General features: G+C 71.2%; 95 protein-coding genes, 1 tRNA gene and 6 pseudogenes (1 of these 102 running past the window's edge). 27 read left to right on the top strand and 75 right to left on the bottom strand.

All coding sequences use genetic code 11. The features are described from left to right. The 7 genes and pseudogenes from Ani05nite_RS33445 to Ani05nite_RS42470 all read right to left on the bottom strand — a co-directional run. A protein-coding gene (locus Ani05nite_RS33445) for a hypothetical protein (protein WP_203775008.1) crosses the window boundary here: on the bottom strand, nt 1-1,991 show its 5' portion. Its footprint begins 757 nt before the window's first position; only the first 1,991 of its 2,748 coding nucleotides appear in the window; it begins with the start codon at nt 1,989-1,991; the stop codon falls past the left edge of the window. Further along, on the bottom strand, nt 1,991-2,647 hold the full coding sequence (locus tag Ani05nite_RS33440; protein WP_203775007.1) for a hypothetical protein: 657 nt from the start codon (nt 2,645-2,647) through the stop codon (nt 1,991-1,993). The genes Ani05nite_RS33445 and Ani05nite_RS33440 overlap by 1 nt, the downstream gene beginning before the upstream one ends. Nucleotides 2,648-2,654: 7 nt before the next feature. Then, a complete protein-coding gene (locus Ani05nite_RS33435; RefSeq protein WP_203775006.1) occupies nt 2,655-4,829 on the bottom strand; it encodes a hypothetical protein in 2,175 nt (724 codons plus the stop codon). Nucleotides 4,830-4,836: 7 nt separating this feature from the next. Then, the gene (locus Ani05nite_RS33430) at nt 4,837-7,980 is read right to left on the bottom strand and encodes a DUF6603 domain-containing protein (RefSeq protein ID WP_203775005.1); all 3,144 of its coding nucleotides are present in this window, start codon (nt 7,978-7,980) and stop codon (nt 4,837-4,839) included. After that, a complete protein-coding gene (locus Ani05nite_RS33425; protein WP_203775004.1) occupies nt 7,977-9,845 on the bottom strand; it encodes a hypothetical protein in 1,869 nt (622 codons plus the stop codon). Before Ani05nite_RS33425 ends, Ani05nite_RS33430 begins: the two co-directional genes overlap by 4 nt. A gap of 622 nt (nt 9,846-10,467) precedes the next feature. Beyond that, nucleotides 10,468-10,674, bottom strand: a complete 207-nt coding sequence (locus tag Ani05nite_RS33420) for a hypothetical protein (protein ID WP_203775002.1) — start codon at nt 10,672-10,674, stop codon at nt 10,468-10,470. A gap of 138 nt (nt 10,675-10,812) precedes the next feature. After that, a pseudogene (locus Ani05nite_RS42470) lies at nt 10,813-10,968 on the bottom strand (DUF4158 domain-containing protein); the annotation flags it as partial. Between the two features lie 999 nt (nt 10,969-11,967). On the opposite strand from Ani05nite_RS42470, the gene Ani05nite_RS33415 reads away from it, so the two are divergent. The 6 genes from Ani05nite_RS33415 to Ani05nite_RS41995 all read left to right on the top strand — a co-directional run bounded on the left by Ani05nite_RS33415 (nt 11,968) and on the right by Ani05nite_RS41995 (nt 16,246). Beyond that, on the top strand, nt 11,968-12,843 hold the full coding sequence (locus Ani05nite_RS33415) for a hypothetical protein (protein ID WP_203775000.1): 876 nt from the start codon (nt 11,968-11,970) through the stop codon (nt 12,841-12,843). Nucleotides 12,844-13,544: 701 nt separating this feature from the next. Next, on the top strand, nt 13,545-14,198 hold the full coding sequence (locus Ani05nite_RS33410; protein WP_203774998.1) for a GGDEF domain-containing protein: 654 nt from the start codon (nt 13,545-13,547) through the stop codon (nt 14,196-14,198). Between the two features lie 73 nt (nt 14,199-14,271). Beyond that, on the top strand, nt 14,272-14,850 hold the full coding sequence (locus Ani05nite_RS33405; RefSeq protein ID WP_203774996.1) for a hypothetical protein: 579 nt from the start codon (nt 14,272-14,274) through the stop codon (nt 14,848-14,850). Nucleotides 14,851-15,020: 170 nt separating this feature from the next. Continuing rightward, nucleotides 15,021-15,383 (top strand): hypothetical protein, encoded by a 363-nt coding sequence (locus Ani05nite_RS33400; protein ID WP_203774994.1) that lies wholly within the window; start codon nt 15,021-15,023, stop codon nt 15,381-15,383. A 49-nt stretch (nt 15,384-15,432) separates the two neighbouring features. Then, nucleotides 15,433-16,074 carry a hypothetical protein gene (locus Ani05nite_RS33395; protein WP_203774992.1) on the top strand — a complete coding sequence of 214 codons (642 nt, stop codon included), beginning with the start codon at nt 15,433-15,435 and terminating at the stop codon, nt 16,072-16,074. A gap of 40 nt (nt 16,075-16,114) precedes the next feature. Continuing rightward, nucleotides 16,115-16,246: a hypothetical protein gene (locus Ani05nite_RS41995; RefSeq protein ID WP_275410685.1), complete on the top strand. Its 132-nt coding sequence runs from the start codon at nt 16,115-16,117 to the stop codon at nt 16,244-16,246. Here Ani05nite_RS41995 and Ani05nite_RS33390 read toward each other — a convergent pair. Continuing rightward, entirely contained in the window at nt 16,230-16,715 is a 486-nt protein-coding gene (locus Ani05nite_RS33390; RefSeq protein WP_203774990.1) for a hypothetical protein, read from the bottom strand. The genes Ani05nite_RS41995 and Ani05nite_RS33390 overlap by 17 nt on opposite strands. 211 nt (nt 16,716-16,926) lie before the next feature. On the opposite strand from Ani05nite_RS33390, the gene mobF reads away from it, so the two are divergent. Together mobF and Ani05nite_RS33380 are read left to right on the top strand one after the other, a co-directional pair. Beyond that, the gene (gene mobF, locus Ani05nite_RS33385; protein WP_203774988.1) at nt 16,927-21,222 is read left to right on the top strand and encodes a MobF family relaxase; all 4,296 of its coding nucleotides are present in this window, start codon (nt 16,927-16,929) and stop codon (nt 21,220-21,222) included. Nucleotides 21,223-22,296: 1,074 nt separating this feature from the next. Then, a complete protein-coding gene (locus Ani05nite_RS33380) occupies nt 22,297-22,572 on the top strand; it encodes a hypothetical protein (RefSeq protein ID WP_203774986.1) in 276 nt (91 codons plus the stop codon). Between the two features lie 600 nt (nt 22,573-23,172). Here the strand turns inward: Ani05nite_RS33380 and Ani05nite_RS33375 are convergent. The 4 genes from Ani05nite_RS33375 to Ani05nite_RS33360 all read right to left on the bottom strand — a co-directional run bounded on the left by Ani05nite_RS33375 (nt 23,173) and on the right by Ani05nite_RS33360 (nt 26,357). Beyond that, on the bottom strand, nt 23,173-23,823 hold the full coding sequence (locus Ani05nite_RS33375; RefSeq protein WP_203774985.1) for a hypothetical protein: 651 nt from the start codon (nt 23,821-23,823) through the stop codon (nt 23,173-23,175). Nucleotides 23,824-23,864: 41 nt separating this feature from the next. Next, complete coding sequence (locus Ani05nite_RS33370; RefSeq protein WP_203774983.1) at nt 23,865-24,563, bottom strand: DUF981 family protein; 699 nt, start codon at nt 24,561-24,563, stop codon at nt 23,865-23,867. A gap of 24 nt (nt 24,564-24,587) precedes the next feature. Further along, nucleotides 24,588-25,082 (bottom strand): MarR family winged helix-turn-helix transcriptional regulator, encoded by a 495-nt coding sequence (locus tag Ani05nite_RS33365; protein ID WP_203774981.1) that lies wholly within the window; start codon nt 25,080-25,082, stop codon nt 24,588-24,590. A 261-nt stretch (nt 25,083-25,343) separates the two neighbouring features. Next, nucleotides 25,344-26,357: an alpha/beta hydrolase gene (locus tag Ani05nite_RS33360; protein ID WP_203774979.1), complete on the bottom strand. Its 1,014-nt coding sequence runs from the start codon at nt 26,355-26,357 to the stop codon at nt 25,344-25,346. Nucleotides 26,358-27,128: 771 nt separating this feature from the next. Here Ani05nite_RS33360 and Ani05nite_RS33355 point away from each other — a divergent pair. The 3 genes from Ani05nite_RS33355 to Ani05nite_RS33345 all read left to right on the top strand — a co-directional run bounded on the left by Ani05nite_RS33355 (nt 27,129) and on the right by Ani05nite_RS33345 (nt 29,665). Next, the gene (locus tag Ani05nite_RS33355) at nt 27,129-28,235 is read left to right on the top strand and encodes a hypothetical protein (RefSeq protein WP_203774976.1); all 1,107 of its coding nucleotides are present in this window, start codon (nt 27,129-27,131) and stop codon (nt 28,233-28,235) included. A gap of 157 nt (nt 28,236-28,392) precedes the next feature. Continuing rightward, nucleotides 28,393-28,770, top strand: a complete 378-nt coding sequence (locus tag Ani05nite_RS33350) for a hypothetical protein (RefSeq protein WP_203774974.1) — start codon at nt 28,393-28,395, stop codon at nt 28,768-28,770. Between the two features lie 466 nt (nt 28,771-29,236). Beyond that, nucleotides 29,237-29,665: a hypothetical protein gene (locus Ani05nite_RS33345; protein ID WP_203774972.1), complete on the top strand. Its 429-nt coding sequence runs from the start codon at nt 29,237-29,239 to the stop codon at nt 29,663-29,665. Between the two features lie 233 nt (nt 29,666-29,898). Here the strand turns inward: Ani05nite_RS33345 and Ani05nite_RS33340 are convergent, their stop codons facing one another. The 15 genes from Ani05nite_RS33340 to Ani05nite_RS33270 all read right to left on the bottom strand — a co-directional run bounded on the left by Ani05nite_RS33340 (nt 29,899) and on the right by Ani05nite_RS33270 (nt 45,170). Next, nucleotides 29,899-30,636, bottom strand: coding sequence for a hypothetical protein (locus Ani05nite_RS33340; protein ID WP_203774970.1), 738 nt, complete (start codon nt 30,634-30,636; stop codon nt 29,899-29,901). A 58-nt stretch (nt 30,637-30,694) separates the two neighbouring features. Further along, complete coding sequence (locus Ani05nite_RS33335; RefSeq protein ID WP_203774968.1) at nt 30,695-32,350, bottom strand: site-specific integrase; 1,656 nt, start codon at nt 32,348-32,350, stop codon at nt 30,695-30,697. Continuing rightward, nucleotides 32,347-32,685 (bottom strand): helix-turn-helix domain-containing protein, encoded by a 339-nt coding sequence (locus Ani05nite_RS33330; RefSeq protein WP_203774966.1) that lies wholly within the window; start codon nt 32,683-32,685, stop codon nt 32,347-32,349. The genes Ani05nite_RS33335 and Ani05nite_RS33330 overlap by 4 nt, the downstream gene beginning before the upstream one ends. After that, nucleotides 32,682-33,749 (bottom strand): tyrosine-type recombinase/integrase, encoded by a 1,068-nt coding sequence (locus Ani05nite_RS33325; RefSeq protein WP_438845799.1) that lies wholly within the window; start codon nt 33,747-33,749, stop codon nt 32,682-32,684. The genes Ani05nite_RS33330 and Ani05nite_RS33325 overlap by 4 nt, the downstream gene beginning before the upstream one ends. A gap of 230 nt (nt 33,750-33,979) precedes the next feature. Further along, a complete protein-coding gene (locus tag Ani05nite_RS41550; RefSeq protein ID WP_239130886.1) occupies nt 33,980-34,969 on the bottom strand; it encodes a VldE C-terminal domain-containing protein in 990 nt (329 codons plus the stop codon). Nucleotides 34,970-35,051: 82 nt separating this feature from the next. After that, nucleotides 35,052-35,501: a hypothetical protein gene (locus tag Ani05nite_RS33315; RefSeq protein ID WP_203774964.1), complete on the bottom strand. Its 450-nt coding sequence runs from the start codon at nt 35,499-35,501 to the stop codon at nt 35,052-35,054. Then, nucleotides 35,498-35,779, bottom strand: coding sequence for a hypothetical protein (locus tag Ani05nite_RS33310; RefSeq protein WP_203774962.1), 282 nt, complete (start codon nt 35,777-35,779; stop codon nt 35,498-35,500). The genes Ani05nite_RS33315 and Ani05nite_RS33310 overlap by 4 nt, the downstream gene beginning before the upstream one ends. Then, nucleotides 35,779-36,087, bottom strand: coding sequence for a hypothetical protein (locus tag Ani05nite_RS33305; protein WP_203774960.1), 309 nt, complete (start codon nt 36,085-36,087; stop codon nt 35,779-35,781). The genes Ani05nite_RS33310 and Ani05nite_RS33305 overlap by 1 nt, the downstream gene beginning before the upstream one ends. After that, complete coding sequence (locus Ani05nite_RS33300; protein WP_203774958.1) at nt 36,084-36,698, bottom strand: hypothetical protein; 615 nt, start codon at nt 36,696-36,698, stop codon at nt 36,084-36,086. Before Ani05nite_RS33300 ends, Ani05nite_RS33305 begins: the two co-directional genes overlap by 4 nt. Continuing rightward, nucleotides 36,698-38,554 carry a type IV secretory system conjugative DNA transfer family protein gene (locus tag Ani05nite_RS33295; protein WP_203775091.1) on the bottom strand — a complete coding sequence of 619 codons (1,857 nt, stop codon included), beginning with the start codon at nt 38,552-38,554 and terminating at the stop codon, nt 36,698-36,700. Before Ani05nite_RS33295 ends, Ani05nite_RS33300 begins: the two co-directional genes overlap by 1 nt. Further along, nucleotides 38,554-40,122 carry a putative type IV secretion/conjugal transfer ATPase gene (locus Ani05nite_RS33290; protein WP_239130884.1) on the bottom strand — a complete coding sequence of 523 codons (1,569 nt, stop codon included), beginning with the start codon at nt 40,120-40,122 and terminating at the stop codon, nt 38,554-38,556. Before Ani05nite_RS33290 ends, Ani05nite_RS33295 begins: the two co-directional genes overlap by 1 nt. Further along, nucleotides 40,119-41,636 (bottom strand): SCO6880 family protein, encoded by a 1,518-nt coding sequence (locus Ani05nite_RS33285; protein WP_203774956.1) that lies wholly within the window; start codon nt 41,634-41,636, stop codon nt 40,119-40,121. Before Ani05nite_RS33285 ends, Ani05nite_RS33290 begins: the two co-directional genes overlap by 4 nt. A 25-nt stretch (nt 41,637-41,661) precedes the next feature. Next, the gene (locus tag Ani05nite_RS33280) at nt 41,662-43,803 is read right to left on the bottom strand and encodes a hypothetical protein (RefSeq protein ID WP_203774954.1); all 2,142 of its coding nucleotides are present in this window, start codon (nt 43,801-43,803) and stop codon (nt 41,662-41,664) included. Between the two features lie 6 nt (nt 43,804-43,809). Beyond that, nucleotides 43,810-44,181, bottom strand: coding sequence for a hypothetical protein (locus Ani05nite_RS33275; protein WP_203775089.1), 372 nt, complete (start codon nt 44,179-44,181; stop codon nt 43,810-43,812). Beyond that, nucleotides 44,181-45,170 (bottom strand): MinD/ParA family ATP-binding protein, encoded by a 990-nt coding sequence (locus Ani05nite_RS33270; protein WP_203774952.1) that lies wholly within the window; start codon nt 45,168-45,170, stop codon nt 44,181-44,183. The genes Ani05nite_RS33275 and Ani05nite_RS33270 overlap by 1 nt, the downstream gene beginning before the upstream one ends. Before the next feature lie 747 nt (nt 45,171-45,917). Between Ani05nite_RS33270 and Ani05nite_RS33265 the strand changes: the two are divergent. Then, nucleotides 45,918-46,067, top strand: a pseudogene (locus tag Ani05nite_RS33265) (acyl-CoA dehydrogenase family protein); the annotation flags it as partial. Between the two features lie 977 nt (nt 46,068-47,044). Then, nucleotides 47,045-47,719 carry a hypothetical protein gene (locus tag Ani05nite_RS33260; protein ID WP_203774950.1) on the top strand — a complete coding sequence of 225 codons (675 nt, stop codon included), beginning with the start codon at nt 47,045-47,047 and terminating at the stop codon, nt 47,717-47,719. 44 nt (nt 47,720-47,763) lie between these two features. Here Ani05nite_RS33260 and Ani05nite_RS33255 read toward each other — a convergent pair whose 3' ends face one another. Then, entirely contained in the window at nt 47,764-47,985 is a 222-nt protein-coding gene (locus tag Ani05nite_RS33255) for a helix-turn-helix domain-containing protein (protein ID WP_203774948.1), read from the bottom strand. Between the two features lie 260 nt (nt 47,986-48,245). Continuing rightward, nucleotides 48,246-48,950, bottom strand: coding sequence for a 3-oxoacyl-ACP reductase FabG (gene fabG, locus Ani05nite_RS33250; protein WP_203774946.1), 705 nt, complete (start codon nt 48,948-48,950; stop codon nt 48,246-48,248). Between the two features lie 427 nt (nt 48,951-49,377). Between fabG and Ani05nite_RS33245 the strand changes: the two genes are divergently transcribed. Together Ani05nite_RS33245 and Ani05nite_RS33240 are read left to right on the top strand one after the other, a co-directional pair. Beyond that, nucleotides 49,378-50,550: an SAM-dependent methyltransferase gene (locus tag Ani05nite_RS33245; RefSeq protein ID WP_307836733.1), complete on the top strand. Its 1,173-nt coding sequence runs from the start codon at nt 49,378-49,380 to the stop codon at nt 50,548-50,550. A 358-nt stretch (nt 50,551-50,908) separates the two neighbouring features. Beyond that, a complete protein-coding gene (locus Ani05nite_RS33240) occupies nt 50,909-51,727 on the top strand; it encodes a helix-turn-helix transcriptional regulator (protein WP_203774944.1) in 819 nt (272 codons plus the stop codon). An 8-nt stretch (nt 51,728-51,735) separates the two neighbouring features. Here Ani05nite_RS33240 and Ani05nite_RS33235 read toward each other — a convergent pair whose 3' ends face one another. The 3 genes from Ani05nite_RS33235 to Ani05nite_RS33225 all read right to left on the bottom strand — a co-directional run bounded on the left by Ani05nite_RS33235 (nt 51,736) and on the right by Ani05nite_RS33225 (nt 55,755). Continuing rightward, a complete protein-coding gene (locus Ani05nite_RS33235; RefSeq protein WP_203774942.1) occupies nt 51,736-52,692 on the bottom strand; it encodes an MBL fold metallo-hydrolase in 957 nt (318 codons plus the stop codon). Nucleotides 52,693-52,906: 214 nt separating this feature from the next. Then, nucleotides 52,907-55,441 carry a phage/plasmid primase, P4 family gene (locus Ani05nite_RS33230; protein ID WP_239130882.1) on the bottom strand — a complete coding sequence of 845 codons (2,535 nt, stop codon included), beginning with the start codon at nt 55,439-55,441 and terminating at the stop codon, nt 52,907-52,909. A gap of 65 nt (nt 55,442-55,506) precedes the next feature. Beyond that, nucleotides 55,507-55,755 (bottom strand): helix-turn-helix domain-containing protein, encoded by a 249-nt coding sequence (locus tag Ani05nite_RS33225; protein ID WP_203774940.1) that lies wholly within the window; start codon nt 55,753-55,755, stop codon nt 55,507-55,509. 406 nt (nt 55,756-56,161) lie between these two features. On the opposite strand from Ani05nite_RS33225, the gene Ani05nite_RS33220 reads away from it, so the two are divergent. Beyond that, a complete protein-coding gene (locus Ani05nite_RS33220) occupies nt 56,162-56,686 on the top strand; it encodes a cation diffusion facilitator family transporter (protein WP_203774938.1) in 525 nt (174 codons plus the stop codon). 36 nt (nt 56,687-56,722) lie between these two features. Then, nucleotides 56,723-56,884 (top strand): annotated as a pseudogene (locus Ani05nite_RS41545) (hemolysin family protein); the annotation flags it as partial. A 59-nt stretch (nt 56,885-56,943) separates the two neighbouring features. Here Ani05nite_RS41545 and Ani05nite_RS33215 read toward each other — a convergent pair. The 9 genes and pseudogenes from Ani05nite_RS33215 to Ani05nite_RS33175 all read right to left on the bottom strand — a co-directional run. Further along, complete coding sequence (locus Ani05nite_RS33215; protein ID WP_203774936.1) at nt 56,944-57,621, bottom strand: hypothetical protein; 678 nt, start codon at nt 57,619-57,621, stop codon at nt 56,944-56,946. A gap of 96 nt (nt 57,622-57,717) precedes the next feature. Beyond that, on the bottom strand, nt 57,718-57,879 hold the full coding sequence (locus tag Ani05nite_RS33210; protein ID WP_239130880.1) for a helix-turn-helix transcriptional regulator: 162 nt from the start codon (nt 57,877-57,879) through the stop codon (nt 57,718-57,720). Nucleotides 57,880-58,118: 239 nt separating this feature from the next. Next, complete coding sequence (locus Ani05nite_RS33205) at nt 58,119-59,246, bottom strand: site-specific integrase (RefSeq protein ID WP_203774932.1); 1,128 nt, start codon at nt 59,244-59,246, stop codon at nt 58,119-58,121. 168 nt (nt 59,247-59,414) lie between these two features. After that, nucleotides 59,415-59,491, bottom strand: a tRNA-Pro gene (locus Ani05nite_RS33200). A gap of 99 nt (nt 59,492-59,590) precedes the next feature. Continuing rightward, nucleotides 59,591-60,997, bottom strand: coding sequence for a ribosome biogenesis GTPase Der (gene der / locus Ani05nite_RS33195; protein WP_275410684.1), 1,407 nt, complete (start codon nt 60,995-60,997; stop codon nt 59,591-59,593). Further along, the gene (gene cmk / locus Ani05nite_RS33190; RefSeq protein WP_203774930.1) at nt 60,994-61,674 is read right to left on the bottom strand and encodes a (d)CMP kinase; all 681 of its coding nucleotides are present in this window, start codon (nt 61,672-61,674) and stop codon (nt 60,994-60,996) included. The genes der and cmk overlap by 4 nt, the downstream gene beginning before the upstream one ends. A gap of 55 nt (nt 61,675-61,729) precedes the next feature. Further along, complete coding sequence (locus Ani05nite_RS33185; protein ID WP_203774928.1) at nt 61,730-62,470, bottom strand: pseudouridine synthase; 741 nt, start codon at nt 62,468-62,470, stop codon at nt 61,730-61,732. Further along, on the bottom strand, nt 62,457-63,395 hold the full coding sequence (scpB, locus tag Ani05nite_RS42465; RefSeq protein WP_377882122.1) for an SMC-Scp complex subunit ScpB: 939 nt from the start codon (nt 63,393-63,395) through the stop codon (nt 62,457-62,459). The genes Ani05nite_RS33185 and scpB overlap by 14 nt, the downstream gene beginning before the upstream one ends. Before the next feature lie 1,199 nt (nt 63,396-64,594). After that, nucleotides 64,595-65,548: pseudogene (locus Ani05nite_RS33175) on the bottom strand (segregation and condensation protein A); the annotation flags it as partial. Between the two features lie 209 nt (nt 65,549-65,757). On the opposite strand from Ani05nite_RS33175, the gene Ani05nite_RS33170 reads away from it, so the two are divergent. Then, a complete protein-coding gene (locus tag Ani05nite_RS33170; RefSeq protein WP_239130879.1) occupies nt 65,758-66,930 on the top strand; it encodes a hypothetical protein in 1,173 nt (390 codons plus the stop codon). 21 nt (nt 66,931-66,951) lie between these two features. On the opposite strand, the gene Ani05nite_RS33165 is transcribed toward Ani05nite_RS33170, so the two are convergent. From Ani05nite_RS33165 to Ani05nite_RS41990, 6 genes are all read right to left on the bottom strand, one after another. Then, nucleotides 66,952-67,680 carry a glycosyltransferase family 2 protein gene (locus tag Ani05nite_RS33165; protein WP_239130878.1) on the bottom strand — a complete coding sequence of 243 codons (729 nt, stop codon included), beginning with the start codon at nt 67,678-67,680 and terminating at the stop codon, nt 66,952-66,954. 34 nt (nt 67,681-67,714) lie between these two features. Next, on the bottom strand, nt 67,715-68,389 hold the full coding sequence (locus Ani05nite_RS33160) for an ElyC/SanA/YdcF family protein (RefSeq protein WP_203774921.1): 675 nt from the start codon (nt 68,387-68,389) through the stop codon (nt 67,715-67,717). Nucleotides 68,390-68,421: 32 nt separating this feature from the next. Next, complete coding sequence (locus Ani05nite_RS33155; protein WP_203774917.1) at nt 68,422-68,910, bottom strand: hypothetical protein; 489 nt, start codon at nt 68,908-68,910, stop codon at nt 68,422-68,424. 276 nt (nt 68,911-69,186) lie between these two features. Further along, entirely contained in the window at nt 69,187-70,116 is a 930-nt protein-coding gene (locus Ani05nite_RS33150; RefSeq protein WP_203774915.1) for a DUF5919 domain-containing protein, read from the bottom strand. Further along, a complete protein-coding gene (locus tag Ani05nite_RS33145) occupies nt 70,103-70,549 on the bottom strand; it encodes a PPC domain-containing DNA-binding protein (protein WP_203774913.1) in 447 nt (148 codons plus the stop codon). The genes Ani05nite_RS33150 and Ani05nite_RS33145 overlap by 14 nt, the downstream gene beginning before the upstream one ends. Nucleotides 70,550-70,656: 107 nt before the next feature. Further along, nucleotides 70,657-72,969, bottom strand: coding sequence for a tetratricopeptide repeat protein (locus Ani05nite_RS41990; RefSeq protein WP_203774912.1), 2,313 nt, complete (start codon nt 72,967-72,969; stop codon nt 70,657-70,659). 96 nt (nt 72,970-73,065) lie between these two features. Between Ani05nite_RS41990 and Ani05nite_RS33135 the strand changes: the two genes are divergently transcribed. Together Ani05nite_RS33135 and Ani05nite_RS33130 are read left to right on the top strand one after the other, a co-directional pair. Further along, nucleotides 73,066-73,380 (top strand): hypothetical protein, encoded by a 315-nt coding sequence (locus tag Ani05nite_RS33135; protein ID WP_203774911.1) that lies wholly within the window; start codon nt 73,066-73,068, stop codon nt 73,378-73,380. Nucleotides 73,381-73,432: 52 nt separating this feature from the next. Next, nucleotides 73,433-74,317: a UbiA prenyltransferase family protein gene (locus Ani05nite_RS33130; protein ID WP_203774909.1), complete on the top strand. Its 885-nt coding sequence runs from the start codon at nt 73,433-73,435 to the stop codon at nt 74,315-74,317. On the opposite strand, the gene Ani05nite_RS33125 is transcribed toward Ani05nite_RS33130, so the two are convergent. Continuing rightward, nucleotides 74,302-74,790, bottom strand: coding sequence for an inorganic diphosphatase (locus Ani05nite_RS33125; protein WP_203774907.1), 489 nt, complete (start codon nt 74,788-74,790; stop codon nt 74,302-74,304). The genes Ani05nite_RS33130 and Ani05nite_RS33125 overlap by 16 nt on opposite strands. Nucleotides 74,791-74,926: 136 nt before the next feature. On the opposite strand from Ani05nite_RS33125, the gene fucP reads away from it, so the two are divergent. Together fucP and Ani05nite_RS33115 are read left to right on the top strand one after the other, a co-directional pair. After that, entirely contained in the window at nt 74,927-76,267 is a 1,341-nt protein-coding gene (fucP, locus tag Ani05nite_RS33120; RefSeq protein ID WP_203774905.1) for an L-fucose:H+ symporter permease, read from the top strand. Then, on the top strand, nt 76,264-77,550 hold the full coding sequence (locus tag Ani05nite_RS33115; protein WP_203774903.1) for an ABC transporter substrate-binding protein: 1,287 nt from the start codon (nt 76,264-76,266) through the stop codon (nt 77,548-77,550). The genes fucP and Ani05nite_RS33115 overlap by 4 nt, the downstream gene beginning before the upstream one ends. On the opposite strand, the gene Ani05nite_RS33110 is transcribed toward Ani05nite_RS33115, so the two are convergent. Then, nucleotides 77,541-77,921: a VOC family protein gene (locus Ani05nite_RS33110; RefSeq protein ID WP_203774901.1), complete on the bottom strand. Its 381-nt coding sequence runs from the start codon at nt 77,919-77,921 to the stop codon at nt 77,541-77,543. The genes Ani05nite_RS33115 and Ani05nite_RS33110 overlap by 10 nt on opposite strands. A 130-nt stretch (nt 77,922-78,051) precedes the next feature. On the opposite strand from Ani05nite_RS33110, the gene Ani05nite_RS33105 reads away from it, so the two are divergent. Then, nucleotides 78,052-78,663: a DUF6518 family protein gene (locus Ani05nite_RS33105; protein ID WP_239130892.1), complete on the top strand. Its 612-nt coding sequence runs from the start codon at nt 78,052-78,054 to the stop codon at nt 78,661-78,663. Nucleotides 78,664-78,678: 15 nt separating this feature from the next. Here Ani05nite_RS33105 and Ani05nite_RS33100 read toward each other — a convergent pair whose 3' ends face one another. Continuing rightward, complete coding sequence (locus tag Ani05nite_RS33100) at nt 78,679-80,754, bottom strand: M6 family metalloprotease domain-containing protein (protein WP_203774897.1); 2,076 nt, start codon at nt 80,752-80,754, stop codon at nt 78,679-78,681. Nucleotides 80,755-80,858: 104 nt separating this feature from the next. Here Ani05nite_RS33100 and Ani05nite_RS33095 point away from each other — a divergent pair, with 104 nt between their 5' ends. Continuing rightward, nucleotides 80,859-83,081: a molybdopterin oxidoreductase family protein gene (locus tag Ani05nite_RS33095; RefSeq protein WP_203774895.1), complete on the top strand. Its 2,223-nt coding sequence runs from the start codon at nt 80,859-80,861 to the stop codon at nt 83,079-83,081. 64 nt (nt 83,082-83,145) lie between these two features. On the opposite strand, the gene Ani05nite_RS33090 is transcribed toward Ani05nite_RS33095, so the two are convergent. The 10 genes and pseudogenes from Ani05nite_RS33090 to Ani05nite_RS33045 form a co-directional block, all read right to left on the bottom strand. Then, complete coding sequence (locus Ani05nite_RS33090; RefSeq protein ID WP_203774893.1) at nt 83,146-84,651, bottom strand: vanadium-dependent haloperoxidase; 1,506 nt, start codon at nt 84,649-84,651, stop codon at nt 83,146-83,148. 137 nt (nt 84,652-84,788) lie between these two features. Continuing rightward, nucleotides 84,789-85,304: pseudogene (locus Ani05nite_RS33085) on the bottom strand (DUF4872 domain-containing protein); the annotation flags it as partial. Between the two features lie 156 nt (nt 85,305-85,460). Next, nucleotides 85,461-86,078, bottom strand: coding sequence for a peptide chain release factor H (gene prfH, locus Ani05nite_RS33080; RefSeq protein WP_239130877.1), 618 nt, complete (start codon nt 86,076-86,078; stop codon nt 85,461-85,463). Further along, a complete protein-coding gene (locus Ani05nite_RS33075; RefSeq protein ID WP_203775081.1) occupies nt 86,075-87,241 on the bottom strand; it encodes an RNA ligase RtcB family protein in 1,167 nt (388 codons plus the stop codon). The genes prfH and Ani05nite_RS33075 overlap by 4 nt, the downstream gene beginning before the upstream one ends. A 261-nt stretch (nt 87,242-87,502) precedes the next feature. Further along, nucleotides 87,503-88,186: a zinc metalloprotease gene (locus tag Ani05nite_RS33070; RefSeq protein ID WP_203774889.1), complete on the bottom strand. Its 684-nt coding sequence runs from the start codon at nt 88,184-88,186 to the stop codon at nt 87,503-87,505. A gap of 1 nt (nt 88,187) precedes the next feature. Then, on the bottom strand, nt 88,188-89,120 hold the full coding sequence (locus tag Ani05nite_RS33065; protein WP_203774887.1) for a ParA family protein: 933 nt from the start codon (nt 89,118-89,120) through the stop codon (nt 88,188-88,190). A gap of 128 nt (nt 89,121-89,248) precedes the next feature. Beyond that, a complete protein-coding gene (locus Ani05nite_RS33060) occupies nt 89,249-90,145 on the bottom strand; it encodes a site-specific tyrosine recombinase XerD (RefSeq protein ID WP_203774885.1) in 897 nt (298 codons plus the stop codon). A 14-nt stretch (nt 90,146-90,159) separates the two neighbouring features. Further along, the gene (gene ald / locus Ani05nite_RS33055; protein WP_203774883.1) at nt 90,160-91,275 is read right to left on the bottom strand and encodes an alanine dehydrogenase; all 1,116 of its coding nucleotides are present in this window, start codon (nt 91,273-91,275) and stop codon (nt 90,160-90,162) included. Between the two features lie 156 nt (nt 91,276-91,431). Further along, on the bottom strand, nt 91,432-92,430 hold the full coding sequence (locus tag Ani05nite_RS33050; RefSeq protein WP_203774882.1) for a CU044_5270 family protein: 999 nt from the start codon (nt 92,428-92,430) through the stop codon (nt 91,432-91,434). Continuing rightward, complete coding sequence (locus Ani05nite_RS33045) at nt 92,427-93,053, bottom strand: RNA polymerase sigma factor (RefSeq protein ID WP_203774881.1); 627 nt, start codon at nt 93,051-93,053, stop codon at nt 92,427-92,429. Before Ani05nite_RS33045 ends, Ani05nite_RS33050 begins: the two co-directional genes overlap by 4 nt. Nucleotides 93,054-93,218: 165 nt before the next feature. On the opposite strand from Ani05nite_RS33045, the gene Ani05nite_RS33040 reads away from it, so the two are divergent. Next, entirely contained in the window at nt 93,219-94,220 is a 1,002-nt protein-coding gene (locus Ani05nite_RS33040; protein WP_203774880.1) for an LLM class flavin-dependent oxidoreductase, read from the top strand. A 39-nt stretch (nt 94,221-94,259) separates the two neighbouring features. On the opposite strand, the gene Ani05nite_RS33035 is transcribed toward Ani05nite_RS33040, so the two are convergent. The 13 genes and pseudogenes from Ani05nite_RS33035 to Ani05nite_RS32975 form a co-directional block, all read right to left on the bottom strand. Beyond that, on the bottom strand, nt 94,260-94,856 hold the full coding sequence (locus Ani05nite_RS33035) for an NUDIX domain-containing protein (protein ID WP_203774879.1): 597 nt from the start codon (nt 94,854-94,856) through the stop codon (nt 94,260-94,262). Beyond that, a complete protein-coding gene (gene pyrG / locus Ani05nite_RS33030; protein ID WP_203774878.1) occupies nt 94,853-96,571 on the bottom strand; it encodes a CTP synthase in 1,719 nt (572 codons plus the stop codon). Before pyrG ends, Ani05nite_RS33035 begins: the two co-directional genes overlap by 4 nt. A 141-nt stretch (nt 96,572-96,712) precedes the next feature. Beyond that, nucleotides 96,713-99,154 (bottom strand): hypothetical protein, encoded by a 2,442-nt coding sequence (locus Ani05nite_RS33025; protein WP_239130875.1) that lies wholly within the window; start codon nt 99,152-99,154, stop codon nt 96,713-96,715. Between the two features lie 497 nt (nt 99,155-99,651). After that, nucleotides 99,652-100,785, bottom strand: coding sequence for a glycosyltransferase family 4 protein (locus Ani05nite_RS33020; protein WP_203774877.1), 1,134 nt, complete (start codon nt 100,783-100,785; stop codon nt 99,652-99,654). Further along, complete coding sequence (gene murJ / locus Ani05nite_RS33015; protein WP_203774875.1) at nt 100,782-102,407, bottom strand: murein biosynthesis integral membrane protein MurJ; 1,626 nt, start codon at nt 102,405-102,407, stop codon at nt 100,782-100,784. Before murJ ends, Ani05nite_RS33020 begins: the two co-directional genes overlap by 4 nt. Next, the gene (locus Ani05nite_RS33010) at nt 102,404-103,270 is read right to left on the bottom strand and encodes a hypothetical protein (protein ID WP_203774873.1); all 867 of its coding nucleotides are present in this window, start codon (nt 103,268-103,270) and stop codon (nt 102,404-102,406) included. The genes murJ and Ani05nite_RS33010 overlap by 4 nt, the downstream gene beginning before the upstream one ends. 92 nt (nt 103,271-103,362) lie before the next feature. Next, complete coding sequence (locus Ani05nite_RS33005) at nt 103,363-104,292, bottom strand: copper transporter (protein ID WP_203774872.1); 930 nt, start codon at nt 104,290-104,292, stop codon at nt 103,363-103,365. Nucleotides 104,293-104,316: 24 nt separating this feature from the next. Next, nucleotides 104,317-105,495: a putative cytokinetic ring protein SteA gene (steA, locus tag Ani05nite_RS33000; RefSeq protein WP_203774871.1), complete on the bottom strand. Its 1,179-nt coding sequence runs from the start codon at nt 105,493-105,495 to the stop codon at nt 104,317-104,319. A gap of 97 nt (nt 105,496-105,592) precedes the next feature. After that, on the bottom strand, nt 105,593-107,350 hold the full coding sequence (gene recN / locus Ani05nite_RS32995) for a DNA repair protein RecN (protein ID WP_203774870.1): 1,758 nt from the start codon (nt 107,348-107,350) through the stop codon (nt 105,593-105,595). Between the two features lie 62 nt (nt 107,351-107,412). Next, a complete protein-coding gene (locus tag Ani05nite_RS32990) occupies nt 107,413-108,300 on the bottom strand; it encodes an NAD kinase (RefSeq protein ID WP_203774869.1) in 888 nt (295 codons plus the stop codon). Then, nucleotides 108,297-109,157 carry a TlyA family RNA methyltransferase gene (locus tag Ani05nite_RS32985; protein WP_203774868.1) on the bottom strand — a complete coding sequence of 287 codons (861 nt, stop codon included), beginning with the start codon at nt 109,155-109,157 and terminating at the stop codon, nt 108,297-108,299. The genes Ani05nite_RS32990 and Ani05nite_RS32985 overlap by 4 nt, the downstream gene beginning before the upstream one ends. A gap of 30 nt (nt 109,158-109,187) precedes the next feature. Continuing rightward, nucleotides 109,188-109,490: a hypothetical protein gene (locus Ani05nite_RS32980; protein ID WP_203774867.1), complete on the bottom strand. Its 303-nt coding sequence runs from the start codon at nt 109,488-109,490 to the stop codon at nt 109,188-109,190. A 509-nt stretch (nt 109,491-109,999) separates the two neighbouring features. Continuing rightward, nucleotides 110,000-110,527, bottom strand: a pseudogene (locus tag Ani05nite_RS32975) (phasin family protein); the annotation flags it as partial. 116 nt (nt 110,528-110,643) lie between these two features. Between Ani05nite_RS32975 and Ani05nite_RS32970 the strand changes: the two are divergent. Then, nucleotides 110,644-110,979, top strand: a complete 336-nt coding sequence (locus Ani05nite_RS32970) for an SCP2 sterol-binding domain-containing protein (protein ID WP_203774865.1) — start codon at nt 110,644-110,646, stop codon at nt 110,977-110,979. Nucleotides 110,980-111,071: 92 nt separating this feature from the next. Here the strand turns inward: Ani05nite_RS32970 and Ani05nite_RS32965 are convergent, their stop codons facing one another. Together Ani05nite_RS32965 and Ani05nite_RS32960 are read right to left on the bottom strand one after the other, a co-directional pair. After that, nucleotides 111,072-112,049: an HAD-IIA family hydrolase gene (locus tag Ani05nite_RS32965; RefSeq protein ID WP_203774863.1), complete on the bottom strand. Its 978-nt coding sequence runs from the start codon at nt 112,047-112,049 to the stop codon at nt 111,072-111,074. Then, nucleotides 112,046-113,077, bottom strand: coding sequence for a tetratricopeptide repeat protein (locus Ani05nite_RS32960; protein ID WP_239130891.1), 1,032 nt, complete (start codon nt 113,075-113,077; stop codon nt 112,046-112,048). The genes Ani05nite_RS32965 and Ani05nite_RS32960 overlap by 4 nt, the downstream gene beginning before the upstream one ends. Between Ani05nite_RS32960 and Ani05nite_RS41985 the strand changes: the two genes are divergently transcribed. Further along, on the top strand, nt 113,036-115,285 hold the full coding sequence (locus tag Ani05nite_RS41985) for a hypothetical protein (RefSeq protein ID WP_203774861.1): 2,250 nt from the start codon (nt 113,036-113,038) through the stop codon (nt 115,283-115,285). The two genes, Ani05nite_RS32960 and Ani05nite_RS41985, sit on opposite strands and share 42 nt — an antisense overlap. The last annotated feature ends 58 nt before the right edge of the window (nt 115,286-115,343 follow it).

The following is a 115,343-nucleotide window of genomic DNA, read 5'->3' as shown; positions in this document are numbered from 1 at the left end:
CGGAGCACGGCGGCGGTCGCGGCGTGCTCGAGCGACGGCGCGTGGACGTGGCCGAGGCTGCGGGGCTCGCCGCCGGGTCGTACGTTCTCGAGGTAGCCGTAGGCGCCCACGAACGGTGGTGCGCCGCCGGCCGCCGCGCGCTGGGCGAGCAGGCGCTCGGTGGGCGCGGCGGTGATCCAGGCGTCGATGCGGTGCGAGAGCGCGTCGAGGTGCTCGGTCAGCAACCGGGTCAGCAGGGCGATCCCGTCCGGCTCGGCGCCTGCGTCGGCGAGCGTGCGCAGCACGTCGTTCAGCCGGGCCTCGTCCGGACCGGCGGCTCCCTTGGCGGCGGTGGCGAGGCGCGCGAGCAGGGTCGGCGGCAGCGGACCGGCCGTGCCGTCGGCAATCGTTCGCAGGTAGGCGGCGTCGTCGCCGACCAGCTCGGCCGTGCCACGGTAGGCCGAGCCGTTCGACCAGGCGATCGACGAGCCGTTCTCCCGGAGTATGTCGAGCAGCGCCGAGTTGTCGCCGCGGACCACCCGACGGGCCGCCGACGCCGGGGCGGCGGGCTGCGCGGGGTCAGTGTCGACCGGCCTGGTGTGGGTGGCGGCCCAGGCGGCCAGCATCGGCGCGATCGCGGCGGTGGCCTCGCCCGCAGCCGGCCGCCACCGGGCTGGGGCCGTGGTCGGCAGGATGCCGTACGGCTGGGGACCGACGCGCAAGGCCGGGGCCGGACCGCCGGGCCGGAGCTGTTCCCAAGCGCCGCCGGCGCCGCGGGAGGTCTTCAGCGGGCCGGTCGCGCCGAGCCCGACGAGCAGCCGCATGGCGCCGGCGGCGCCCGACCGGTCGGCGGCCGACCCGGCGATCCGGGCGAAGCCGGCCGGGTCGAGGCCGAGCAGCGTGGCAAGCTGCTCGCCGGTGGAGCCGGCCGCGACGGCGGCCGGCGGGCCGATCAGCGCAGCGGCCACCTCGGCGTCGTGCGCGCCGGTGGCCCCGGAGCGTATGTGGTCGCTGTTGTTGGTCGAGGTGCCGTCGGCCAGGATCTCCAGGCCGGTGGACCAGGCGTGGGCGGCTAGCAGCGCGGCGAGGTCGGCAGGCGCGCCCCGCAGGCCGACCACGACAAGCCGCTCGATCGCCGGTGCCCCCACCGGCATGTCAACACTAAACGCCATCCCGGTGTCGACGGCCATCGCGAAGTCGGTGGTCCAATCGGGTTGTGCCGGGTCGGCGAAGGCGGTCTCGGCGAGGTCGCCGGTGATGTCCGTACCCCAGACGACGTACCGGGGGGCGTTGACGGTGCCCAGGTTCACCGGTTCGCCGGCCGCGTACACGATCAGCGCGAGCCGGTCGGGCAGCAGGGCGGCTCGCGCGGTGACGTCGGTCCACTGCCGGTCGCCCGGTGGCCCGGGCGGGGTCTGCGGATCGGTCACGGTTGCGATCCACGCGGCCCGGGGCGGGCCGGCGGCGCGTACGAGATCGTCCCAGGCCTGTGCCGTGGCCGCCGGACCGCCGGCGCCGCGGGTCGCCCAGTATCGAGCACCCGCCTGCTGCTCGGCCGCGGTGAGCTGCGCATGGTGCTGGTCGACGGTGAGGACGTCCGGGAACGCCCGCACGCGCAGTGTGGCGCCGTTCCAGCTCGCTTGCAGGACCAGCGGCAGTAGGACGACCGGGGCGGTGACCGGCGGCCCGCCGAGCAGCCGGGCCGTGGCCAGGTCGCGGGTCTGGTCGTGGTCGGCGATCCGGCCGGTGAGGTCGATGATCGCGGCCCCGGCCGCTGCGGTGGCATCGGCCAGGTCGGCCAGGTGGGCGCCGCGGGCGGCGGTGTCGTCCCGAAGCACGGCGAGCCGGCTCTGCCAGCCGCTCACCAGCGTGGCGTCCTGCTGGGCGGACTCCAGCTGCTGGCGGCCCTCGGCCTGGGTACGGACGGCTTCGGCCTGCCGCTTCTTCCACCTCTCCAGCTCCCGGCGCCAGACCTGCGGGTCCTCGCCGTCGCCGTCATTCCAGCGACGCATCAGGGCGCCTCCTCGTTGACGGCACGCAGCTGATCCGCGGCCCTGGCGAGCGCGGCCGCCGCCTTGTCCCGGGCCGCCGCCGTGGTCGCCACGGCGCCGCGCACCCCGTCCAAGGCTGCGGACAGCGCCGCGGCTGCCGCGGTCAAGTCGTCGGTCCTGGCGGCGTGCGCGAGCTGCCGCTGCGCCCGCGACGCGGTGACCACCGAGTCCAGGGCGGCCAGTGCCGCCTGCAGATCGGCGGATCCCGCCGCTGCTGGCCAGGAACGGATCTCGGTGGCCAGGGCCGCCACGTCGTCGGCGGCGCCGTCGTGTGCTGTCAGGGTGGCGGCCCGGTCCTGCGCAAGCCCAAACCGCTGCCCGCGCTGGTCGAGGCGAGCCCGCCGGGCCTCGAGCCCAGCCTTCGTCTGCTCGTCGGCGAGCGTCCGCAGGGCGACCTCGTCGGGCGGGTCGGCGCCGACCTGTGCCGCGATCGCGTCCAGCTCGGCCGAGCGGGCCTCCAGCTCGGCGAGGCCGCGGCGGGCCACCTCAAGCTCGACCCCCGCCGCGGCGGCCCGGGCAGCGTCGGCGGCCTGGTCGACAGCGCTGGTCGCCGCGGCTACGGCACGACGCGCGGCCACGGTCTGCGCCGTGAGCTGAGTCCGGAGATGGGTGAACATGGCGACCTCAGGACAGCCACAAGGCGACCGGGATGCGCACCCGGAACGCTGGACGGGTGAGGATCATGGCGAGCTCCGCCGAGTCGGCGCCCCAGGTGAGGCGTACCGCCAGGGCCGGGCCGGGCCGCGTGGTGAGCGGCCGGGTGAGGCCGGCCAGCGGCCCGGCGACCGGCACGTACGCGGCCGCGGCGACCTGCGGGTGCCCCCAGTCCAGGTCGCGCCAGCCGTCGACGGGCGCGGTGCCGCCGTCCGCCGGCGCCGGGTCCAGCCCGAACCGGGGATGGTCCACCCCTTCCTCGATGACCACCTTCCAGCCGGTGATGCCGTCGGCCCCGGCCGGGTTCAGCGCTGTCTCCGGGGTGATCGGGAAGCCGAAGAACGACGTGCCGGCGGCCAGCCGGCCCGCGACGACCGGCGCCATCCGCACCTCGGCGCCGTCCGCCGGCCGGAACCCGGAGAGGTAGATCGACGCGGTCGGGAACCGCCGCAGCAGCGCGCCCCGGACCAGCAGGACCAGGTTGTCCGGCGCGGGCCCGTGGCTGCCCAGCGCGGTGTCGTGCCAGCCGGCGATCTCTCCGACCGTGGGGTCCGCGGCGCCCGGGGCGGCCGCCCAGAAGCGGTGGAACATGGTGCCGGTCGTGTCCAGCGGATAGCGGCGCCACTGCAGTTCCCGGGCGAGCGCGTGGTTGAGCCCGACCAGGAAGGCCTCGGCGAAGGACTGATCGGTGCTCAGCGCGACGACGGACTCGTCGGGGATGTCGCCGGCGCCGGGCAGCAGCCACTCCGGGGCGACCGCCCGCAGCAGCGTGAAGGCGGGCTCGTCGAAGGTGGGCGCGAACCGCCGGGCGGGAGCCGCGGGGGCGGGCGGCGCGGGCATCCCGGGCACCGCGGCCGCTCGCGGCCCGGCGGCGCGGGCGAGCCGGGCCAGGGCGGGCGCCAGGACCGCGACCGGACCTGCGTCCGCCCGGGCGGCCAGCACGGGCCGCATCGCGTCGCCGAGCTCGGGATCGGTGGACGCGGCCGGCTGGATGCCGGCGGCCGCGAGTTGTGTCCAGGCCCGGTCGCTGAGGCTGTCCTGGTTGACCGCGACGGCCCAGGCGCCGAGGCCGGCCGCGAGCCGGTGGCGCGGGTCGGTGTTCAGCTCGGGCAGCCAGCCGGCGCCGGCGGCGTCCACGGCGGTCGCTCCGCCGGCGTAGTCCTGCCCGTACAGCGGTGGACGCAGTTGCGGCCCGGGGCCGGTGGCGCTGATCGCGGCGGCCAGGCGGGCGGCCAGGCCGGGCGGCAGTGGGTCGGCCGCGGCCGTCTTCACCGGCCGCAATGCGCCGGGCACCACCACGGTCGAGCCGGCCGGGCCGACGACGCCCCAGCCGGGTGCGTCCGTCGCCACGACGCGACCGGTGGTGGCCTCCGGGGCGGCGCGCGGCCGTAGGCGGCGGGCGAGCTCCTCGAACGTGCCGGCGGCCCCCGTGGCGAAGCGGAAGGTGAAGTACACCGGGAGCTGAGCCGTGCCGTCGCGCCGCCAGGCGGGGTCGAGCGGCCCAGCGCCGGGGTGCGGCAGGCCGGCCGGGTCGAGACCGGCTGCGAACGCCGGCACCAAGAACGACTGGTACGCCCGGCCGGCAACCAACCGCCGCGGACTGAGTAAGCGGGACACGGCCGTCCCGGTGCCGCCGCCGTCCACATGCGCCCACGCCCAGCTCTCCTCCGGGTCGGGCAGCTCGGCGCCCGGGCAGCTCAGCACCGGCGGGCGGCCGTTACCGCCCGCGGTGACGGTGGCCGCCTCGACGGGCACGGTCACCAGCGCCAGCCAGGGTCGCAGGCGCCGCTGCGGGCCGGGCGGCACCGGCACGGCCTCGGGGTTGGGCAGCGGTGCGGTGCTCGGTCCGGCCGGGCTGAACAGCCAGGGCAGCGCCGGGTTCACCAGTTCCACGTACGGGAAGTACTCGGGCTCGAAGTCGGGGCACCCGTCGAACGGATCGCACCGCGCGATCTGGTCCGAGGGCACGCCGGCCACGTCGCCGGGGCCGGCCAGCTCCACCGGGATCGGGCTGCGCCGAGCGCTGCCGGCCAGCGCGATCGTCGCGGTCAGGTCGGCCCGGGCGCGGCCCGCCGCGGGCGTGCCGGCCACCGCTGCCACGAGCCCGTCGCGTCGCCAGGAGGTGAACTGCCGTTCGGCGCTCATGTCCCCGTCACCCGCCCGCCGCCACCGGCACGCCGCGGACGGCGGCGGTGTCCAGGCTGGTGACCTCGAGCGTCTCCACACCGAGATCACACACCACGCCGGGCCCCTCGTCTCGGGAGCTCAGCGGGTCCAGGCGTACCCCGGAGTGCATGGCCACGAACGACGGCGCGGCCAGCCGCTCGTCGTCGGAGATGCCGGCGCGGTACTGGCCGGGCGGGAACGGATCGGTCGTCGCGGAGACGGCAATACCGGCCGGTGTAGTCGCCGTAACCGAGTAGCTGCGGGCCCCCTCAACCGGCACCCGGGTGCCGACCCGCTCGATCAGCGTGTCCAGCGGCGCCACCCTCTGCCGTACCGCGACCGTGGCGAGGGGGTGCGCCACGAGCGGCCGGTCCGTGGCCGGGGGCGCCACGCCGACGAGCGTCACGCCGGGCCTCGCGGCGGCCGGTAGCACGGCCTCCCAGTTCGCCGGGTCGGTCAGCTCGGCCCAGACGGCGGCGGCGACGTCCGCGGTCTCGACGGGATCGGGCGGTCCGGCGGCGGCTCCGATGGTCAGATCGACGCCGACCCCGACCGAGACGAACAGCAGCTGGACCGTCGCCCGCCCGGTGATGTGCCACGGCTCGGGACCGGTCACGTTCACCTCGACCGAGATGGCCAGCAGCGGCCCGAACGGGGTGAAGACCCGGACCCGGCAGGAGAACGCGACGTCGAACGCGAACGGCGACCATTGGATCAGCGCGTCGAAGGCGCCCGACCCGTCGATGCCGAACCCGCCGGCCTCGGCGAACACGGTCGCGCGCGCGCCGATCTGCAGCGTATTCGAGGTGACCGCGAAGTAGGCCTCGAGTCGTACCCTCGGATTGTCGGACTCGGTGAGGCTGAGGCTGACCCGGTGGAGCGGGCGGATGCCCTGCGGCGACGCGAACTTCGGGTGCCAGCCGCCGATCGAGAGTAGAAACACCGGATCGCTGCCCCAGTTGAGCCGCAGCACCAGGTCGCCGGCGAGCGTGAAACCGGCGACCCGGGAGTGGTGCAGGGAGGCGTCGAGAGCCAGCTCACCGCGTTCGAAGTCGAGAACGCCGATGGCGTCCGCGTGCAACTCCACCACGGCGGCGGACGGCCTCGGCAGGAGGACGCTCAGGGCGGCGAGCAACACGACGCGTACGGGCTGGGGCAGCTCCACGAGCAACGCGGCGCGCAATCGGACGATGCCGGCCGGCCCCCAGCTGATCTCGACCAGCGGCCCGACCAGCAACCGGTCGGCGGCCAGTGGAAACAGCCGGTCGAGCGTGGACAGTACCCGGTCGGCGTTGCGGACCGGGTCCTTGACGAACAGCACCGAGTCGAGCGCGCCGTCGCTGAGCCCGCCGCGTATGGCTTCGGGGTTGACGGTGTGGTTGAGCGCGAGTAAACCGCCGATGCCGGTGAGGGAGAATCCCATGCCCAGCTGGATGGGCGTGAACCCCTCGGCCGTGATGAGCACGAGCAGGGCGAAGCCCGGGGCGCTGCCGGGCAGCTTGGTCGTGATGATGGCGACGGCCTTCACCGCGACCGTGCCGGCGATCGTCAGCTCGAACACGCCGGCGTAGCGCCCCGCCTCGGGATCGAAGCTGAGGAAGCCGCCCCCGGAGACGGCGGCCGCGTCGATCGCCAGGCCCACCCCACTGGGTGGCTTGGCGCGCAGCCGCAGCCGGCCGATGCCCACGTTGGCCGGATCGGCGCCGATGAGCAGCTCGGCGGTGACCCCGATCCGGCTGACGGCCACGGCGAACGGCCCCAGTGTCAGCCCGGCGTCGATCGTCGCGTTCAGCCGCAGCGCCACCGGATCCTGTGGCCGGGTGGTGCCCGCCGTGAGTTCCACCGCGGCGCTGTCGATGTGCACCGGCCCGATCTCGATCGAGGTGGGCAGGCTCCACCGCAGGCCGGCGCCGCCCACGAAGTACAACCCGCGCCGGTACGACCAGCCGGCTGTCAGGTCGAAGGGAATCGTGAGGCCGTCCCGCGGGAGCACCGCCGCGAGGAAGCCGTCGTCGTCGCCGGCCTCGGCCACGATGCGCCACCGTCGGCCTGTGATCCGGACACCGAAGTCCAGGGGGTCGGCCTGGAGGTCGAAGTGGAGGCCCAGCGTGCCGACCTCGAGCCGGGTGCTCTCGGGATCGCCGATCAGCGTGCGCGACTGCTCGGCCACCTCGCCGCGCTCGATGCCGAGCGACATGGCCGCCTTCACCGGGCGCGGGATCTGCTCGGTCACGCTGCCGACGGTCACCTCGCCCGGATAGGCGATCAGACCGAAGGCTACGGTCAGATCGCCAGCAGCCGTGACCACCAGATGCCAGTGCTCGCCGAGGTCGACGTCCTGGGCCGCAGCGCCGGTCGTGAACGGAACCACGGCGAAGCCGGGATGGGGGTGTTGCTGGTCGTCGATCGGCAGGATCTGCAGCCCGATCTCCGCCTGCGCGTCGTCCTGGCCGACCGTGGCGAGCACGATGCGCAGGGCCGGCGGCGCGCCCGGACGGCCGGATAGTAGCGCCGGGAACTGCTGGTCGGATTGCCCGAGGTCGGCCACCGCCGGATAACCCAGCCCGAAGGCGACGGCCTGCAGATGCGCGAGCAGCCGCCGCGCGGCGAAGTCCGGGGTGCCCCAGCCGTACGCCTCGGCCATCAGCCCGTTGAGGTCGGTGACCAGGCGGGGAAAGCGCGCGGGTTCGAGCATCGGCGGCGGGCCGGCGGCGCCGTCGGGAGCCTCGGCCACCAGCCCGAGCAGGGCCAGGGTGGCGAGCAGGAGCGGATGGGCGCGCCGCAGATAGTCGGTGAGCAGAAAGCGGATGAGCCGCCCGCCCGCGTCGGCGGTGGCGCCGGGCTGATCGCCGAGCGCGTGTACCGCCGCGAAGAGGTCCTCCAGGGCGCGGCCGAGCGCCACCGGGTCGGGTGCACCGCCACCCGCGGCCGACTCCACGGACTGCACCACCGGGGCCAGATCGGCGCAGAAGCGCGCCAGGGCGTCGCCGTCGCCGGTCCTGCCGATCCCCGCCCGGTCGAGCAGGACGACGATCCCGCTCGGCACCGGATCCGCGCGGACGGCGTCGGCCAGCGGCTCGATCGCCCGGCCGAGCTCGGTCAGGACCGCGTCGAAGGGTGTGCCGCTCATGCCGGCGTCACCTCGACCCGGGACCGCACGACGTACGGGAAGGAGAAGTCCTGCCCGGCCTCGCCGCCACCGACGGCCTCGACGATCTGCGGTGCGAGCTGGTCCGGGATCACGATCTCCAGTTCGATGTGCTGGCCGGTCATGTCGAAGCCCGGGTTGGTGCCGTTCGACCACTCGAGCGGGCCGAACGACGCCACCCAGCTGTCGATCCTGCGGTCGGGGTCGCCGGTCGGAGGGTCGGGGAACACCCGCTGGTCGTCGAGCCGGCCGAGGGTCCACGGCCGCCGGAACACCGGTATCCGCACCCAGTGCGCCGGCTCCAAGGGGCCGCTCGTGTCGGCGAGCCGCCACAGGTCCACCTCGGACGAGGCGTACGCCAGTACCGGCTTACACTCCACGCCGACCAGCAGCGGGGTGTGCTCGCCGATCCGCGCCGTCAGGTGCGGCGGGTAGAGCGTCGCCAGGTACGTCGACAACTGCCGCCCGATGTCGGGCGTGCCGTCCACCCGCTTGGCCCGGAACCACACGTCCTCGGGGCCGGCCTCGGCGTCCACGTTCTCCCACCGGTTGCCGAACCAGCTGTTCTGCAGCCATGACTCGAACTTGGTGTCCTCGGTGTAGGCCACCAGCAGGGCGCCGACGAACACGGCGACCAGCGCGCCGAGCGCGATGACCTGCAGCCCCGGTATGAACGCCAGCACGGCGTCCGCCGCCAGGAACGTCGCCGCCGCGTCGACGCCTGCGATGACCGCGCCGGTGGCCAGCCCGACCCCCTGCAGGGCGTGGCCGGCGGCTACCGAGAGGTCTCCGTTCTCGTACGACTCCGCCGACGCGTAGATCTCGACGGCGGCGGTGATGACGTCGAGGACCGCGTTGGTCTCGGCCAGCCCGCACTTGACCGCCTTGCCGAGGTCGGTGGCGACGAAGGTCGTCGCGCGTTCCCATTTGGTGGACAATGCGGCCGACCCGAGCCCGGTGATCGACTTGACCAGCCCCAGCACGGTGGTGAACGAGGGCCGGTCCGCCGTCTTGCGCACGGCGACGACGACGTTCACCACCTCGAAGAACATGTTGATCCGGCCGGCCAGCTCGAGGTCGAACCGCGACTTCCAAAGGTCGGGGTGGTCGCGCAGATAGGCCTTGGCGTTGGCGAACCGCTGCTCGAAGTCCTGGGCGGCCGGTAGGTCGTCGGGGAAGTATCGCCCGATGAAGTCCACCAGCAACCCGGTCAGCTTGTCGGGCTTCTGGTCCTTCACCAGGGCCGGCAGCATCTTCATGGCCGCGTGAATCCACAACTTCGCGGCGCGCCGGACGCCGGGCAGGTCCGACGTCAGAAACTTGATCGGTTTCCGGGTGATTCGGTCGGGGTGTACCGCGGGCAACGGGCTCTGGTCGAGGTGGATCGATTTCCGGATGAACAGCATGCCGACGTTCGAGGCCGGCAACTGGTCGAGCAGCGTCGCGAGGTAGTCCAGCTGAGCCTCGTACGAGTAGGCGTCGAGCTCCTCGGCGAGGTCGTTGGATCCGAGGAGCTCGCAAAGGGCCCGGCCGGTTTCCTCGACCCGGCGCCGGAGCGTCTCGATCTGCGTCCCGAAGGCATCGTATTTGTCCCGGTCGAGGACGTTCTCCAGCACGTCCGCTGGCGGGATGATGCGGTCGTCCATGTCCGCCCAGGCGCCACTCGGTCGGCGTCGCTCGACGGTCTGACGGATCACCTGGTAGAGGGTCAACTGTTCAGCGTTCGACGGCTCGTGGCCGGCCGTCAGCCACGCCAGCCAGGCGGCCTGAGCCTCGGCGTACGCCGTATGTGCTGTCAGGGACCGGGAGAGCGCGCCCGGTGCGGACGGGAAGCAGGCATTGCGCATAGGTGCCTCCGTTCCCGCGGGTCGGCAATCAGTCTTGGCGGCCTCGCCGCGGACATCGAGCGGTTAGTAAGAAAGGCGACAGCGGCACCACTCGACCGGCGAGAGGTGGCGGGCCGCCGGCGGCATCCTGGTCACATGGCAATACCGGACGACTCCGGACGCGACCGGCTGGAGCCGGCGAGGCCCACCCCGCCTGCGGTGCTCGTCTCACCGCTAAGCCTCGCGGCGGCCTTCGATTTCCTCGACGTGGTGTGACGGTTGCGCTTCTCCGCCGGGCTGGTCCACCCGCCCGGCGCCGAACACACCACCCGGGTCGCCTACGACTCCAGCAACCAGGGGAAGAATTCGGCAACCCGGCTCGGCGCGCTGGGTGAGTTGCTCAAGGGATTGGACGTGCCCGGCGAAAGGACGAGGCACGGTCCAGCGCATGAGCACTTTCCTCGCCGGCCACCTGCCGGCCGAGTCGCGGCCCCGAGCCGAGCGGGCGATCGATCTGCTGCACGCGGCTACGCAACGCTGGCCAACATGTCGAGGCATCCGCTCAGGCCATGGTAACGCTGGCCACCTTCGGACTGTCCTACCCGGTCGTGGACCATGCCGGGGCATGGCGGCACATCCAGCTTCAGGTAGTCGAGGCGCTCGGCGCGCTACGCGAGGAAATCCACGCCACCGTCTGAATTCCGCTCACCAGCTGGTGCGCCACGGCGTGTAGTTCCCGGTGCTCGCGCCCATCGCGCTTCTTGCCGTCGCTGGTCGGGCGAGCACCGCCGATCTGCACCGTTGACTGCACGGACTGGGTGACGAAGTGGCGGACCATCGATCGGGTCATGCAACACTCCTCCTCGTGTCCGATCGCAGTGAGTTGTCCGGGGCGTACCGCGACCTGATCGATCGGCAGGGCTGACTTGCTTCGCATCGGCGCGATACGCGCAGGAGTGGGCCCATCGCTTGCCGTACCTGGTCATCGACGAGGGAACCGGCCGTACCGGTCGTAGAAACTTCAACAGCAGCGCGAACGCGAGCTTGGTCGGCCATCGTGCTTGCCCGCCAACAGATTGGTCTCTTCAGGCAGCAGCGTCCAGTGAGTGACCAGGTCAGCGAAGGTCTCCGGAAGACGAACCACGGGCCAACATCGTTCTCTGTCGATCATGGTCCGACCATTCCCCACCACTGGATCAATTTTGATCCCTGGTCGCACATCTGTTGGCATCTCACGCAGGCTAGAATTTGACCACTAAACACTTATTGATCCGCCACATAAGCTCGCACTCAACCCCCGCCAAGCCCTGTTCGGGAAACACAGCGCACACCAAGTCGTCGCCGAACATCACCAACTGCAGGAAGCCGCCCACATCGCCGAACGGCAGCTCGACGGGATTCCATGGGCGGTCTGCGACGTGCGCCGGATCTTCCACCCCGCAGCCGGCGACCCGACCCGTAAGGGCCACGCCTGGCGCAGTGTCCGACGGCTCACCACGCTCGACCGCGCTGATGCGGATCTAGCCCTGCACGACTACGCCGAAACCGGCCACATCCCGGTAATCGTCGACGAACACGCCATCCCCCGAGCGTGGCACCACCGTGCCGGCACCGTATTCCCCGCACTCGAGCACACCTCACCACCGCGCCGGCGCTGACCGCCGACAAAGAACGATCGCAGTTCGCGCGAACCTGGCACCAGCTCACCGGACACTAACCCGGACACAAGTCGGCCGGCGGACACCCCGAAGGGAGTACGTCCCAGAGGAACGTTCTGGCAAGACCGCCGGCCGACCCCAAACCACCTTCTCGAAAGAAAGGCAGAACCGTGAGGATACCAGCCGACCACATTCTCACCGTCACTCCCGAGACCGGTCAGCCAACCGCCACCCGACTCGACCACGACCTCGGCGACGCCGGTTTCAGCGTCACGCCCCGAACGCTCGCGCCACCCGGCCCCGACGTGACAGCACCACTCCCAATCATTCGAGGCAGCCGTGCCGCCCATCTGCGACCACGCCCGCGGCAGAAGCCGACGCCCGTCCAACATCACGGCAAATCCGCCCCAGCAGCCGCGCCCGGCCGCGCGACGCGACGGCGGGCCAGGTCGCCCTCAACACTGCCCATACGGCAGTATCGGAGCATGCCCGCACCCGCCGCTGCACCCCGATGGCCCGTTGACCAGGCCGGCGATCCCGCCGAGGTCGTCGGCTCCACCGAGGCTGCCCGCGTCATCGGGCACCCTAAATCCAACCGGCTGCCGCACGGTCTGCTCGACATCGCCGACGAAATCGAGCACAACGACGACGGCACCGTCAAACGGCGCGGCTGGAAACGCGAAACGCTCTGGCACTACGCCAGCACCGTCATGGCCCGCCACTCCACCACCATCAACGGCCGCCTCGCGCTCGACCGCACCGGCATCGCCGACCGACTCGGCACCCACATCAGCCGCGTCGACGCCTTCATTGCCGGCGCCCCCGACAACGGCTTCCCCCAGCCCACCGAAGACCGCTGGTACAACGCCGACGACATCGACGCCTTCGCCGCCGCGCACGAACAACAGCAACGCGACACCCTCACCAAGATCGACTACACCGGCGACCCCGACGACCTCGTCACCAAAGCCGACATCGCCCGCATCGTCGGCTACCGCAGCCCCACCAACCTGAACAAATCCAGCCTGCTCGACAGGCTGCTTGAGCTCAACAAACCCGAACACAACACCACCACGCCCAGCGGACGCACCCGCATGCGCTGGCCCCGCCGCACCGCCTGGAAAGCCGCCGAACAACGCACCGGCCGCACGGGCCGGCCACCCGGCACCACTCGCGTCATCGACCGCAGTGGCGACCCCGACGAACTCGTCGACGCCACCGAAGCGACCCGCGTGCTCGGCTACAAGCGCGTCGCCAACCTGCCCCAAGCACTGCGCGACCAACCCGACGAGCAGGGCCCTCCCCGCAAATGGAAACGTGCGACGCTCTGGAGTCATGCCGCAAGCTCCACGGCAGAATAGATCCAGAGCTCACACCGGTCGCCCCGACTCTCCGGCAGCGGCAGGTGGCTACACCACCGCCAGCCTTCCGGCCACAACAAGGTCAACAGCAAAGGTCAAGGGCGGTTGTCGTACCTAGCTGCATGGTGCTGACCGCTGCTCCCGCCGAGGCCGGGCCCGGCCGGCCCTGGCCGCTGGCGCGTCCGGAACGGACCGGCCGCACCCTTCATTCTGCGTAAATGGGCGGCCTGCTGTTCCGGCCTGCGGCCGGCGGACCAGCCTCCGGCTGGCGCCGGCCCTGGCGGGCCGGAGTCGAGCGGCCTACGGCCGCGCTGCCCTTCCCTTTTTCGGCCACCGGGGGCTAACGCCCGGCAGTGTGGGCCCCGTGCGCCGTCCGTCAAATCCGCCGCGGGCTCACAAAACATCATGCACACCCCGCATGATCTTTTGCTCGAAACCCCCGCGTCGAATTGGACTGCCGTCGCACGGAACCGGGCGAACTCGTTCGCCCCCCGCCGGCCGAAAAAGGGTAGGACGCTCCCCCGAAGCGGTCCGGCACGGCTGGTCGGCGACTCACGCTCCGGAGGAAGCCTGCTAGATGGCCTGGTGAGCCAACACTCGGGTAGACACTCCGCTTGAAATAGGGTATCTTAGTAGTTGTCCGGGAGGGGAAGGCAAGCCCCGAACGCGACACCCCAACCACCAACCCGAAAGGGAACACCGTGGCCTTCACTGCCCTGCTTTTGCTCGCAGTTCTCCTGCAATGCATCACCCTCGGTGGCGGATACCTCGTGTTCGTACACCTGCGCTACACGATCGCCGCCCTGCTCTACCGGGCGACCACCGACAAGCTCACCGGCGTACCCAACCGCGACGAAGCCGAGAAGCAACTCAAGGTCCAACTTGCCAACGGCACCGCGCTCGGTGTGGCCTTCGTCGACGTCGACGATTTCAAAGCCATCAACGACACCTACAGCCACCACGCCGGAGACGCAGCCCTGCGCTACGTCGCCGCTCGCCTCAATGAAGCCGCAGACCCGTACATGGTCGCGCGGTACTCCGGAGACGAATTCCTCATCATCCTCGACGCTGGAGGCCTCTACGTCGCCGAGGTCATCGCCCATGCGGTGCTGCGCCGCATCGAGGAAACCCCGTTCATCTACTTCGGCAGGACCATCCCGATCAAGGTCAGCATCGGAGTAGCCGTCGCCGACGACACCAGCGACCCCGACGAACTCCTCCGCCGCGCCGATCACGCCATGTACCAGGCCAAGCGCAACGACCACATGAACCCCGTCACTTGGATGCCCGGCATGACCATGCCGGAGCCCACCCCCGAAACCCGCCGCACCTTCCGCGACGCCCCGACGCGCTGAACCCCGCACCCGCCCTTCCCAGGGCGGGCGCACCACCTCCCAGCGCCGCCTGATCGCCGAAGGAGAGCCGCCCATGACCATCACCCTGACCGTTGACCGGCGTTTTCCCGCACGCACCGGCTACGCCGTCAAGCTCCTCCACGAAGCCATCCACGACGTACAGCGCGCCGTCAACACGCTCGACCTCTGCGCCGACGCACCGCACTGGCCCGCCGCCCGCCACCTGAGCACGTGGGGCGCGCCCCGATGGGTCGAGATCGTCCACCAGTTCCGCAGCCACGCCGAAGACGCTTGCGCGTGCAACCCGCACGACCGACGCCAAGCCGCCGACCTCACCGGGGCATGGCTGCACCTGTGGACCCAGGCCCTGTGCCACATCGAGCGCCCCGACCGCTACGACAAATACGCCGTACTGCGCGCCCTGTACGTCGTGCGTGACTTCGCCGACCACCTCGCGACTGCCGAAGCGTTCCCGATCCTCGCCTACGACCCGCTCGCCGCCGCCGCGATCAGTAGCGACGATCTCCCGATCTGGCACCAGGTCGAGCACGACAACCAGCCCGACAACTTCGCACCGTCCGGCGACACCAGCGAGGGCGACCGAACCGAACGGCTACCGGCCCACCACGGTCACGGCGACCCGCCGTTCTGAACCCGAACGGCCGCCCGGTGATCTCCGGGCGGCCGCCCCGGCTGCATCTGCGCAGGCCGCGTCTCGGGCGCATCGAGCACCCGATCCACGGACTGCCCCGCTCACCCCGTGCGTGACACCACCGCCGGCCGCGCCACCCGCTTACCCCAAGACCTTCACGGAGCCACGCCATGAGCCACCACGAACTCACCCCGAAATCCCGCTACGTCGAATACCAGATCGTCGTCGGTTGGGATCGACCGCTCGGGAGCTATTTCGCTCAGGTCATCAACCACAACACCGAACCCATCGCCGGACCAACCGCCCGCGCCATCCGAGCCGTCATCTGCCGCGTCGCGGCGATTCTGCATCTGCCCAACCGCTGGCGCCCGGCCGAACCGGTGTTCATTTGGCTCGGTGCCGATCGGGTCGCGATCCTCGAACCCGCCGAGGTGATCGATGCCGTCGCGCCGTACGCAGTCATCCCACCTGACCTAGAAAACACCCTCGCCCGCGATCGACGGCGTGAAGGAAGTCGCCACTACCGCCCCTGATCATCACCAAGGACGTGGGGGTGCCCGCACCCCCACGGGAAGGCACGTCATGACCACAACACTCCGAACCACCACGACGGCGACCACGCTCGACCACGTCACCGTCTGGCGACACCTTGCCATGCCCGGCCGCCGCTCGATCGACATCCGCGAGCGCACATCGGCCGACGGCACCGTCACCTACCGGTTCACCGGCTCCCGCGCAGCCGGGGCGCTCACCATCACACCCACCTACGCCGACGACCTCGAGGCCATCCCCACCCGCATCCGCTTACGACTCGGCATACACGGGCCGGCCACCGACTACCGCAGCGAAACCCGCGAAGAGCTACCCACCATCAACACCGTCACCCTCCACGGCGAAATACCCGCCCTCGACCCGGGCGAATACCTCACCCGTACCCGCCCGGGACTGCACTTCGAGCGCATCGGCCGACGCGAAGTCTCGGACCGTACGAACGACTACTTCTGCCAGATCCTCACCGCCATCATCGGCAGCTACGTCGCCCGCCCGCAGACCGAATACGAACGACGCACCACCGCCATCCGGCACGCCGCCGCCCGCCTACACAATCTCAACCACCGGCACATCCAGCCTGCCCGCAACGCGCTCAACCAGATGCGCGCCCAGCTAGCCGCACTCGACGATGCCGCCACCCACCTACGCCACCTCGCCGACGAGGCCGCCTAACCGCCGATACTGAACCCACCCCGGACAAGCAGGAGAAGCAATGCCACTGATCAACAACGACCCCGCCGGCCGCCGCACCGTTCGAGCCGGCCACATCATCGCCGCAATCGGCCTAACCGTCGCCCTCATCGCCGTGGCGTTGCTCCTGTTCGCCCTTATCTTCCTTCGCTGAACGTCGCCACTTCGCCTACCGCCGAAGCGGCAGGATCACCCGAGTTTCTCGCGGCCCCAGCGGCCGGCGCCGACCCGGCAGAAGCCGTGCCGCCGCCGGACCGGCCACTCCCACGCGGACGCCCCCGACGCCGGACCACGGGAGCACCGTCGCTCAACTCGCTCACCCGCGCGTTGACCTCTTCCGCCGGCGCCCGCTGCTGACCCAACCGCACGCGCGCCGGTGTCTCCTGCATCAGCACCGCGGCGGCATCGGGAGCCATCAGCGACGCCAGCACCGCCAGCGCCACATCCGCGCCCCGCTCCGCCTCTGCCACCATCTCATCCAGCCGCGCGAGCTCCGCCGCGCGCCGCTCCCGCGCGCGGCGGAGCGCCGCCCCCGCATCCGCCGCCGCCTTCAATGCGGCACGCTCCGCCGCGTGCCGCCGCTCCAACGCCTTGATAGCACTGTTCGTCGTCTTACTAGCCATACATCTACGCTAACCATTCCACAGGCTCGCCCTCCACATCTAAAAATCGTTGAATGTTAGTTGTAATTGGTCACCTAATCGTTCAACATTGCTCACACCATCTCTCATCAGCACAGATATCAGGTCACTCTCTAACCTCTTCTCAGAACTAGCACACCCCCTGGCATTCCAATGTCGTAAAGGCGCCTGCCGGGTGCCTACGCTCTGCGGCATGCTCTCGGTAACCCGCATCTCGCCAGGGGCCGGGATCGCCTACCTCACCCAGCAGGTAGCCACCGGTCACCACGACTTCCGCCCCGCCAGCCCAAACGCCGCGGTGGCCTACCACGCCGACCCGCGCGCGCACGGTGAGGCTCCCGGCTGGTGGGCCGGCCAAACCCCTGCCTTGTTCGGAGTGCAGGGACAGGTCACCGAAAAGCAGTTGCAGAACCTCATCGGCGAGGGCAGCCACCCAGAGACCGGCGAACGACTCGGCCGGCTGTGGCGCAAATTCGAGGCCCTCGACGACGACGCACGCCAAGCCGCCGTCGAAAAGGCGTGGAAAGCGCTGCCCGAGGACGCCACTTACGAGCAGATCGCCCAGGTGTGGCTGCGGATCTGGACCGCCCCGGAACGCCACCCGGTCGCCGGGTTCGACGTGACCGTTTCACCGGTCAAGAGCATCAGCCTCCTGTGGGCGTTCGGAGACGACCAGGTCAAACGCGAGGTGATGGCGTCGCACCACGACGGTGTACGCGCCGCCCTGGAGCACCTACGAGCGCACGGGGCGTTCACCCGGCTGGGTACCAACGGCATCGTGCAGGTCGACACCGACGGCCTCGCCGCCGCGGTCTTCGACCACCGCATGTCCCGGGAGAAAGACCCGCAGCTGCACTCCCACATCATCGTCAGCTCGAAGGTCCGCGTCGTCCGCGACGGCCGCGAGACGTGGCTCGCCCTCGACAGCAAAGCGTTCTACCAAGCCACCATCAGCGCCCGGATCGCCTACGAACGCGCCGTCGAACACCAACTCGGCCGACGCCTCAGCGTCCGGTTCGCCGCGCGCGCCGGCTCGCCGATCCGCGAGATCGTCGGATTCAATCCCCGCGCGATCCAGCACTACTCCAAGCGGCGCACCGCCGTCGAAACCGAGCTCGACGGCCGCCACAGCGACCCCAGCACCGGCCGTGAGTGGATCCCCACCGGCCGGTGGCGGCGCTCCGCGCAGGACGCCACCCTGCGCACCCGCCGTCCCAAGGACGGCCCCGAATCCACCCTCGAAGCCGTCACCCGGTGGCAGCGCGAGGACCGGCAAGCGGGTTTCGACACCGCCGCTGAGGTGCGTCGCATCGCCGCAGGCCGCACGGCCGACCCGGTGGACCAGCAGGCCCGGCGGGTAATCAGGCTCGCGCACCGCCACCGCACCGACCAGCCGTTACGGGTTCAAGACCTGGACGCCGCCGCCGTCCAGCTCGGCCTCGAGCGCGACGAACAGCGCTTCCCGGTCGTCACCGCCGCTATCCGGCGGCTGCCGCACCTGGCCGTCGAACGCGCCGTCGACGAGCTCAGCGCCGAACGCGCCGTGTTCAGCGTCGACCACCTGGAACTGGCCATCGGCCGTCAGCTGCACGTCAGCCCGACCATGGACCGCCGCTCCGACTGGCGGCAAGTGCAGCGCTACGCCGCCCACGCCATCCGGACCAGGGCCGGCGGGCTACGGGTCCTGACACCACCAGCATTGCTCGAGTGGGGCGAAACCCTGCTCCGCGGCTCCGACCGGCAGAGCATCTATAGCCGGCACCGCGACTTGAAAATCTCCACCGAACCGGTCCTGGCCGCCGAGAAAGAACTCATCGCCTACGCCACCCGCCACGGCGGCACCCCCGCACCCCGGGCGCTGCTCGACGCGGTCGCTGACCGGCTCGACCTGTCGGATGAGAAGCGCACGGCGCTGCACTTCGCCGTCGGTGACGACCGCCGGGTCACCAGCATCGTCGGCCCGGCCGGCACCGGCAAAACCTATCTCCAACGCGCTGTCGGTGTCGCGGCCCGCCAGGCCGGCATACCCGTACTCGGCCTGACCGTCGGGCAGAACGCCGCGTTCGTCCTCGCCGACGCCACCCGCGACGGCGACCAGCCAGGCATCCGGACCGAGAACATCGCCATGTGGCTGCACGCCCAGACGATGCCACCCGAAGGCACCACACCGGCCGGCTGGGCGTTCCAGCCCGGCCAGTGGGTCATCATCGACGAGGCGTCGCAGGCCTCAACGCTCGACCTCGTGCGCCTCACCCAGCTCCTCAAACCCGTCGCCGGAAAACTCATCCTGGTCGGTGACCCCGAACAGATCTCCGCGATCGGGCCCGGCGGCATGTTCCGCTACCTCGCCTCCCTCGGGACGACTACGCAGCTGCGCGAGGTCCGTCGCTTCATCGATCCGTGGGAAGGCCCGGCCTCCCTGCGGCTGCGTGAGGGCGACACCACCGTGCTCGCCGAGTACGACCGACGCGGCCGGGTCATCGCCGGACACCGCACCGAACTCATCAACCACGTCCTCGACGGGTGGGCCGCCGACATTCTGCAAGACCGGACCAGCCTCATCCTCGTCGAAACTCAGGCGGAAGCCGCCGACATCGCCACCCAGGCCCGGCGCCTGCTCATCCGGGCCGGCATCGTGCAACCTGGCCCCGCCGTCGCCCTCGCGGACGGCACCCACGCCGGCGTCGGCGACCTGATCGTCACCCGCCGCAACAACCGCACCCTGATCGCCGGCGAGCAATTCGTCGCCAACCGCAGCCAATGGCGCGTCCTCGAACTCGGCCCCAAAGGGGCTCTGCTCGTGCAGAACACCGCCGACCAGGCCACCACAGCGCTACCGGCCGACTACGTCGCCGCCCACGTCCAGCTCGCCTACGCCGCCACCGTCGACTCCGCGCAAGGCCGCACCGTCGACGCAGCTCGCGCCATCATCGACCAGGCCACCACCCGAGCCCGGCTCTACGTCATGGCCACCCGCGGCCGGCTCCTCAACCAACTCGCCGTCGTCACCGCCGACGAACCCCCCGAAGCCCACCCACCGGCACCACCGACAGCCGGCGTCACCGTGCTCGCCGGGATCCTGCGCGAGGACGGCACCGACCGCTCCGCCACCGAAACCGAACAAGGCCTGTGGGCCGACGCCGACACCTTGCGGCACTGGGGGCCCATCTACGACGACCTCGCCGCCCGCGCCGGCGCCGACCGGTACACCGCCGTCGTCCGTAACGTCGCCGGGCAAAAGGTTGCGGACAACCTCGCCGCCGACCCCGCCATGCCCGCACTCGCCGCCCGCCTGCACGCCCTCGCCGCAGCCGGCTACAACCCCGAGCACGTTCTCGCCGCGGTCACCTCCCAGCGGGAACTGAACAGTGCCCACGACACGGCCGCCGTCCTCGCCTGGCGCATCGACCAGACCTACCGCGACCTGCAACCCGACCCCGCTGTCGCCCTGAGCCCTACCCAGGCCGGCACCTACACCCAGCGCGCACCCGCCGTCGACGGCGATATCGGCGACGCGCTGCGCCAGGTCGCGGCCATCTGCGACACCCGTATCCACGCCCTCGCCCAGCAGGCAGCCGCGGAACGTCCCATCTGGGCCACCGCGCTCGGCCCGCTCCCGGACGACGAGCCCGGGCGCCGGCAGTGGACCAGCCGCGCCGCCGTCATCGTCGCCTACCGCGACCGCTACACCGTCACCGGTGACGACCCGATCGGTCCCGAACCATCACCCCGAGACGTCGGCCGGTGGGGCGCCTGGCAACGCGCTCAGACCGTTCTCGGCGTCGCCACCGTTGCCGGGCAGGTCAGCGCTGCCACCGACGGGCAGCTCCGAGCACTCATCACCGCGCAACGCGACACCGACCAGAACGCCCCCGCCTATGTCGCCGGACAACTCCGCGCCGCCCACACCCAACTCGTCGGCGCCGAAACCCACCTCCGCGACGCCCGCGTCGACCTGGCCACCGCCCAGACCGCCGCCGCTTCAGCAGGCCGGCACGCCAACACCATGAAACCGCGATGGTGGCACGCCGGCCCCCTGCACACCCAAGCCGCGATCCGCCACCAGCACGCCAGGACGGATGCGCTGCGCGCCACCGCCACAGTCGACGAACTCCAGGATCGGCTTGAATCCGCACGCGGGCGCATCGACACCGCCCGCGCACGCGTTCACAACCTCGAAGACCAGCATCAGACGTGGACCGGCTGGTACGACGAGGCACTACCTGCCCGCTACGCCGGGCTCGCCGCCGCCTCCGAAGCCGCACGCCGCGCGCAGAACCTCGCCGACGACGCCAGCAGCCTCACCGAAACCGTTCGCGCCACCGCGGCCCGCGTTCGCGCTGTCGACTCCACCCGCCCCCAACCACACACCCGGCCCGTTCCTGACCAGCTTGCCCCGCAGGCCGAAGCAGAGCAGCAGCGCATCCTCGAGGATTCCGACCTCGACGCACCACCCGACCGCTTTGACGCGGAGGTCGACCATGCCTGAAGCCAGCACGCTTGACCGCACACTCTGCTCACGGTCGATGCTCGCCGACCGGAATTGGGGGCGGGCATGAGCGCGCACTCCGTCGCGTTCGTCGACGAAGCTTTCATCCGCCTGCACCAGCACCCCGTGCGCATCTGTTCGCCGCCGTCCTCGTTGACGCCGATGACCTGCCGGACGTCATCGACGCCGCCCGCAACGCCGCCGGCCCCGGCGAAGAATTCCATGCCCGCCGCTTCATCGGCAACCACAGTAGGGTTAAGCAGACGCACCGTCCGTTCACCTACCGCGATGTCGGTGGACCTGTACTTGGCGCCGGGCTGCAGCGCGAATATCACCTAGCGTGAAATGTGGCATAGGATGCATACCTCCCGAGTTAGGCGACCGCCGAGGCTTAACTAGGCCAAGAGTCTGGCATGATTACTATTTGTCATCAGTGCGTGACTGTTTGCTCTCATCCGTTCGGGTGACTCGACACGGCTTTTTGCAACTTGCACGCGAACCCATTTGCCCTGAGCAAGTACGCTCCATTCGCCCAGCAGTCATTCACTTGATGGAGCATCGGTGGCCACTAGCTCAGGAAACCGGAATGGAGCGGCGCCGGAGCCGCCCGACAACGCATTGGCCACCATTGCGGCGGCATTGATCAATGTACGAGGCGTAAAATTTGTAAGTAAATTAGCGTTGACCGGCGTCATTTTGACCGTGGTCGGTCAGGTTGTCGTCCCATTTATCAAGCCGGGTGATGCCGCAAACGTTACTCCAACTCCGAGTAGCACGGCTATACCTCAAGCGACTGGCGGTGTGGTCAGTACGCCGACGTCTTCAAACTCTTCGTCATCCAGTCCGGCACTCCTGACCACGACCGCACCGCCTATTCCGGACGCCCCAAAGCGCGCTGACGCCTCTACGACGCCACCTCCCCAGGCGGGCCCACTCGCACCGCCCCTCGCGTCGCCGCAGCGCGCATATGCCTTCGCGATAATGAGCCCTAACCCAACCATCCCGGTTGACCGTATCCTCACTGTTCAGGGTGAATGGCAGCCGGAGGGCGACCGTCAAGTGTGGACGTTTGTAATGACACAAGACGACAGAAAGTTCTTCGGCCCCTTTTGCCAGCCCGCGAAGTTGAACCAAGACGGCACTTGGGTAGGACCGGAACTCAATGTGGGTAGTGTCGGGAAGGACGACATCGGTCAGAAGTTCCCCGTTATTGCCATTCTCGTTGACGAAGCCGCGAGCGATAAGATCCGCCAAGCCTGCCAGTCGGCACCTACCGAAAAAGGTGTGGTGAACTTTGACGTGCAAGGTTTAAGCCTAAAGAAGGCTGTGATCAAAGTTGTGCGCGGATAAGATTTAGCATTGCGACGCAGGTCGGTACGCCACGTCCGCTGGAAGACTCTGCGGTTCGCCGAGTGCGCTTACCGCCTGCCGAGTGAGTTGCTGGGGATGAGCCCGGTGCTCTACAGGAAGGTAAGCATGGCCGCGCTGGTCTTGTACTCGGAGGCCCGAAGTCTGTCCGCAGCGCCTGGAATGAGCACGCACCACAGGCCGAGGATGCAAGTCTCGATGGCGGTGCGGGCGAGTAGGGCAGCCGCTTCTCGCTGGCGCATCCGTACCGCTCGCCGCATCTCTCGTTGCAGGAACAGCAGCCGCAGTAGGGCCAACCGGGCGAAGTGTTCACCGGTGACTTGTTCCTCGTCGCGGGGCAAGGGGCGGCTGGTCGCGAGGGTGCGGGCGCTGCGTCGGACGCGCATGCGTCGCGGGGAGGTCGGGGTAGGGCAGCACGCCACGAAGGACTGTACGGGCGAGCACCGAGAAGATGGCCATCACAGCACAGCATCATCGCAACAACCGCTTCGGACTGCGTCATCTTTTCGTCATGACGGAAGCGCAGCCGAACCTGCTGGCCTCGGCCGCTCCGGTGGGGTGCCGGAACGGCCGAGGCTGCCGCTATTGCTGACGCAGTTCGTTGAAGACGCCTCGTGCGCATGCGATGAGCAGTTGTTGGGTGTCCACCTGCTCGGTGACAGCGCTGTTCACCGGGATGAGGGCGATGCTCAGGTAGAGATTGCCGTCGTACGCCATCAGGTGCGGGCCTGTGGTGGGGTCGGTGTAGGCAGCGGCCTGCTGCCCGACACCCGGCACATCGGTCACCCCGGTGGACCTCTGGTGGGCGCCGCGCATGCCTTCGTAAAAGCCCTTCACTGATCCTTCTTTGCTGGTCATGACCTCCAGAGAGATCAAGCTGCGCATTCCAGCGGCGCCGTACTGGTGGTCGCAGGTGGCCAGAGACGAGGCTCTGGTGTCACTGAATCGTGGTTCGCTCAGATGGCCGGCGTCGATGCCGAGCGCACGGGCGAGGCTTACGTGATCCAGTGCGCTGCACACATCGCGCCGGTTGACGTAGCGAGCGCCTGCGGTGGCGATACCCTGCGCCGAGCTCGCCGACTGCGCAGCGGTAGGCGCGGATGGCCTCGGTCGTGCGCTGGTCGCACTTTGGGTGCTGCCTGTGTGGCTGCAGGCAGTTGTTCCGAACGCCAGGAGGATGGCCGTGATCCCGCAAGCGGCTCGGATCGTCGCGGTGGTCGGTGCGATGGACATGAGTCGTCGCCTTCCAGCTCGATGGTTCACGGTCACCGGCCTTACCACCGGTGAGCACTGCCGTCGGTGAGGTTCACGACCATGCCGGTGTGGGTGTAGAAGTTCATCGCGGAGAACAACGCGAAACCGATGCCAGCGACGGTCCAGGCCCAGTAGAGGACCTGCCAGCTGCGGCGGCTGCCGGGCCGGGCCGCGAAGGGGAAAAGGAGGCAACCCAGCGCGGCGGGGCCGTAGAGCACGGCGGCGAAGAACGTGTTCTCGATGGCGGGGTGCTGGTGCAGTAGGCCAGTGATGGGTTCCTCGGCGGGTGCGGCGCTGATGACGTCGAAGCGCACGATGGCGAGTGTGCACCAGGTCATGACGAGCCCGAGGATGAACACGATGACCCCGACGGGACCCAGCGCCTCCGGTAGCCGTTCGGGGTCAAGGGCCGATTTGCTGCGGCTGATCCGCCAGGCGGCGGCCAGGAGGAGCACACCGAGCATCAGGGCGGGCTCGCCGAAGATGGTGTCGATGTAGGGCTTGGCTTCGCTGAGCGGGTGGGTGACGGTCATGGTGCCGCCGAGCCCGGTCAGTAGCAGGCCAAGGACGCCGAACGCTGCGGCCCAGCCGCTGTGATCGGCCGGTGCTCGCACCAGGCGCAGGGGCATGCGTTCGTTGCGCAGCCAGGCCCAGTAGCGCGGGACGAGGATCAGGGCCGCGCCGGCGGCGACGCCAATAGAAGTGTTGTACATGATCATGCGTTGGCTCCCAGGGAGGAAGGGTTATTGCTGGTGGGTGGTGATGAGGTGCCGAAGGACGGCGATGTCGTGCCGGTTGGCGCTGGGCTGGGCGTCGAGCAGGGTGTTCAGCTCGGCGATGAGCTGAGCGCGGAGTTGCTGGTTGAGCGCCCAGCCGGCAGGGGTGGGCGCCAGCAGGGACCGTCGGCGGTCCGTGGCGGGGATGCTGCGGCGCAGCAGACCGCGTTTGATGAGGGCGGCGGCCGAGCGGGTGACGGAGCCTTTGGAGACGTGGGCCAGGACGGCGACGACGCCGGTATCGACGGGTCGGTGCATGACGGCAAGGTGCAGGACGTCGTAGCTGGTCCAGGTCAGGTTGGCGTCGTAGAGGACGGTGGTTTCGAGGTGGCGGCGGGCGAAGTTCGCGGTGCGGCACAGCTGGGCGAGGTGATCCAGCCGGCCCGGCCCGTCGTCGGCGCCTTTGACACCGGGCGACGCCGACGCAGTTATGTCGACGACACCCGCTACTCTTTCGCCCATCATCGGGCTCCAGTTCCCGGCTCTACGAGCGCTGGCGGATACGGCCGGGCCCGGGTCCTGCCGTGGCGGTGGTGGTCACCGCTGGTCCAGTCCGCCAGTGGGCGCACCGGCCAAAACTGGTGCATGTCGTCGAGTCCGCCCACCGTGCTGGGCAGGCGCCGGATGTGCCGGGCGGGGCGGTGACTGGCGGTGTATGCGGGCATGGTCGGGGTCCTTTCCATGGCGGATCGCCTGTTGTGGTGTTTCGCCGGTACGTGCCGGTCAGCGGCAGGACGACACGAGCGAGGTGGCCGAAGCGCTGCGCTGGTGGTTGAGCCAGGTGTAGATGGCTGTGAACGCCAGCGGTGCCGTGCGGTGCAGGTTGATGGAATGGCCGGTCCGCGGGATAGTCGCCGCGGCCAGGGCCGCGCCCGGCGGGAACGCGGTGTGTTCGCGTTGGCAGATGTCGGACGGTGTTTTGCAGGGCTGGCCGGTGCCGCAGAACAGGGCGTCGGCCTCGCCCATGACAATCAGGACGGGCACGGTGATGGCGCGGCTGTAGGCCAGCTCGTCGTCCGGGGTGAAGGTGAGTTCCCCGGTGGTGGCGGTCGTCTTGGTCTGCTCGTCCCAGCCGGCGGCGCCTCGGACGGCGGTGTGCGGGTCGAGGAAGTACCCGGGTCGGCTGCCGGGCCGGGTGGTCAGGTAGCCGTCCGGCGGTGCGGTGTCGGTGAACTTCGGGTCGGCGGCGGCCGGGTACAGGTCGGTGATGAAGCGGGTCATCTCGTCGATGCGGATGTCGTGCAGCAGGCCGGTGACCACGAGCGCGTCGACGTCGTGGTAGGTGGCGGCTTCGGCCATCGCAATGACCGAGCCGTAGGAGTGTCCGACGCCGATGACGCGGGTGAATCGGCCGAGGGTGCCGTCGCGCAACGCGCGAACGGCCTGGTGGGTGACGGTTGCTTCGGTGGTGGTGGTGACCTGGTCGGCGGGTGGCCGGTCGCTGGCGCCGGTGCTGATGCGGTCGATGAGGTAGACGGCATCACCTCCGGCCAGGGCCGCGGTGGTGTAGTCGGTGCGCGTTCCGATTCCGGTCCAGTAGCGGTGGGTGTAAGTGAGGCCGGGGATCAGCACCTGCACGGTCGTGGTCGTGCGGTCCGGCCGGCACAGCCAGCCGGCGAGCCGGTACCGCGCTGGGCCGGGACTGGAGGTCAGCGTGACGCTCAGGTCGTGCCGGGCGCAGCCCGATCGCGCCGCTGACGGCGGTTGCGCGTGCGCGGCGGGCGTGGCCAGCGCCAAGCCGGCGAGGATGAGGGCTGCCGCTACCGCGAGGGGTGTCAGGAGGTGTCGGATGTGAGTTGGCCGGCCGTCTCGGGTGACGGCCGAGTCGGTGGTGGACAGCATGCGCTGCTCCCTTGGTTGGGTGGGGATGGTCGAGGGACGGCGGTTTGCCGGGGCAGTGCGGATATTCCAACTGTCTGAATAGGTCGGGCCGGGTGGCCGATCCCTCCTCGGGTCGGACTTCTCCGTAGCCGCAAGCAAGCTCTCTGTAGCCGAGGTATGACTGCGGCCACTGCGCGGAGCAGCTCCGCACCGACGAGGCACACAACGCTGCGTCGCTGCTGGAAACCGGTGTTATTCGGGAGGTGCGGTATTCCTCCGCGTCCCGGACCAGGGCAGCGCGAGGCGTCAGTCCGAACAACCACAGCAACGACCCTGCCGGTAGGACTACGCGTCGGATAGCTGTCTCCAGCTGTCCTGCCTTGTGGGGTGGCGGCGGACCCGGGGCACCACCCTCGAGTACGACGTTTGTGTCTGTCGTTGAGTCGGCACTTCAGTGACGCACAGTGATGGGCGAAGGTGAAGCATGGTCGGACCGCTTAGCTGCGCTTGGCCCGAAGGGTCGGCGGGTCGGCTGCGCGGTGTCAGTTGGAGATCGCCCGGTGGATGCCATTCAGCCGAAAGGCGGCCACCAGGCCCGAGGTGGGCCTCTGCCATTACCCGTTCGGGACAGCTGACGGACTCACCTACCGGCCCGTGGACGCGCCTGCCCGTTCTAGGCTCCCCCGAATGATCAAGATGCGGTTTGCGGCCTCCGGAGCTGCTGCCGCGGTGGTTCGAGGTGGCGCAGCACTCGTCGTCGGTGGGGTGCTCACCCTGGCCGCTGCCGGCTGCGCGGGCCAGGTGAGCGGTACAGGACCGGCGGATGCGCAGTCATTCGCGTCCGCCGAACCCACGCCGGATCCCCGGCCGTCCAGCGCACCACGGATTCACCCGCGCTGGCGCTCGTGTGCCGGCGAACCGTCGATGCGGCCTCAGGACGAGGGGCTCGACGCCGTGTCGCTCCTGCACTTCGCCGGCACCTTCCACCCGGTGGCCGCCGTCAGGTGCCGGGAAGACACGCAGCGGCGGCCGGACGGTGGCACGGACGCGATCGCCGTCGAGGACCGCGCCGACGACGTGGCAGCCCTGCTTGCCGCGCTGCGTCTGCCCGACGCGCCGCCGCCGTCACCGGAGCCGTCCGCCGGCGACGAGCCACCAGATCCGGATCCGGATCTGATCTGCACCTTAGAGGGATACAGTCCGCCGCGGCTGGTGCTGCTCGACGGCCAAGGCCGATGGGTACGCCCCGGCATTCCCCGCGACGCCTGCGGCAAGCCCCTTGCCGAGGCCGCAGCCGCCATGGACAAGCTGCACTGGACCCGAGTCACCACTCGTGTGCTCGGCGAGGTGGAGTCAGCCGAGGCCGCGGCGAGCGGATGCGATCAGGTCTTCACCGACATGGTGTGGTTCACCGGCGTCTACCCGCCCACTCGGCAGGGCGATCTCGCCCCGCTGGCCGACGACGCCGCATCGGTACGACTGTGCGTCTACCAGGTGAAGGCGAGCGGGCGGGACAGCGAAAAGCCGCAGGGCGACTTCGTCGCCGGCGGCTTGCTGCCGACGGGCCGGTGGGCCGCCGTCAAGCGAGCGGTCCAGACCTCCGGGAAAGCGACAACATGTACCACCCCGGCCAACCGGTTCGCCCGGCTGGAAACTCCCCGGGGCGACATCTACGTGGAACTCGACGGTTGCCGACGCCTCGTCGCCCAAGGCGTCCTCCCCGGTGACGGAACCAGCGGCGACACGATCCGGCAAGCATCCACGGACCTGCCTGCACTGCTCACCAAGCCATAAGCAGTCGTGCAGCCGGCCGGTGAACAGTGATGCTGGCACGCGGGCACGGCTGGTCTCTGCACTACGGGCTGCCGCTCCCTTTGCGGAGGGGTGCACGATCGGGGTGTCATTTACGGCTTCATGATTGACGGCCAGTCGCACTGTCCTATCCTTCGGTGTGACCGAAACGCGTATGACGCGTCGGGAAAGGCGTGCCATCGCTGCTGAATGGCGCAGGGTTCCTTTCAAGACTCGCCTCGAGGTGGCGCGGCTGGCCAAGCGCGGTGAGCGGCACCCGAATGACGCTGTTGACGCAGTCGCGGTGAGGTTCTCGCGTATGGCCCTCGAAGTGCCGTCGTCGTCCTTCCTCTACACGACTACGTTCCAGGCCCTGATGACCTTGAGCCTGCTGGTCATCGCCGTGCTCTGGGACGAAACGTTCCCTCGGTGGTGCGCGGGCCTCGGCGGCAGCGCTTGCCTTGTTCTCATGATCTTCAACTGGGATCTCAAGCGCGACGCCAGAAGGATTCTCGCTGTTCATCGACACAATTCTTGAATGCGGGAAGATGCCGGGGCAGTGCGGATATTCCAACGGTCTGAATGAGTCGGGCCGGGTGGCCGATCTCTCCTCGGGTCGGGGCTTCTCCGTAGCGGCAAACGGACTCTCTGTTGCCGAGGTATGACTGCGGCCGCTGCCCGCGGGCCTGCTCCGCACAGACGAGGCCACACAAGCTGCGTCGCTGCTGGAACCGGCGTCAGTCCGGGGGTGCGGCATTCCTCCGGGTCCGGATCAAGGCAGCGCGAGGCGTCAGTCCGAACAACCACAGCAACGACCCTGCCGGTAGGACTACGCGGCGGGGTAGCTATCTCCAGCTGTCCCTACCTCGCGGGGTGGTGGCCGGTAGCCGTAAGGCGGCAGGAAACGAAACCATCGGTCTCCGGCCCTGCCAGCCTGCGGCCCCTCTACGATTCGACGTGATGGACGAGTTTCCGGATTGGCGCTGCTCGGAGAGGAGGCGGTCGTGCGATACGAACCCACCGGCGCAGAGGTTCAGACATTGGTCCTGTCCGCATCCGGCTGGCTCCTGCAGTGGCGCAGCGACGGCCGCTGGCGCGAACTGAGCGACGCGCAGCACGAATCCGAAGTCGATGGCTCACAACAGCCGCTCGAGGACGAGTGGGTGCGCTGGAGCGGCACATTCGATCGGCAAGCCAAAGGCGGAGCCCGCTGGGATGGCGTCGCGACGTGGTGGCTGCTGTATGGGGAGTTGCCCGAGGACAGCACACCGATCGTGGTGCTCGCGGACGGGCAGCGTCCGGCCGTGTTGCAGGTGGGAAAGGTGTGGGCCTGCGAGTGGGTCTCCATTGCCCAGCCGGCGACACTGCATTTGGCCGGCGAACAAATCACCTTCCCGTTCACTGAGCCGTTCTACCGGCGCGACCTTGGCTGACCACAGCGCCTTGCCCTCGCCATGGACTCACCCTCGCGGCCACAGTTTCGGCTGGTGTAGGCGGTTGAGACGATGGTCCAACGCTGCGAATCCATCATCAGCAGATGGCGCCCACTCTGTAGGTGTGCCGGTCGGTGGCCCCAGGTCGCGGGGGTTCCCCGAGCGCTGTCCTCGGCGTACGGACGCTGTCGGGCGTTAGCCGCAGCGACGTCCCAGAGGCGAAGGGCGCGTGTTCAGCCGAACCGGTTCGCGGCGTCCCGGAGCAGTTGCCAGAGCAGCGCGCTCAGTGACGCGGTCGAGATCATTGCGATAAGCAGTGTGGGCCAGGCGCGCCAAAGTCGTTGGACGTGCGCCAGCCAGGCAAGGACGGCGAGCGGAAGAGAGATTTGGATCAGCGTTGCTGCCAGTAAGCCGGGTACGAATTCGCCGTCGAGGATGTCAGCCGCTGCTTGCAAGGAGTGGGATTGCGCCACGGTGATTTCTTGCCAGACCTGGCCGGACAACAGTCCGCACACGATCCCCGCGGCCAGTGCCGAGCCCCGCGTCGGAGCGGCTCGCGTCGTGTGGCCGAGCAGGCCCAGCATCGGTCCCGCGATGAGAGATGCCACGAGCCATGCCGCGGTCATGATCGCCACAGAACGCAACCCGTACAGATCCGCCGACGATCCGTCGGCCAGATACCCACCGCTCCATCGTCGGCTCACCACCAAGATCAGCAGGTAGTACACGAGCGTGGCCGAGACCAGCAGGACGGTCGCACCAATGACGGCGCTTCGGCGATCGATGGCCGTCCGGCCGGCCAGGAACGCTGCCAGACCCCAGGCAAGGCCGCTGCTGGTCAACGCGGTCAGAACCTGCCCCGCCCCGGCGTCGAAGGAGTCGGAGACGAACGCGAGAAGACCGAGCGCGAATGCCGCGGCAACAATCCGTGTGTAGCGGGAGGCCTGACTGCGTACGGCCAAATTGATCATGTTCGACCTCCTGGACCGGGCCACGCTACCAACACCGTTCTCCGTCCGTTGCAGGCTTTCATCGACTGCGGTCGGCGGCGTAGGTGGCCCAGTTGCCGTTGGCTTCGTGCGCCCATTTCGTCGCGGTGCCGGTATGGACTCCGAGGAGGTCAGCGATGACGACGGCGGGGAGTTCAGCCGCGAGTTGGAGCATGGCGGCGTTGCGGTTGCTGCGGGCGTAGATGCCGAGGGCGTTGAGCCTGCGCATGAGGGTGGCGGAGTCTGCGGGGCGGTCGGGGTGTCGGCCGGGGAACAGCCAATGGTCGGTGTAGAGAGTTCGAGCCATGCCGGCGGGCCGCCGCTCGGGAAGGCTAGCAGCGAGATCGGCCAGGGGTGATGGAAGTTGGAGGGCGTCAGTGCCGACGTCGAGCATGGTGGTGCCGTCAACGTGGCGGAGGTGGCCGGTAGTCAGGCGCGTGATGCGGGCCACCGGTTGGGCGTAGAGCAGTACGAGCAGGCCAGCGAAGCGGTCGCTGATGGTGGCGGCGGAATCGTCGTGCAAGAGGGTGCGGGCCAGGTTCCAGCGGTGTTGGTCGTCGGCGAAGTGCAAGGGTTGGCTGGTCTGGTGTTTCGGCAGCTGGATTCCGGTGATGAGCCGGTGGCTATGGGCCCAGGAGAGAAACGAACGCAGGGTGTCACGGCCGGCGAGGAGCGCGTCGATGTCGGGTTGGCGCAGGGTGTCGAGTGATCGTCCTTGTTGACGGATGTCGGCCAGAAGCCGTGCAGCGGCGGTGATCTCGTGGCGGGCGCGGTATCCGGCAGCGGGCCAGATCGCGGGGCGGGGTCGGTCGTTGCGAATGCGGTGGATGACGTGCCAGGTGGCGTAGGAACGCAGCAGACGTCGGTCCTTGGGATCCTCGATGGCCTCGGTGGTGCGCTGGGCGAACGCTTCGAGCCGGGCGAGGTGTTCGTTGCGTTCGGGCAGGGCGTCGGCGGCGGCGAGCATGCGGCGCAGGTGCTCGACGGACTTGCCGGCTGGTTGGCGGTCGAGAGCGTCGTGGGTGAGCGGGAGCTGTCCGGCGGCGAGTTGGGCGAGGAGGGTGGCGCCGCGGCTGCGGCCGAGCCAGCCGAGTCCGGTGGCGGGGTTGTCCACCGACAGGACGGCGGTCCGGATCGGTTGCAGGGCGGGCAGGATGGTGCCGTCGGGTTGGACCAGCAGCGCGTCGAGGCGGTCGGTCAGGTGGCAGCGCCAGCAGATGGCGTGGCGTCCGGTGGTGGTGCCCCGACAGCGGGTGACGGTGCCGCAACGGGTGCAACCGGTGATCGCGGCCTGGTGGCAGGTGCCGCACAGGTCTGGTGAGGTGGCGGTGGCCTTCACTCGGACGCGGCGGGTTCGCCCGCAGCCGCCGCAGAGTCGACTCTCGCCGCGGTAGCAGCACGGGCCGAGGTTCTCGGTGTGTCCGCCGCGTCCGCCGGCGCGGACGATCGGGTGCACGAGCTTGCCGCACCGATCGCACGGCAGCTTGGGCTGGGCGGATTTGCGGTAGCAGTTCGGGCAGCGGGCGGTGCCGTCGGCGGCGCGGGCGTTGACTCGTTTGGTCTGGCCGCAGCCGCCGCAGGGCTCCCAGGTCGCCGGATCCTGGTGGAAGCAGTTGCGGCAGCGAGCCCGGCCGTCGGGCATGCGCTGCCGGACCGGCTTGTCCTGCCCGCAGAAAGCGCAGACGGCGCGGCTCACCGCGGGTCGTCGCCGACGATCCGGGCCCGTTTCGGTCGGCGGGCAACGGACGTGGTCGGTGCCTCGCCACTCGCTGCTTTGCGGGCGCGTCCGCTGTGGGTCTCGACGGTGGGCTCGAACAGGTCGGCGGCGGTGCAGCCGAGGACGTCGCAGAGCGCGGCGAGTACGGTGAGATTGAGCCGTTCGGGCGTCTGGGCGACGAGCCGGTAGACCTGGACTGGTGACAGGTCGATGCCGCGTTCGGCCAGGTGCGGGTGGATGTCGGTGGTGTGGAACATGCCGTGGGCGGCCATGACCTCGCGTAGCCGCCACCGGTAGCCGACCCTGCGTGTCATCCGTGGCCCTCCTTCCCGAGTGCCGGGCCGAGAGCTCGGCGCAGCATGGTGTTCTTGAAGTCGGAGCTGACGCCGGTGTAGAGAGCCGTGGTCGAGCCCCATGCGTGACCGACCTGCTGTTGGACGAAGAACGGGTCGAACCCGTCCTCGATCAGGTGTGTGACGTACGAGTGTCGCAGGCAGTGCGGGTGCAGTTCGGGCGGCAGACCCGCGGCGCTGCGGTACTCCGCGAACCTGATGTTGATCGACGCGACCGATATCCGACCGCCGCGTTCGGTGGGCCACAACGCGGTCCGCTTGCCCGGGGCGTAGAGGCCGCGGATGTCCTCGACGTACTCGGTGAGCACGTCGACGGCCCAGCCCATGGTGGTGAGCACGTTGCGGCGCCTCGGTGGTGAGCCCTTCACGGCCTTGCCGTAGCGGACGTTGCACATGCCGTAGCGGCCGAACTGCGGTGCGGCGGCGTTGCGGGTGAAGTCGGTGACGTCCAGCATCGCGACCTCCCGCCGTCGTAGCCCCCAGGCGTAGGCGACCTTGAACAGCGTCGCGTCGCGGAACGCCGCCAGCCAGCCCTTACGGTTCAGCCGCCGGGCCTGGTCGACCTGCTCGTCGGCGAAGTCGAAGAACTCCTGCAACTCGCTGCGGGTGAACGGCCGCACCTCGGGCCGGGCCCCGTAGTCGCTGGTGTGCCGAGCGGTGTTCCACTCGTGGAAGACCTGCACCGGATGCGTCCCCAACTCCTGCTCACACCGGTCCGCCCAGCCGTACCGGGCGTCGGTGATGAAGGAGCAGAACAGCGCGACGTCGTTCTGGTAGCCACGAATGGTCGAGTGCGCTCGGCCACCGCGCAACTCGGTAGTCCACTCCTCGACGTCCGCCGGCGTCCACTGCCACGGGTACGAGCCGACGAACCGCGCGAACCGGCCCACCGAGTCCGCACGCTGCTTCCGCGTCGAGGCAGCCAACAGCCGACTCGCTTGCTGCCGGTCCCAACCGGTCAGCATCGCCGCGAACATGGCCTCGGCTGGATCCAGGTGCCGGACCACCCCACGATCAGCGAGCACCAGGTGCGCCGCACCTGGAATATCAACCGCCCGCACAGCCACCATGACCCCTTCATCAGGAGAATGGATCCTTCTTCTAATGAAAGGCTACCCGGCAAAAGTCCTGTTCGGACTGAGGGTCAGGCCTTCCGCGGCCTCATCGGGTTGGCGCTATAGTTTCCGCTGGTAGAGCCGATGCGGACATTGGCCCAACGATGCGAATGCATCATCTGATGAAACTTTTGTCAGAATCACTCGACGCTGATGTGGACGTGGTTGGTGTGCCATCCGCTCGGGTCGTCGCCGCCGAAGGGGTTGTTGTAGGCGTGCCAGCCTTCGGAGCGGGTCCAGATGCGGCGGAACCAGATGACGTACTTGAGGCCGAGGCGGTCGGCGTTGGCGACGGCCCATGCGGCCATGGCGTCGCCTCGGGCTTTCTTAGCTCCGAATGCTTCGCCGCCGGAGGTCATCATGAAGTCGCAGGCGCGGCCCTTGGGGTGCTCGCCGTGGTCATCGACGCGGTAGCAGCCCGGTTCCGGGAAGCCGGCGGCTTCGGCTTGTTGCACGAGGTGCCACGTCCGCGGGGTCAGGCAGCCGGAGTCGGTGGTGGGATCGGGGCGGATGGTGCAGCCCTCGTCCGGCCAGGACCCGTCAGGGTTCCGCTTGACTGCATCCGCCGTTCCGGCCGGGGCGGCGGGGCAGTCCGTTGCGCTGCCGGGATCTGCTCCGAGCTGTTGGGCCAGAGCGGTGGCGTCGTCTTCCCACTTCGCGTAGGCGTTGGGCAGAGCGGAGCCTTGGACGGCTTGCGCAGCGTCGGTCAGCGGCATGGTCTGCCAGCCGCGGATGGTGGCGAGTTTGTCGTAGAACTTGCCTGCGGCGTAGACGGGGTCACCGATCTGGGCTGGGATTCCCCAGCCTTGGCTGGGGCGTTGTTGAAAAAGGCCGATGGAGTCGCGGTCACCGCCGGCGAGGTTGCGCAGTCCGGACTCCTGCATGGCGGTCGCGAGCGCGATGATCTGACCGCGGACTGGGATGCGTCGTTCGGCGCCGACACTGACGATCGTGCGGGCGTTGGCCAGTTGCCCGGCGTTCCACTGCCCCGCAGGTTGACTACTGGCTACCGACGTCGTCGCCGCAGGGGCGCACTCGTCGTTGACGGTGGTCAGCAACAACAGCGGCCCAGCGAGGCAGCAGCCGACGAGCAGGAAGGTGCCCACTACCAGGGCGACGGCGCGGTTCATGTCTGCCGTCGCTGCGGACGGGTAGCCGTGCCCGACGCTGCCAGCGCAGGGCCAGCGGTGTCGGTCATCGGGGTCTGCTGCGTCATGGTGTCGGCGTCGGACGGGCGTTGTCGATCAGCCACCGTCCACTAGTGCTGGCGACGGTGACGCGGATGAGTCCTGCGTCGGTCGGCACGTCCGCAACCACCACTGCCGTGTCTGCCGTGACCAGCCGGGGGCTGCCGGTCGCCGCTCGGGCGGGAACTTGCGCGGGATCGGTGTCGGCGAGCAGTTGGGCGTAGGCCGGCGTCACCATCGGCTTCACGCCGGTGTACCAGGCATTACGGCCGAGCGTGGGACGGGCCCACAACCGGACATAGGTCAGGGCGGCGAGCAAAGCGGCGTTGCGGCGTGGCCCGCTGACGCCAGCCGCATGGCCACTGCTCCTCACCGCCGCTGGCTCGGCAGGCGCGGAGGAGCCACCGGCCGGCCTACACCCAGCCATCACGGCGAAGGCGAGCCCGCAGACGGCGGCCAGTCGCCGGCCGCTCATGCCGGTATGTCGCTGTGCTCGGGCAAGCTGCCAAGGGCGTGGTTGGCGGTGGCGGCCATGTCGCGCAGCCGGGTGTGCAGAGCGCTCAGCGCGGCCCGGCGTTGCTGGGCGGTGTCGGCGATGTGTGCCTCGAGCAGCGCGCTGTTGACGGCGGCGCCTTGCTCGTCGAGTGCGCGCAGGATGTCGAGGTAAGCCAGATAGTCGCCGCCGGCCGGGCTGTTGGTGGCCGCATCGTGCGTGACGTCGCCGTCGTCAACGAGGCTGGTGTGGCCGGACATCAGTCCTCCAGGCCGGGGTCGTCGTAGACGTCGGTGTCGTAATCGCCGTCGAGGCGGCCGTCGGTTTCGGCATCCAGGCGGACGCGTTCCTCGTCGGCGTATTCGGCGGCGCGATCGTCGGCATCGGTCCCGTACTCGGGGTCCAGGTCGCTCACGGGTTCGGTCTCCTCCGGCTGCGGTTCTTGCTCTTCGGGCTCGGGTTCGGTGATGCGCTGGTAGAGGTCGTCGACGTCGCGGTACATGGCCCGCAAGATGGTGGTGAGGCGGTCCCAGGCGGCATCCGAGGTGACTTCGGCGGGCATGGTCATGACGTCGCCTCCTGCGGGCTACCGGCCGACGCGGCGGATGGCCGGCCGGTGAGGTCGGCGTCGGCGACCAGCACCGCGGTCTCACGCCACCCGTCGGGCCAGGTGAGGTCGAGGTGCCGGTCGGTGTGGGTGCCGTTGCGGCAGCGGGTGTAGTCGTCCCAGTCGCGCAGCCGCATGCGGGCACGGGCGAACCGTTCGTGCCACAACAACGGCCCGTCGGCCGGCACCGCGTCGTCATACGCGGTGTCCCACGCGGCGGCGAGCGCGGTCAGTTCCTCAATCAGCGGCGGATGCTGGTACCAGCAGGCCGGGATCTCTTCGACCAGCTGGTAGCGGTCGACGGCCCAGCCAACCCAGTCGATCAACCACGCCCACACCTGCGCGGCGGCGTCCCGGTCGAGGTCAGCCCAGCGCAGCGGCCACGGAATGCTCAGCGGGGCTTTACGCGGTCCGGCGTTCTGGCCACACGCGACGGTGTCGGCCAGGGCGAGGTGTTGCTGATGCAGGGTGTCGACGGCCTCGGTCAGCCTTGCCAGCGACGCGGCGAGCTGCGCGACCGCCACCATGTCCGCAGGCGGGTTGTCAGGCAGTTGGAAGTCGAAGGCGTCCATCAGGCAGCCTCGGCGAGTCGTTTACGGAAGGCGTCACGCCCGGCGGTCAGCTCGCCGGCGTCGGGCCGTTCCCACCACGCCGGCACGGCGAGCTCGACCGGCGGGAGGTTGCCGACCAGCGCCAGTGCGCGGCCTTCGGGCAGGGTGCGCAGGTCGGCCAGATCCAGCAAGTTTTCACGGCGGGTGCTTTCGTTGACCGAGGCGCGGCCGCCGCCCCAGGAGTGGCTGGAGGTGATGTCGGTGACCTGCCCTGTGAGGGCTTGGGCGTCGCGCAGGCCGGTGACGTCGCTGCTGCCGCCGATGAGCAGCCGGGCGCTGGCGGAGTCGGCGATGGCCCGCCCGCCTTTGTCGCCCCAGCGTTCGCGGAGCTGGTGCAGGTTCTGCGCGAACACGCTCACGGCGATGCCGGAGCCGCCGCCCTCATTCATCAGCGACGGCAGTGACGGCAGGGGTGCGATATTGGTGATCTCGTCGCCGATGAAATACAGCGTCGGTTCGATCCGCCCACCGGGCGCGGTCAGGGCGAGGCGTTTGGCCTGGTAGAGGATGTCCTCACTCAGGGCGGCGAGCAGCGGCGCGATCAGGGCTTGGGCGTCGCGGGTGCCGACCAGGTAGATGGTGCCGGACTCGCGCAGCCAGTCGACCGGCTTGAACTGCGTGCCGCGCGGCGGTGAGCAGGCGGTCAGGACGCGGGGGTCGTTGAAGGCGTCGAGAGCGCCGGAGACAACAGTTTGGATGGTGTCGCGGGCGCGGCCGCTGGTTTCGCGGTGCCGGGCCAGCCGATCGGCCCACGAGTCGACGCCGTGCGCGCGCAGGATCCGTTCCGGCCGCGAGTTGGCCGGGTTCTGCGACCACGCCAGGACATCCAGCATGGTGGCGTGCTCGTCCAGGGCGGCGGCGTGCAGCAGCCCGCGCAGGATGGTCGCGGCCTGGTCGCGGAACCACTTGCCGTTCTCCACGCTCTCGTCGCCGATACCCGATCCGGCGGCGAAGCCGTTGGCTCTGAGCATGGCGACGATCTGGTCGTCGGCGCCTTCGATCGGCGACCACGCCATGCGGGGCACGCCGCGGATCTCGCCCTGCGGCTGGAAGATGTGGGTGGGGCCGATCGCGGCGCGGCGGTCGTAGGTGATCTCGGCGACGTCCAGGCGGGTGGAGGTGGTGATGACCGCTCCGCGTGCGTCGGCGACCGCGGGGATCACGTAGCGGGTGGTCTTGTTGCCGAAGCGCGGCACTGCGGCGGCCAACAACGTGTATTCGTTGGCCAGGTAGAGCGGTCGGCCGCTGGTGGCGTCGTTGCCCAGGAACCGGGCGACCTCGCGGGGGTCACGACGCCGGGCGGTCTTCGCGGCGCGGGTGAGCTGGTCGTCGGTATCGACGATGGCGAGCCCGGGGCGGACGACGTCGACCCGGTTGCGGACAGCGTCGGCGGTCAGGGTGCGGTGCAGGTCAGCATTCGTGGCGAAGCCGCTGCGCCGCATCCGGATCTTGGCCAGGTGCAGGGCCGGCGCGCCGATCCCGGCCAGGATGCCGAAGAAAGACAGCGCCCACAGCGGATACAGCAGCCCCGGCCCTCCGATCAGCGGGCGGGCGGTCGCCGGCCACGCGTCGGCGGGCTGGCTCAGGTGCGCGGTCAGGCGTACCACAATCCTGGGCGTCTGACCGAGCGTGGTGTCCGCCCAGCGGTGGTGGACCAGCACCCCCGACAGCTGACCGGCCACCCACAGCGACACCACACCGACCACGGCAACCACGACGAACAGCACGAGCAGGATCAGCCGGCCGAGGATGTCGGCGCGGGCCCGGCCCTGCCGTGGCGGACGGTGACCGGGTGAGGACAGCGGCGGGCGGCCCATCACGCGGCCGCCGGATCGGTCGCGGCGGCCAACCGGGCGTCGTAGTCGGCACCGTCGACCGGCGCGGCCGGCTCGTCAGCTTGCATCCGGCTGTCGGTGTGCACCATCGCCGTCTCGGCTTGACTGAGTTGGTGTTTGACGACGAAGGAGCGGGTGCCGATCTTCCACAGCCCGACGCCTTGGCGCAGGTAGCGCAGCAGGTCCGTCTCCACGTCCGAGGTGCCGAGGAATTCGCGGGCCTGGTCCAGGCTTCCGGTGGCCTGACGGTAGGAGACGCGGACACCGGAGTCCTCGATCAGGCTCCGGGCGATGCGGACCTGTTCGGAGTCCGCCGACCCGGACGCCGCTAGATCAGAGAATCGGTGGAACGCCAGCACGTTGGCGATACCCAGCGCCCGAGCAAGCTTCAACTGCTCTCGCATGCGGCGGATCAGCGGCAGGTGCCGGGCGATCAGCGCGAACTCGTCGTAGAAACAGACCCGCGGCGGGGCGTCCGGCGCCGACAGTTCGGTTTCCAGCCAGGACTGGGCGCAGGTCACCGCCATCGCCGTCATCTGGTCCGAGGCGCGGATGGTGCGCAGGTCCAGGATGGCTCCGGGCTGGGTGAAGTCCAGCCGGGCGTTGGATTCCACGGGCCCGTCGAACACTCCGCCGAGAGCACCGGAGATGAGCCTTTCCAAGGCCAGCCGCACGCGCCGGGAATCATCGACGAACACGGTGACGGGGTAATGGAGCCCGTCGAGGCGGTGCACCCACAACTCAGGCGTGCCCATGGCGGCCAGGACCACGCTGAGGGTGGGGGTGGCCAGCCGATCGGCGGAAGCGTCTTGCTCGCGGGTGACCGCGTCGACGGCATACTCCACCAGCGAGCGCTCCGCTTCGTGCAAGCGCCCGCCGAGCTGGATCTCGAGGAGTCCTTCGAGCAACAGCAGCCGGCGTGAGCGCTGCAGCTGCCGCCACTGCTCCTCGGTCTGGTGCGGATGCCTGCGGATGCCGGCCAGGGGATTCATGATCACGCCCAGGCCGGGCCCGATACGTACCGGCTTGATCCCGGCGAGGGCAGCCAGCTGCTCGTACTCGCCTTTGACGTCGGTGATGTAGAACTTCTGCCCGAACGGCACCCCGCGGAAAGCCAACGTTTTCAGAAGTGACGACTTCGCGGTGCCGATCTCGCCGGTGACGACCATGTTCGGCGCGGTGATCACCTTGGCCCGGTACAGCTCATGCAGCGAGAAGGTGAATGCCGAGCGGGAGTAGACCTCCAAGCCGATCAGCGGTCCGTCGACCGGCAGGCCCGGGTCAGACACGAACGGATACACGCTGCACAGCTGGGCGGCGGTAGTGGTCAGCGGCGGTAGCTGCATCTGCCAGAACACCCGTCCCGCCGCCCGGCCGTAGGCGCCGCGCCGGCCGACCGGCACCGGCCCGAGCAGCCGGTCCTCCTGCCGGGCCACCGCCCGCTGTTCGCGCTCCAGCGCGGCCTGCGCGCGGTTGAGGTCGCGGGCGGCGGCACGCCGCTCGATGCGGTCCGCGAGGGATCCTTCGCGGCGCAGGATCCGGCGGCTCATGCGGACCACCCCCGGGCGGGCTTTAGCCCACGGGCCAGCGGCAGTGCCCCGGCGGCGAACGCCTGGTCCTGCTCCCCGGCCAGGACGATGGCCTCGCACCCGGCCCGCGAGAGGATCCGTTTGACCGAGCGCACATCCCGGTCGAGGTCGGGCATGGTGGTGGCGGTGACGGTGACCAGCAGCGCGTACCGGTAGCGCACGTGCCCGGCGGCCTGCTCCCGGTCGATCTGCTCGACCGCGCGGGCCTCGTCATCCTCCCGGGCCGTGCGGACCAGCCGCAGTTTGCGTTTGGTGACCTCGTCACCGGCGCGCGACACCTTCTCCCGGCGGGTGGCCAGCTGCGCCACCGCCGCCGGAACCGGCTGCGCGACCAGACTCACGGTGCGCCGGCAGGCGGTGCGCATGTAGAGCGGGCTCAGCCACGTCGCGGCGACCAGCTGCCGGGGCATCTGCGCCACCCACAGGGTGCGGGAGTAGGCCGAGTCGTGTTGGTAGGTGTTCCAGCCGATTGTGCGGGCGGCGACCGGTCCGGCCAGCCGCGGTTCGACTCCCGCCGCGGTCGGTCCGTCGCCGGTCGCGGTGGTGCTGGCGCGCAGGTCGACGACTTCCTGATCGTTGGGGTCGAACTGGGTGCGAATGACGGCGGCATAGGCGCGTGGGGACAGCCAGCCGCCGGTGGTGACCCCGGCCTCGGCCACGGCTGCTGCGATACCGGTCAGCCGGTCCAGCACGACCGCGGCGATGGCCGCGTCCGTGCCGCCGGCCTGCGTGATCTCCCCGGACAGCCGGGCGATGTCGAAGACCACCGACAGGTAGATTTCGTGGCGTTGCGCCGCCGGAGCTGCCGCCGCGGTCAGTTGGGCCAGAGACCGGTACGCCGCGCTGGTGGTGTCGACGGCCCGGTTGACCAGGAACCGCTGCGCGGCGTTACCGGTGTCCGGTACGGCGCGGGAGGTCACCGACCAGCGGATCAGCCCGGCGTCGGCGTACTCGCTGCCGAGGATGTTGAGCAGCTGCGCCCAGTCGGTCAGCCGCTGGGTTTGCACGTCGCGGTCGGCCAGGATGAGGTTGGTGCCGAAGCACGTGAGGGCTGCGGTCACTGTCTTCTCTTTGCGGTGGTGCAGCAGCCCGATCCGGGTGGTGCCGTCGGTCGCGGTCGCGGGCAGCCACACGTAGGCGGAGGCCGGACCGGGCAGGTCCATCCACCGCTCGGCGCTGTTGGGCGCGTACGGGCCGCCGCGGTACTCGTTTTGTCCGGCACGGCGTTGCAGCAGCGCCCCGGCGACCACCGGGGCCCATTCGGTGACCCGGCGGCCCTTCAAGCGCAGCAATCCGAGCGTGATGAGCGCAACGCAGCCGGCGAACGCGGCGATCGCGGCGCCTCGTTCTCCGGCGACCAGCAGGTTGAGGGCCACCACGGCCGCGATGACCCCGGCCATCACCAGAGCGATCTGCGACCAGGCGAACCCGAGCACCGCACCGCGCGTCGAGCGCGGCGGAAACTGAAACTGCATTGGCTCGTCTCCTCCATCAGGTTGGCTAGAGCGGGACGATCGGCACGTCGGCGGCCGCGGAGGCAGCGCCCTCACCACCGCCGGACCGTGCGGCACCGCCGCCGGCAGGCTGGCCGGCCGGTTGTTCGCCTGCGCCGGAGCCGCTGTCATCCGGCTCACCGGAGGCAGACGGCGACGATCCAGAGGAGCTGCCGCTTGCCGGGTCGGTGGTCCCGCTGCCCGGGACCACGCCTGCGCCGCCTGCGCCGGGCGGCGGTACGGCGCCGTCTGCCGGGTCGGCGTTCTGCGCCGCACCGGGGGTGATCGGCAGCGATCCGTGCGCGCCGGTGGCGTCCCCGGGTGCGGTCAGTTGACCGGCCGCCATATCCTGCTGCGCGCTGCGGGCGCCGGCCTGCACACCGTCGGCCTCCTGAGCGTTCGGGCTATCCCCCGTTCCGGAGCCGCTTTGCTCTGGTGCGGCGCCCGGGGCCGGCTGGCCGACCGGGCCGCCGTCGCCGCCGGTTGCGGCGGCGTCGGCGGCCTGATGCCCGGTGCCGTCGCCGATCCCCGCGGCATCACCTGCGGTGTTCAGCGGGGTCGTGGGCATGCCGGCGGTGTTCTCATCCATCACCCCGGCAGCCCCGAACCCTGGACTACCACTGCCGCCGCTCGAGCTGTCAGCGGCGTCGGCGGCGCCGCTGCGAGCGCCGCCGGCGAAGTCCGCGCCCAGCTGCAGCGGGCTGCCGGCGACCGCCAGCAGGCCCTGGGCGTTGACGTCGGACAGGTAGCCGTCCCACATCGTTGTCAGGCGCAGCAGGATCCATGGGGCGGCGACCATCAGCCAGATCAGCAGCACGGCGCGCAGCGCGTTCATCACGTTGTCCGAGCCGTACGCCGAGCGCGACCCGTAGATCCACAGCTCGGCGATGAAGAACTTGCTACTGCCGAGGGCGTTGACGGTCCAGAACCAGCGGCGGCCCCAGTGCCGCGTCTCGGCCATCACCTGCCCGGTCATCGCCATCGCCCCGAACAGGGCTGCGCCGGTGGCCAGCAGACCCCTGAACAGCATGACGATGAACAGCAGCAGCAGGCCGATCGTGGCGAACACCGACAGCAGGAACGCCAGGAACAGCGTCCCGGCTCCGGCGGTGAGCGCACTGAAGCTGGAGACCAGCCACGACGGGTCGTACGGGGTGCGTGCGTTGGCCTCGATGACAGCGTTGGTGGCCTGGTCCCACGCGGCGACGATCGTGTAGGCGATGCCGCCGGCGAAGGTGATGCCCAGCACGGCCCGGACCAGGCCGCCCAGCGTCGCCACCGGTCCGGGCCCGACCGTGGTGCGCAGCCCGTTGATGATCGTGGAGACGATGAAGAACACGAAGATCAGGACCACGGCCATGCCGGCGACGGAGTTGTAGGTGGAGTAGAAAGCGTCGTCCGGTGACGAGATCGTGGTGACCTTGAAGACCAGGCTGGCCAGCCTGGACAACAGGAACACGGTGCCCTGCACGGCCACGTCGACCAGGCCCTGGATTCCGGAGCTGATGCCGGCGCTCAGCGCCTCCTGCGCGTCGCGCTGCACCTTGCAGCTGACATCGGTTGCCGGGCAGTCCGGCTGTTTCGGGTCCGGGTCGTACAGCTGCGCAGACCACGCCGGTACCTGGGTCGTGCATTCCAGCCGCTTGGTGTTCCACGCGGCCTGCTGCTGCGTGTTGACGGCAACGCCGGGCGGCGGCATCAGCGAGCAGTTGATCAACCCGGCGGCTCCGCTGCCGGTGCTGGGACCGTCCATCAGCACCGATGCGGTGCCGTCACGCGGCGTTGGATCCAGCGTGAGAGACGCCGCGGCGCAGGAGCGTTTGTCGGCGTCGCTGGTCGCGTTGCTGCAGTGCGTCACCCAGTGCGAGCGGGCACCGGGCACCGGCCGGTCCACCCGCACCGCCCACGGCATGCACCACGCCACCGATCCCGCAGCCTTGGCAGCACAGGCAGCGTCGACGACCGCGCTGGATGGGCTCGGGGTTGGCGCCGGGGCAGCGTCAGCGCGGGCGACGCCGGCAAGCAGGCTTGCCACCACGACCGCAGCCAGGATCGATGCCTGAACCAGCGCGCCGGCCAAGCGCGGCCACAGGGCCCTCCGACCGCGGACGTTAAGCTTGTCGGTCCGCCGTGTCGTCGATGTCTGCATGGCGCGTCACAGCACCAGCAGGCCGGCGATAATGGCGGTCGCCGATCCGACGATGATCGCGACCAGGCCGTTGCGCCACATCATGCTCTTGCCGCGGTCGGAAACAATGTGTGCGCCGAAGATCGGGCCGACACCGAACGCGATCGCGCCGGCGACCAGGCCGCAGAACGCGGCCACGCCTCCGAGCCACATGACGGCATTCATGATCGTGTAGAAGATGCCGGACTTCGGAATCGCTGATCCGTCGGGATGCACGCGGCTCCAGTCGAAGCCACCGGGGCCGGCCGGCGGCGTCGGGGTCGGCGCGGGCGCCGCTAAGACCTGCTGGACCGCCGCGGGAAGTCGCACGACGAGCCACGCGGTCGCAACTGTCAGCATCACGCACGCTCCTTGACCGCACCGAGAGGCAGCTCGGCCCGGGGATCGGCGCATCGTTGAATGACGGCGTCCGCCAGATGAACCAGGGCATGCCGGGTCGGCTTACGCAGTCGGCGCACGTCGATCGGTTCCGGCCGGGCCAGCTGAGCATCGAACGGGATGGGAATCACCGCGGGGACCGCGGCGGTGGCCTGCTGCACGACGGCGCGCACGGCGCGGTCAGTGTCCGGGGAACTCGCCACGACCGCCAGGACGATGCGGTCGGCGACCGTGCTGTAGCCGGCGGCGCGCAGGTGGGCTACCAGCCGCATCGTGTGGTGCAGACTGTCGGTGGTGGCCCGAGCCACTAGCACCGGTGCGTGCGCGGCGGCCAGGGTGCGCCACACCCCGGTGATCAGGGCGGGCATGACGTCGCAGATGGCCAGCGGGTACGCCCGGCGTACGGCCTCGATCACCGCGGCGGCCTCGTCGTGGCGCGGCGGACGACGACCTCTGCCTTCGGTCTCGCCGACCAGCGCCAGCAGCCCCGACGGACTGTGCTGGGTCCACCGCTCGATCTCCCGGCGGCTGGTCAGCGTGTGCAGGTCACGGACGGCGTCCCACATCGTGCCCGCGGTCGACCGCCCGATCCGCTCACCGAGCCCGCCCCAAGGGACGGGGTTCATGTCGACGGCGATCACCGGACCCGGTACCGCCAACGCGAGGACACCGCCCAGCGCCGCGACTAACGTAGACCGGCCGACGCCACCGTCGGCCGAGGACACCGCGACCAACGCGGCCGGTAGCAGGGCAGCGGCGCGCAGCCACACGAGTTCGGCCACATCCGCCGGGCCGAACTCGTGCGGTACCGGCCGGGCCCGCACCCTCATCGCCGGCAGGGGCTCACGACCGCGGCGCTCCCCTGCTGCGGCTGGAAAGCCCGACCACTCGTTGCCGTCTTCCAGCGGTAGCGAATGTTCGGAGGGCGCTTGTGGCGGTGTGTCCGGCACCGCCGGGGCAGAAATTGACAGCACCATGCTTCTCCCGGACGTAGGTATGTGCTCGGCAGGCGCGGCCGACCACCGCGACTGATGGGGCAACCGCACGTGGTCGGCTCTGCCTTCGGCCGGCGAGGTTCGACCGGTAGTCGAAAGACACCAAAGACATGCGCGACCGACGCCATCGACTGCCCCAGCGCGTGCGCATTCGCTTCGGCACGGTCGGCGCCCCCTTGGACGCAAACTCCGTCGACCGCCATCCCCCGCCGCTACGTGAACCACGTAATGACAAGGATTGGCTGTCGGTTACGCTGTGGACAATGCCGCTCCGGCCAACCACCCGGTAGCTGACCGAGGTTGTCTCGGGCTGTCCACACACGCTCGCTTCGCGGCCACAAGGCTGGCGAGAACAACACTCCCCGCTGACGCACCTGGGCGACGCCGTGGCCCGCTTCAACCCGACGGCCTCGACCGAGGCGGCCCGCTCGGCGCCGTTGCTGGCCGCCGCGGCTCCGCTGACTCTGCCGGTGATGAAGACTCGTGCAGCGGGCAAAATTGCCGCGGGCTGCCCCGACGGCGCTCCGGGAGCTATTCCTCAGCGGACTTATCCAACGAGTGAGCAAATCGGCCGCCGATCCGGAGGACACGGTATACGACTTTGTTCACGCAACGCGAAAAGAACTCATCGGCAGCCTGACACGGCAGGATGCATTGAGCGTGTTGGTGCAGGTCCCCCGCTACCTAGTCAGTCGTCTAGAAACCCGCGTGACCATCGCAGCGCAGGCGGTGGGCATCGCGCAGGGCGCGCTGGACTTCGCCAAGGGATACGTCAAGGAGCGCAAGCAGTTCGGCAAGGCGGTCGCCGAGTTCCAGGGCATCCAGTTCATGCTGGCCGACATGGGCATGAAGAACGTGGGCGGGCTTTCGCCGCGGTCGGGGTAGATGTATTAGCGTTTATGTAGAGTCACCGGAATCCCATCCCCCAATGACCGGGAGGAGCCGTACGGGCCGCTCGGGGTCTGGGGAGGGAGGTGATGGGATGGCCTATCGAGGAGACGATGACGACCGGAACGACCTGGCATACACGATCATGCTAATCATGTTCATGCTGGCAGTTCTGAGCACGTACACGGATCTCGCGGGCTTCTTCCAGGGCTAGGGAAGCACCCTATGCCCTGGAAGAGCACCACCGGAACGGGGCCCTCGCCGCGCAGCCTGATCAGCAACTGCGGCGGGGGCTCCATCTTCTCCACAACGTCGCGCATGACGAGCCACCACCTGCGGTGAAAGCCGTCTGTCGTGACGCTGCGGGGCGATAGGTTGAGGATACGACAGAGTCGGCCAGAGATTGTCGGTCCGCGACCTAGTCTCTTCGACCCGACCTTGCGTCGATCGACGTTGCAGCCGGGAGGCACGCGGTGAGATAACGCAGATGCGTTAGCAAGCAACCTTCACAGAGACAGCGCCGCTGTTGTCGGGACGCAGGAGATGGGGCGCGTTGGTCAGGCCGCCGCGTCGGGCCCGTACGTCTCGGCTCGTCGGCATGCTAGGACGAGAAGCCGCCGCATGAGTGCCATTCAGCGGTACCGGTGCAGCATGGCCACCGACACGGGCAGGTAGGCTGGGCGGGCTGGAGGAGGCAGAGCAGGGGCACGCGATCCCGGGCTAAAAACAGTGCTGGATCGCCGAGTGTCCACAGTCTGGGAAGCGTCGACCATGGATTCGACCCTCGGTGAGAACGGTTCGCTGAGGTAGCTGTCTGCGACTGTCTGGGGCTGTCTCTTACGCCGCTTGACGCGCGGCGCAGTACCCGATATCCAGCTTGCAACCGGGTACCGCAGCGGGGCGGCGTATACGGGCAGCCGACTGACAGGAGACGTAAGCGCATGGGTGTGACGACGCAGCAGCTGTTGCAACCGGATATGGGAGTGCGGCTGCCGGTTGAGGTCCGCCGGTCGCTCGTCGCGATGGGGACAGCGTGCAACCAGGCTGCTGTCCACCTGCAATACGCCTCGACCCACAGCCTGCACATTGAAGCCATCGCGGAAGCGCACCGCGTCAGTGAGCAAGCCAGCACGCCGGCTACGCAAGCGGCCACGGATCTGCAGCGCCTCGCCGACCAGCACTTCGAGCAGGCGATCGTCGTGCTCGCCCGTGCCGCAACTGTCTATGCGGTCTACTCCACCCAAGTCGCCCTGGCTGTAGCTGCCAGTCGGGAGCCGCCGCCACCGGGTGCTGCGGTCATTCTGCCGTCGGATGTGATTGCTGCCGCGGGACATTACTTGCCGGAGGTGTGCTTCAGCGACGACGGCAACGACCGGGTGGCGGCCGAGCAGAACGAGACCGTCGGCCACGCGCGACGAACGCTGATCGAGTTGGTCACCTATCGGATGCAGGGTGAGTCAGCGTTGGCCTACGACGACATCGCCACCGTCACCGCTGACGGTGGTATCAATCGACAGTCGGAATTCGCTGACGCTTTGCACGTATACGCCGGCGTCCTGGTCTGGTCGGTTGCCGTCTTCAGCGGGGTCAGCCCCGATCACGGTCCAAGACGCTGAAAGAACAGATATAAGCCCACGGCGGTCTCGTCAGGCGACGAGGCTTAGAAGACGTAGTCGGGATCAACCGGCAGGTTCAGCCTTTCCACCGGGACGTCAAGCGCCGCAGCCAGCAGGTGCAGATTGTACTGGTTCGCGCTTTTGCGCTCGTTCTCCCACTTACTCAGCATGATCAGCAGCGAAGATACAGTGGCGGTGCCCCGGTGTTTGGCCCCGACCTCGCGCATGCGGTGCGCCAGCTGCAATTGCGACCATTGCTTGGCCATCCGGGCACGGCGCAAGGACCGGCCAAAGGTCAAAGGCTCTCCAGATTGGTCCTCGGCCCGCGCCCCGGCCGGAATCATTGTTGCTCCGCCTCCCTCCTGGCTCACGTTAGGTTCACGATCACTGGAGCCCACAGCGCAGTCGTCACTCGCCGCTGCCGCAGATTCGTCGCAGGCGTTCATCACGTCCCCCACCCCCTGATAGAGATGTCGGTTGATGACGAAAACAGGTCAGGGAATTCGCCCGGTGAAAGTGCTATTAGCTAGTGACCCATGCCAGCGCCGCCGTCAACGGGCAGCACTGCTCCGGAGATGTAGCCGGCCTGGTCGCTGGCAAGGAAGGCGACTGCAGCCGCGATCTCCTCAGGTTGGGCAGCACGGCCCAATGGGATCTGCGAGCGCATGTGTTCGCGCTGCTCGGCGGTCAACTTCGCCGTCATGTCTGTCTCGGTGTAACCGGGCGACACCACGTTGGCAGTGATGTTGCGGCTGCCAAGCTCACGCGTCAGCGAGCGAGCGAAGCCGACAAGACCTGCTTTCGAGGCGGCGTAGTTCGCCTGACCATGTTCGCCCCGCAGCGCGACCGCCGATGAGATGAAGATCAAGCGACCCCACCTGGCCTTGAGCATCGGCTTGGCAGCACGTTTGGCGACGCGGAAGGCGCCCGTCAGGTTGGTGTCGACAACGGATGCGAAGTCTTGCTCGCTCATTCGCAATAGAAGTTGATCGCGGGTGACGCCCGCGTTCACGACGACGATCTCAACCGGGCCCAGCTCCCGCTCGACCGCTGCGAAGCCCGCATCGACGGTCTCCATGTTGTCAACGTCACAGTGGACCGCCATCAGATCTAATGCCGGCGGCTCGTTACGGTACGTCACAGCTACGCGATGCCCCTGTCGCGCAAGCATCAGCGCCGTGGCTTGACCAATCCCGCGACTTCCTCCGACGACCACTGCTGTCCGGCTCACCGGTAATCCCTCCGCCTTGTGTGTGACGGCCACGGGAAATCACTGGTTGCTACACATTGACGCAACCAAGACCCCGCACGCCGCGATGAAGCCAACATCATGCACCGCAAGCTCAGACTTGACTACACAGTGCGGTTTGGTCAGTGCCACTGTAGGAACTGCTACTACAGCACGTCGTCGGACCGGGATGGCAACTACACCGCGTTGCCAAGGGTGTTACACGCACCGCTCACAGGGCTGGTACACCCATAGATTGTCACTGCTACCTTCTTGTCTTCAGAAGTTCCTAACTCGCCCGAGTTGAGACCGCAGTCGACGCTCGACCGTCCTCGCATGCAGGCCCCAAGTCCTAGGCGTGCATTGGCCGTCGTACGAGACACCGTGTGTCGGCGGCCGGTCGAGCGACGACTGCCTGACGGGAAGTGATATGCCGCGCCACCCTGACGCGATCATCGAGCGTAATCAGATTCTGAGCGACGCGCGTATGCGTCTGCCCTCTCCGACACGTAAATCTCAGCCAGTGTCGCGCGGCGAGTTGGCCGACGCCGTGAACGCCGCGCTGGACAGGCTTTACCCTGACACGGCGAAGGAACTCCGCGTCGATGCGCGATGGATCGGTAAACTCGAACGCGGTGAGCACCGCTGGCCCGGTGAGGAGCGGCGCGCCGCATTGAGGGCGGCACTCGAGGCTGACTCAGACGCCGCGCTCGGCTTGTTCAATCCCCGACGCACCGACGATCAGAGCAACGTCAACGCAGGCCGCTTTCCGTTCAAGGCAAAGGTACAGGTGAAATTGAAGCCGCCAGCGCAGATCGATACGTCAGTTGCTCATCCGGCTCGCCGCTACGACTATTGGCTCGGCGGTAAGGATAACTTCGCAGCTGACAGGAAATCAGCTGATGCCATCGAGGCAAGGTTTCCCGGGATGCGGGCTGGTATTCGCGCCAACCGTGACGTGCTTCGTCGTATGACTGAGTTCTTAACGGCGGAGGCCGGCATCCGGCAATTCCTCGATATAGGCACGGGGCTGCCTACAGTGGACAACACCCACGAGGTGGCACAGCGGATTGCACCAGAAAGCCGGGTGCTGTACGTCGACAATGACCCCCTCGTCATGGCCCATGCTCGAGCGTTGCTCACCAGCAGTTCGGAAGGGTTTACAGACTACATCGAGGCGGACTTGCGCCAGCCGGAAGCCATCCTGGCCGCCGCGCGAGACCGGGACAGACTTAACCTTTCTGAGCCGGTTGCACTGATGCTGATCGCCGTCCTACACTTCATCCCCCCAGGCAAAGGGCAAGCGCAGGCCATCGTGCGACAGCTAGTCAACGAACTGCCAGCCGGCAGCTATGTGGCCGCCACGCACTTCACTGTCGACTTCATGCCGCCTGAGGAGAAGATCCGATACCAGCAGCTGCTCGACGCCGGCATCAGCGACATCTGGCCTCGCGATGAGGCGGCGTTCTCTGCCCCGTTCGGCGGCTTGGACCTCGTTGATCCCGGCATCACTCTCGTCAATCAGTGGCGTCGTGGCGCGGGGGCCGACGATATCGATCCAAGCCGCATCAGCGTCCGGGGGGCAGTCTGGCGTAAACCCTGACGCGCGTATCGCGGCTTCGTCGTCGCAGCCGACGCTGTCGTTCACCACGGGCCGACTCGGTAACGGTCGTGCATACAGGCAGGTCTCCGAGAGCGGCCGGCCGGTACGCCGGCGTGGGCATCGGCCTCCTGCTGACGCTGCGGCGTTCCGCGATGCTGCCTCGACCGCACTGAGGACTGCACTGCTGTTATCCCGTAAGTCGGACCAAAGGTCGGTATTCCCGGCGCTGAGACTCTGTGGGATGTTGAGGCGTGCCTCAACACGGGGGAACACCTCATCGATTCGACATAGGTTCCAGCGCACACGCGCGGCGGCTGGTGCGGGCGGGCCGGCCCTTGCTGTCGTCTCGGAGAGCGCGATGACTCCGGTTCAGTCATTCACCAAGCCCAACGAGCTGTCGCTTCTCATGCGTACCTGGCGCCTACGCCTCAACCCCGAGCATATTCCTGGACTCAGTGCGGCGTATCCGCATAGCCGACGGCGCGCCAAGGCCAGCAAGGAGTTGATCGCCTTCCTGACCGGCTGCAGTGTCGGCTGGTACAGCACCCTGGAGCGCGGCGAGGCTCAGAACTACAGCGACGACTTCCTCAACCGAGTCGCCTACACGCTGCGACTCAACCCCGCCGAGAAGAGCATGTTGTTTCTCTTGGCCACCGGGCACGCGCCCACCACCGCCGTGCACGAGTCGCGCATGCGTTCCACCCCTACGGTCCAGCGGATCCTCGATGCCCAACCATGGCCTGCCTACGCCAATGACGAGGCGTGGGACCTGGTTGCTTTCAACAAGCACATGAGTGACTGGTTCCCCTGGGTCGAAGGTCACGAGAACAACGTCATGCGCTGGGTCTTCACCTTCCCTGAAGCGCGCACGCAGCTGCACCATTGGGAGACCGACTGGGCGCCGCAGATGTTCGCTCAGATGCAGTTCGCCCGTGCCCGCCAGCCGGACAACAGGCGCCTCGCAGCTGTCTTCGATGAAATCCTCGAGGTTAATGAGGACGCTCGGCGGTTCCTGGAGCAACCCATGACATACCCACACCCCGACGGGGACCATCGTTCCTTGCACCTGCCGTTGCATCGGAAGGTGCAGCCCATCGAGTTGGTGGCGTTCGCCCCCATGAGAGCGCCGGACAGCCGCGTCATGATGCTGATCCCCACCCAAGCCTGCCAAGCGTAGGAATGCAGTTAGCGCCCAGCCTTGTGCGGTTCTGCGGCGGCCGCATGCGCCAGGACCTCCATGAGTCCGTGTGTGCTTTCGCCCAGGGCCCGGTAGGCCGCGGCCATGGTGATTACTAGACGCTCCGGGTTACCCCAGCCGCCGTACGACTGTGGGATGGTCGACGGGGCTCCGGCCTCCCAGTACGGCAGCCCGGCAGCATAAGCCTGCTCTGCCCGCCGGGCGACCCACTCCAGGTAAGCCCGGAACGTCTCCACACCGGCCGGGTCGGTGACCGGGCCGTGCCCCGGCACAATGCGGTTCGCGCCGGTGTCCCGGATCCGATCACACGCGGCGATCCAGTTGTCGATCGGCCCGGTCCACATGATGGGGTGGCCGCCCATGAAGAGGATGTCCCCGGCGTACAGCACCCCGGCGTCCGGTACGTGCACGATCACGTCGCCGTCGGTGTGTGCCGGGCCCACCTCAGTCAGTTCAACGACACGGTCACCGAGCGGCACCTTCAACTGGCCGGTGAACGTTCGTGTCGGCGGGGTGACACGGACGTCAGTGAAGTCGAAGACGCCGAAGTGCCGGCGCATGTAGTCGCCCAGAGGCGTGTCCGGCGCGTTCGGCCCACTCAGGGCCGCCAGCTGCTCCGGCTGAACCTCCTCAGCCATATCGTGTTCACACGCTGCAGAACCGATAACCTCCGCGTCGACGAGCAGTTGGTTGCCCCAGCAGTGATCCCCATTCGCGTGTGTCGTCACGACCGTCGCGATCTCAACGCCGGGGAACCTGGCCTCTATCGCGTCGAGTAGCTCCCTGGTCAGCGACACCGTGAACTGTGTGTCGACCAACAGGGCCCGACGCTCGGCTATAACTAGCCCGCAGTTGCTCCAGCCCCACGTGCCCGGCGGGCTCAGGTAGGCGAACGCACCTCGGCCCAGCGCATGGAACCCGCGCGTGTACGACGAACCCCCCATGACCGCCATTTTCGTTCAAGATCCACCGTAGGCACAACCTCCAACATCAAGCTTCATCACTGAGATTGTGTCGGGTAGGTGACACTGCCAACTGGGTGACAGGTGACAGATCAAGCCCCAAAGCAGGTTCATCATCAACGCACGCGCACCACCTACGCGCGCGCCCGCGCGCGCGAGGCGCCCAACCGGGAAATCGCGGAACATCTGTCACCCGTCACCCGAGCCGCCGCCCGGCATCCACAAGTGATCCTGACGCCTCTGACAGAGCACCATGCCTGTCCCCGTCGCTCAGCAGCGCGACACCGGTGTAGAACCGCTGACCCTTACTGCCTCTCGCGTCCGCCACGGCGAAGCGACCCTGCAGCTCCTGCGTCAGCCGCTTGGCTGACACCGGCCGCTCGCCCAACTGCTCACACCACTGCTCGTACGCTTCCCGCAGCACACCCACCGGGGTGCGCACATGCGCCGCGCCTGCCTCCAGGCGGCACTGCTCCTCGATGAAGCGCCCGACCGTGTCCTGATCTTTGGCGTACGCCTCAGTCGCCGACGACACCGACGCAGGCTCACGAAGACCGCCCTGGTAATACGCCGCAGCCCCAGCGATGATCCATGCCAAGATCGCTGGCGCATCCTGCGCCAGACGCTCCCCGAGCTTCTTGTCCTGCATCTGCGGCGGCACCACCCGGTTGAACGGCAACACCCGGATCCGCCGCCAGAACGCAGGGCCACCGGCACGTGCTGCCGGCAGGTGATTGCCGAGCAGCCACAAGGTGTGGCTCGGCTCGAACGTGAACCAGTCCCGCCGCATGAACCGTGCCGACAACGAGTCGCGGCCGGTCAGCTGCTTGACCCGCGCCTCGGCAAAACGCTGCCCTTCGTCGAGCTCCGCGCAGACCACCAACCGGGCGCCGGACAGCTGCGCCAGCTCGGCCGGATGCTCCGCGTGCTTACGCACCATCAACATCTCCGACGATCCCGCTCGCGCATAACCATCGTCGCCGCGGCCCAGCGCATGCATCGCCGCTTCCAGAAGGGTCGACTTGCCGTTGGCGCCGGGACCCACCGCGAAGGGCAGCAGTTGTTCAAGTACGCGGCCGATCGCCGAAACGCCAACCAACCGCTGGACGTAGCCGGCCAGCTCGGTGTCATCGCCGAACGTGTCGTGCAGGAAGGTGTCGAAGACGTCCGACCTCCGGTCGAAGTCCGGAGCGACCGCGGTCGACCGGGTGTGCAGCAACCCGGGCTCGGCAGACTTGACTTCACCCGTCCGCAGGTCCACCACACCCGCAGGAGTGTTCAGCTCGTAAGGGCGGGCGTCGAGGGCCGCCAGGCTAACGGTCACCGCCGGATCCGAGCGCGCTAACCGCACCACCCCCGACACTCCCCCGGCTGATAGCGCCTGGGATCGGAACCGTCGCCAGCTACCCGCAGTTGGCAGCTGCCGAGCCAACCCGCGCACGAACTCTCGGTGCTGTTCCGCGTCGTCCCATAACCAGCGATGATCCGACCACAGCAGCCAAGCTCCCCGTTGCGGGCAATAGCGCAATTCTCGACCATGATGCGCGACCAGCGCCCGCGCCAGACCGTCCTCCGTGGGGCCCCACGCAGCGGGTGAAGGCATCGTCTGGCCGCTGACGCGAACTGGCGCTGCCGCCTCCGCCGGCCGAATGACGGCTGGGGCGATGCTCGGCGACTCCGTCTGCGGTGCGCTCAATGGCTCCTGTTGCGGCGTGGTGCCGCCGTAGCCGGCCTGACGCAACGCTCTAGCAGCCGCACTGTGGTCCCCGCCGTGCTGCAGGACAGCGAGGACGTGGAACTTCGTCAGCGGAGTATCGGTCTGCAGCTCAGTGCTGCTCGTGAAGACAAATAGCCGGTCTCGGTCGTCAGCGCGTCCTGTCGTTGCAGAGACACCGGATCGCTTGCCGGGGCGGCGCCAAGATCGCGTGCGACCGACAGCATGAACGAGTGTCCACCCCGCCGGAGCCAAGATGTCTGCCCAGTCGGTTCGACGTTCATAGTCATCTCCCGGACTCAGGCTCTGACCGGTCGATGAGCTTGCGCCACGGTGTACTACCGCCGCCGCCGCCGGTGCGGGCGCAGGCGGCATGGCATCAAGCGCGCGGACAACATTTAGCAGTGCCGTCCGCTCGTCGGCGGTGATGACAGGAATACGCGCCGGCGAGGACCCACTCAACGCGACCCACGGCCGCCTGGTCTCATGCACGGTGCCGTGAGACGGTGCGACGATGGTGTAGCCGCCCTCACCTCGAGTTTCCGCCAAGGTCTTAACTTTGTCAGCGGGGTCGATAAAGAGCTCTTCCTCCGTCGCTGGTCGACGCGCCAGTTTCAGGTTGCGGTCGACGGCATCCTCGGCAAGCCGATAAAGGACATGGACGCCACCGGACGGGGTTCGTTCCCAATATCCGCTCGTGGTGACGCGCTCCCACAGGTCCGCCAGCCCCGCGACGGTAAGTAAGTCGGTGAACGCCTGACCGAGACCCTCGGCGACCGCCCGCCCTTCGAGTTCGAGCATCTCTAGCCCAGCGGACGCCGACCCGCAGATCACCGCAATTCCCGGGGGGTTTCCCGCGAACCACCCCTCCACCATGCCCCTGTCCGGCCGCAGCCTTTGGTAAGTGCGCCAAGAGACTAGGGGTGCTTTGCTGCCATCGGCTCGGATCGGAATTACGGCGCAGCCGGCCGCGTGCCAAGCCAGTGCTGCTGCCAGTGTCTGTGGTGTGTCATCCACTCAAGCCCCATCGAGTGTTCGGAATTCATCTGGAACGGCCGCCGTGCTACCTCAGGAAGGCCGAGTCATCCGGACGGCAAAGGTCTGGCGTCGAGGGCTTGGGGTGCGTCGCCCGGGCAGAGGACCGTCAGCAGGCCCTCGCCGGAGACGACATAGCGTTCGCCGACCCGGATGACGGGAGCCGGGAACTCGCCGGATCGAGCCAGCGTGTAAGCAGTGGTTCGGCCGATACCGAGCACCGACGCAGCCGTTTCCACATCCGTTGCCACTCCAAGTTCGCGCACCTGCCCTACCGTCCACACACGCTTGGACACCCGGTCCCCCTGCCTATCCGTGTACGCCGCGGGCGACGCACTCTTCGTCACCTACGGCACCCGCCGTGATCTCTGCTCCTTGATTAAGGGCATCACGGTGGGCTGAAGGGACGGCAGTTGTCCGGGGCTGTCTTTAGCTGTCCACGCTGGTCAGCAAGCCGTTGCGCCGGCTCATCGAGGCCCCTCGCCAGCTGGCCGGCGGCAAGCTGGACGCGCGGGTTCCGGCCGCCGGGCACGGCGAACTGGCCTGCGCTGGAGTCACCGCTGGTGGTGGTAGCGGTGCTGGTGATCGCCGCGGTCCTGGAGGGCTTACGCCCTGCGCACGGCGGTCGGCGAGGCCAACCGAACCCGGGGCGGCCGCAGCTGGCTGCGGTTCGTGCGCCGTACCCGATCACGGGAACTACCGGTGATCCTGCTGGAGGACTGCGGCGCCTTGCTGGGACTGCTGTTCGCCCTGATCGGTGTGGTGCTGAGCGTGATCACCGGCAACGGCGTGTTCGACGGCATCTCAACGCTATGCATCGGCGCGCTGCTGGTCACCGTCGCGGTGCTGCTCGCGGTGGAGACCAAGAGTTTGATCGTCGGTGAGTCGGCGCTGCCGGAAGAGCTCGCGACGATGGAGGCGGCGCTGTTGTCCACGCCTGGCGCCGGTCGGGTGATTCACATGCGGACCATGCACCTGGGGCCGGACGAGCTACTGCTCGCCGCGAAGATCGGCGTCGACGAAGGCGCTGAGATCGCGGCGACGATCGACGAGGCGGAAGCCCGTGTCCGGGCGGCTTTGCCGACGGCAGAGGTCATCTACCTCGAGCCGACATCTACCGTCCCATCCCCGCGCCGGCGACGCCGCCGACCACGGACGCCACCGGGCACTGACCGGTCGGGCCCCGTCCAAGCTGGGAATCACTCCTGGCTTCTCTCGATATCGTGACGGAGTTGTCGATCATCGAGGGATTGTGGTTCCGCCGTGGGCGGTTACGGGTTTCAGGTGGGCCCGGTCGTGGTCCTGGTCCTGCTCAACGCGACGTTCTCTGACACTGAGATTGCATTGATCTCGCTGCGGGAAAGTCAGGTGCAGCGCTTGGAACGCGCCTCGCGGACCGGGCGGGTCATGGCCCGGCTCGCTCGACCGCTCGTCAAGTCGCCAATGACCGGTCATAGCCAGATCGCGCGTTGGCGAGGCGAGCATCAGGCTTGCTTCGGCGCCTCCAAGTCGATCGAGAAGGCGTGCACGTGGGCCGGCCCGTCGTCGGTGGGCTGGAACCACGACTGAACGCGCATGTCCGTCGAGCCGAATCGGGCGGCGAACTCCTTGTCGTTCTCGAAGCCGTCCATGTCTGCCCGGTAGAGCCACTCGTGGTCTATGTCCTCGAAGGCAGCATCCTCGAATCCGAGGTACAACTCCCGCACCCCCTCGCGGTCGAAGAGCTCGTGATCCATAAGCAGGTACTGTGCCCGCTGGATGACGAGGTACAACGCGAGAGCCTCGCCGACCGACGCCGGCGGCATCCACTGCTCCGCAGACAACCGGCCGGTGACCATGACAGTCGCCACGTGGAAGTTACGAGCAAAGCGACCGTTGTACTGGTGGGCGAAGCGCTGCGGCAGGTCCTCGAGGACGAAGTAGGCGCCTTCGCTGTCAGCCACGCTGCCACCGCCGTCTGTTGCCAGCGTTTCGATGTCCTGGAACAGTTCGTCGATGATCTGCGTGGCAGCCATGATCAGCGCTCCCGCGGCGAGCAGCGGGGTCTCCTCGTCGCCGTCGGCGGCGAAGGCGGCCGACTCGAAGGCTCGGACCAGTTTCGCGTGATCCATGGTCCATCTGCGCCAGTCGACTTCGGGCTCCCCGAGCTGCGAGTCACTCATCTCTCCATCCTTCCCTTATGAGTGATCCGCATCGACGCCCGCTCTTGGGTCCCGGCAGCAGGTTCATCCGTGCGAGGGAATTTCCTCGTCAGCTGGCTAAGTCGCGCCGAGGACCGTCAATAGCCCTTCGACAGCAACGACGTAGCGCCGACCGACCCGGATGACCGGCGTCGGGAAGTCGCCGGACCGAGCCAGCGTGTAGGCGGTGGTCCGGCCGATGCCCAGCACCGACGCCGCGGTTTCGATGTCCGTTGCCATGCCGAGTTCTCGCACCTGCGCCACCGTCCATGTGCGCCTGGGCATCCGGGTCCCCCTTCCGCTCGTGGCACTCCCCCAGCCGCATTTCCCGTGGTCGTTCGGGACGAGCAAGGAGGACTGCTCCTTGATTAAGCGCACCACAACAAGCGCAACGCGGGCAGTTGTCCGGGACTGTCTCCTGCTGTTTCGCCCGGACCGAGCGACGTGATGGGCGGGGCGCTTACGCGCCCCGCCCATCATCATGCGGCTTCTTCGCCGAGAGCGAAGTCCATCAGTTCGGCGGCCTTGCGTTCGCTCTCGGGAAGAACGTGGGTGTAGACCTCGCGCGTTGTCCGGGCGTCGGCGTGACCGAGCCGTTTCTGCATGACGTGCTCCGGAACACCGGCGTCCGCTCCGGCCGTGGCCGAGGTGTGCCGGGCGTCGTGCAGCACGATGACCGGCACACCGGCCGCCAGGCACGCGTTCTCCCACTGATCGGTGTAGTAGCGCGGGTAGTAGGGCTCGCCGTCCTCGCGCGGGAAGACCCAATCGTGATCGTGATACAGCAGCCCTGCGGCCGCCTTCTCCTCGTCTTGGCGAGCCTTGTGCTCACGCAGAACCCGGACCATCGCAGGGCCGATCGCAATCGCTCGACGGCTCTTCCCCTTCGGCGCCTTTTCGATGACTTTGTTGCCGGAGATCGTGCGCTGCCAGTGGATGTAAACGATCCCGTTGTCAAGATCGACCTTCGCCCACTTCAGGCCGGCGATCTCACCGCGCCGGGTTCCGGCGACCACCGCAAGGGCCCATGCCGCATACAGGCGAGCGTCGCGATGAAACTGGAGGAACCGCTTCGACTGCTTTGGTGTCCACACGCCTTTGCGTCCTTGGTCCTCGCGTTGGGCCGGCCGCGGCTGCCGGACCGCGCCAAGATCGATCCCGAGATCTTTGAACGCCTTCATCAGCACTCGGTGTACGGTCCGGACGGTCGTCTCCGACAAGGGCTTCTTGCCATTGCCGCCTTCTTTTACGAGCGTCTTGTACATGTCCTGGACGACGCGCTTGTCGAGGCTGTAGAGCTGCCGGCCGCCGATGTGCGGGATCACGTACATCCGGAACAGGTTGCGGTAGTTGTCCAGAGTGGTTTCTTCGATGTCGAGTTCCCGCTCCGACAGCCAGCCGGAAAGCTCGGCAGCGACACTGCCGTCCGCGCCAATGGCCGCCTCGCCGTACGCCTTGCGTGCCTCGGTTTCGGCTTTCTCCGCCGCAGTCTTGCTGGGAAACCCTCGTCGTTTGTGCTGACGCCGCTTGCCGTCGTCGCCAACCGGCAGGTCGATGACGAAGAACCAGAGAGTCTTGGTGGAAGTTTGGTACGAGCCGACGGTCATCTGGGCACCCCCGTGGTCACAGAGCTGAGCTGACCTCATCCACGGTAGGCCCGTCTGTGACCACGCCCGTGACCACAAGATCCACTACGGCGATCTTGGAAACACGATGCGATCAATGAAAAAAGCCGCTGACCAGGACTTTCATCCTCGCCAACGGCCTTCAAATACTGGTCGGGCTGACAGGATTTGAACCTGCGACCCCTTGACCCCCAGTCAAGTGCGCTACCAAGCTGCGCTACAGCCCGATGCCACGCCCCGAGACAACCCCAGCGCGCGGCAACACCACAACCCTACCCCAGCCCCCCAACCGACTTACCACCGGCATGCCGGGACGGGGCCGAAACCTACCCGTGCGCCTTGCCCCGGCCGCCCGGCCCGAGCTTCTTCCGGGGCTTCACCGACACCTCGATCGGCGACCCCTCGAAGCCGAACTCCTCGCGCAGCTTCCGCTCGATGAACCGCTGGTACCCGGCATCCAGCGGCCCGGTCGTGAACAGCACGAACCGCGGCGGCGCCACCCCGGCCTGGGTCGCGAACATGATCCGCGGGGCTCGTCCGCCGCGGACCGGGTGGGGCGTGGCCTGGGTCAGCGCGGTCAGCCACTGGTTCAGCGTGCCGGTCGGGATGCGCTTCTCCCAGCTGTCCAGGGCTTTGCGCAGCGCCGGGGCCAACTTGTCGACCGCGCGGCCGGTCTTCGCCGAGATGTTGACCTTGATTGCCCAGGGGATGCGCTTCAGTTCGCGGTCGATCTCCTTGTCGAGGAAGATCCGGCGGTCGGCGTCGACCAGGTCCCACTTGTTGAAGGCGATCACCAGGGCCCGGCCGGCCTCGACCACCTGGGTCAGCACCCGCTGGTCCTGCTCGCTGATGACCTCGGACGCGTCCAGCAGCACGACACCGACCTCGGCGGCCTCGACGGCGCCGGCGGTGCGCAGGGACGCGTAGTACTCCGTACCGGATGCCTGGTTGACCCTTTTCCGCAGGCCGGCGGTGTCGACGAACTGCCAGACCTCGCCGTCCATCTCCACCAGGCTGTCGACCGGGTCGACCGTGGTGCCGGCCACCGAGTCCACGACCGCGCGTTCCTCGCGGGCGAGGCGGTTGAGCAGGGAGGACTTGCCGACGTTGGGGCGGCCGACCAGCGCGACGCGGCGGGGGCCGCGGGGGGCATTCTCGATGATCGCCGGCGCCGGGGGCATCGCGGCGAGGATCTTGTCGAGCAGGTCGCCGGCGTTGCGGCCGTGCAGCGCCGACAGCGGGAACGGCTCGCCCAGGCCGAGGCTCCACAGCGACACGGTGTCGTTCTCGATGTTCTGGTTGTCGGCCTTGTTGGCCACGAGGATGACCGGCTTGTGGCTGCGCCGCAGCATCCGGACGGCCTTCTCGTCCACGTCGGTGGCGCCGACCATGGCGTCGACCACGAAGATGACCACGTCGGCGGTCTGCACGGCGATCTCGGCCTGGGCGGCGATGGCGGCGGCGCGGTCGCGGGCGTCGGGTTCCCAGCCGCCGGTGTCGACCACGGTGAAGCGGCGTCCGCTCCACTGCGCGTCGTAGGGCACGCGGTCGCGGGTCACGCCGGGCTTGTCCTCGACCACCGCCTGGCGGCGGCCGATGATGCGGTTGACCAGCGTCGACTTGCCGACGTTGGGCCGGCCGACGACGGCGACGACCGGGACCGGGCCCTCCTCGGCCATGGACTGGTGCAGTGCGGTTTCCAGGGCCGAGACCTCGGAAGAGAAGTCGCTCACGAACTCACCTTGCTGTTGAGCATGCTCAGGAGATGGGCCACGACCTCGTCGATGCCCATGCCCGTGGTGTCCACGGTGACGGCGTCGTCGGCCTGGCGCAGCGGGTCGGCCGCGCGGCTGGAGTCGAGCTGGTCGCGGCGGTTCAGGTCGGCCTCGGTGGCCGCCACGTCGGTGGCGTCCTCGGCGCTGCGGCGCTGGGCGCGCGCGGCCGCCGAAGCGGTCAGGTACACCTTCAGCTCGGCGTCCGGCGCGACCACGGTGGCGATGTCGCGGCCCTCGACGACGATGCGCGGCGCCGCGCTGATGATCTCCCGCTGGAGGCGGACCAGCATGGCCCGTACCGCTGGGACGGCCGCCACGGCCGAGACCGCGCCGGTGACCTCGGGCCCCCGGATGGCCGCGTCCACGTCCGTGCCGTTGACCCGGAAACGCGGGGCGAGCGGGTCCGTGCCGATGCTCAGGGTGGTCTCCTGGGCGATCTTGACGATCGCGTCGGCGTCCTGCAGGTCGGCGCCGGCCTGCAGCACCGCCCAGGTGATGGCGCGGTACATCGCGCCGGTGTCCAGGTAAACGCCGTCGATCGCGGTCGCGAGCCGTCGGGAAACGGTGGATTTGCCCGATCCCGAGGGACCGTCGACGGCCACCACGCATCGTTCGGGCCGCACTGCCTGCTCCACCGTTACCTCCAAGACGTCAGACGAACAACTACCTATTGTGCCGGGCAGGCCCGGCTCACTCGCCGACGGCCTTGAACAGCGCGCTCACCTCGGCGTTGGACAGCCGACGGAAACCGCCCGGGCGCATGTCGCCGAGCCGGATCGGGCCGACCGCCGTACGGATCAGCCGCGACACCGGGTGGCCGACCTCGTCCATCATCCGGCGGACGATGTGCTTGCGGCCCTCGTGCAGGGTGATCTCGATCTGCGCGGTCTTGCCGACCGCGTCGACCAGCTTGAACGAGTCGACCTTGGCCGGCCCGTCCTCCAGCTCGACGCCCGACTGCAGCCGCCGGCCGACGTTGCGTGGCAGCGGCCCGGCGACCTCGGCCAGGTAGGTCTTGGCGACCCCGTACGACGGGTGCATCAGCTTGTGCGCGAGCGCGCCGTCGTTGGTCAGCAGCAGCAGCCCCTCGCTGTCGGCGTCGAGCCGGCCGACGTGGAAGATGCGCTGCTCGAACGTGCCGAGGAAGTCGGCCAGCTCGTTGCGGCCCTTCTCGTCGTCCATGCTCGAGACCACGCCGCGGGGCTTGTTCATCGCCAGGTACACCAGCTTGGTGTCGGTGATGATCCGGGCGCCGTCGACCCGGATCTCCACCTTCGCGGGGTCGACCTTGTCGCCCAGCTTGGCGACCCGCCCGTTGACGGTGACGCGCCCGCGGAAGATCAGATCTTCGGAGGCGCGCCGGGATCCGACGCCCGCGGTGGCGAGAATCTTCTGCAGCCGCACGGAGGTATCCGGATCAGCCTGAGGCATCGAGCACTTCTTCCACGTCGTCGGGTAGGAACGGGGCCAGCGGCGGAAGCTGGTCGACCGAGTTGAGGCCGAGCTTCTCCAGGAACAGCGCCGTGGTGCGGTACAGGAATGCCCCGGTCTCGCCCTCGGTGCCGCATTCCTCGATGAGGCCGCGAGTGCTAAGCGTACGCATGACACCGTCGCAGTTCACACCGCGGATGGCCGAGATGCGCGACCTGGTGACAGGCTGCTTATAGGCGACTACAGCGAGCGTTTCCAGCGCGGCCTGGGTGAGCCGCACCGACTGCCCGTCAAGCACGAACCGCTCGACGTAGGCCGCATATTCCGGCCTGGTGTAGAGACGCCAGCCACCCGCGGCCCGCCGCAGATCGAACCCGTGCCCGGCCGCGGTGTACCGCGCCGAGATGTCGTCCAGCATCGCGGCGACCCGCTCGGTCGGCTGCTCCACGATCTGAGCGAGCTGCATCTCGGCGACCGGCTCGTCGACGACGAGCAGAATCGCTTCGAGAGCGGCCCGCAGCTCGGCATCGTCCATCGGCGGGAGGGGTTCCGCTTCTTCTTCGGTACGGGCGGCCCCCGCACCGGAAGCAGCGGCGCCTCCCTTGCTGCCACGTCCCTGCGCGGGGATCCCGGAACTGGGCCGCGCCCGTGACACGGGCTGACTCGCGAGGGCCCCGGCGGTGACCGCGGCGTCGACGTCGTGGGCGCCGCGGGCGGCTGCATCCGCGGCGGTCAGGTCGGGCGCCGTGGCCTCGGTCGGCCCGGCCCCCTCAGGGCGAGCGCGCTTAGCATGCTCGGCACGGTCGGCGGACTCGGCGCGGTCGGCGGACCCGGCATGGTCAGCGGGCTCGGCGCGGTCGGTGCGGTCAGCGGACTCCGCGCGGTCGGCGCGGTCGGCAGGCTCCGCCCGGTCAGCGGGCTGCACGCGGTCGGGGGCGGGGGCTGAGGTGCCAGTGGGGGCGGCGGCCGTTGCCTGGTCGGGCTCGGCGCTGCCGGTGGGCGTTTCCGTCTCGCCGGCGGCGGCCGGCTCGTCCGCCTCGGGGCCCGGCACGTCCTCTCGGAACGGCAGGTCCAGGTCGTGGTCGTCCTCCACGTCGTCGTCGGCGGCCGCGTCGAAGACGTCCCCGGCGTCGTCACCGTCCAGCGGCGCATCGACCATCGGGGCGTTGCCGATCTCGTTCTCGGCGGCCTCCTCGATCGCACCCGGCACGGGCAGCTCCGGCCCGCCGCCGACGTCGGTCGCCTCGCGCTGCTCGTCGCCCGGGAGCTCGCGCGGCGCGTCGACCGTCGGTGGGCCGCCGGCCTCTTCCGGGAACGGCGGTAGCTCGGCCGGCACCTCTTCGCGCGGCGCCGGCTCAGACCCTTCGGCGGCGGACCCGTTGTCGTCATCCGCCGAACCCGGCTCCTCTGCCTCGTCCTGCGGGCTCGAACCTTCGGGTTCGTCCCCCAGGCCCGAACCGTCGGCGTCGTGCTCCGCGCGGGCCTTGGCCGCGAAGTCCTGGTCGGGCTGCCGGGCGGCCCGCTCCCAGGGCGGCACCCAGGAGGCGGCCTGTGCGGCAAGGGACTCGGGACGCTCGTCGGTCATGACTGTTCCTCGTCGGTCGAAACACGGTCTGCGGTGCGGTGGCCGGCTGGGGAGATAGCCGTTTCAGCCGATGCGGATCCCTCCCGCTCGACGGGCTCGGCGGCTGCTCCCTCGGGGAGGCCGGGCTCGGCGTCGACTGTTCTCGACAAGTCGGAAACGTCGGACAGGGGGGTGTGGTGTCCGCCGGCACCCTGCTGGGTGGGGCCGGAGTCCGGACCGTCGAGGCTGTCGGATGCCTCCGGGGCTTCGTCGGCCCCGTCGTCGCCCGGATCAAGCCAGGACGAGGCGCCGGCGTCGCGCCCGCCGAGGCCGTCATCGAAATCCGGGACGTCGAAGGCGTCCAGATCCGCGTCGTCGTCATCCTCGGTCTCCTCGGCCACCGCCATCGGGCGGCGGCCATCGGAGCCGTCGAGATCGTCGAAACCGCTGAAATCGCCGGAGCCATCGAGGTCGGAAGAGCCGTCGAGGTCGAAGGAGCCGTCGAGGTCGGAGCCGGGGTCGCCGGAGCCGGGGTCGGGGTCGGGGTCGGAGGAGGGGTCGGAGGAGGGGTCGTCGGGGTCCATGGCCGCCGTGTCCGGCTCCGGGGGCGTGCCCTCGTAGTCGTCGATGTCGAGGTCGCCCTCGACCTGGTCGCCGCCGATCCAGCGGACCGTCATCTCCTCCAGCGACACCGGCTGCTCGAAGTCGATCAGGCCCTCGCGGTACAGCTCCAGCAGCGCCAGGAACCGGGCCACCACCTCGAGGGTGTTCTCGCAGTCGGCGATCAGCAGGCTGAACGTCGCGCTGCCGGCGCGGCGCAGGCGGTCGCGGATCAGGGTGGCGTGTTCGCGGACGCTGACCCGGACCTGGTGGATGTGCGCGATCGAGACCTCGGGCGGCCCCGGTTTGGGCAGGAACTGCTTGAGGGCCAGCTTGAGCAGGCGTTCCGGGCCGATGCCGAGCACCAGGTCGGGCAGCGCCTCGGCGTAGCGGGGCTCCAGGGACACCGCGCGCGGCCAGCGCTTGGCGCCCGTGCCCTCCAGGTCCGCGATGACGGCCGCGGCTTCCTTGTACGCCTTGTACTGCAGCAGCCGGGCGAAGAGCAGGTCGCCGGCCTCCAGCAGGGCCAGGTCGTCCTCGTCCTCGACCTCGGCCGAGGGCAGCAGCCGGGCCGCCTTCAGGTCGAGCAGGGTCGCCGCGACCAGCAGGAACTCGCTGGTCTCGCCGAGGTCCCAGTCGTCGCCCATGGCCCGGATGTAGGCGATGAAGTCGTCGGTGACCTGGTGCAGGGCGATCTCGGTGACGTCCAGCTTGTGCTTGCCGATGAGCTGCAGCAGCAGGTCGAACGGGCCGGTGAAGTTGGTGAGCCGCACGGTGAACTTGCCCGAATCGGCCTCCGGGGCGGCGTCGTCCGCCGGACCCGCCTCGGGCTGTGGCGCGGCCTCGGGCGGCGGCGGCGTGTCGGCGGCCGGCTCGGAGACGGGCTGTTCGGGCACGTGAAGACCGTAGACCACGGGCCCGACAAGCTGTTCCCCGCTCAACCCCGTACCCCCGCCGCCGTGCGGAACACCGCTCCGCGATGGTTCAACGTCGTTGATCGCGCCGGGTCACGGCCGGCCGGTCTTGACACGTTCCAAGTGAGCGTTAACATCTCCGTTACATCGACGTTTGTTGATGGAAGCCGCCGTGAGGGCGCACGGCCCGACACCCCTGTGGAGCAGTCATGACCTCCCCTCACCCGCGCAGCACAGCCCGCCGGCGCTGGCGGACCGGCCTGTTGGCCGCCGCCACGCTGACCTTGGCCGGCACGGGCGTCGCCCTCGGCCTCTCCCCCGCCTCCGCCGCCACCTGCGGCGCCCTGTCGTACCAGGCCGACGCCACGCTCAGCGGCAGCACCTGGACCGCGCGCCGGGGCAGCACCACCGTCTACACCGGCACCGACATGCGCGCGGCCGTGCAGGCCGCGATCAGCAGCCTGCCGAGCCGGACGGCCAAGCAGAACGTGCTGGTCCGCGGGTCCGGCTCGATCAGCGCCAACTCGCGGATCTCCCTGCCCAGCTACACGCTGCTGGACGTGTGCGGCACCATCAACGTCACCGGTACGGGCAGCGGCGACCAGGCCCCGATCTACTCCCGCGGCACCCACGACGTCGAGGTCGCGCACCTCAACGTCACCGGCGCGCCGCTGTACGGCATCTTCATGCGCAGCGTCTCCAACCTGATCCTGGGCCAGATCGACATGCGCCTGTCCGGCGGCCTGGGCATCCGCATCGACAACTACGGCGACAAGACCGTCCCGGCGCGCAACATCCGCCTCGACAGCGCCTACGTCTCGGGCGCCGGCTCGCACGCCGTGGAGACCTACGGCGTCGACGGCATCACCATCGGCACCGTCACCGCCCGCAACGTGGGCGAGTCCGGGCTGCTGCTCAACCAGACGGTCAACGCCACCGTCGGCACCGTCGACGCGGACAACGCCGGCGCCGGGACCGGGTACGCGGCGTTCCGGATGGCCAACCGCAACGGGCGCATCGGCAGCTCCTACCCCACCAACATCCGGGTCGGGACCGTCAAGGCCCGCGGCGGCGGCCGGGGCGTCTTCTGCGTCTCGGAGAGCGGCGGCGCGGTCATCGACCGGGTCGACATCGCCAACACCGGCAACAACGCCGTGCTGGTGGAGAACTGCCACAACGTCGTGCTGGCCGGCGCCTCCGGCACCATCAACGGCGGCGGCGAGGTGCGGATCTCGTCCCGGACCGAGTTCGCGCCGTCGTCGGACATCCGGCTGCAGAACCTGTCGGTCAGCAACACCAACATCCGGTGGAGCCCCTGCACCGGCAGCAACAACACGATCAGCAACGTCACCCGGACGAACTCCACGCTCACCTGGTGCTGACGGGCCGCCGGCCCCGGGCGGTCAGCGGGTCGCCCGGGCCGGGGTCAGCAGCGACGCGGCCGCGTAGCGCAGCAGCGGCCAGTAGATGCGCGCCGAGTCGCTCAGCGCGCTGAAGTGCGACGACGAGTTGTCGTCCAGGTACGTCGTGGTGATCACGACCTGCTCGATCCGGTGACCCGCGCGGGCCGCCTCCAGCAGCACGTTCATCTCGTACTCGAACCGCTCGCCGGGCACGGTGCACAACCAACCGAGCAAAGCCGACGGGTACGCCCGCAGCCCGGTCTGGGTGTCCTGCACGCCCCGGCCGGTCGCGGCCTTGAACAGCACCTGCGTCACCGTGTTGCCGACCTTGCTGCGCAACGGGACGTTCTCGGCGAAGCGCCGCACGCCCAGCACCGTGTGCCCGGTGTCGCGCACCCGGTCGGCGACCCGCACGATGTCGGCCACGCTGTGCTGGCCGTCGGCGTCCGCGCAGACCACGTCGAGGCCGGGATGCTGCTCCGCGGCGTACCCGAAGCCGGTTTTGAGGGCGACGCCCTTGCCCTGGTTGCCGGGGTGGCGCAGGACCGTGCCGCCGAGGTTTTCGGCCTGCCGCAGCACCTCCGCGGCCGCCGGGCCGGTGCTGCCGTCGTCCACGATCACGAAGTGGCACCCGGGGGCGGCCTGGCGCAGCTCGGTCATCAGCTCCGGCAGGTGCCGGCTCGGCTGATACACCGGCAGCAGGAAGACGATCGACCGGTCTGGGTGCACGTGGTTCTCCTCCGTCGGCGCTGGCACCGCTCCCTTACCCAGCCGGGCGCCGCGCGTCCCGCTCTTCGGGCAACTCCTTCGGTGGGTTTCGCAACAGTCGCTCGGCGCGGCGCAGCGAGGCGACCAGCCGGCGCTCGCGGCGCAGCAGGGCGGCCGGGTCGCGGGCGCCGAGGAACCCCAGGCGGGCGACGACGCGGGCGGCGCGTTCGGAGCGCCACGGCAGCGGCGTCTCGCCCCCGCTGGCCGGCACGTCCAGCAGGGCCCGGGCGGGCAGGGCGAGGACCTTGGCGGCCAGGAACCGGATCCGCGGCAGGTGCCCCCGGTGCGAGACCAGCCCGAGCGGGTGCCCGGCGTCGAAGGCGTACCCGTCGAGCAGGCCGTCCTCGACGGTGTGCAGCAGGTTCTCCAGGGTGCTGCGGGAGCGGGTCTCGGCGCGCAGGTCGGCGTACCGGTCGAGCCCGCCCGCCCGGGCCTCGCGCAGCATCAGGTCGCCCTCCCGCCAGCCCGCCGGGGGTTGCCCGGCGCCCTCGGTCGCCTCGGCCCAGCCGCCGGTGAAGATGATCCGCGCGACCGCCGGGTGCGCGACCGCGTAGTCGGCGGCGGCCTGCACCCGGGCGGCGCTGGCGGGCGTGAGCGCGTAGTGCTCGCCGGCGCCGATGACCCCGCGCCCGAACACCAGCAGCACGGCGGCGCTCCGTTGGTCTTCCACCCGTCGATCCTGCCAGAGGCGCGCGCGGCGGCTCAGTCCGTACGGCGGGTGAAGGTCATGATCCAGTTGACCGGGTCCCAGGAGGCGCCGCCGTCGAAGGAGAAGTCCTGTTCCCAGCGGGCCGACGTGGGCGTCATCGCCGACCACAGGTAGCGCACCAGGGCCGGCCGGCCGCCGACCTCGTCGTCACCCAGGAACACGCCCCGGCCCTCGCGGAACCGGCCCTCGACCGGCGGGTCCAGGCGGCCCGGCTTGCTCGTCGAGGACCACCAGATGCGCCACAGGTCCCCGGCCGGTTCGTACAGGCGCAGCGTGCAGCCGGAGAAGGAGCGCCCGTCCGGCAGGGTCGCGGCGACGGTGTCGACGTTGCCCAGGCCGCCGAGGACCGGCCGGGCCTCGCCCGCGCCGTCGAAGTCGATCCAGTCGGTGCAGCGGCGGTCGGTGACGTCGGCGAGCTTGCGGTGGTGGACCGTCCAGCGGCCGAGGACGAAGTCGAAGTCGGTACTGCCGTTCGCTGTCATGCCGTGACCGTAGGCCCGCGCCGTGTCAGAACCTGTCAGGATTACCCGGCGTGATGATCATGCCGCACGGCTTCGGGGCCCGGCGCCTCACCGGCGCCGCGACCATCCGGTGGTCGGCCGACGGACCGGCCCGGCTGCCGGCCCTGGCAGACGCCGCGGTGGTGCGGGCGGTGACCGCGACCGCGTCCGGTGCCGGTCCGGACGGCTGGGTGGAGGCCACCATCCCGAGCGAGCACACCGCGCGCGCCTGCCAGGAGCTCCTGCGGCCGGGCGCCGCTACCGGCCGGTCCGGCCGGGCACGGCCCCCGTGTCGCGCGGTCGGACCGGGTCGTTGCGGGGCTTGCGGCGACCCGGCACCCAGTTCCGGTACGGATCCACCGGACGCCCCGCGGTGATCGCGCGGTCGGCGTGCCGGCTCCACTTCGCCTCGAAGTACGCCGCCATGTCGACCAGCCACGCCCCGGAGCGCAGCTCGAGGTGCGGGAAGTGGGCGCTCGGGCGGGTCAGGAAGAGCGAGAAGTAGCCGACCCGGGCGGCCGAGCCCCGGCCCACGAGGTACATCGGCACGCACGGCAGGTCGTCGTAGAAGCGGATCTCGAACCGGCCGTGCCCCCGCGACGCGGCCGCGGTCATCTTGTGGATGAAGGCCTCCAGGCCCGCCTTCCAGCCTTCCCCGGTGTCGAGGCTGCCGACCAGCTCGGCGTCCCGGTGGCCCGCGGTGGCGCAGCGCGGGTCGATGATCAGCATGCGCACGTGCACGCCGCGGTCCACCGCCGCGACCAGGTCGTCGATGAGCTCGTTCTGCCGCGGGCAGTAGGTGTCCAGCCAGCTGACCACCTCGCCCTTGTGGGCCTCGCGGAACGGCCGGCCGAAGTCGAACACGTGGTGGGCGCCGTGCACCCCGAGCCGGGCGAGCGAGCTCTTGACCCCCTCGGCCTCCAGCAGACTGTCGTAGATCTGCTTCTCCAGCGCGCCGAGCGAGATCTGCCGGTCGATCACGGTGGCCACCGCGGCGGCCAGGATGCCGACGCTGACCGTACGGAGCAGCTCGGCGGTGTCCGGGTCGGGATACTTGCCGCGGGTGCCGAACACGAACACGGCGAACAGCAGCGCGGCGCCGGAGACCAGGATGAGGCCGAGCAGCCGGTTCGGTACGAGGGCCCGCCGCACCGACCGCCACCAGCCCGGCCGGTCACCGGGGTCCACTGTCGCCCCCGGCGCGCACGATGCGGGTCGCGGGCACGCCGGCCGTCTTCACCCGCTGCACGTCCAGGGACCCCAGGTGCAGGAAGATCTCCATGGTGACGTGGCAGTACGCCTCGATCACGTGACCGCTGCGGGTGGCGTACCGGTCGTCGTTGAAGATCGCGTGCACGTGGACGGCCGGGTAGCCGTCGCGCGGGACGATGCTGCCGGTGATCGCGCTGACGTCGTGCACGCCGCGGATGTCCGTGGTGAGGTAGTCGTCGAAGCCGGCGTCGAAGAAGCCGAGCCGGACCCGTTCGATCATGCCGACCCCGGACGTGATCGCCGCCAGCCGGAACGGGACCTGCATCGCGACCCGGCCCAGCGACGCCACGAGGGGCTCACCCGGGTCGATCCTGACGAACAGCTCGGCGCCTGTGCTCTCCCAGTCCATGCCGACCACCTCCGCCCCCGATGATTCGCCCGGCGCCGGCGCTGGAGGCCGCCCAGCGAACACGGGTTCCGCCGCGGGCGCTCCCACCTGCGAGAACGCGGGACCGTTCACTGATCTTGAGCGAACACCGTGGCGAGCCGCCGGTCGGCGTGTTCCGCCTGGTCGTACCGGTGCTGGTGGCGCAGCAGGCTCGCCGCCTGCTGGAGGACCACGGCCGCGGCCGGATCGTGGCCCTCGATCAGAACCTCGCCCAGCCGCAGCAGCGTGTCGGCCTCGGCGGCGGCGTGCCCCACCGCCCGGTAGAGGTCCAGGGCCCGCTGGTAGTACATCCGGGCGTCGGCGCGCAGGCCCGCGCGCCGGGCGATGGTGCCCAGACTGTCCAGGGTGGCCGCCTCCCCGCTGCGGTTGCCCAGCTCCTGGTGCAGCCGCAGGGCGCCGCGGCAGTACCGCCGCGCCCGGTCGAGGTGGCCGAGGTAGGCGTAGGACTCGCCGACCGCGTTGAGCTGGATCGCCCGGAACATCGGCGCGTCCGTGGCCGAGAACAGCCGCAGCGCGGCCGCGTGCGACCGCAGGGACCGCCGGTCGTCACCCCGGGCCTCCCAGGCCAGCCCCAGGACGCGATGGGTCTGGGCCTCCGCGGTCGGGTCGCGGCGCTCCCGGGCCAGCCGCAGCGCCTCCGCCAGGTGGCGCAGGCCGTCGTCGTGCCGGCCCATCCGGACGCTGACGTTGCCCAGGCACAGGGTCGCCAGCAGGACGGCGCCGGTGTCGCCGGTGGACCGGGCCGCCGAAAGCCCCCGCTGCCACATGTCCCGCTGCTGGTGGGACAGGCCCCGCCGGTAGTGGTAGTTGTCGAGCGACCACGCCAGCTGCCACACCGCGTCCGGGCGTCCGAGCGCCTCCGCGATCACCTGCACCTGCGGCAGCGCGGCGTAGTGCTCGTCGAACCAGGCCATGGCCGCCTCCGGGTCGGCCGGCGCCGGCACGACGGTGCCCGCGGCGGCCGGCCGGACCGCGATCGCCGGGCGCTGCGGGACGAGCGCCCGTTCACCGGCGTACGCGCCGTGCAGGTAGTGGTCGATGAGGCGGTGCAGCGCGGCGCGTTCCTCCTCCGGATCGCTCCGGGCGCGCTCGATGCCGTACAGCCGGAGAAGGTCGTGCAGGCGGAAGCGGTCCGGCGTCACCCGCTCGGCCAGGCTGGCGCCGGCCAGCCGGCGCAGCGCCGCCAACGCCGCCGGCGGCGCGAGGCCGGTCAGGCTCGCCGCCAAGGGTCCGCCGAGGTCGGCGGCGGGCGCCAGGCTGCACAGGCGCAGGGTACGCGCGACGTCCGGCTCCAGGGTGCGGTAGGAGCGGGTGAAGATCTCGCGGAGACTGAGCTCGGGGTCGTCCTCCTCCAGGGCGTCCAGCCGGGTGGCGCCGTCGGCGAGTTCCGCGGCCAGCGACGCCAGTGACCACTCCGGATGCAGCAGGGCGCGCGCGGAGACGATCCGCAGCGCCAGGGGCAGCCCGGCGCAGAGCTGGACGAGCCGCGCGACCGCATCCGGCTCGGCGGCCAGCCGTGCGGCGCCCAGCTGGGCCGTGAGCAGCTCCCGGGCCTGTCCGGGATCGAGCATGCCGAGCCGCAGCCGCCGCAGGCCGCCCTGGATCACCGGCCGGGTGAGCTCACCGCGGCTGGTCACGATCACGCAGCAGCCCGGGTGGCCGGTGCGCAGCGGCCCGATCTGGTCCGCGTCGCGCACGTTGTCGAGCACCACGAGCAGCCGCCGGCCCGCGGTGAGCCGCCGGTACAGGGCGACCTGGCCGGCCAGGTCGGCGGGCATCGCGGAGCTGCGCACCCCGAGCTGGCCGAGGAACGCCCGCAGGGCCTCGTCCGGCGCGGCCGGCGCGCCCGAGGGGTGGAAGCCGCGCAGGTCGGCGTGGAGCTGGCCGTCCGGGAACAGGTCGCGGTGGGTGTGCGCCCACCGCAGCACGAGCCAGGTCTTGCCGACCCCGCCGGCCCCCACGACCACGATGCCGCACTCGACGCCGTCCTCCGCGTCGGCCCCGACCATGGCGGTCAGCCCGGCCAGCTCGGCGTGCCGTCCGGCGAACGAGGTCCCCGGCGGCGGCAGCATGTCCGGAACCGGCAGCCGGTCCCGCGGCCCGGCGGTCGTCGACGCCAGCCGCTCGGCGTACAGCCGGGCCAGGCTGACGTCGTCGGCCCCGGCGCCCAGGGCGGCCGCAATCGCCTCCGCGGCCTCCGGGCTGGGCTTCTTCTTGCCGTTGAAGACCTCGCTGACATGGCCCGGCGCGTAACCCGCGCGGGCGGCGACGTGGCGCACCGGCCGGACGGTGGTCGCCCGGAGCCGCCGGAAGAGATCCAGCAACTCGCCGTGCCAGGCCGATACGGCCGGAACCTCGGGCGTCGCCATCACCCCCCGCATCACGGTCTGTCCGAATTCTACCCACCGGGCGGACCTGCTGTCGGCCCCCGGACGCACCGCTTCAGATCAAGGCGGCCCCGGTGCGAGCATGGCGGGATGCGCGACGTGCTGGACCTGATCGACAACGTGCTGCAGGACGTCTCCCTGAGCGAGGACGCCATGCGCTGGGCCCCGGACAGCGTGCCGGACCTGCGCATCCGCGTGCACCGGGAGTGGCCCGCGCGGCGCCAGGCGACGTGGCGGTGGTGGTGCGAGACCTGCCGGCAGCCGATCCCCCAGCCGCACTGGTGGGTGCGGGGCGTGCCGGACGGGGGCGTCGTGCTGAGCAGCGGCATGCGCGCGTTCCACCAGACGACCGATCCGCGCCGGCCGCGGCACGCGGTCGTCGAGCGCGCCGGACGCGCGCACTGAGCCGGGCCCGTTCTCAGCGACTCCACAGCCGCCCAGTTGGACGATCCCGGGTATGACCGCCGTGCGCGACCGCCCCGCCACCCTGCTCGTGCTGGTGTCCCGGCCCTGGTTCTGGCCCGTCTCCTGGGTGCCCGCCTACCTGGGCACCGTCCTGGCCGGACACGCCTGGCTGCCCGCTCGCGCCGACGTGCCCCGCGCGCTGGTCGCGCTGCTCGTGCTCGGCCCGCTCGTCTGGGGCGCGGTGCTCGCCCAGAACGACCTGCACGATCTGCGCAGCGACCGGGCCAACCCGCGCAAGGCCACCGCGCCCCTGGTCACCGGGGCGGTCCCGGCCGAGCGGCTGCGGCGGTGGTACGTCGTGATCGCGGCCGCCGCGGTCCTCAGCGCCCTGCTGGTCGGGCCGTTGTTCGTGCTCGGTGTGGCCGGGGTGCTGCTGCTGGGGTGGGCCTACAGCGTGCCGCCGCTGCGGCTCAAGACGCGGCCCGGCTGGGACGTCGCGGTCAACGCGGTGGTCGTCGGGGTGGTGTCGCCGGCGGCCGGGTGGGCGATCACCCGTACGCCGTGGGAGTTCCCGTGGCCGTTCGGGCTCATCGGGCTGCTGTTCGCCGCCGCGCTGTACCTGCCGACGACGGTGACCGACCTGGCCGCCGACGCCGGGGCCGGGGACACCACCTTCGCGGTGCGGTTCGGGGCCCGGTTCGCGTACCGGCTCGGGATCGCGTTGTGGGGCTCGGCGCTGGCGGTGTCGCTGGTGTGCGCCTGGCTCGGCGTGCTGGTGCCACGGTCCACGCTGACCGCGCAGCTGGTGATGGCGCCGGTGCTGCTGGCCGCGTACGCGATCCTCACCCGGCGCCCGACGATCACCCGGCTGGCGCTGGTCTCTCTGCTCTTCGGGGTGCCGACCGTCGGTTTCGCGCTGGCCTACGTCGGCTCGTGAGCCGGGAACGCCGCCCGTATCCGCGCCTCCGCGTCGGCGCGGCCCGCCCACCGCTCGCCGCCCACGTCGACGCTCTTGCCGGGCTCGATGGCCTTGTAGATCTCGAAGAAGTGCTGGATCTCCAGCTGCAGGAAGGCGTCCAGGTCGGTGATGTCGCGCAGGTCCTGGAGCCGGACGTCGGCGGTGGGCACGCAGATCACCTTCGGGGTGGGGCCGTGCTCGTCGCTCATCCGGAACATGCCGATCGGCCGGCACCGGATCACGCACCCGGGGAAGGTGGGCTGGCGGACCAGGACCAGCGCGTCGAGGGCATCCCGCTCCGGGGTCCACGTGCCGTCGATGAAGCCGTAGTCGGCCGGATACTGCGTCGCGGTGAACAGCGTCCGGTCCAGGCGCAGGCGGCGCGCCACGTGATCGAAGACGTATTTGTTCCGCGTTCCCTGGGGGATCTCGATGGTGACGTCGAACTCCATGACCACGCACCCTTCCGCCCCGCACGCTACACCCAGTGGTTTCCTTCGATGGATGGGCGGAGTAGCGTCGCCGTAATCGGCAGGTCACCCTCCGCGATCTTGCGAGGTGTCCCCGCCGCGGCGGAAGGACCCGCAGATGGCCAGCATTGCTCCCCCGCCGATCGCGGACGAGACCGAAGCAGTCAAGAGCCCGCCGCTGCTCGGCGGCGGGATGGTGCTGCTGTTCATCGCCCTCATCGGCTGCTTCACCGCCTGGGGCGTGGCCCAGGACCTGACCACACCGATGGTGGCCGGCTTCAAACGCATCTTCGAGATGAGCACGTTCCAGGCCTCGCTGGTGCAGCTGGCCTACTTCGGCGCGTACTTCCTGCTGGCGCTGCCCGCGGCCTTCATCAACCAGCGCTTCGGCTACAAGATCGGGATCCTGACCGGGCTGGGCCTGGCGGCCGTCGGCGCGTTCTCGTTCTACCCGGCCAGCAAGATCATGACGTACGAGGCGTTCCTGGTGGCCCTGTTCGCGATGGCCGCCGGCTGCTCGATCCTGGAGACCTCGGCCAACCCGTACGTGCTCTCGCTGGGCCCGGAGGCGACCGCGACCCGGCGGCTGAACCTGGCCCAGGCGTTCAACCCGGTCGGCACGAACATCGGCGTGCTGCTCGCCTCGACGCTGATCCTGCCCAAGCTGGCCGACCCGGTGGACATCGCGTCGCTGACCCCGGCCCAGCTGCACACCATCCGGGCCGGCGAGCTCGGCGCGGTGATGGCGCCCTACCTCGGGCTGGCCTTCGTGCTCGTGCTCATCGCCGTGGCGATCGCCAGCCAGAAGGCGCCGCCGATCGTCGAGGAGTTCCCCGACGCCGAGCCGCACGAGGGCGGCACCCGCGCCCTGTTCGGGGTGCTCTGGCGCCACAAACGCTACCGGTACGGCGTCATCGCCCAGTTCTTCAACGTCGCCGCCCAGGTCTGCGCGTGGACCTACCTGATCCAGTACGTGCAGCAGGCGCTCGGCGGCAGCCTGGAGAAGGGCGGCTTCTACCTGCAGCTGAGCCTGCTGGTCTTCCTGGCCTCCCGGTTCCTGATGACCTGGGTCATCGGCCGGGTCCGGGCGACCTGGGTGCTCGCCGTGCTCGCCGCCCTGGCCATCGTGCTGTGCGTCTTCGCCATGGTCAGCCCCAACATGGCCGGGGTCATCGCCGTGGTCATGCTGTCGTTCTCGCTGTCGCTGATGTTCCCCACCATCTACGGCGTGGCCCTCAAGGGCCTCGGCCCGGCCACCAAGTTCGGCGCGGCCGGGCTGGTGATGGCGATCGTGGGCGGCGCGATCATGCCGGTCGTGCAGGGCTGGCTGGTCGACCGGACCAGCCCGGCGATCTCGTTCATCGTCCCGGCCGCCTGCTTCGCCGTCGTCGGGCTCTACGCGCTCTACGACCTGCGCAGCGCGCCCAGCGAACCGCGCACCGCCGGGAGCGCGGCATGAGCGCCCGCCGGGCCGCGGCGGCGGCCGTCGCGCTGCTCCTGCTCGCGGTGGGCGGCTGCGGCGGCGACGAGCCGACCAGCGCCACCACCGACACCAAGAAGCTCGAGGTCGTCTCCTGGTGGACCTCCGGGTCGGAGGCCGCCGCGCTCGACGCCGTCCTGGCCACCTTCCGCCGGGCCCACCCCGACGTCGACGCGGTCAACGGGGCGGTCGCCGGCGGCGCCGGCTCGCAGGCGATCGTGACGCTGGCCAAGCGGCTGCAACGCAACGACCCGCCCGACGTGTGGCAGACCTTCAACGGCGCCTCGGTGCAGGGGTACGCCCGGCGCGGCGTCGTCCGCGACGTCTCGTCGGTCTTCGCCGCCGAGGGCCTGGACGCCGCCCTGCAGCCGACGATCCTGCGGTCGCTGCGCCGCGACGGCAAGCCGTACGGGGTGCCGACCGGCGCCCACCGCAGCAACGTGCTCTGGTTCAACCCGGCGGTGCTGGCCCGCGCCGGTGTCGCCCCACCCACGGCCGGCTACCAGCTCGACACGTTCCTGGCCGACCTGAAGAAGGTCAAGGCGACCGGGGCCACCCCGCTGTGCCTGGGCGGCCGGGACCCGTTCACCACCGTCGAGCTGTTCGAGAACGTCCTGCTCAGCACGATCGGCGCGCGGGGCTGGGCGGACCTGACCGCGGACCGCCTCGACTGGCGCGGCGGCAAGGTCGCCTCGGCGCTGCGCGCGTTCGGCGAGCTGCTCACCTACGCCGACCCCGAGGCGAACGGCCTGACCTGGGATGCGGCCACCAAGAAGCTGGCGGCGGGCGGCTGCGCGTACGAGTCCATGAACGACTCGGCGTACGGCGAGCTCGCCGCCGGTGGCGCCGCGGAGGGCACGAACTTCGCCGGCGTGGCGTTCCCCGGCACCGGCGACAGCTTCCTCGCCGTGGTCGACGTCTTCGTCGCCGCCACCCGGGCCGAGAACGCCAGGAACGCGCTGGCGTTCCTGTCCGCGATCAGCGACCCGGCCACCCAGGTGGCGTTCCACCGGGCCAAGGGCTCGATCCCGGTGCTGCGGACCATCGACGTCTCCGGGCTGTCGCCCTACCAGCAGAACGCGTCCAGGACGTTCTGGAGCACGCCGGTGCTGCTGTCGATCACCCACGGCGAGTCCATGAGCCCGGAGTTCCAGGAGGGCTTCTACGACGCGGTGTCGACCTACATCCGGACCCGGGATCCGGACGCCTTCGCCGCCGACCTGCGCAACGCCGTCTCGCAGGGCCGGGTCCCTCAGCGCTGAACCCCGTCCCAGGTGGTCAGGCAGAAGGGATGGCCGGCCGGGTCGGCGTAGACGAAGCACTGGCCGCCGTTGGGCTGGAAGTCGGCCTTCACGGCCCCGGCGGCCAGCACGCGCGCCTCGGCGGCGGCCCGGTCGGTGACGAGGAAGTCGAGGTGCATCATGATCGACGACGTGGGGTCGGGCCAGGCCGGCGGCGTGTAGCCGGGCACGGTCTGGAAGTCGAGGCGGCCGTTCGGGCCCTGGACGGTGGCCCACTGGGCGCCCAGGCAGGTCACCGCCCCGCCGATCACGCAGGCGTAGAACCGGGCCAGGGCGCCCGCGTCGGGACAGTCGAGGGTGACGGCACTGAGGCGGATCAGGTCGGAGGTCATGCTCCTACGACGAACGAGCCGCCGCGATCCGGACACGTCGGCCCTGCGACTTTCGGCCGATCACGGGCCGGGCGGTTCCGGCCGGCAGAGCGATCCGCGGCGCCGGCCGCGTGCCTAGGCTGCGCAGGTGATGATCAACCGGTACGCCGCCCCGGCCGCCCTGATCGGCGGCGTGCTGCTCGGGGTGCTGGACTTCGTCTGGATCAAGTACGTCCCGTTCCCGTTCGGCGGGCTGGGCAATTCCCTGGCGGTGTGGGCGGTGGCCGCCTTCCTCTTCACCTACCGGGGGCGGTGGGGCTGGGCGCGGGGCATCGCCGCGGCGGTCGTCCTGCTGGTCGTCGCCGTGCCGAGCTACCACCTGGCCGCGGCGCTGATCCAGCACGACGACGTCGCGAACATGGTCGACACGGTGGCGCTGCTGTGGATGGGATGCGCCGTGGTCGCGGGCGTGGTGTTCGGCGGGGCCGGGGTCGCGGCGCGGCGGCCGGGACCGTGGCAGGCCGCGGCGGCGGCCATGCCGGCGGCCGTGCTGGTCGCCGAGGCGGCCTTGCTCGCGCGCCGCATCGGCGATCCCCGGTACGGCAGTGAGCCGGTGTGGCCGGCGCTCATCGACGTCGCGCTCGGCGTGGTCGTCACCGTGCTCGTGGCCGGGACGGGGCGGCGGCGGGTGGTCGCGCTGCTGCTCGCCGTACCGCTGGCCGCGGTGGGTTTCGCCCTGCTGTCGCTGGCCCGGTTCGGGTGAGCGCGGGCGGCCCGGTCACCGCACCCGGCAGGACGTGGTGGCGGTGGCGGCCGGGTTGCTCTCCGAGGTGACCGTGACCGCCACCGTCGTGCCGCGCCGTGTGCCGGCCGGACGCTGGACGTAGACGTCCACCGCGGCGGTACGGCCGTTGGGCACGGCGGTGACCTCGCGGGGCAGCCAGGCCGTCCATCCGGCGCGGGCGGCCGCCGAGATCCGGTAGACGTCCAGGCCGGCGCTCGCGCCCGGGGGCGTCGCCGGGGCCGGGGCGGTGCGGCCGGTGTTGCGCACCGGGATGCGGCAGCGGGCCCAGCCGGAGGAGGCGACCCGCGCGGTCGCCCGGGTGGCCGTGACGCCACGGGTGTGCGGGCCGGCGCCGGCCAGCGAGCGGACCGCGACCGTGTAGGACAGCACCCCGGCCCGGTCGCGCTTGCGGTCCAGGATGTAGAAGTGCAGGCCGTTGGCGGTGTCGGCGTACTCGAACTCGCTGCCCGAGCCGGTGCCGGCGTGGAACAGCGCGTCGGACAGCTGCCGGTAGTCGCCGATGGTCATCTTCTGCGGGGTGCCGTCCGGCCGCACGAAGTCGACCTTGTCGATGTCCTGCGGGTTGGCGTCGACGGTCCAGATGAACGGCGCCGCGTCGGCCTTCTTGGTCTTGGCCAGCAGCACGCCGGAGTCGGGGGTGAACGAGTCGAAGCCCATCCGGTCGACCACCTCGACGGTGTAGTCGTCGTACCGGCCGCCGTCGCAGTACGGGTCGGCGGCCGGGTCGCACGCCGGGCTCCGGTCGCCGCCGTCCAGCGTCACGGTGATCCCGGCCAGGCCCCGCTCCACCGTGCGGGCCGTCACCCTGGCCACCACCACGCCGGAATCGGTCAGCGCGTCACGGGAGAGCCGCAGCACCGCGTCCTCGTCGACGATGCCGAGCTTGAGCTTGTTGCGCAGCATGTGCTGGGCGCCCATGGACGAGCCGGCGGTGCCCGGGATCAGCCAGCGGCTGTGCGGGCCGCCGGGACCGTTGAACGTGCCCCGGCTGAGCATCTCCCACGGGCCGCTGTAGTCACGCCGCGCGGGCACCGAGTACGGGTTGTTGTAGTTGTCCCCCACGCCCAGGATGTGGCTGAACTCGTGCGCGTAGGTGGACATGCCCGAGCTCTCCGCCTGCACCGAGCTGCCGTTGGCGGCGTTGGGCCAGATCGTCGCCGAGGCCTGCCAGGAGGTCCAGTCGACGTAGCGGGTCGCGTTCCAGTTGGGCAGCGTCTCGTCGGGCGGCCCGAACGCGTCGGTGACCTCGTCGCGGGTGGTGAACTTCATCGGGCCGAACTCCTGCCAGGTGGACGACTCGTCCTGCCCGGCGGCGAGGAAGAAGACGAAGTCGTACCGCGCGGCCTCGTCCGCGCCGACGTCGGCCAGCCAGGCGGCCCGCGCGTCGGCGCGCAGGTCCCGGCCGCAGGTGTCCCCGGCCGGGCAGCCCAGGCCGCGCTGCATGGAGTTCTCGATGCCGTACTCGTGGCTCTTGGCCGGCATCCGGTAGACGCCGAACGCGCCCAGCTCGATGCCGTAGCGGCCGCCCGAGTCCTCCATCCAGTACTCGTGGATGGTGTGGCCGCGGTTCAGTCCGCCGGGCCGGTTGAGGAAGTCGCGGTAGAAGGCGGGCACGTCGGCCCGCGGCAGGTCGTGCACGGTGGACGGGTTGCCGAAGACGGTGGAGTGGGCCGGCTGGGTCACCACGAACGGCTGGTTGGCGAAGTCGGCCAGCACCAGCGCGCCGCGGAAGGTGCGCACCGAGCCGGGCACCGCCGGGTCGGCCCAGTCGGCGCCGGGCACGGCGCGGTAGTCGTCCCAGGTCATCGTGTCGGGCAGCTCGTAGCGCTGCGGGTCGACCGGTCGCGGGGCGCCCGCCGCCGCGATCCGGGCGGCCGGCTGGTCGCGCTGCCACGGCTGGGTCTGCGGCCAGTGCCGCATCCGCCAGGGATGCTCCGGGTCGCCGCCGGGCGGGGCCGCCGCGGCCGGAGCCGCCGCGGGCACGCCGGCCAGCATCAACGCCAGCACCGAGAGCACCGGGACCACAGCTCGCCGCACACCACCGCTCATCCTCGCCATCCTCCCCGTTGAAGTGACACCGATCAATCCCTGGGGGAAGGGGGCGCGGTCGTGGCAGGATACTGCCGAGTAACAAAAGAAAGCGGGTGATCGACATGGCCGATACCGCCACGGGTACGGCGTTCCGGACGTGCCCCCTCTGCGAGGCCGCCTGCGGCCTGGAGCTCACCACGCGCGACGACCGGATCGTCGCGGCGCGCGGCGACCGCGAGCACGTGTTCAGCCACGGCTTCATCTGCCCCAAGGGCGCCACCTTCGGCGAGCTCGCCGCGGATCCGGACCGGCTGCGCCGCCCCCTGGTACGCCGCGGCGACCGGCACGTGGAGGCCGGCTGGGACGAGGCGTTCCAGGCGGTCGAACAGGGACTGCGCCCGATCCTGGAACGGCACGGCCCGCACGCCGTGGCCCTCTACCTGGGCAACCCGAACGTGCACACGATGGCCGGCGGGCTCTACCTGGCGCCGCTGCTGCGCACCCTGGGCAGCCGCAACATCTTCTCGGCCAGCACCGTCGACCAGATGCCCAAGCACGTGTCCTGCGGCTACCTGTTCGGCAACCCGCTGACCATCCCGGTGCCCGACCTCGACCGCACCGACCTGCTGCTGGTGCTCGGGGCCAACCCCTGGGAGTCCAACGGCAGCCTGGCCACCGCGGCCGACTTCCCGGGCCGGCTCAAGGCGATCCAGGCGCGCGGCGGCCGGTTCGTGGTCGTCGACCCGCGTCGCACCCGCACCGCCGAGCACGCCGACGAGCACCTGTTCATCCGCCCGGGCACCGACGCGTACCTGCTGTTCGGCATCGTCCACACCCTGTACGCCGAGGGCCTGGTCGACCTGGGCGGCCTCGACGCCCACGTGACCGGCGTCGACCAGGTGCGGGAGCTGGCCCGGGCGTTCCCGCCCGAGCGGGTGAGCGCGGTCTGCGCCGTACCGGCGGAACGGATCCGCGGGCTGGCGCGGGAGCTCGCCGCCGCGCCCACCGCCGCGGTGTACGGCCGGATCGGCACCTGCACGGTCGAGTTCGGCACCCTGACCAGCTGGCTCGTCGACGTGGTCAACGTGCTCACCGGCAACCTCGACCGCCCCGGCGGCGTCATGTTCCCGCTCGCCCCGCACGTGCGTCCCCGCGCCGGAGCCGGTGGCAAGGGCTTCCGGGTCGGCCGGTGGCACAGCCGGGTCCGCGGACTGCCCGAGGTCAAGGGCGAGCTGCCGGTGGCCACCCTCGCGGACGAGATCGACACGCCCGGGGCCGAGCAGGTCCGGGCGTTCGTGACGGTGGCCGGCAACCCGGTGCTGTCCACGCCGAACAGCGAGCGGCTGGACCGGGCGCTGGACGGGCTCGACTTCATGGTCAGCGTGGACCCGTACCTCAACGAGACCACCCGGCACGCCGACGTGATCCTGCCGCCGGGCGACCCGGCCCGCAAGGGCCACTACGACTTCTCGTTCCTGGGCCTGGCGGTGCGCAACTTCGCGGCGTACTCGCCGCCGGCGCTGGCCCCGGACCCGGCGGGCCTGGACGAGTGCGACATCCTCGCCCGGCTCACGCTCATCGCCGCCGGGGCGGGCGCCGCCGCCGACCCGGCCGTGCTGCACGACCAGCTGCTGGGTCTGGCCCTGCAGCGCGCGGAGGCGGTCACGGGAACACCGGCGGCCGAGCTGCGGGCCCTGGTCCGCGGCGACCACCCGGCCGAGCGGCTGCTCGACGTGGCGCTGCGCACCGGGGCGTACGGCGACGGCTTCGGCGCGCGGCCCGGCGGGCTGTCGCTGGACCGGCTGCTGGACAACCCGCACGGGGTCGACCTGGGCCCGCTGCAACCCCGGCTGCCCGGGGTGCTGCAGACCCCGAGCGGCCGGGTCGAGCTGTACGCCGCCCCGATCGCCGCCGACGTCGAGCGGCTGCGCGTCGCGCTGGACCGCGACCACCACGATCTCGTCCTGGTCGGCCGGCGCCACCTGCGCTCCAACAACAGCTGGATGCACAACGTGCCGGCGCTGGTGAAGGGCCGCGACCGGTGCACCCTGCAGGTCCACCCGGCCGACGCGGCCCGGCTCGCCCTCGTCGACGGCGGCGCCGCCCAGGTGACGTCGCGGGCGGGCACCCTGTCGGCGCGGGTCGAGGTCACCGACCGGGTGATGCCCGGGGTGGTCAGCCTGCCGCACGGGTGGGGTCACGACCGGCCGGGCACCCGGATGACGGTGGCCGGCGCCCATCCCGGCGTGAACAGCAACGTGCTCACCGACGAGCTGGCGATCGACCAGCTCTCCGGCAACAGCGTGCTCAACGGCATCCCGGTGCAGGTGAAGGCCGAGGCCTGAAAAGGCGTGTTCCCCGCGGCCGGAGCGAGCCCGGGCCGCGGGGAACAGCCGTGCGGAGCAGGGGTCAGCGCACGTACAGGTCGAACGACGTGCCGCTCACCGCGCACCGCCAGAATTCCCAGCGGTGCTCATTGGACAGTTGCCGGCCGGTGTTGTTGCAGACCGTCGACGGGTTGGTCACGCCGTCCCGGTGCTGGTACAGCAGCTCCGTGGGCGAGGTGTTGTAGTACAGCGTGTTGTCGACGGTGTACTCGCCGAGCTCGGTGCCCGGGCTGAGCACGCTGTCGGCGTCGAAGTGCCAGTGCACGCCGAGCCACAGCCGGCTGTGGGCGTCCTCGTCCGCGGCCGCGCTGAAGCTGGCGAACGTGCGCTGCACCCCCTGAGCGTCGGGGTCCTCGGTGCCGCCGGTGTACCTGATGGTGTCGCGACCGAACCAGTGCTTCATCACGGTGGCCCAGGTGTAGGCGAAGGTGGCGTGCCCCGACACGTACGACGGGAAGTTCGGCGTGGCCCGGGCCAGCGGCTGCCACGCCTCCTGCGGGGTGTCCGGGTTGCCGTCGGCGCCGGCGTTCTGGATGGCGGCGTTCGGCCGCCACAGGTCCACCGGCGTGTTGTACTTGGCGTCCCAGGCCAGGATCGCCGCGTCGGCCATGGCCAGGGCGACCTGCGCGAACAGCTTGACCTTGGACTCGGCCGAGACGTTCTGGTTGTTGGCGACGATCTGGGTGTGCGTGAACAGCTGGCCCGGCGGCTTGTAGGTGCCGTCGGCGTCGTTGGCCCAGAAGAACGCGGCCTTGGTCTGGTCGGCGGTGCGGTCCGTCGACGTGCGGGAGCCGAGCCGCCGCACCTCGTCGAACTGCTCGGTGTACTCCGCGCTGGTCAGCACGTCCTGGTAGGTGGACCCGCCGGCGGGCGGCTCCGGCCGGAACTGCGAGCCGCTGGTCATCGCGAAGGGCCGCACGGCGCCCCACTGCGGCGTCACCGGCGAGCCGTTGGGCTGGAAGGCGCCGACCGCGGTGTCGGGCGTGTACGACATCGGCGCCGCGGAGCCGTCACCGGCGCGGCTCTGCAGCATGGCCTGACCGGCCTGCTCGCCGACCGACCGGCCCGAGGTCTGCGCCGGCGAGGCCGCGATGCCGTCCTGCGCCTCGTTGAGCTTGCCCAGGTACACCGACGCGCGGTCGGGGTAGAGGTTGTTCAGCACCGTGTACGCGGCGTAGTCCAGGCTGGTGTTGAAGTCACCGCCGGCGGCCACCTTGATCACGTACGGCTGGCCGAGGCAGTCCGCCGCCCGCCGGGCGCACAGCACCGAGTTGGCCGCGTCGTACATCGCGATGTGCATCATCGCCCCGGCCCGGCTGAGCCGCGTCGGCGTCGCGGCGTCGTTGCGCTGCGCCCGGTACGTGTCCAGCAGAACGGTGTTCCAGAACGTGACGTGGTCGGTGGCGATGACGGCCCGCGCCGGCCGCGCCGGCAGCACGGCCTGGAAGAACGCGGCGAGCACCGCCGCGACGACGATCATCACGCCCATGCGGCGCGACAGTCGTGGTTGCCTGTCCGTGGACAGCATGAATCCTCCCCGTTTTCTGCGCCCACCCCCGTGGCGGCGTCAGAAGTTCCAACAGGCTATGGGCGGGGAGTCCAATGACGACAGTCGCAGTATTCACGTCTGATGAAAGTTCGCCAGGCGTTACGGGGCCACGCCGATCAGTCATGAAGTGGTAGGCCGGGACGCACCTCGGCGAGGGCCTGCATCGCCCGGCGTTCCCGCTCCGCGAGGTCGGTGAGGGTCGCCGCGGCGTGCGCCAGGTGGGCCGCGTCCCCGGTCGCCCCGGCCGCCGCGACGGCCTGCGCCACTTCCGTCCACAGTGGTGCGATCTCGCCGTACATGTGGTGGGCGACGCGAAGGTTGGCGTCGTCGACGACGGCGCAGCACTCGGCGAGGAACTCGTGGTACATCGTGCGGAACAGCGCGCCGCCGGTGCCGCCGTGCTCCATCAGCGTCGCGGCCAGCGCCAGGTCGCGCGGCGGGTCACCGGCCCGCTCCAGCCACCCGGTGACCCGCCGGGCCGCCGTGGCGATGCCGCGATGCCCGAGATTGGCGATGGGCGGGCGCAGGAAGGCCTCCGCGTTGCCGCGGACCGCCGCCCGGATGGCGGCGCCCAGGTCCGACCGGACCGGGCCGGTGACCGTGTACGAGAGGTTGCGCGCCGTCATGGGGCCGCGGGCGCCGCGGCAGCACGTCGAGCGTGCTCGTCTCGCAGTGCCGACCGCCCGCTGACACCGTCATTCCCCGCCTCCCCCGGCCCGGACCGGTTGCCCGGGACCAGAGTCAACCCCGGGACCCCGTCGCCGGGCAACCGGTCCGGCGGTCAGCGGCTACCGGGGGCGTTCCGTGCGGACCGGGTCGCCCCGGACCAGGTCGTCGTGGATGCGCCGGCGGCCCGCCACCACGGCCCGCTGCCCACTGCGGTCGTCCCGCTCGAGACGCTCGCGGATGCGCTCCAGCGCGAGCCGGCGGTTCTGGCCGAACTGCCGCTCGGTGTCGGCGACCACGACGATCCCGGAGGGGCGGTGGGTGGCCCGGACCGCGGTGCTCGCCTTGTTGCGGTGCTGGCCGCCCGGGCCGCCGGTGCGGCAACCCACGATCTCGACGTCGGCCTCGGCGAAGGCCGTCCGCCGGGGCCCCGGCTCGCACGGCTGGGCGATCACGTACCAGTTCTTGCGGCCCACCCCGGCCCGGTACGGGCTCGGCGCCTGCCAGCACAGGGTCCCGGTCCACGTACCGGCGAACCGGCCGGCGCCCGCGCCGGCGACCCGGACCAGGACCGACCGGAACGTGCCCGGCCGCTCGCCCACCACGGTCTCGACCCGCCGCGTCGTCAGACCCGCCCGGGTGGCCTCGGCCTCCAGCCGCCGCAGCAGCCGAGCCACCGCCCAGGCGCACTCCTGCGGGCCGCGCCCGGCCGACAGCAGCAGGTGCAGGCGCTCGCTCACGACCGCCCCCGGCCGCGGCGGCGGTCCCGGCGCTGCGCCGCCGGTCCGAGGTCCCGCGTCTTGTACGTGACCACCGGCACGGTCGTGACCACGGGCGTCGCCAGCCCGGACCCGACGAGGTCGCCGATCACCTGCTCGATCCGCTTGTACGCCGTGGGCGCCTCCTCGAACAGCAGCTGCCGGTCGCCGCAGACCACGAGCGACCCCACCGGGGTACGGCGCAGCTCCTCGACGGTGTGCTTGGCCCGGCCCCGCACCAGGGCGTCGGCGCGGGACATCTTGCGCCCCGCACCGTGGGCGACGGAGTAGTTGGCCTCCGGGCCGGCGTGCGCGGCCACCAGGTACGACGGGGTGCCCCGGGTGCCGGCCACGAGCACGTCCCGGCCGTCCCCGCGCGCCGCGCCCTTGCGGTGCAGGTAGGTCCCGTCGCGCACCTCGACCAGGTTGTGGCACTCGTCGACGATCGGCCCGGCGGGCTCGGCGCCCAGCGCGCGGGCCACCCGGGCCGCCATGAGCCGGCGGTTCAGCGAGCCCCAGCGCACGGCATCGTCGTGCCGGGCCAGGTACGCCGCGGGGTCGGCGGCGGGCCCCGCGCCCAGCACCTCGGTGTGCGCGCGCAGGATCCGCTCGCCCAGCCCGCGCGAGCCGCTGTGCACGATCAGCACCAGGTCGCCGGCGGTCAGCCCGAGCCGGGTCGCGTGGCCCGCGTCCAGCACGGTCCCGACCCGGGCCAGCTCCACGAAGTGGTTGCCGCGGCCCACCGTGCCCAGGCCGTCGCGATGGCCGGCGGGGATGTCACCCGCCACGGCGTCCCAGGCCGGGTCGTCCGGTTCCGGGGAGCGGTCGAGGTCGGGGAAGCGGCCGGCCAGGCGCTCGGGCACGACCCGCTTGAGGCCGATCGGGAACACGGCGATGCCGCAGCCGATGTCGGAACCGACCAGGTGCGGGTAGAGCACGGCGGAGGCCATCGCGGCGCCGATCGGGGCGCCCTTGCCGGGGTGCAGGTCGGGCAGGCCGGCCACGTGGATCATGCCGGGCAGGGCGGCGACCTGGTGGCACTGGGTGACGGCGTCGGACTCGATCCAGCTTCCGTGGCCGGCGAACACGGTGACGGAGGCAGTCTTTTCCTGGGACAAGGAGTTCTCTCTCACTGACGGAGGCAGCGGTCGGTGGCTTCACGAGGTGGTGTCCGTCAGTACGTCATGCGTGCAGCTTGCGGGAGATCACCCGGGACGGGCAAACGCTTTTCCGCCCGGCGCGGGCCGGGAATCTCCCCGGAGGGTGCCTGTACCTGAAGCGGATGGATCAGGTGGACGAGGGGGCGCTCCGGGAGAGCATTGCGCTGCCCTACCGCCAAGCCTCCGAGCGGTTGAATGGCCCCATGAGCTCAGAGGCAGCCCCGCCGAGCACGGCCTCGCCTGATCTCAGAGCGGCTGCGGCCCGCCCCACAGCCGCAGGAACAGCACGCCCAGCACGTCCAGGATCACCAGCAGCAGCGGATAGCTCAGCGGGAAGAAACAGCACACCAGCAGGATCAGCACGCCGATGTTCTTGTCCTCGAGCCACAGCCGCATCTGCTGCGCCCCCGCCCCCGGCCGGCGCAGGGCCGACCACAGCAGCCCGAAGCCGTCCAGCGGCGGGATCGGGATCAGCGCCAGCAGCCCGAAGGCCAGCAGCCCGACCGCCAGGCAGAGCAGCACCTGCTCGCCCAGCGGCAGCGTGAAGCCGCGCAGCACGTTCGACATGTTCAGCACCGACAGCAGGTTCTCCGGGAAGAGCACCACGTACGCGGCGAACAGCAGCTGCGAGACCAGGATGCAGAGCACCGGCCCGGCCGCGAAGACCGCCGCCGCCCGGCCCCGGCCGTGGTGACGCGGCACCTCGTCGACCGAGATCATCCGGCCCCAGCCCATGCCGCCGACGGCCGCCGCGACGGCGCCGAACGGGTCGACGTCCTCGCGCGGGCGCGGGGTCAGCGGGTCGCGGCGGCCGGTCAGTCGCAGGGCGCGCGCGGTGATCCGGATCGCGAAGGCGCGCAGCAGCAGGGCCAGCAGGAAGGCGACGACCAGCGCGACGAACGCGACCGGTTCGCCGAGGGCGAACAGCAACCTAGCCCCGTTCCGCCTTGGCGGCGATGACCTCGCGGGCGAGCTGGCGGTAGTTGCGGGCGCCCGAGCTGGCCGGGTCCAGGCTGGTGATCGGCGCGCCGGCCACCGTGGACTCCGGGAACTTGACCGTCTTGGTGATGACGGTCTGGTACACCTTGTCGCCGAACGCCTCGACCACGCGCTGCAGCACCTGGCGACAGTGGGTGGTGCGGCTGTCGTACATGGTCGCCAGGATGCCCTCGAGCTCCAGGTCGAAGTTGAGCCGCTCGCGGACCTTGTCGATGGTGTCGAGCAGCAGGGCCACGCCCCGCAGGCTGAAGAACTCGCACTCCAGCGGGATGAGCACGCCGTGCGCGATGGTCAGCGCGTTGATCGCCAGCAGGCCCAGCGAGGGCTGGCAGTCGATCAGGATGAAGTCGTACTCCTTGCGCACGGTGCGCAGCACCCGGGCCAGGGCCATCTCCCGGGCGACCTCGTTGACCAGCTGGATCTCGGCGGCCGACAGGTCGATGTTGGCCGGCAGCAGGTGCAGACCGGCCACATCGGTCTTGATGATGACGTCCTCGGCGGTGACGTCGTCCTGCATGAGCAGGTTGTAGATGCTCAGGTCGAGGTTGTGCGGGTTGACGCCGAGGCCGACCGAGCAGGCGCCCTGCGGGTCGAAGTCGACGAGCAGCACCTTGCGGCCGTACTCGGCCAGGGCGGCGCCCAGATTGATGGTCGTGGTGGTCTTGCCCACGCCACCCTTCTGGTTGGCGAGCGCGATGATCCGCGCCGGGCCGTGCCGGTCGGTCGGCATGGGCTCGGGGATCGGCCGGCGCATCGTGTAAGCCGTCGGGTCGGCCGGGCCCAGGTCGGCGCCGAGGTCCAGCGAGCTCTGCTGGTCGCGCAGGGCATTGGTCCACGCCTCAGCGCGATCATGATTTCCGCTCACGTCCCGGTCCCCCCTTCACATCCGACCCCTCTCGACCCGCAGCCGGAGCCGATGCCCGACTGTACGCCACGAGGACCGCCCGACCGGGGTCAGCCGTTCGGCGTGTCGCAGGGACTGACGCTCACCGTCTAACGAGCGCGCGGGTGCGAGGTCGCGTACACCTCGCGAAGCCGGTCCACTGTCACCAGGGTGTAGACCTGCGTGGTGGTCACCGAGGCGTGGCCGAGCAACTCCTGGACGACGCGGACGTCCGCCCCGCCGTCGAGCAGGTGCGTCGCGTACGAGTGCCGCAGGGTGTGCGGCGACACGGCGTGCGGGCCCTCCACGGGCAACCCCGCGGCCCCGGCGGCGCGGTGCAGGATCGTCCAGGCGCTCTGCCGCGACAGTGGACCGCCGCGGGCGTTGAGGAAGACGGCCGGGGTGCCGTGACCCTTGGCGACCAGCGACGGCCGTTCCTGCACCAGGTACGCCTCCAGCGCCGCGCGGGCGTAGCGGCCGAGCGGGACGAGCCGGGTGCGGCCACCCTTGCCGTGCAGGGTGACCGCCGGGTCGTCGGTGAAGTCCAGGTCGTCGACGGCGAGCCCGACCGCCTCGGAGATCCGCGCGCCCGTGCCGTAGAGGACCTCGAGCAGCGCGGTGTCGCGCAGCGAGCCCGGTACGGCCAGCAGGCGGGTCACCTGGTCGACGTCGAGGGCCTTGGGCAGGCGTTTCGGCGGGGCCGGGGGCTTCACCTCGCGGCTCACGTCGTGCGCCACCAGGCCCTCGCGGGCGGCGAAGCGGTGCAGCCCGCGGACCGCGGAGACGGCCCGGGCCGCCGAGGCCGCCGACAGCGGCGGGTGCTCCGGCGACCCGGCCCGCAGCTCGGCCAGGTGGGCGGTGACCTGGGCCGCGGTGACGTCGGCGAGCGCGCCGACGCCGGCCGCGGCCAGGGTCTCCCGATAGCGGTCCAGGTCCCGGCGGTACGACGCCAGGGTGTTGCGCGACAGCCCGCGCTCGACGGTCAGATGGTCGAGGTAGGTCTGCACGGCCCGGCTCAGGCTCAGCTGAGCACCTCGGCCAGCGACAGCGCCTGCATACCGTGGGCCTCGGCGACCGGACCGTAGGTGACGTGCCCGGCGTGCGTGTTCAGGCCCAGAGCCAGCGCGGGGTCGGCCTTGACAGCGTCGCGCCAGCCCCGGTTGGCCAGCTCCAAGGCGTACGGCAGGGTGACGTTGGTCAGCGCGTACGTGCTGGTGTGCGGCACCGCGCCGGGCATGTTGGCCACGCAGTAGAACATCGACTCGTGCACCCGGTAGACCGGATCGGCGTGCGTGGTCGGCCGCGAATCCTCGAAGCAGCCACCCTGATCGATGGCGATGTCGACCAGCACACTGCCCGGCTTCATCCGCGACACCAGCTCGTTGGAGATCAGGTTCGGCGCCTTGGCGCCGGGCACCAGCACCGCGCCGATGACCAGGTCGGCATCGATGACCGCCTTCTCGATCTCGTACGCGTTCGACGCGATCGTCTGCAGGTGCCCACGGTAATCGGCATCCGCCGCCCGCAACCGCGCGATGTTCTTGTCCAGCACCAACACCTCGGCCTGCATGCCCAACGCGATCGCGGCCGCGTTCATACCGGAGACGCCGGCGCCGATGACCACGACCTTGGCCGCGTACACGCCCGGGACACCGCCCATGAGCACGCCACGCCCACCACCGGAACGCATCAAATGGTAGGACCCGACCTGCGGCGCGAGCCGACCTGCGACCTCCGACATCGGCGCCAGCAGCGGCAACGAGCGGTCCGGCAGCTCCACGGTCTCGTACGCGATGCCGGTCACCTTACGATCCAGCAGCGCGTCGGTGCACTCCTTGGACGCCGCCAGGTGCAGGTATGTGAAGAGCACCTGACCCTCGCGCATCCGGCCGTACTCCTCGGCCACGGGCTCCTTGACCTTGAGGATGAGGTCGCCGGTGGCCCACACGTCGTCCGGGCCGTCCAGGATCGTGGCACCGGCGGCGACATAGTCGGCATCGGTGATCGACGAGCCGGTACCGGCGCCGGCCTGCACGTAGACCTCGTGACCGGCCCGGTTCAACTCGAAGACCCCCGCCGGGGTGATCGCGACCCGGAACTCGTTGTTCTTCACTTCGCTCGGAATGCCGACCTTCATGAGTCGACACCGTCCTTTCCGGGAGAGACGTCGATGGCTCTTACCCGAGACGGGCTGCTTCGCAGGTTACCGTCCCACCAAGTGGAAGATACTGCCGATCTGTTGCGCGAAGATCAAGAAGCCGGACCGTTTGCCCGGCGATCCCGGCGCCGGCGGCTATCCCGGCAGGTCACCCGCGGCACGGACGACGCCGCGGGCCAGCACCGCGGTGGTGGCGGTGAGCATGCCGGCCTTGCCGTCCCCGGTGTCCCGGACCAGGTACGAACGCTCGCCGAGGTACGCGAGGGTCCGCGCGTCGAAGATCCACTCCTGGCGCTCGCCGAATTGGTCGGTGCGGGCCACCGCGACGCCGTGCCGGCCCTCCGCGTCGACCGAGTCGGCCACCAGCACCACGCCGGGGATCTTCGCGGCGGCGCGGTAGATGGCGGCGGCCACCGGCGGAGGCAGCAGCGACTCCCGCAGCGCCTCACCGAGGAAGTCGAACGCCGCGGCGTCCGGACCGCCGCCGCGGCCCTTGGTGTCGGCATGGACCCGCTCGAGCAGCTCGTCCGGATCGCTGGGCAGGCCGGCGTAGCGGCTGTTCGGCACCGCGCCGGTCAGCCCGAACGTCTCGCCGCGCTCCCGGATCAGCCCCTCACTGCCCTGCGACGCGGGCACCCAGAGCTCGCGGTCGTGCACCTGGTCCAGGACTCGCGCGTCGACCCCGGCCTCCTGCGGCCCGGAGCCACTGTCCCCGGGGAAGACCAGCCAGGCCACCTTGCTCCTGATGTAGACGTACTCGTCGGCGCCGACCGGCATCGGTGACTCCTGGCCGGCGACCAGGGCCACCCGTTCCATCAGCGGCGCCACCCCGGCCGCGTCGCCGGCGGCGACCGTCACGACCGGGCTGGTGAAGGAGGTCGCTCCGCCGTTGCCGGTCCGGCCGAGCACCGCCGCCCCGACGACGGCCGCGACCAGGACCGCGGCCGCGACCGGCACGGCGAGCAGCGCGAAGCGGCGGGGAGACCGGGGGGCGCGGGTCTCGGTGATCTGGTGCAGGAAGGCGTCCTTGAGCAGATCGTGACGGTCGGCGCTCAGCACCGGGTTTCCCGGCGGCGGCAGCAGGCGGGCCAGCTCGGCCCGTTCGGCCGCGTCGAGTCGTGGTGACTGGTTCATCGGTTGCCCTCCTGATGCGATCGGGCCGTACCGGTACGGCCACCCTGTACCTGTCCGCTGCCCCGCTCCGGTTCCCGGGGGCCGGGCACGTCCGCGGTCAGCTCCCGCAGCCGGGCCCGGGCCCGGGACAGCCGGGACCGGACCGTGCCGACCGGCACGCCGAGCGCCTCGGCGGCCTGCGCGTAGTCGAGCCCGGACCAGACGCAGAGCGTGAAGACCTCCCGCTCGGCCGGGCGCAGCCGGTGCAGGGCGGTCGCCGCGGCGGCCAGCTGCTCGCTGTCGCGCATCCGGTTGACCAGCTCGTCGGCGAAGTCCGGCATCGCCTCGGCCGGCGGCAGCCGGATCAGCGCGGAGGCGTGCCGGCGGGCCGTACGCCGGCTGTTGCGCGTCACGTTGACGGCGATGCCGAGCAGCCAGGGCAGCACGCTGTCGCCGTCGGGCCGCAGGCTGCCGCGCAGCCGCCAGGCCTCCAGGAAGGTCAGCGACACGATGTCCTCGGCCGAGCTCCAGCTGCCGCTGCTCCGCACGACGTGCCGGTACACCGCACGGGCATGGTCCTCGAAGAGCTGCCCGAACGCCGCGGTGTCGCCAGCGCGTATCCGGGCCCGCTGAGAAGAGTTCACAACCGTTCCTGTCCGCTCGCGACACCGAGTTCCTGTGTCCGTGGTCACACCGCGTCACCGCCGGAGGGGCGAGCGCATGCCGCCCGCCGTCGTGCGCATCATGACGGTGGTCACGCGGGACCGCGGTGAGTTGATGGCGCGACCGGCGCGACGGAGGATTCGGTCATGGCCACCGACCCGCTCCCCCTGGCTCTGCTCGATCTCGCTCCGATCACCGCCGGCCAGGCGCCCCGGGAGAGCTTCGAGGCCAGCGTCGCCGTCGCCCGCGCCGCCGAGCGCAGCGGCTACCGGCGGGTCTGGTACGCCGAGCACCACAACATGGCGTCGATCGCCTCCTCCGCGACCAGCGTGCTGATCGGCTACATCGCCGCGCACACCGACACCATCCGGCTCGGCGCCGGCGGGATCATGCTGCCCAACCACTCCCCGCTGGTGATCGCCGAGCAGTTCGGCACCCTGGCCACGCTCTTCCCCGGCCGCATCGACCTGGGGCTGGGGCGAGCCCCCGGCAGCGACCAGAACACCATGCTGGCGCTGCGGCGCGACCCCACCGCCGCGGACACGTTCCCGCAGGACGTGCTGGAGCTGCAGGGCTACCTCAGCGGCCGGACGCGCGTCCCCGGCGTGCAGGCGGTGCCCCGGGCGCCCGAGATCGTGCCGCTGTACATCCTCGGCTCGTCGCTGTTCGGCGCCCAGCTGGCGGCGCGGCTCGGCCTGCCGTATGCGTTCGCCTCGCACTTCGCCCCCACCCACCTGCACCGGGCGGTCGAGATCTACCGGGAGACGTTCCAGCCGTCCGACCAGCTCGCCGAGCCGTACGTGATAGCGGGCGCCAACGTGTTCGCCGCGGAGGACCACGACGACGCGGTCGGGCAGATGACGGTCGCCTACCGGGCCCGCACCCGGGCGATGATCTCGCGGGGCGCGGTCGGCCGGAACTTCACCGACGCGGAGATCGACGCGTTCCTGGCCTCGCCGAACGGGCGCCAGCTGGCCCAGATGACCAGGTACACCGCGGTCGGCACGCCGGACGAGGTCCGCGACTACCTGACGGACTTCGCCGCCTCCGCGGGCGCCGACGAGGTCATCGTGGCGCACTACGCCACGGAGATCGCCGACCGGGTGCGCTCGGTGGAGCTCACCGGCGAGGCGTTTCTCAAGGCCTGACGCCGGTACGCCCGCAGCGGCGGGCGCACCGGTCAGAACTCACAACGGCGGGGTGCTCGACGGGCGCAGCGTCGCCCAGCCGTCCTCGCGGGCGCGGCTGGCGGCCAGCAGACCACCGACCGCGGCGGCGTTGGTGATCTCGCCGCGCAGCACCATGGCGACCGCCTCGTCGAGGTCGCGCCAGACGACCTCGATGTCGGCCTCCTCGTCGGTGCGCTCGTGCAGCTGGTCCGGCGGCACCGGGGTCAGCTCCCGGGCCAGGAAGATCCGGACCGTCTCGGCGCTGAAGCCGGGCGAGGTGTGCAGGTCCACCAGCAGGTCGAAGCGGGCGGCGCGCAGGTCCGCCTCCTCGGCCAGCTCCCGGGCGGCCGTGACGACCAGGTCCTCGCCGTCGACGTCGCACAGCCCGGCGGGCAGCTCCCAGAGCCGCCGGCCGACCGCGTGCCGGTACTGCTTGATCAGCACCACCCGGTCGACGTCGTCCAGGGCGACCACGACCACGGCGTTCTTGTTGACCACCACGTCCCGCCCGGCGGTGCCCCCGCCCGACATGGTGACCTGGTCGGAGTACACCGTGAAGATCGGGCCGGCGTACCGCTCGGTGCGCGAGAGGGTCTCGTGCGCGAAGGCCGTCATGACGCCGCGACCGCGGTCTTCTCGGCCGGGCCGGGCTCGGCCACCTCGACCGGCAGCTCGTCGGCGGCCGCGTACTGCACGGCGGCCTTGACGAACGCGGCGAACAGCGGGTGCGCGCGGGTCGGACGGCTCTTGAGCTCCGGGTGCGCCTGGGTGGCCACGAAGAACGGGTGCGTCTCGCGGTCCAGCTCGATGAACTCCACCAGCCGCCCGTCCGGCGAGGTGCCGGAGAACCGCAGGCCGGCCTTGGCCAGCCGGTCCCGGTAGGCGTTGTTGACCTCGTAGCGGTGCCGGTGCCGCTCGGAGATCTCGGTGCTCTCGTACGCCTCCGCCACCAGCGAACCCTCGGCCAGCGCGGCCGGGTACGCGCCCAGACGCATGGTGCCGCCCAGGTCACCCCGGCCCGCCACGATGTCCTGCTGGTCGGCCATCGTGGAGATGACCGGGTGCGGGGCCCCCTCGTCGAACTCCAGCGAGTTGGCGCCCTCGAGGCCGGCCAGGTGGCGCGCGGCGTCGATGGTCATGCACTGCAGGCCCAGGCACAGCCCCAGGATCGGGATGCCGTTCTCCCGCGCGTACCGGGAGGTGTTGATCTTGCCCTCGATCCCGCGGATGCCGAAGCCGCCGGGGATGACGATGCCGTCGACGCCCTTGAGGGCGGAGGCGGCGCCGGCCGGGGTGTCGCAGTCGTCGCTGGGCACCCAGCGCAGCTGCACCCGGGCGTGGTTGGCGAAGCCGGCGGCCCGGATCGCCTCGCTCACCGACAGGTACGCGTCCGGCAGGTCGACGTACTTGCCGACCAGCGCCACCGTGATCGTGCGGCGCGGGTGGTGCACCCGCTCCAGCAGGTCGTCCCAGCTGGACCAGTCCACGTCCCGGAACGACAGGCCCAGCCGGCGCACCACGTAGGCGTCCAGGCCCTCGCGGTGCAGCACCTTCGGGATGTCGTAGATGCTCGGGGCGTCCGGGCAGGCCACCACGGCCTCACGGTCGACATCGCAGTACAGCGACAGCTTGTGCTTGAGCTTCTCCGGGATCTCCCGGTCGCTGCGGCAGACCAGCGCGTCCGGCTGGATACCGATGTTGCGCAGCGTGGCCACCGAGTGCTGGGTCGGCTTGGTCTTCAGCTCGCCCGACGGCGCCAGGTACGGCACCAGCGAGACGTGCAGGTAGAACACGTGGTCCCGGCCGATCTCGTGGCGCACCTGGCGGATCGCCTCCAGGAACGGCAGCGACTCCATGTCGCCGACGGTGCCGCCGACCTCGGTGATGACCACGTCGGGGGTGCGGCCGTACTCGTCGGGATCGGCCATCGCGAAGATGCGCTCTTTGATCTCGTTGGTGATGTGCGGGATGACCTGCACGGTGTCGCCCAGGTATTCACCGCGGCGCTCCTTGGCGATCACCGACGAGTAGATCTGCCCGGTGGTGACGTTCGCCTTGCCGGCCAGCGCCCGGTCCAGGAACCGCTCGTAGTGCCCGACGTCGAGGTCCGTCTCCGCGCCGTCCTCGGTCACGAAGACCTCGCCGTGCTGGAACGGGTTCATCGTGCCGGGGTCGACGTTGAGGTAGGGGTCGAGCTTCTGCATGACGACCCGCAGTCCCCGGGCGGTCAGGAGATTGCCGAGGCTGGAGGCGGTGAGGCCCTTGCCCAGCGAGGAGGCGACGCCCCCGGTGACGAAGATGTGCCGCGTCTCGCGTGATGTTGCAGCCAAGGCCTGCTCCCGTGGTCGGTCAGATGCGATCGTGCAGACCGGCGCTCAACCCTCATCGGCGGAACGCGCCATCCACGGGATTCCACGGTAACACCATCGCCGCCGCGCGAACGTTCGGGCTGGTCGTCACGCGTGTCCGCGTCAGGCCTGACGGACGGTCACGCCCGCCGAGTCGGATTTGTCGCCCGGGCCGGCCCGGTCCGGACCGGGCCGCATCGACAGCCCGGGGCCGCCCGGGCCGTCGGTGCCGCCCTCCGGACGGGTCCGGTCGGCGGCGTGGCCGAGCACCCGCAGGGTGGTCAGCACGGCCAGCGGCACGGCCACCGCGGCCGCCGCCCCGGCCACCGCGAACGCCGCCCCGCCCAGCACCCCGGCGATCATCGTGGCCACGGCGGTGCCGGCCAGCGCCGCGCGCAACGCCGGGTGCAGACCGAAGACGCGGTTGAGCCCGCCCCAGGGCGAGAACTGGCTGAAGGCGAGCATCAGCACACCCGCCAGGGCCAGCAGCGTCAGGGGGCTGTCCAGGGCGTGACCGTTGGAGGTGGCGGCGCGCTGGATGGCCGGTCCCGCCGTACCCTCCCCCAGCGCCGTCAGCGCCCGCCCCAGGCTGCCCTGCTCGAGCGCCGGGCGGCGCAGGTCCAGCACGGCGAAGCCGATGGTGACCGCCAGCCCGGCGATGGCCGCCCAGGCGAAGCGGGGGAACGTCAGCCAGCCGCCGGTGCTGATCGCGGCGGCCACGCACACCCCCGCGGTGACGGCGATCGCGCCGACCGGGTCGGCGCCCAGGTACGGGCTACCGACCATCACGACGGCGAGACCGCCGACCAGCACCACCAGGACGGGCCGCCAGGGCCGGCGCACCCACTGCGCCACGCAGCCGGCCAGGAACAGCATGCCGGCGACGAAGACACCCAGGCCCACGCTGCCCACGCCGGAATACCGCGACCCCTCGATCGCCGAATAGCCGGCCACGCCGTTGAGCTGCAGGCGCGCGCCGGTGAGCAGGTCGAACCCGACCACGGCGGCGGCGACCGCGCTGACCACGCCGATCGGCCACAACGTCCGCGGATAGCGCGGCGCCAGGCGCACCGCCGCGGTGCCGGCCAGCATCAGCACGAAGGTCAGCGCCGCGAACACGATGCCCGGCCGCCCGGCCCGCCACCACGGCGCCGCGTCGGCCAGCAGGGCCGCCGGGATGGCCAGGGCCAGGGCGATGAGCAGCACCTCGGCGCTGAGCACCAGCAGCGGCGGCGCGGCCGCCGGCCCGGTCGGCCCGGCATGCCGCCGGGCCCGGATCATCAACGGCACCACCAGCAGGAACACCAGCAGCTGGACGACGGCCAGCCCGGTGAAGAACATCCCGGCGATGCCGAGCTGGGCGCCGGCGCGCTTGTCGGCGTTGTTCTCCCCGCCGACGGCGTCGGCCGGGTCCGGCGGGCGCCCGGGTACCGACAGCGCGGTGAAGCCGCTGAACAGGCCCTCCGGCGGCGGCCGGCCCAGCGCGGTGAGCACGGTCGGCGCCAGGTCGACCAGCTGCAGGTAGCCGTCGCGGCCGGTGCCGGCGGAGGTGAGCCAGCCGCCCCGCCAGCCCGGGCCCTCGGCGATCGCCACGTGCAGCCGCGAGGTGGTGTCGGTGTCCGAGACCCCCGCGACCACGATCAGGGACCGCTCGGGGCGCGCCGCGACGACCCGGGCCAGGGCGGCGTCGGCCTTGGCCACCAGCGCCTGCCGGGCGGCCCCGGAACCGGTGACGGTGCCCAGGTCGATCACGCTGAGCACGCAGTAGGAGAGCAGCCGCCGCGGGTCGGCGGGCAGGGTGGCCGCGTACCGGTCGACCCGCCCGAACGGCCGGGCCGCGGCCACGGCGGCGCCCGGGCCGACCGCCACGGTGCAGCGCACGGACTCGGCGAGCGCGCCCGGCAGGGCGCCGTAAGGCTGATTGTCCTGATTGGCCCGCACGACCCCGGCGAGACCGGGCAGGTTGGCCCCCAGCGCGTCGGGCCGGGTGAGCGCGGGCTCCACCGGCGGACACTGGCCGTCGACCCGGGTGTTCGCCCAGATCGCGTGGTTGCCGGCGCCCAGGGTCAGCCAGCCGTCCGCCGGGCAGGTGGTCGAGTGCGCGGACCGCACCGACAGCCAGCCGAGCGAGCCGCGGGTGGCCTCCTGCCAGAGCGCGGGGGTGCGCTGCGGGTCGAGATCGTCCCAGCGCAGGCCGGCCGCGCCGGCCAGGATGACGTAGTCGGCGGTGTCCTGCGGGGCGCCGGTGGCGGGCCGCACGGCGAGCCCGGCGATGCTGGCGGCCGCGGCCAGCACGATCAACAGGTACGGCAGCCAGGTCCGCCCCCGCCGCTGCCGGGAGGGGGGCGCGGAGTCCGGCCTGATGCCGCGCCGCAGGGTGTTGCGGAGGCGGGTGGGCCAGCCGCCGCGGGGCTCGGGGGCGGTGCGGACGGGCTTGACGGTGCGGGGCGGCCGATCGCGGGCCTGCCGAGTTCGGGGGCCGGCGGGGCGACGGGGTTTGGCGGTGCGGGCCGCCTCAGCCGCGCCGGAGCCCGTAGCCTGACCGGGCTCGCCCTGGGCGGACATGTCGGACTCCGCCGTGATGTCGGCCTCGCTGTCAGCGGCATCGATCGGCTCGGCAGCTTCGTTCGCCCGGGCGACACCAGGTGCGACGGCACCGCCGGGCTCGGCAGCGCCGCCCGCCCGGGCAGCGTCGGGACCGCCCGGAGTCGCGTTCCTCTCCGCCGGGGTCGCGGGTGTATCGGGTCGGGCGGCGGCTTTCGGGGCAGGGACCGCCGGGCCCGAAGCAGCGCGGCCGGGACCAGCCCGGCCGGAATCAGCCGAGCCGGAATCAGCCGGACCGGAATCAGCCGGACCGGAATCAGCCGGACCGGAATCAGCCAGACCGGAATCAGCCAGACCGGAATCAGCCCGGCTGGATCCAGCCGGGTCGGCAACAGCCGAGCCGGAACCAGCCGAGCCGGAACCAGCCGAGCCGGGACCAGCCAGGCCCCGGGCCGGGCCGGCAGCAGCAGCCGGGTCAGGTGTCGGATCGGAAGCAGCCGGCCGGGGTGTCGGGTCGCTCACCCCTGGCCTGCCCGAGCGGTCGACGTCACGGACGCGTACGCGGCCAGCACATCGGCCACCGTGTCCTCCTCGGTCGGCCACGTCGCCGCCCGCCGCGGCCCGCGCGCGGCGTGGTCGGCCCGCTTCGCCGGGTCGGCCAGCATCTCGCGCACCGCGGCGTCCAGCGCGTCCACATCGCCCGCCGGGATCTGCACCGCGGCGTCCCCGACCAGCCCCGGGAGCCCGCCCACGGCCGTGGTGATCAGTGGCACCCCGGCCCGCAGCGCCTCCTGGGCGAACAGCTGCCGCGCCTCCCAGTCGCTGGTGATCACCGCGAGGTCGGCCCCGGCCAGCAGGTCGGGCACGTCGTTGCGGTGGCCCAGCAGGAAGAACTTGGCGCGCAGCTCCGAGGCGCGCTGGGCCAGCTGCATGTAGCTGGGCCCGGATCCGGCCACCACGACCATCGGCGGCGGGGTGAGGGCGCGCCAGCGGGCGGCGGCCTCGACGAGGATGTCGTACCTCTTCTGCGGGTGCAGCCGGCCGACCGAGAGGATCAGCGGGGTGTCCGGGGTGAGCCGGAACTCGGCGCGCACGGCGGCGCGGCTGCGCCGGGGCGCGCCCAGGGCGGGCGCGGCGACGGCGCTCAGGCGGGCCTGGCGGGCGCCCACCGCCAGCGCGCGTTCCACCAGGTCCTCCGAGGCGCCCAGGGTCAGCGTGGCGGCCCGGGCCACGATCCGCTCGACCAGGGCCGACGCCTGGCCGCGCAGGCCGCGGGCGAGGACCGCGTTGTGCCAGGTGACCACCAGCGGCGCGGCGGGCCGGGTCAGCGACGCGACGAACGCCGCCCGCAGGCCGTGGGCGTGCACGACGTCGACCTGGCGGCCGGTCAGCGCCCGGCGCAGCGCCCGGATGGCGCCGGAGTCCTGCGGACCGGGGGCGGCCGGGATCTCCACCGGGGCGAACTGGGCGCCGGCCGCGGCGAACCCGAAGTGCTCGTCGGTGGCGGCGGGGCCGCACACCAGCACCCGGCAGCCGGCCGCGAGCAGGCCGCGGGTCAGCGACGCCACGTGCTGGCCGACGCCGCCGGTGCTGGAACCCAGCACCAGCGCGACCGAGCCGTGCCACGTCGTCGCCCGCCCTGCCTCGGTCACGTTGCGCCCTTCCCGTCCGGTGCCGGTTTACGGCGGATCCGCCCGGTCACGGTGGCGACCAGGGGCCGCAGGTCGTGACGGTCCAGCGGGTAGGTCACCGCGAGGAAGACGACCACGACCACGACACCGCCCAGCATGCCCGAGAGCAGGCTCACCCCGCCTGCCGGGGTGGACCCGGACACGTGCCGCAGGCCCTCGACGACAGCCCAGCCGGCCAGTCCGGCCACGACGGCCGCAACGATACCCACGCCGGTCGCCCGCGGCAGTCCCGCCAGGGCCCCGGCGCCCGCCCGGCGGCGTACGGCGGCGACCAGCAGCGCGCCCAGGGCGAGCATGCCGACGCTGTTGGCCAGGGCGAGGGCCAGCACCCGGTCGGCGTCGTCCAGCACGGCCGTCAGGATCAGGGCGGCGACGGCGGCGACCGTCCACCCGGCAGCGGTGGCCGCGGCGGCCGACGACGTGGCGCCCCGGGCGTACAGGGCGCGGGAGAGCAGCGCGAACAGGGCGTAGCCCAGCAGGCCGGGCGCGAACCCGACGATGCCGGGCGCCGCCTGGGGCGTGCCCAACAGGGCGGCCACCGGCTGGGCCACGGCGACCAGGGCCGCGCCGCCCAGGCAGGCCAGCAACGCCACCGTACGGGCCGTGCCGGCCAGGGCCGCCCGGTAGCCGTCCTCGTCGCCGCGCTCGGCGGTGGCCGACAGTGTCGGATAGGCGGCAGTGGCCAACGGCACCGCCAGCACCGCCCACGGCAGCAGGTACAGCGCCTGGGCCAGGTTGAACCGGGTCAGGTCGCCGTCGCCGGCCGCGAGCGCGAGCACCACCACGACCATCAGCTGCTGCGACCCGACGGTGACCGCGCCGGCCCAGCCGAGACGGACGACCTGCCGGCCGGCGTCGCCCGGGAAGCGCAGCGCCGGGCGCAGCCGCAGGCGCAGGCCACGCAGCGGGATCACCAGGCACAGGCTCAGCACCACGACGCCGAGCGTGGTGCCCACCGACAGCGCCACCTCGCCGCCGGTGCTCAGCCCGCCCAGCCCGGTGCCCCGCCCGTCCACCAGCGCGTACGTGAGGTACGCGCCCATCACGGTGACGCTGGACAGCAGCGGCGCGAGCACCGGCCAGGCGAAGCGGTGGTGCGCCTGGAGCACGCCGGTGAGCACGATGCCGACCCCGTACAGCGGCAGTTGCGGGGCGAAGACCCGCAGCATGCGCGCGCCCACCTCCTGGGCGTCGGACGGCATGTCGGGCAGCAGCCCGACGATCGGCCCGGCCAGCAGCGCGACCAGCACGGCCAGCGGCACGAGCAGCAGCAGCGTCCAGGTCAGCAGGGCCGAGGCGACCGCGTCGACCCGCGCCCGGTCCCCCGCCGCCACCGCCCCGGCCAGCAGCGGCACCACCAGGCTGGCCAGCGCGCCCCCGGCCACCAGCTCGAAGACGATGTTCGGCACCGTGTTGGCCGCGTTGTAGAGGTCGCCGAGCGAGTTGTCGCGCACCGTGCTGATGAACACCACGGTCCGGCCGAAGCCGGCGAGGCGGGCGAGCACGGTGAGCCCGGCGATCAGCGCCGCCGCGCCGGCGATGCGCCCGGCCCCCGAGCGTGGCGCGGGCGCCGTTGCGGTCATTCCGCGGGCCGGCGGCCCAGCGCGTCGAGCTCGCGCAGCCACGGCGTGTCCTGGATGACCTTGGTGAAGCTGACCTTCTCGCTGGCCGCGGTGAGCGCGGCCAGCACGGTCAGCGCGACGGCCCGCCCGGCCGGCCCCGTACGGGCGGCCAGCGCCACCCCGAGCAGCGCGCCCAGCGCGTTGGCGCCCGCGTCGCCGAGCATGATCTCCTCGCCGAGGTCGGCCGGCAGCAGCGCCGCGCCGGCGCCGAGCGTGCCGGCCGCCACCCCGCCGCCGCGGCCGACGGCCAGCGGGGCGCCGATCAGCGCGCCGGCCTTCAGCGCCCGGCCGGGGCGCAGGTCGAGCAGGTTGAGCAGGTTGGCGGTGCCGGCGATGACGCCCGCGCCGAGCAGCACGTCGGCGGCGCCCCGCATCGCTCCGCCGCGCTGTCGGCTGCGGTGCGCGCGCACCCGCGGGTCGCCGGTGAGCAGGGCCGCGGCGGCCAGCCCGGCCGCGCCCATCCCCACGATCTTGACGAGCCCGCTGGTGACCCGGCCCTCGCGCAGCGCGCCGAGGTGCCCGGCGAAGCCCTTGGCGGCCTTCTGCTCCGGGCGGTTGCCGACCAGGTCGTCGTAGAACCCGACCGCGCCGGCGGTGGCGCCCGCGGTGACCACGGCGGCGGTCACGGCCGGGGTCGGGGCGCCGAACGCGGCGCCGACGGTCGCGCCGGCCGCCAGGGCGGGACCACCCGCCAGGGTGACCGTGCGGCCGTGGAAGTTGGTCCGCTCCAGCTGAGCGGCCTGCGGATCATGCCGGATCCAGGCCAGCGCGGCGCGCGCCGCCAGGGCCCCGATGCCGAACGACTTCACGCCCTTGCCGGCCATGTGTACTCCCGCCTCGCCGGGCCGCGCCCTCGGCGGCCGACCGCCGAGTCTAGGGGGTCGGGGTCAGCGCCCGGCGCACCCTGTGGACGAAGTCAGCCCGCGGCCTCGGGAACCTGCGAGGTCGCGCCGGCCGACAGGCCGTACTGGCCGACCTTGCCGGCGACGACGCGCTCCACCACGGTCAGCGCCGTGGCCAGCTGGCCCTGCTCGGTGCTCACGTTGTCCACCGTGGAGATGTTCTTGACCAGCGTCGGGTCGGCGCGGATCTCGGCGACCAGGTTGCCGTCGCCGATGCCCTGGCCGCCGACGACCACCGGCCGGTCCTTGGCGAACTGGGTGGTCAGGGTCACCGCGTTCTGGTTCTTCTTGGCGGCGTCGCGGTCCACGGGCGGCAGGCCGGAGACCACGACGGTGGCCTCCGCGCCGGGCACGATCTCGTCGGAGACGTTGAGGTAGCCGGGCTCGGTGTAGGCGGCCAGCACCGCGGTGAGGTCCCCGGCCGTCACCGGCTGGGCCTTCTGCAGCAGGGCCACGGCCAGCAGCGCGCTGGAGGTCTCGACGCCGTCGCTGTTGAGCGGCAGGCCGTCGGCGGGCACGGTCGGCTGGGACGCCTTGTCGGCCAGGTCCAGCAGCTCGAAGGCGTTCGCCGGCTCGAAGAACTTGTCCTGCACGGTGACCGTGCCGGTGATCGTGGCCCCGGCGACCTTGAGCATCGCGGTCACGCCCTCGGCGTAGTCCTGCCCGCTGGGCAGCACCACGACGACGATCTTGCGGCCGGTCAGCTTGCCGTTGAGCAGCGCGGGCGAGACCTCGGTGGCGAAGTCCTGGGTGCGGTTCAGTTCCTCGCGGTACTGGTTCGCCTGGTCACGGTAGTTGCTGTTGTCCTTGCTCAGCGCGTCCACGCGGTCCTTGAGCGTGTCGACGACCGGCCCGTTGAGCGCGGCGGTGCCGACCACCAGCCCGATCGCGAGCGCGAGGAAGACCGCGGTGAGCGACACCACGTGGTACCGGAAGTTGATCACGCCGAAAGCCTCTTGGTCCCTCGATCAGAAAAGCTGTCCTAATTGGAAGACCAGATTGTCCCACCATTCGCTCATCACGGAGAGGTAGGCCTTGCCGACCGTGGAGACGGTGACCGCGGAGGCCATCGCCGCGACCGCGGACAGCACCAGCAGCACCAGCGAGGAGCCGGAGATGTTCTGCTTGTAGAGCCGGCTCACGCCTTTGGCGTCGACCAGCTTGCCGCCCACCTTGAGCCGGGTCAGGAACGTCGAGGCCATGCCGCCGCGGCCCTTGTCGAGGAACTCGACCAGGTTGGCGTGGGTGCCGACCGCGACGATCAGCGTGGCGCCCTTGTCGTCGGCCAGCAGCATGGCGAGGTCCTCGCTGGTGGCGGCGGCGGGGAAGGTCACCGCGGGCACGCCGAGCCCGTGCACCCGGTCCAGGCCCGGGGCGCGCCCGTCCGGGTACGCGTGCACGATCACCTCCGCGCCGCAGCGCAGCACGTCGTCGGTGACCGAGTCCATGTCGCCGATGATGATGTCGGGCGTGTAGCCCGTCTCGACCAGCGCGTCGGCCCCGCCGTCGACGCCGATCAGCACCGGCTTGAACTCGCGGATGTAGGGCCGCAGGACGTCCAGGTCGTCCTTGTAGTCGTAGCCGCGCACGACGATGAGCACGTGCCGCCCGGCGATCCGGGTCTGCACGTCGGGCACGCCCACCCCGTCGAGCAGCAGGTCGCGTTCCTGCTTGAGGTAGTCCATGGTGTTGGCGGCGAACGCCTCGAGCTGCACGGACAGGCCCTCGCGGGCGTCGGCCATGGCGGCGGCGACGGTCTGCGAGTCCTGCCGGATGCCGCTGGCGATCGGCTCGCCGTCGAGCAGCACGGTGTCGTCGGCGATGCTGACCAGGTCGCCCTCGCTGATCCGGTCGAACACCTCCTCGCCGAGGTCGTCGATGAGCACGATGCCGGCCTGGATCAGCACCTCGGGACCGAGGTTGGGATAGCGGCCGGAGATCGACGGCTTGACGTTGAGCACCGCCGCGACGCCGACGGCGACCAGCGAGTCGGCCGCGACGCGGTCGATGTCGACGTGGTCGATCACGGCGATGTCGCCGGGGCGCAGGCGTCCGACCAGGCGCTTGGTCCGGCGATCGAGGCGGGCGGTGCCGGAGAAGGCTCCCGGTTCGACGCTCCGGGTCCGGCGCAAGGTGGGAAGTCGCATCCCGGCCATCCTGACACGCCGTTTCACCTGTGCCGCACCCGACATGCACAAGGTCACCGACAAAAGGTGTGAATTGCCCCGCGGGCCGGACGCCAGGTCAGGCGCGTTTCTCCCGGTCGGCCACCGCCAGCAGCTCCTCCGCGTGGGCGATGCCCAGATCCGAGTCCGGCAGGCCGGCCAGCATCCGGGCCAGCTCCCGCGCCCGCTCGGTCTCCTCGACGATGCGCACGCCGCTGGTCGTGATCGCCCCGCCGGTGTCCTTGGCCACCACCAGATGCCGGTCGGCGAACGCCGCCACCTGCGGCAGGTGGGTCACCACCAGCACCTGGTGGGTGCGCGCGAGCCGGGCCAGCCGCCGGCCGATCTCGACCGCCGCCTGACCGCCGACGCCGGAGTCGACCTCGTCGAAGACCAGCGTCGGCGGGCCGCCGGCGCCGGCGAACACCACCTCGATGGCCAGCATGACCCGGGACAGCTCGCCGCCCGAGGCGCCCTTCTGCAGCGGCAGCGCGGGAGCGCCGGGATGCGCGATCAACCGCAGCTCGATCTCGTCGCCGCCGTCCGGGCCGACCGCGACCTCGGCGCCGTCGACCGGCACGGTGGGCTCGTCGCGCCCGCCCGTCCGCGGCTGCACGACGATCTCCACCCGGGAGTGCGGCATCGCCAGCCCGGCCAGCTCGACGCTGACCTGCTGGGAGAAGCGGCCGGCGGCCTCCACCCGGGCGGCGGTCAGCCGGGCGGCGAGCTCGCCGACCGTCCCGGCCAGGCGCAGCCGCTCCCGGTCGAGCTCCTCGAGCAACTCGTCGGAGCTGTCCAGCGCGGCCAGCCGGGCCCGGGCGTTGTCCGCCCAGGCGATGACACCCTCGACGTCGTCGGCGTACTTGCGGGTCAGCGCCCGCAGCGCCGCCCGGCGCTCGTAGATGACCTCGAGGCGGGCCGGATCGGCGTCCAGCGCGCTCAGGTAGGCCGACAGCTCCGCGGCGACGTCGCCGACCAGGGTGGCGGCCTCCTCGACCCGGGCCGCCAGCTCGCCCAGCGCCGGGTCGACCCCGGCCTGCGCCTCCAGGGTGCGCCGGGCGGTGCCCAGCAGCAGCGTCGCGTCGGCGGTCTCCTCCGCGGCCTCCACGCCCCCGGCCAGCGCCTGCGCGGCGATGGCGGCGGCCGTGCGCAGGCCCTCGGCGTGCTCCAGGCGCTGCACCTCGGCGCGCAGGTCGTCGTCCTCGCCGGGCTGCGGGTCGACCCGGCTGATCTCGTCGAGGCCCAGGGTCAGCAGGTCGGCCTCCTGGCTGCGCTCGCGCGCGTGGCGGCGCCGGTCGGCCAGGTCCTCGACCACGGCCCGCCAGCGGGTGAACGCCTCGCGGTAGGTCTCCAGCAGCTTCTCGTGCTCGGGGCCGGCGAAGCGGTCCAGCGCTGCCCGCTGCTCGGACGGGCGCAGCAGCCGCAGCTGGTCGGACTGACCGTGCACGGCGACGACCTGCTCCCCGACCTCGCTGAGCATCGCCACCGGCATGCTGCGGCCGCCGACGTGCGCCCGGGACCGGCCCTCGATGGTCACCGTGCGGCTGAGCAGCACGGAACCGTCGTCGTCGAGCTCGCCGCCGGCGTCGGTGATGCGGGTCTGCATCGCGTCGCCGAGCGAACCGGTGAGGCGCAGCCGGCCCTCGACCACGGCCCGGCCCGGATCGGCGCGGACCCGCCCGGCGTCGGCCCGGCCGCCGAAGAGCAACCCGAGCCCGGTCACCACCATCGTCTTGCCGGCGCCGGTCTCGCCGGTGATGGCATTCATGCCCGTGGTCAGCCGCAACGTCGTGTCATCGATGACGCCCAGCCCGGTGATGCGCAGTTCCTCCAGCACAGGGCGAACAGTATCGGTGCCCACCGACAATTGCCCACCGAGGCCGGTCGGACCGGTCCGCCTCAGCGCCGATTCCCCCGCCAGCCGTCGACCGGCAGCGCGAACTTGGCCACGAGCGTGTCGGTGAACGGGCGCGGATGCAGCCGTACGAGGCGCACCGGCAGCTCGCCGCGCCGCACGGTGACCTGCGCGCCCGGCGGCAGGTCCCAGGTGCGCCGGCCGTCGCAGCAGAGCACCGCGAACGACGTGTACGGGTCCACGGTGATCACGAACGTCGAGGTCGGCGCGGTCACGATCGGCTTGCTGAACAGGGCGTGCGCGCTGATCGGCACGAGCAGCAGCGCCTCCACCTCGGGCCACACCACCGGTCCGCCGGCCGAGAACGCGTACGCCGTGGAGCCGGTCGGTGTGGCGCACACGACACCGTCGCAGCCGTACCGGGACAGCGGCCGGCCGTCGACGTCGACGAGCAGCTCGAGCATCTGCGCGCGCTGGCCCTTCTCGACGCTGACCTCGTTGAGCGCCCAGGAGTCGGCGATCAGCCGGCCGTCGTACTCGGCCCGGACGTCCAGCGTGAGCCGTTCGTCCACCGTGTAGTCGCCCGCGACGATCTCGCGCACGGTCTGGTCGATGTTGGTCAGCTCGGCCTCGGCCAGGAAGCCCACCTTGCCGAGGTTGATGCCCAGCAGCGGGGCCTTGGCCGGGCGGGCCAGCTCGGCGGCGCGCAGGAAGGTGCCGTCCCCGCCGAGGGCGAAGACGATCTCCACGCCCTCCGCGGCGGTCGGGTCGTCGACCGGCGTGACGCCCGGCGGCAGCTCGAGATCGGCGACCTCCTGGGCGATCACCCGCACCTCGAAACCGGCCGCGACCAGGTCGCGGGCGACGGTCTGGGCGTGCTGGGTGCTCTGCCGGCGACCGGTGTGGGTGACCAACAAGGCGGACCGCGTCACGAATCCTCCAACAGGTGCGAAACCGGCATCGGCGCCGGCCCGGCGGAGGCTACCGCGCCGGACGGGCCGGCGGCGACCACGGCGTGCACCCGGGCCGCGTCGACCGGCGGCGCGTCCCGGCGGAACCACAGGAAGAACTCCACGTTGCCGCTCGGCCCGGGCAGCGGGCTCGCGGCCACCCCGGCGACGCCGAGACCCAGCCCGGCGCCCGTGGCGGCCACGTCCAGGACGGCCTCGGCGCGCAGTAGCGGATCGCGGACGACCCCGCCGGAGCCGACCCGCTCCTTGCCGACCTCGAACTGCGGCTTGACCATCAGCGCCAGATCGCCGCCGGGGCCGGTGCAGGCGGCGAGCGCGGGCAGCACCAGCCGCAGCGAGATGAACGACAGGTCGGCGACGGTGAGGTCGACCGGCCCACCGAGCACGTCGGGGGTCAGGGTGCGCACGTTGGTGCGTTCCATGACGGTGACCCGCTCATCGGTGCGCAGCGGCCAGGCGAGCTGGCCGTAGCCGACGTCGACGGCGTACACGTGCGCGGCGCCCTCGCGCAGCAGCACGTCGGTGAAACCGCCGGTCGACGCGCCGGCGTCGAGACAGCGGCGGCCGGCCACGCCGAGCCCGGCGAAGGCGGCCAGGGCGCCGGCCAGCTTGTGGCTGCCCCGGGAGACGTACTCGGTGGCCGGGTCGTCGCCGGTGACCACGACCGGGTCGGCCGGGTCGATCATGGTGGCGACCTTCTGCGCCACCGTGCCGCGGACCTGCACCCGGCCGGCCGCGACGAGCGCGGCGGCCTGGTCGCGGGACCGGGCCAGCTTGCGGCGGACGAGCTCGGCGTCGAGACGCGCACGGCGGGCCATCAGATCAGCACCTTTTCTCCGGTACGGCGGTCAGCGGTCGATGCTGGCCAGGGTCTCCTGGAGCACCTGGTGCGCGGCCTCGTACTCGGCGATCTGGTCGCTCGGGGCGAGCGTGGCGGCGTTGGCCAGCGACTGCAGCACGGCGTCGACGGCGGGGTGCCCGGTGCCGCCCGTGGCGTCCAGCCGGTACTCGGGACTGCCCGCAACCCCGGCGGTGGCCGGCGGCGCGGGCTGCGCCGGTGGCGGGCCGGGACGGAAACCGCCGGGCGCCGGGCCCGGACGGAAACCGCCGGGCGGCGGGCCGGGGCGGGGCGGCTGGTTCGGGTACGTCACGGCGTGGCCTCCGGCGCGGCGGTGTCGGTGGTCTTCCTGGTGGCCTTCCTGGCGGGTGCGCTCTTCGCGGGGGCGTCACCGGGCTGGGTGGCCGTACCGGTGCCGCCGCTCTTGGCGGGGGCGGCCTTCGCGGGCGCGATGGTCGCCGGGGTCGCCTTCTTGCGCCCGGCTGCCTTCTTCGTGGCGGTGGCGGTGGACGGCAGCGCGGCCTTCTTGGCCGTGGCGGTCGGCGGCAGCTCGGTCGCGGCGGCGGCTTCCTTCACCGCGGCGGTCGGTGCTGCCCCCGTGCCCGGCGGGGTAGCCGGCTCTGCGGGGGTCACCTTGGCCGGACCCGCAGCCTTGGCCGGGCCCGTCGTCTTGGCCGGGCCAGTCGTCTTGGCCGGGCCCGTCGTCCTGGCCGGGCCCGCCTTGCTCGGCGCCGGCTTGGGGGGCGTGCCCTTGACCGGGGCCGCTCCCGGCGTCGCGGACTTCGCGGGACCGGGCCGGCCCGCGGCCTTCTTCGCCGCCCCGGGCACAGCGGCGGGGGGCATCGCGGTCGCCGTCGGCGCGGCGGCCGCCGGCATCGCGTTCGGCGTCGCCTTGGGCGCCGGCGCCTTCTTCGCCACGGCCTTCTTCGCGACCGCCTTCTTCACCACAGCCTTCGTGGCCGGCGGGACGACGTCGGCCGGGCCCGGCTCGGCGAGGGTCACGTCGGCGGCCGCGGGGGCCGCCGTGGTCTCGGCCGTGCCCGCACGCGCCTGCGCCAGCCGCAGCTGCCGCTCGAGATCGCGCACCCGTCCGTTCAGATCGGACACCTCGTCGGCGGTGGCCAGGCCGACCAGCCCGAGCGCCCGGTCGACCTCGAAGCGCACGATGTTGGTCAGCGCCGCCCGGTTGGCCACGCCGGTCGAGAGCAGGTCCTCGACCAGTCCCTGCAGCTGCGCGGCCGTCGCGCCGCCGCGGTTCACGAGCTCGCCGGCCACCTGCTGGGCCCGCTTGCGGGGCGCCTCGGTCAGCCCGAGTGCCATCTCCAGATACGCCCGCCATGCGTCCTGCATGTTGCTCCCCTCCGGCTCGCGCCACGCGTGTGCTGATGCCACGCTACCGGGCGTACCCGTGGGTGCATTGCGGTACCGTGCGGAGCGTCGAGGTGGAGTCGTCGAGGAGGAACCGATTGGCCAGCGTGGACGAGTGCCGGCAGGCTCTGCACGACCTTGCCGCCCGGCTTGATGCGAATGCCGAGACCCGCGGCAAGCTCGACCTGGACCGATCGCTCGCCTGCCGGGTCACCGACCTGGGCGCCGCCTTCCGCGCCCGGCTGGCCGGCGGGCGCCTGCTCGACATCACCGACGGCGACGACCCGGCGGCCAAGATCGTCCTGAGCGCCGGCAGCGGCGACCTGATCGCGCTGGTCACCGGCCGGCTCGACGTCACCCGGGCGATCGCGTCGCGCCAGGTCAGCATCAAGGCCAACCCCTTCGACCTGCTCAAGCTGCGCAAACTGCTCTAGGACCCGGACCGGGCGGCTCCGGCCCGGTCCGCACACGCGGATCCCCCGCGGGCATGGGCCCACGGGGGATCGACGACAGCGCGGAGCCGCAGTTACAGGCCCCAGCGGGAGAACAGCTCGCGGGCCGCGTCCGAGCCGGCCTCGGCCTCGCCGCCGTTCCAGTAGACGCCGGCCAGCAGCCGCAGCGCGTCGACCGGCTCGCCCGAACCGTCGAGCTTGCCGCCGGTCAGCCGCCAGCCGCCGAGCTCGTCGCCGGCGGCCGGGATCCGCGCCGCGGAGGCCTCGCCGAACAGCCCGGACAGGTCCGCCGACACGAACGTGGGGCGCCGCTGCGGCGGGGCCGCGAGCAGCTCCGCCGGCCCGCTGACGCCGGTCAGCACCAGCAGGCTGTCCATGCCGGCGCCGACCGCGCCCTCGATGTCGGTGTCCAGCCGGTCGCCGACGGCCAGCGGCCGCTGCGACTTCGACAGGGACGCGGCGGTCTCGAACAGCGCCGGCGCCGGCTTGCCCACGACCACGTCCGGCTCCCGGTCCAGCGCCGTGCGCAGCACCGAGACGAGCGAGCCGTTGCCCGGCAGCGGACCGCGCGGGCTCGGCAGGGTGCGGTCGGTGTTGGTGGCCATCCACAGCGCACCGCCCCGCACGGCCAGGGACGCCTCGGCCAGGATCTTCCAGCCGACGTCCGGCCCGTAGCCCTGCACGACGGCCGCCGGCTCGTCCTCGAACCGCTCGACCACGGTGAGGCCGGCGTCGCGAACCTCGGCCCGCAACGCCTCAGCGCCGACCACCAGCACGGGCGCGCCCGCGGGCAGCCGCTCGGCCAGCATGGTGGCCGCCGCGCCGGCCGAGGTCAGCACCTCGTCGGCGGCGGCGGAAACACCCATGCCGGTGAGCAGAGCGGCGACGTCCGGGGCCCGCCGCGACGCGTTGTTGGTCGCGTACGCGATCGCCGTGCCGGCCGAGCGCAGCCGCTCGACCGCCTCGGCCGCACCGTCGATCGGCTTGTCGATTAGGTAGATGACGCCGTCCAGGTCAAAGATGACCAGGTCGTACGCCTCGACCAGGCTCACGCGCCGGGCTCCTGGTCGCCCTTCGCCACGCCCTCGCCGGTCTTCTCGTCCGCCTGGCCGGCTTCCGCGTCGGCGGGGTCGACGGCGGCAGGATCGGCGCCGTCCTCGGCCCGGACCAGCGCCTCGCCCACCTCGGCCGGGACGACCGCGTCGGCGGTCCCGGCTCCGGCGTGGGCAGGAACAACCGCGTCGGCGGTCCCGGCTCCGGCGGGGGCAGGAACGACCGGGTCGGCGGTCCCGGCCTCGGCGAGGTCGGCGCCGTCCTCGGCCCGGACCAGGGCCTCGGCGGCCTCGACCGGCACAGCACCGTCGTCGTCCTGGTCCTCCGCCGACTCGTCCTCGTCCTCGTCGTCCTCGTCGGTTGCCTCCGCGACGGCCGTGGTGGGCGCGTCCTCGTCCGGCTCGTCCTCGGGGTCGTCACCCTCGATGGTGACGCCGTCGAGCTCGAGCAGCCGCTCCGCCGCATCGGTCAGGTTGTCCTCGTCGGCGGCCGCGGCCCGGGCGAACCACTCCCGCGCCTCGTCCCGCCGGCCGGCGGCGAGCAGGGCGTCGGCGTAGGCGTACCGCAGCCGGACCGCCCACTCGGCGTCCTCGTCGGCGGTGAGCTCCCGCACCTGCAGCATCGCCACGGCCGCGTCGTGCTGACCGAGGTCACCGCGGGCGCCGGCCGCCACGATCAGCAGCTCGATCGCGCCCGCCTTGTCCAGCGTGTCCTTGTCGGCGCCGCGGAAGAGATCGATCGCCCGTTCCGGGCGACCCAGGGCGCGCTCACAGTCGGCCAGCTCGGCCAGGTGCGTCTGCCGGCCCGTCATCCGGTGGTACGTGCGCAGCTCGGCGATCGCGGTGGTCCAGTCCCCCACGGCGTACGCGGCCAGCCCGACGGCCTCCCGCACCACGGCGATCCGGGAGGCCATCCGCCGCGCCGCGATGGCGTGCTGGAGGGCCAGCTCGGAGTCCTCGTCGATGATCTGCCCGGCGGCCACGAGGTGGCGCGCGACCAGGTCGGCGGTGTCCCGCGACAGGCTCAGCAGCTCGGCGCGAACCTCCTTGTCGAGGTCGGTCGCCACGACGTCCTCGGGCAGTTCCGGCGCCTGGAACGCGGGCTGCTGCAGGTCGGGCTGCTCGTAGCCACGCTCACCACGGGGACCGCGGTCGTCCCGCGGCGCCCGGTCGTCCCGCGCGGCGTGCTCCGTACGCGTCCCGCGGTCGTCCCGGGGTCCGCGGTCGTCGCGCGGTCCGCGGTCGTCGCGCGGTCCGCGGTCGTCGCGCGGTCCCCGGTCGTCGCGCGGTCCCCGGTCGTCGCGCGGTCCCCGGTCATCGCGGAACCCGCGGTCGTCGCGCGGTCCGCGGTCGTCGCGGGGCCCACGGTCGTCGCGGGGGGTGTGCTCGTGGAAGCCGCCGGCGCGGGGGCCGCGGTCGGTGGTGCCGCGGTCGTCCCGCTGGCCGCGGTATCCGCCCCGGTCGCCGCCACCCTGGTAGCCGCCGCCCTGCGGACGGTCGCCGCCACGGAAGCCGCCACCCTGCGGACGGTCACCCTGCGGACGGTCACGGTCGCCGCGGAAGCCGCCGTCGGTGCGGTTGCCCGGCCGGTCGCCCCCACGGAAGCCACCCCGGTCGCCGCCACCCTGGTAGCCGCCGCGGTCGCCCTGCGGGCGGTCGCCCCGGTAACCACCGGAGCCACCCTGGAAGCTGCTGCGCGGGCCACCCTCGGAGCGCTCGCCACCGCGGTATCCGCCCCGGTCGCCGCCACCCTGGTACCCGCCACCCTGCGGACGGTCGCCGCCACGGAAGCCGCCGCCCTGAGGCCGGTCCCCACCGCTACGGAACCCGCCGCGGTCGCCGCCACCCTGATAGCCACCACGGTCGCCGCCACTGCGGAAGCCACCGCCCTGCGGACGGTCGCCACCGCTGCGGAACCCGCCCCGGTCGCCGCCACCCTGGTAACCGCCACGGTCGCCGCCCTGCTGACGATCGCCGCCCTGGTAGCCACCGCGGTCACGGTCGCCGCCACGGAAGCCGCCGCCCTGGGGACGGTCCCCGCCGCTGCGGAACCCACCACGGTCGCGGTCGCCGCCACGGAAGCCGCCGCCCTGAGGCCGGTCCCCACCGCTACGGAACCCGCCGCGGTCGCCGCCACCCTGATAGCCACCACGGTCGCCGCCACTGCGGAAGCCACCGCCCTGCGGACGGTCGCCACCGCTGCGGAAGCCGCCCCGGTCGCCGCCACCCTGGTAGCCGCCGCCCTGCGGACGGTCGCCACCACCCTGGTAACCACCACGGTCGCCGCCACTGCGGAAGCCACCGCCCTGCGGACGGTCACCGCCACTGCGGAAGCCGCCCCGGTCGCCGCCACCCTGGTAACCACCGCGGTCGCCGCCCTGCGGCCGGTCGCCACCGCTACGGAAGCCGCCGCCCTGAGGCCGGTCGCCACCGCTGCGGAACCCGCCCCGGTCGCCGCCACCCTGGTAGCCGCCGCCCTGGGGACGGTCGCCACCACTGCGGAAGCCACCGGAGGAACCGCCGCGGTCGCTTCCACCCTGGTAGCCGCCGCGGTCACGGTTGCCGCCGCCCTGGTAGCCGCCGCGGTCCCGGTCGCCGCCACTGCGGAAGCCGCCGCCCTGCGGACGGTCGCCACCGCTACGGAAGCCGCCACCTTGCGGACGGTCGCCACCGCTACGGAAGCCGCCACCTTGCGGACGGTCGCCACCGCTACGGAACCCGCCCCGGTCGCCGCCACCCTGGTAGCCGCCGCCCTGGGGACGGTCGCCACCACTGCGGAAGCCGCCCGAGGAACCGCCACGGTCGCCGCCCTGGTAGCCACCGCGATCGCGGTCGCCGCCCCGGAAACCGCCCCGGTCGCCGCCGCCGGAGGAGCTGCCCCGGTCGCGGTCGCCGCCTCGGAAGCCGCCCCGGTCGCCGCCGGCGCGGAAGCCGCCCTCGCGGCGGGGGGCGCCTCGGTCTCCCCGGTCACCGCGGGGGTTCGCGCCGGGGCCTCCGTCGCGACCGCGGCCGTCCCGGCCTTCGTCGTCGCGCTTGCTGGAGCCGCCGTCCTGCGGTCCTGGGTTCACGGGTCAAGTCCTTCCAAGTTCGGCGAGGCCCTCACAACGTCGGCGGGGCCGCCGGAGCACATCAAGTACAGAACAGATCACTACGGGTGGTGCACATCGTTCAGGTGCCGGCCCTGCTACCACCGGGCGCGGGGGCGCACGTCACGCGCGCCCATCCAACGCTACTAGGGCCCTGACGCACAAAAGCAGCCGAGGGCCAACCCCATAGGGGAAGGCCCTCGACTGT

The sequence above is a fragment of the Actinoplanes nipponensis genome (assembly GCF_016862275.1).
In the GTDB taxonomy this organism is placed as follows: Bacteria; Actinomycetota; Actinomycetes; order Mycobacteriales; family Micromonosporaceae; genus Actinoplanes; species Actinoplanes nipponensis.
The sequence above is the reverse complement of the archived record's forward strand: the minus strand, read 5'-3'. Positions and strand labels throughout refer to the sequence as shown.

Excerpts from the sequence above, each read along its gene's own strand:
- Ani05nite_RS33315 (WP_203774964.1), bottom strand. The coding sequence starts at position 35,501 with ATGAGCGGCCGGCGACTGGCCGCCGTCTGCGGGCTCGCCTTCGCCGTG.
- Ani05nite_RS33300 (WP_203774958.1), bottom strand. The coding sequence starts at position 36,698 with ATGGACGCCTTCGACTTCCAACTGCCTGACAACCCGCCTGCGGACATG.
- Ani05nite_RS33380 (WP_203774986.1), top strand. The coding sequence starts at position 22,297 with ATGACACAAGACGACAGAAAGTTCTTCGGCCCCTTTTGCCAGCCCGCG.
- Ani05nite_RS33285 (WP_203774956.1), bottom strand. The coding sequence starts at position 41,636 with ATGCAGTTTCAGTTTCCGCCGCGCTCGACGCGCGGTGCGGTGCTCGGG.
- steA (WP_203774871.1), bottom strand. The coding sequence starts at position 105,495 with ATGCGACTTCCCACCTTGCGCCGGACCCGGAGCGTCGAACCGGGAGCC.
- Ani05nite_RS33365 (WP_203774981.1), bottom strand. The coding sequence starts at position 25,082 with ATGGGCGAAAGAGTAGCGGGTGTCGTCGACATAACTGCGTCGGCGTCG.
- Ani05nite_RS33050 (WP_203774882.1), bottom strand. The coding sequence starts at position 92,430 with ATGAACCAGTCACCACGACTCGACGCGGCCGAACGGGCCGAGCTGGCC.
- Ani05nite_RS33110 (WP_203774901.1), bottom strand. The coding sequence starts at position 77,921 with ATGACCTCCGACCTGATCCGCCTCAGTGCCGTCACCCTCGACTGTCCC.
- Ani05nite_RS41995 (WP_275410685.1), top strand. The coding sequence starts at position 16,115 with ATGCCACTGATCAACAACGACCCCGCCGGCCGCCGCACCGTTCGAGCC.
- Ani05nite_RS33295 (WP_203775091.1), bottom strand. The coding sequence starts at position 38,554 with ATGGGCCGCCCGCCGCTGTCCTCACCCGGTCACCGTCCGCCACGGCAG.
- Ani05nite_RS33130 (WP_203774909.1), top strand. The coding sequence starts at position 73,433 with ATGACCGCCGTGCGCGACCGCCCCGCCACCCTGCTCGTGCTGGTGTCC.
- Ani05nite_RS33215 (WP_203774936.1), bottom strand. The coding sequence starts at position 57,621 with ATGAGTGACTCGCAGCTCGGGGAGCCCGAAGTCGACTGGCGCAGATGG.
- Ani05nite_RS33390 (WP_203774990.1), bottom strand. The coding sequence starts at position 16,715 with ATGGCTAGTAAGACGACGAACAGTGCTATCAAGGCGTTGGAGCGGCGG.
- mobF (WP_203774988.1), top strand. The coding sequence starts at position 16,927 with ATGCTCTCGGTAACCCGCATCTCGCCAGGGGCCGGGATCGCCTACCTC.
- fucP (WP_203774905.1), top strand. The coding sequence starts at position 74,927 with ATGGCCAGCATTGCTCCCCCGCCGATCGCGGACGAGACCGAAGCAGTC.
- Ani05nite_RS33310 (WP_203774962.1), bottom strand. The coding sequence starts at position 35,779 with ATGTCCGGCCACACCAGCCTCGTTGACGACGGCGACGTCACGCACGAT.
- Ani05nite_RS33355 (WP_203774976.1), top strand. The coding sequence starts at position 27,129 with ATGATCAAGATGCGGTTTGCGGCCTCCGGAGCTGCTGCCGCGGTGGTT.
- Ani05nite_RS33260 (WP_203774950.1), top strand. The coding sequence starts at position 47,045 with ATGGGTGTGACGACGCAGCAGCTGTTGCAACCGGATATGGGAGTGCGG.
- Ani05nite_RS33330 (WP_203774966.1), bottom strand. The coding sequence starts at position 32,685 with ATGACACGCAGGGTCGGCTACCGGTGGCGGCTACGCGAGGTCATGGCC.
- Ani05nite_RS33240 (WP_203774944.1), top strand. The coding sequence starts at position 50,909 with ATGACTCCGGTTCAGTCATTCACCAAGCCCAACGAGCTGTCGCTTCTC.
- Ani05nite_RS33095 (WP_203774895.1), top strand. The coding sequence starts at position 80,859 with ATGGCCGATACCGCCACGGGTACGGCGTTCCGGACGTGCCCCCTCTGC.
- Ani05nite_RS33245 (WP_307836733.1), top strand. The coding sequence starts at position 49,378 with ATGCCGCGCCACCCTGACGCGATCATCGAGCGTAATCAGATTCTGAGC.
- Ani05nite_RS33425 (WP_203775004.1), bottom strand. The coding sequence starts at position 9,845 with ATGCGCAATGCCTGCTTCCCGTCCGCACCGGGCGCGCTCTCCCGGTCC.
- Ani05nite_RS33375 (WP_203774985.1), bottom strand. The coding sequence starts at position 23,823 with ATGTCCATCGCACCGACCACCGCGACGATCCGAGCCGCTTGCGGGATC.
- Ani05nite_RS33125 (WP_203774907.1), bottom strand. The coding sequence starts at position 74,790 with ATGGAGTTCGACGTCACCATCGAGATCCCCCAGGGAACGCGGAACAAA.
- Ani05nite_RS33205 (WP_203774932.1), bottom strand. The coding sequence starts at position 59,246 with ATGACCGTCGGCTCGTACCAAACTTCCACCAAGACTCTCTGGTTCTTC.
- Ani05nite_RS33135 (WP_203774911.1), top strand. The coding sequence starts at position 73,066 with ATGCGCGACGTGCTGGACCTGATCGACAACGTGCTGCAGGACGTCTCC.
- Ani05nite_RS33400 (WP_203774994.1), top strand. The coding sequence starts at position 15,021 with ATGAGCCACCACGAACTCACCCCGAAATCCCGCTACGTCGAATACCAG.
- Ani05nite_RS33305 (WP_203774960.1), bottom strand. The coding sequence starts at position 36,087 with ATGACCATGCCCGCCGAAGTCACCTCGGATGCCGCCTGGGACCGCCTC.
- Ani05nite_RS33435 (WP_203775006.1), bottom strand. The coding sequence starts at position 4,829 with ATGAGCGCCGAACGGCAGTTCACCTCCTGGCGACGCGACGGGCTCGTG.
- Ani05nite_RS33185 (WP_203774928.1), bottom strand. The coding sequence starts at position 62,470 with ATGCCTCAGGCTGATCCGGATACCTCCGTGCGGCTGCAGAAGATTCTC.
- Ani05nite_RS33275 (WP_203775089.1), bottom strand. The coding sequence starts at position 44,181 with ATGCTGACAGTTGCGACCGCGTGGCTCGTCGTGCGACTTCCCGCGGCG.
- Ani05nite_RS33105 (WP_239130892.1), top strand. The coding sequence starts at position 78,052 with ATGATCAACCGGTACGCCGCCCCGGCCGCCCTGATCGGCGGCGTGCTG.
- Ani05nite_RS41550 (WP_239130886.1), bottom strand. The coding sequence starts at position 34,969 with ATGAACCGCGCCGTCGCCCTGGTAGTGGGCACCTTCCTGCTCGTCGGC.
- Ani05nite_RS33420 (WP_203775002.1), bottom strand. The coding sequence starts at position 10,674 with ATGACCCGATCGATGGTCCGCCACTTCGTCACCCAGTCCGTGCAGTCA.
- Ani05nite_RS33430 (WP_203775005.1), bottom strand. The coding sequence starts at position 7,980 with ATGAGCGGCACACCCTTCGACGCGGTCCTGACCGAGCTCGGCCGGGCG.
- Ani05nite_RS33395 (WP_203774992.1), top strand. The coding sequence starts at position 15,433 with ATGACCACAACACTCCGAACCACCACGACGGCGACCACGCTCGACCAC.
- Ani05nite_RS32985 (WP_203774868.1), bottom strand. The coding sequence starts at position 109,157 with ATGGCCCGCCGTGCGCGTCTCGACGCCGAGCTCGTCCGCCGCAAGCTG.
- Ani05nite_RS33280 (WP_203774954.1), bottom strand. The coding sequence starts at position 43,803 with ATGCAGACATCGACGACACGGCGGACCGACAAGCTTAACGTCCGCGGT.
- Ani05nite_RS41990 (WP_203774912.1), bottom strand. The coding sequence starts at position 72,969 with ATGCGGGGGGTGATGGCGACGCCCGAGGTTCCGGCCGTATCGGCCTGG.
- Ani05nite_RS33145 (WP_203774913.1), bottom strand. The coding sequence starts at position 70,549 with ATGGACTGGGAGAGCACAGGCGCCGAGCTGTTCGTCAGGATCGACCCG.
- Ani05nite_RS33415 (WP_203775000.1), top strand. The coding sequence starts at position 11,968 with ATGCCCGCACCCGCCGCTGCACCCCGATGGCCCGTTGACCAGGCCGGC.
- Ani05nite_RS33290 (WP_239130884.1), bottom strand. The coding sequence starts at position 40,122 with ATGAGCCGCCGGATCCTGCGCCGCGAAGGATCCCTCGCGGACCGCATC.
- Ani05nite_RS33235 (WP_203774942.1), bottom strand. The coding sequence starts at position 52,692 with ATGGGGGGTTCGTCGTACACGCGCGGGTTCCATGCGCTGGGCCGAGGT.
- Ani05nite_RS33340 (WP_203774970.1), bottom strand. The coding sequence starts at position 30,636 with ATGATCAATTTGGCCGTACGCAGTCAGGCCTCCCGCTACACACGGATT.
- Ani05nite_RS33255 (WP_203774948.1), bottom strand. The coding sequence starts at position 47,985 with ATGGCCAAGCAATGGTCGCAATTGCAGCTGGCGCACCGCATGCGCGAG.
- Ani05nite_RS33010 (WP_203774873.1), bottom strand. The coding sequence starts at position 103,270 with ATGGCCGGCAAGGGCGTGAAGTCGTTCGGCATCGGGGCCCTGGCGGCG.
- Ani05nite_RS33100 (WP_203774897.1), bottom strand. The coding sequence starts at position 80,754 with ATGAGCGGTGGTGTGCGGCGAGCTGTGGTCCCGGTGCTCTCGGTGCTG.
- Ani05nite_RS33115 (WP_203774903.1), top strand. The coding sequence starts at position 76,264 with ATGAGCGCCCGCCGGGCCGCGGCGGCGGCCGTCGCGCTGCTCCTGCTC.
- Ani05nite_RS33090 (WP_203774893.1), bottom strand. The coding sequence starts at position 84,651 with ATGCTGTCCACGGACAGGCAACCACGACTGTCGCGCCGCATGGGCGTG.
- Ani05nite_RS33440 (WP_203775007.1), bottom strand. The coding sequence starts at position 2,647 with ATGTTCACCCATCTCCGGACTCAGCTCACGGCGCAGACCGTGGCCGCG.
- Ani05nite_RS33155 (WP_203774917.1), bottom strand. The coding sequence starts at position 68,910 with ATGACAGCGAACGGCAGTACCGACTTCGACTTCGTCCTCGGCCGCTGG.
- Ani05nite_RS33025 (WP_239130875.1), bottom strand. The coding sequence starts at position 99,154 with ATGTCCGCCCAGGGCGAGCCCGGTCAGGCTACGGGCTCCGGCGCGGCT.
- Ani05nite_RS33405 (WP_203774996.1), top strand. The coding sequence starts at position 14,272 with ATGACCATCACCCTGACCGTTGACCGGCGTTTTCCCGCACGCACCGGC.
- Ani05nite_RS33040 (WP_203774880.1), top strand. The coding sequence starts at position 93,219 with ATGGCCACCGACCCGCTCCCCCTGGCTCTGCTCGATCTCGCTCCGATC.
- Ani05nite_RS33370 (WP_203774983.1), bottom strand. The coding sequence starts at position 24,563 with ATGATCATGTACAACACTTCTATTGGCGTCGCCGCCGGCGCGGCCCTG.
- ald (WP_203774883.1), bottom strand. The coding sequence starts at position 91,275 with ATGAAGGTCGGCATTCCGAGCGAAGTGAAGAACAACGAGTTCCGGGTC.
- Ani05nite_RS33170 (WP_239130879.1), top strand. The coding sequence starts at position 65,758 with ATGACCTCCCCTCACCCGCGCAGCACAGCCCGCCGGCGCTGGCGGACC.
- Ani05nite_RS33210 (WP_239130880.1), bottom strand. The coding sequence starts at position 57,879 with ATGGCAACGGACATCGAAACCGCGGCGTCGGTGCTGGGCATCGGCCGG.
- murJ (WP_203774875.1), bottom strand. The coding sequence starts at position 102,407 with ATGACCGCAACGGCGCCCGCGCCACGCTCGGGGGCCGGGCGCATCGCC.
- Ani05nite_RS33035 (WP_203774879.1), bottom strand. The coding sequence starts at position 94,856 with ATGACGGCCTTCGCGCACGAGACCCTCTCGCGCACCGAGCGGTACGCC.